The sequence below is a fragment of the Nonomuraea sp. NPDC050680 genome, from assembly GCF_040654555.1.
Classification (GTDB): Bacteria; Actinomycetota; Actinomycetes; order Streptosporangiales; family Streptosporangiaceae; genus Nonomuraea.
This window is the reverse complement of sequence record NZ_JBFAIF010000002.1, coordinates 864,615-979,957: the sequence shown is the minus strand read 5'-3', so window position 1 is coordinate 979,957 and position 115,343 is coordinate 864,615. Positions and strand designations below refer to the sequence as shown.

The following is a 115,343-nucleotide window of genomic DNA, read 5'->3' as shown; positions in this document are numbered from 1 at the left end:
GCCTACACCTTCAGCCAGCGCGCCGCCGCGGGCGGCGTCACCTGGTTGAGCGCGACCTGCTCACGAGCCGATCGCAACCTGCCGCTCGGGATGGCCAGCCAGAGCTTTCACAGCGCGGCGCTGCCGATCGAGCACGCCTCGGAGGCGGCCCGGCTGATCGAGGAGGCCGCCTTCAGCGCGAAATCCATCGAAACCTCGGCGCACAATCCCGACTGGCTGCACACCATCCAGGGACTGTGGTCGATAGTCCTGGAACTCTCCACGAGTGCGCCGGTGCTCATCACCGTCGACGACGTCGAATATTCCGATGCATTGTCGTGGCAACTCCTGCTCAATTTCGTACAGCGACTCAACAATGCGAACGTATTCGTCGTCGTGACCGCGACCGAGAATCCGCAGGGCATGGATCCGCTCATCGAAGTGGACCTCATGCGCCATCCGCACTGCCAGCACATGAGATTGGGCACGCTTTCCCAGGAAGGCGTCACGAAGATGCTCTGCAAATCCATGGACCAGGATACGGCGGAAAAACTCGGTCCTGATTTCCATGCGGCCGGCGGCGGCAACCCCCTACTAGTCGAGGCGTTGGTGGAGGACTATTTACACGAGTCCGGCGAATCTCATTCGCTGGTCATCGGCGATGCCTTCTCCAGGTCGGTGCGCGCCCTTCTCCATCGCACCGACCCGACCTCGCTGCGCACCGCTCGCGGTCTTGCCGTGCTCGGCGACCTCGCCTTTCCGAACCTCCTTGCCGAATTAATCGAACTTCCGCCGGCGACCGTGCAACAGACCCTCAACCATCTCGCCGCCGTCGGAATCACCGATGGACAGCACTTCTGCCATCCTGAGACCCGCTCCGCCGTGCTCGACGACCTCGACGCCGAAGAGCGCAAGGAGATGCACCGGCGCGCCGCCCGGCTGCTCCACGCGGAGGGGGCGGCGAGCACCGCGGTCGCCGAGCACCTCATCCACGCCTCCGACTGCCCGGAGCCATGGGCGACAGTGGAGCTGCGGGAAGCCGCCGACCAGACGCTGCTCAACGACGAGCACGAGTTCGCGATCCAGTGCCTGAAACTGGCGATCGCCTTCTGTCACGACGACGCGCGCCGCGCGTCCCTGCGGGCCTCGCTCGCGCGGGCGGAGTGGCTGATCAACCCCGCGGGCACCACCCAGCATCTCGACCACCTGATGTCGATCGCGCGACAGGGCGGACTCGGGTTCGACGACCTTCGCATGCTGCTGAGGTTCTTCCTATGGCACGGACGACTTGAAGAAGCCGGGGAGGTGCTTCGGCGGCTGAACGCCGTGGCCGCCGAATCGGGCGAGAAAGACACGCGGATGCGGCTGGAAGTCACTCATCAGTGGTTGTCCACCGCCTTTCCCTCGCTTCTCCCCGAGGTCGCGGACGCCCCTTCCGGCACCCCCAAGCCGGGAGCCCCCGGCGTATCTCCCCTTCAGGGGGCCGCCCTATTGTCACGCTTCCTGCGAACGCAGGAGAATGAGCAAAAGATCGATACCGCGGAACGCGTCCTCCAGTCCACCACACTGGACGACTCGAACCTTGAAGCCGTAGAATCCTCACTTTTCACATTGCTCTACTCCGATCAGGCGGATCGGGCGGCACCACTCTGTGATGTCTTGTTCGAAGAAGCCGTCCAACGGCGCTCCCCCACCTGGCGCGCCGTGCTGGCCGGCGTCCGGGCGCACATCGCCATTCGCCACGGAGATCTAGCCATTGCCGTTAAATATGCCTCGATAGCGTTGGACGTACTACCGCGCCGGAGCCTGGGGATTCATATCGCCCTGCCGCTGGCCGCCTTGATTCGGGTCAACACCGAAATGGGGAAGTTCGACGTCGCGGCGCGCCTTCTGCGGCATCCCGTACCCACGGCGATCTATCAGACCCGGTTCGGGCTGCACTATCTCCAGGCACGGGCCCATTTCCACCTGGCGACGGGCCTTTCGCACGCGGCGCTCAGCGACTTCTTGAGCTGCGGGAGGCTGATGCGGGCCTGGAACCTCGACACTCCCGTGCTGGTGCCCTGGCGGCAGGGCGCGGCCGCCGCGCACCTGCAGATGGGCCAGCCGAACCAGGCGAGAGGCTTCCTCCAGGAGCCCTATGATCTGCCCGGCGGCGACTCACTCAGGGCGAGAGGGGCCACGCTGCGACTGCTGGCCGCCATCGGCGACCTCAAGAAGCGACCGGCCCTGCTCAGGGAGGCCGTGGACATGCTCCAGGACGCGGGGGACCGCCTGGAGATGGCGTACGCGCTCGTCGATCTGACCCATGCCTTCAACGAGATCGGCGAACTCCACAAGGCCAGGATGATCGGATACTGGGCCGACAGGGTGGCCGACGAGTGCCAGGCCGAGCCGCTGCGCTGGGCCGTACGGCAGGACGATCCGGCCGAGCAGGAGGCGGAGACCCCGGAGAGCATGGGCCTGCTGAGCGACGCCGAGCAGCGGGTCGCCTCCCTCGCCGCGCTGGGCTACACCAACCGGGAGATCTCCCGGAAGATCTACATCACGATCAGCACCGTCGAGCAGCATCTGACCCGGATCTACCGCAAGCTCAACGTGCGTGGCAGAAGAGACCTGCCCTCGCAGTTCTCCTATGTCGAACTCCGCTGATCCCGCATCGCCTGATCGGGGCTCTTCTCCTCGATGGACACCCGCCGGAGCTGGATGGTGGCCAGGATCGCCGTGGCCACCAGGACGGCGGTGCCCGACAGCGCGGCCACCCGCATGCCCTCGGTGAAGGCCGTACGCGCCGCCTGGAGAAGGGCCCCCTGCGCGGGGCCCGACAGCTGGGCCGCCACCTCGACCGCCCCGCCGAGCGTTTCACGCGTCGTCTGGGCGGCCTCACCGGGCAGGTCGGCGGGCACCTCGAACGTCGAGCGGTAGATCAGGAGCCCCAGACTGCCCAGGACAGCGACGCCGAGCGCGGCGCCGAGCTCGGTGCCGGCCTCCAGCACCGCCGACGCCGAGCCGGCCCGCTCCGGCGGCGCCACCGCGATCACCAGGTCCGAGGCCACCGCCTGTACGGCACCGAGGCCCACGCCCAGCAGGCCCAGTCCGATCACGAGTGTCCGCACGCCCGGCTCGCCTTCGAGTTGCGAGAGCACCGCGAACCCCAGACCGGCGACGAACATGCCGCCGCCGATGACGAATCCGGGACGGATCCAGCGCACCACCACCACGGCCAGCATCGACCCGACGAGGGCCATCCCCGCGGCGGGCAGCGTCAGTATCCCCGCGACGAACGGGCGCAGCCCCAGCACCAGCTGCAGGTACTGGGCGATGAAGTAGAACAGTCCCATGAGGGCGAAGATCGCGAGCGTGCTCGTGATCAGCGAGACGCCGAATGCCCGCTCCGCGAACAGGCGCAGGTCGAGCATCGGGTCGGCCAGCGCGCGCTGCCGCCAGATGAACGAGGCGCCGGCGGCCAGGCCCACGGCCATGGCCAGCGCGGCCGTCGGGGTCAGACCCTGCTCGGCGATGTCCTTGACCCCGTAGACGATCGGGAGCACGGCCACCAGCGACAGCGCGGTACTCAACACGTCGAGCCGGCCCGCCCGCGGATCGCGATACTCCGGCAGCAGGATGGGACCGAGCACCAGCAGCAGGACCATGATCGGCACGTTGATCAGGAACACCGAGCCCCACCAGAATCTCTCCAGCATCCACCCGCCCACGATCGGGCCGAGCACACTCCCTCCGGAGAACCCGGCCGCCCAGATCGCTATGGCCAGCCGGCGCTGCCGCGACTGGTGGAACATGTTGCGGATCAACGCCAGGGTGGACGGCATGAGCGTGGCGGCCGCCGCCCCTTGCAGGGCGCGCAGGACGATGAGCATCTCGGCGCTGGGAGCGTAGGCGGCCGCGGCGGAGGTGATGCCGAAGACGGCGGCGCCGAGGAGCAGCAGGCGCCGGCGGCCGATCCTGTCGCCGAGCGTGCCCATGACGAGCAGCAGCCCCGCCAGCCAGAAAGCGTAGATGTCGACGATCCAGAGCAGTTCGGACCCGCTCGGCTTGAGATCCGCGCTGAGGAAGGGCAGCGCGAAGTAGAGGACCGTGACGGTGATGGAGATCAGCAGGACGGGGAGGACCAGAACGGCCAGTCCCACCCACTCCCGTCGTCCAGCGGTCGTCGAAGCCGTTTCCATCCCACACTCCTCGGATAGCGTGTACGCGTGCATACGACGTACTCAGACCTGCCTTCGACCGGCTTCAAGATCTTTGTCGAGGAATAAATTCCGACAAAGCGACACCAGCGGGTATATATCACGCAATTTTGGTGGCGGTCGGAGGCATTTCATCACACTTGTTGATCAGTTTCATCACGACTTCGTGTGATATAATTTCACTACATATCAATATGCGCGTGACAAAATCTGTGAGGCCAGATGCTCACCTGCGCACAATGCGGCAGACCGTTGTATGCCGCACCTCGGGGGCGACGTCCGCGATACTGTTCGCGGTCGTGCCAGGCTCGGGCGTACAGAGCGCGTGTGGCGGCACGTGCCCTGCCCTGTTCCGAAGGGCCACTCTCTGAAGAGCTCCCCGCGGAGCCGGTCATGGAAGTCGACAAGCCCACCAAGCCCGAGGCGATCCCGCGGGAGCCTCGCGAAGGGCTCACTCTCGAACGCATCGTGGGCACAGGCATCGAGATCGCCGACACCGAAGGTCTGGAGACGCTGTCCATGCGCCGGGTGGCGGCGGATCTGGGCGTCGGCACGATGTCTCTCTACCGATACGTGTCGAGCAAGGACGCCTTGATCGAATTGATGGTCGATCGCGTACACGGCGAAGACAAGAACCTGACGCCCGTTCCGGACGACTGGCGCGCCCGGCTCGAACTGTCCGCGCTGCGCGAGTGGAGACTCTATTCGCGGCACCCATGGGTGCTGCAGGTCATCGCGACCCCGCAGCCGCCGCTCGGGCCGAACATTCTGGCCGACCTCGAGCGGGCCATGGGCGCCTTGGACGGTCTCGGCCTCGATCCGGTGATGATGCACTGGGTGACCATCGCCGTAAGCGCTCAGGTACAAGGTGCCGCCCTGCTTCGCGTCAGCGAATGGGAGGCGGAGCGGCGCACCGGCGTCACGACGCGGCAGTGGCGCGCGGCCAAGATGCCGATGCTGTCGGAGATTCTCGAATCCGGGCAGTTCCCCATGCTGTCGAGCCTGCTGGAAAGACAGGAGGAAGTGGCCCACATCGACGAATGGCTCTGGTTCAGTCTCCGCCGCCTGCTCGACGGGGTGGCCGTCTTCGTCGAGGAGCGGGAGAATTCCGGCTCGGCCGACATCGGACCGGGTCTGCGAAAGGCGCTGTGAGACCCGAGACTCGGAAAGGCGTTGTGCGCCCCGGGTCGTGGTAAGGCGCTGTGAGCGCTGGGCCGGCTCATTCGGCGACTTTGGTCCGCGTGGTCCACCGAAAGAGCGGCGGGCCGCCGGACTCCGGCGACGCGCCGACCCGTTCGAAATGCTCGTACCCGCCATTGCGTGGAATCTTTATCTTTCCATCCGAGACCACGTCGTGCATGACGCGGAGAGTGCGCGGAACATCGGCGGGGCCGCCTTCGAGCGCGACCTCCACGGGTCCACGGCCGGGCAGCGGTGAGGCGGCGGACGAGGGACCGTCGAAGGGGGGGCTGTCAAAGGAGGGACTGTTAAAGGAGGGAACGGTCATGTCAGGTACCTCCGGTGATCGTGGCCGGGGGTGGCCGGCCGTCGGCGATCTCTAGGGGTTCTACGAGAAGGAGCCGGCCGGTTGACGGGCATGGCGGAACTCGGTGGCGAGGGCGCAGACGTACCGGCCGTAGCTGGAGGGCAGGAGCTCCGCGCCGAGGCGGTGGCACTGCTCGGCGTCGATGTAACCCATCCGCAGCGCGATCTCCTCGATGCAGGCGATGCGTACGCCCTGCCGGGCCTCGAGCATGTGAACGTACTGGCTGGCCTGCAGGATGGAGTCGGGCGTGCCCGCGTCGAGCCACGCGAACCCGCGGCCGAGTTCGACGAACTTCGCCTTGCCCCGGTCGAGATACACCCGGTTGACATCGGTGATCTCGAGCTCCCCGCGGGCGGACGGCTGGACGTTCTTGGCGATGTCGATGACGTCGTTGTCGTAGAGATAAAGGCCGACGACGGCGCAGTTGGAACGCGGGTGCGCGGGTTTCTCCTCGATGGAGACGAGCCCGCCGAGCGCGTCCCTCTCGGCGATGGCGTAGCGCTCGGGATCGCTGACCGGATGGCCGAACAACACGCAGCCGTCCACGTCCGCGGTGTTCTCCTGGAGGATGTCGTAGAACGAATTTCCGTGGAAGATGTTGTCGCCGAGCACGAGCGCCACGGAATCGTCGCCGATATGGTCGGCGCCGAGAACGAAGGCGTCGGCCAGGCCGACGGGCTCGTCCTGGCGGGCGTAGCTGATGTCGAGCCCGAGGTGGGAGCCGTCTCGCAGCAGGCGTGCCAGATTCGGCAGATCCTCCGGGGTAGAGATCACCAGGATCTCTCTGATATTCGCCAGCATGAGCACGGACAAGGGATAATAGATCATCGGCTTGTCGTTCACCGGCAGCAGCTGTTTCGAGACCGCGAGCGTAATAGGATACAACCGGGTCCCGTGCCCGCCGGCCAGAATTATGCCTTTCACGAAATACCCTTCGTCAGGGAAAACCGGTAGCCGGAGTCGATATTCGTGCACCGAGCATCACACCGCGGCACATCGGAATGGACTCCAAGACGACCCTCGTTCACCCCCTAGCCATCCCCCCGCGCCCCCCTATGTCGGCCACTAAACGGTTGCGCCCGGTTTACCGGCGATATGATTTCCACGGCGAAAGACAGATCGTGACCGCACCACACGGGGGAAGCGGCGTCCGGTTCTGGACGCGTTCTGGAGGCCGGGCATGACCGAGGAGGAGATCACCCGATGAGGATCCTGGTGACGGGCGGCGCCGGCTTCATCGGCTCCCACTACGTGCGCACCCTGCTCGAGGAGGCCGACGGGGACGCGGAGATCACCGTTCTCGACAAGCTCACCTACGCGGGCAATCTCGCGAATCTGGAGCAGGTCCGTACGAACGAGAGATTCACCTTCGTCCAGGGCGACATATGTGACACCGGGCTCGTCGATCCGCTCGTCGCCCGCCACGACCAGGTGGTCCACTTCGCGGCCGAGTCCCATGTCGACCGGTCCATCACGGGCGCCACCGAGTTCGTGCGCACCAATGTGACCGGCACCCAGACCCTGCTCGACGCGGCGGTACGCAGCGGGCTGGGGACCTTCGTGCACGTCTCCACCGACGAGGTCTACGGCTCGGTCGCGGAGGGCTCCTCGCTCGAGACCGACGCCCTGCGGCCCAGCTCCCCGTACTCCGCCTCGAAGGCGGCCTCCGACCTGCTCGCCCTGGCCTATCACCGCACCCACGGTCTCGACGTACGGGTGACTCGTTGCTCCAACAACTACGGTCACCATCACTTCCCAGAGAAGATCATCCCCCTGTTCATCACCAACCTGCTCGACGGCCGGCGGGTTCCGCTGTACGGCGATGGGGGCAACACCCGCGACTGGCTGCACATCGACGACCATGTGCGGGGCATCGAACTGGTCCGTACCGGAGGCCGTCCCGGCGAGATCTACAACATCGGCGGCGGCACCGAGCTCACCAACAGGGAGCTCACCGGCCTGCTCCTCAAAGCCTGTGACGCCGACTGGGACCAGGTCGCCTACGTCGAGGACCGCAAGGGCCACGATCTCCGCTACTCGGTCGACTGCACCAAGGCCCGCACCGAGCTGGGCTATCGGCCGCGCAAGGATTTCGACACCGGCCTGGCGGAGACCGTCGCCTGGTATCGGGGCAATCGCACCTGGTGGGAGCCACTCCTGCCCGGCCGCACGCCAGGCACCTGACGACGAGCCACGGCCGCTCGCGGCGGCCGGTCCAGCCTTCGAGTACGTCGGTCTCCGGCAGCGGCCGGTCCAGCGTTGGAGTACGTCGGTCTCCGACAGCGGCCGGTCCAGCGCGTCGTTCGCTCCCGGCGGACGCGTCCCGGGCCTCAGCCGCTCGCGGTGACCGCCGGTTCGGCGTTCGGATGCGTCGGGCGGCGTTCCGGTGCGTCGTCCTCAGGAGTGTCGTGATGCGGCCAAGGAGAGGCGGCCACCACGATCCCGTACAGCACGTGGTCGGCGAGTAGCGTCAGGCGTTCGGTGACGGTGGTCTTACCCTTGTGCGGCAGGCCGAGGGCGGGCGCGATGACGGCTTGGAAGCCCGCCCAGACCAGCAGGCCGTAGGCGGGCCCGGCCCACGGGTGCCGGCGCACGGACTCCGGCAGGGCCCCGAAGAGCGCCCCGCCGAACGCCCCGTACGACCAGTGCGCGAGCTCGATGACCGCGGGCCGGCGAGCGGCCGGGACCCGGCGGAAGAACCGGGGCGTGGTGTGCTCCAGCACGGCCTCCGGCGGCACCTTCTCCACCAGGCCGATCGACGTGGAGAACTGCCTGAGGCCGGACATCGCCATGGCGGCGATCGCGCCCCTGGCCCCGGAGCGCAGGATCGGTGTCGGCTGCTTCTGTCGCATGGCGTCGGCCCCCCGTTCGTCACAGGGTGGACTACCGAAGGGCGGGAAGGCTATACCGGCAACAGCGCCCTGGGGTGAATCCGTGCTTTTCGTGGTCAGTGACCGCGGTCGGTGGCGCAGCTCACGGAAGGTGGCGCGGGCAAAGAGATCGGCTGCTGCTGCCGGTACTGTTCCAGGTCGATGAGGTTGCCGTTGATCGCGTTGCGCCTTTGGAGTTCCGCCCAGTACACCGGGTCGAGGAAGATCGCGGGGTTCCACAGCGGCTGCGTCAGGTCTGTCAGTTGCCCCAGGTACAGCACGGCGTCGGCCAGCTTTCCCAAAGGGACGCCACACAGCCGCGGCGCGTCCATGAACTGTCCCGCATCGGTGGATTCCAGCCAACTGCCTGAGCACGGGATCACGGTGCGCCGTGGACAGGTCACCAAGCGGGGATGGCTACCGGCCACGATCACGTAGACGTGCTGGCCGGTCTGTTCCTCGATCAGCGGGACTCCGTGGTCGGCGTTCTGTCCTGGCTCCGGCGAGTGCATCACGTGCCCGCTGCCGTAGCAGATCAGTGCGCGGCGTTTCTTGGCGAGCACTTCCCGCTTCACCACTGACGCCATGTGGGCGTCTCGTTGGGCGAGAAAGACATCCACTTGGTCTTGGGTGGTGATGTGGGACCAGTCGATCGGCGGATCCCCGAGCAGCACCCGGATCCTTCGCTCCGCAGGAAGAGTCCAGTTGACGGCGCGGACCGTCCGGAAGAACTGTTCACGGATGGGCTGGTCGCCGGTGGCCCCAGGCGACTGGGTGGTGTTCCGCCAGACCTGCCGCAACACTTGGTCGTCGACAGCCGCACCGGCGACGAACCGGTCAACGATCGGCTGATAAAGCGCGTTGCCGAACTCAACGACGATGGCGTCGACCACCTGCGGCAACCGCGGGTCCGCAAGCAGCATCTGCTGCGCGTCACCGTGTTCCTGCTGCCCGTGTGACTCACCGATCGCAACGAGCCGGTGGCGCTCGAAGGCCGCGAGCACCGCCTGGGTGAGGTCCCGTGTGGCCGCGCCGACGCTGCCCGTGGAGCGGGTCGTCACCTGCCCGCCGCCGCTGCCCAGCGAGCTGTTCGTCAGCAGTCCGCCGGCTGCCGTACCCGCACCGGTGACGGCGAGGAACCTACGCCGCGTCAACCGTGGATCTCTCACGTCAGGTCCTTTCTGAAGGGAATTTCGCTCGTGTGACAGACGCCGCGCTCAGGGGTCGTGCCTGTCGTGGACACCTTTCCGGGATAGTCGTACGGCACGGCCGGTGTCGGCCGGGTGTCAGCCGCTGACACCCAGCCGACACCGGATCCCTGGCATCGTGAGCAGTGCGGTCGCGCCTACCGAACGCGGTGGACGGAACGGCCACCATCACCGGGTGAGAGGGAGGACGGTCGTGCGAGTTCTGGTCGTCGAAGACTTCGAGGTTCTGGCGACGACGATCGGGACCGGGTTGCGCCGCGAGGGCATGGCGGTGGACGTCGTTCTCGACGGCGACGACGCTCTGGCCCACCTGGCCGGCACCCGGTACGACGTGGTGGTGCTGGACCGCGACGTGCCCGGCACACACGGCGACGACGTGTGCCGTGACATCGCCGCCGGTGGCGGCGCAGGGCCGCGGGTGCTGATGCTCACCGCCGCGGGCACCGTGCGGGACAGGGTCGAGGGCCTGGGGCTGGGCGCCGACGACTACCTGCCCAAACCGTTCGACTTCACCGAACTCGTGGCCCGCGTGCGCGCGCTGGGGCGCCGCTCGGCGCCCGCCGTGCCTCCGATCCTCCAGGCCGAAGATCTGGCCCTGAACCCGAGCCGGCGGGTGGCCTTTCGTGGCGGACGGCGCTTGGAGCTCACCCCGAAGGAGTTCGCCTTGCTGGAATGCCTGCTCGCTTCCGGTGACCGGGTTGTGTCCACGGAGGAGTTACTGGAACGGGTCTGGGACGAGGCCGCTGACCCGTTCACCACGGCCGTCAAAACGACGGTGCGCCGGTTGCGGATCAAACTCGGCGAACCGCCAGTGATCGAAACCGTCCGTGAGGGCGGCTACCGGATCGCAGGCCCGCGATGAATCCCGCGCAGGACCCGACGATGACCGGCCGCGCCCGGCACCACCTGCGCCGGCCGTCCCTGCGCGTGCAGCTCACGACGCTGTACGCCGGCCTGGTTCTGGCCGTCGTCGTCCCGATGCTGCTGATCGCCGGCTTCCTCTTCGGGAGAGACCGGGTCCGCGTCCGGGCCGGGGACGCCGTCCCTCCGCCCGACACGGCCGCCCAGCAGGTCGATGCCGCGCTCGCGATCACCGCGATCATCGTCATGGTCCTCACCGTGCTGACCGCGTGGTGGCTGGCCGGGCGCTTTCTCCGCCCGCTGCGCGCCATGACCGTGACCGCCCAGGAGATCTCAGCCACCAATCTCAGCCGGCGGCTCGGCCTGCGCGGCCCTGACGACGAGCTGACCAAGCTGGGGCGCACCCTCGACGACTTGTTCGAGCGGTTGGATCTCTCGTTCGCGGCGCAGCGCCACTTCGTGGCCAACGCCTCGCATGAGCTGCGCACCCCGCTGGCCGCTCAGCGCGCCGTCCTCCAGGTCGCGCTCGCCGACCCCGAGGCGAGCGAGGCCAGCCTGCGAGCCGCGTGCGAGGAAGCACTCGGTCTCGGAGAACGGCAGGAACGTTTGATCGCCGCCCTGCTTACGCTGGCGCGAGGGCAGAAGGGCATCGAGCACCGGGAAGTGGTCGACCTGGCTGATGTCACCAAGGGAGTGATGCTGTCGTGCCGTGCGGAGGCCACCCGGCGAACCATCACGATCCGGGCATCGCTGGAGTCGGCACCGATCAGCGGTGACCCCGACCTGATCGCCAGCATGATCGGCAATCTGGTCGGCAACGCGCTCCACCACAACGTTCCCGACGGACACGTCACCATCGCCACCGAACTCACGAATGGTCGCGCCCGCCTGTCGGTCGGCAACACCGGCCCAACCATCCGATCGCAGGACCTACGACGGCTTTTCCAACCGTTCCAGCGACTCGGTCCCCAACGAACCCACACCGCCGACGGCCACGGACTAGGGCTGGTCATCGTGCAGGCCGTCGCCGAAGCACACGGCGCGCAGCTGACGGCCCACCCACGCACCGGGGGCGGCTTGGACGTGACCATACTGTTCGACTGATTCCACCCGGCATGGTGACCTCGAGGCCCATGCCACGCGCGGTGGCGGCGATCTCGGCGCCGAGCACGCCCTCCCCCAACTGAACCTGGAAGGCCAGGTCAGCCCTCAACGCCAAGAGCCGCCCGGTGCTCGAACACGGGCGGCGGACGGCGGCAGGACGACCCTGGTCAACCCTTGATGGCGCCCTGGGTGATGCCGTTGACGAAGCTGCGCTGGAAGATGAGGTACACGATCACGATCGGCGCGACGACGATCAGGCAGGCCGCCGCCAGCAGCGGGATGTCCGTGGTGTACTGGCCGACGAAGAGCCCCAGGCCGCCGGGCGCGGTGCGCCGGTCCGGGTCCTGCATCATGACCAGGACCAGCATGAACTGGTTCCACGACCACATGAAGTACAGAACCGACAGCGTGGTGATCTGTGGCCACGAGATGGGCAGCAGCACCCGCGCCAGTACGACGAAGTCTCGGGCGCCGTCGATGCGGGCCGCCTCGACGAGTTCGTCGGGGATGTTGGAGAAGTGCGTCTGCATCCAGTACACGCCGAAGGGCATGAACAGCGCCACCTCGGCCAGGATGATGCCGACGTAGGAGTTGGTGAGGCCGACCTCGCGCAGGTTGAAGTAGAGCGCCACCACGATGACCTCGATCGGCAGCGTGAGCCCCAGCACGAAACCGAACGACAGCGCCCGGTTGCCCCACACCTTCAGGACCGTCAGCCCGTAGCCGGCGAGCGTGGCCAGTGTCACCGCGATCGGCACCACGAAGACCGCGATCAGCAGGCTGGAGCGCATGAGGGCGGTGAAGTTGCCCCGTTCCCAGGCCAGGGCGAAGTTCTCCCACGACCACCGGTCCGGGATGCTCAGCCCGCTGAGCTGCGATCCCGGGGGATGCAGGGCGGCCAGGACGATGCCGATGAACGGCACCAGGATCATGGCCGCCATCAGGACGAGCACTCCGTACCGGGCAACGACACCGCCGCGCATGCTCAACTCTCATCCCTGGTGAAGTATCGGACGGCACCGACGACGGCGATCACGATCACGGTCAGCACGACGGCCAGCGCGCTGGCGCCACCGATGTCGCCCTCGTTGAAGGCCAGCCGGTAGACCAGCAGGCCGGGCACGTTGGTCTGCCCCGCCGGGCCGCCGTTCGTCGTGGTGAAGACGAGGTCGAAGCTGGCCAGCGCGGCGATCGTGGTGATGACGCCGGCGATCGTGATCTCCTTGCGCACCCCGGGCAGGGTGACGTGCAGGAACTGCCGGTAGGCGCCCGCGCCGTCGAGCGTGGCCGCCTCGTACAGGGACGGGTCGATCTTCTGCGCGCCGGCCAGGAAGAGCATCATGCACAGCCCGCTCATCACCCAGGTCCCGATGAGCCCGAGCGCGACCAGCGCCAGGCCGTAGTCGCCCAGCCAGGCGCGGGTGATCGCCCCCAGCCCAACCAGGTCGAGGACCTGGTTGACGACGCCGGACTCGCTGTAGAGCCACCGCCAGGTGATGCCGACGGCCACCAGCGGCAGCACCTGGGGAAGGAAGAACACGGTCCGGAAGAACGTCATCCCCCGGCGCACCTTGCCCATCAGCAGGGCCGTCATGAACAGCCCGACGGCGATGGGGATGAACGAGAAGAAGACGATCAGTATGAGGCTGTGCAGGATGGCCTCGTACAGTGCCGAATCACGAAAAATCTTGATGTAGTTGTCCAGGCCGGCGAAGGTCGCGGGCAGGATGCCGTCCCAGTTCAGCAGCGACAGGCGCACCGTGTTCAGCGCCGGCCAGATGGCGAACCCCAGGTAGGCGGCGAGCGCGGGCAGCACGTACAGCCAGCCGCGCGCCCGTCCGCCGCGCCGGGGCGGGCGGGCCCGCCCGCTGTCGGCCACCATCTCCCCGCCGCGGGCCGAGGCGGCCCGCGGCGGGGAGATGGACGTGGTCACGTCACGAGCCATGGTGTCCGTCCCACGACTCCTGCAGGGAGCTCAGGAAGTCGTCCACGGTCATCTTGCCGCTGATGATCCCCTGGATACCGGGGGTCAGCTTGTCGATCATGCCGGGCGAGGCGTAGTCGGGGAAGGGGACGATCCCGTTGGCCTGCGCCACCGGCGTGAAGGCGGTCGCGATCTCGCCGCGCAGCCCCTGGGCGCCGAGCTCGGTCTTGGTGTCGACCGGCATGAACCCGCCGTCGAACTCGATCTTCGCCGCTTCCGGCGAGCTCAGGTAGTCGAGGAACGCCGCGGCGACGTTCGGGTGCTTCGTCTTGGCCGAGATGGCGTAGGCGACGCTCGCCCCCGAGGCGACCTTGGCCGGCTCGCCCGATGCCGTGGGCATGAGGAAGAAGCCGGCGTCGTCGCCCAGCTCCTTCTCCACGGCGGTGGCGCCCCAGTTGCCGGTCACCAGGAACGCGCTCTTGCCCTTGGAGAAGTTCGCCAGCGCGTCGGGGTCGGCCGTGGCGCTCGCCCCGGCGGGGAAGAAGCCCTTCTTCGACCAGTCGATCAGCGTCTGGGTGGCCTTCTTCGCGGCGTCGGTCTTGATCGTCCCGCCCGGCTTGCCGTAGACCCAGCTCCGATAGGCGTCGACGTCACCGGTGACGTTGAGCACCGCGTTCCACAGGTGGAAGCCGCCGACCTGGAGCGCGCCGAGGCTCAGCGGGGTCTGGCCGGCGTCCTTCACCTTCTGCATCGCGGCCTCGAACTCGGCCAGCGTCTTCGGCGCTTCCTTGACCATCTTCTTGTTGTAGTAGACGCCGACCACCGACAGGCCGCCCGGCACGGCGTACAGGCCGCCGGTCCCGAACTGCTTGGCCGCCTTGTCGGAGCTGAGGACCTCCAGGCTGGAGGGCGGGAACTTGCCGGTCCACCCGTACGCCTTGTTCCACGGGCCCAGGTCCAGGATGAGGCCGGCCGGGACCAGGGAGTTCATCGCACCCGGGTTGTACTGCGCGAGGTCCGGCGCCGCGTCGCCCGACATCGACAGCTTGATCGACTTGACGTAGTCGTTGAACGGCGTCATCTGGGGCTTGATGGTGACGTTCGGGTGCTTCTTCCTGAAGCCGTCGATGAGGGTCTGGGTGGGGGGATCGTTGCTGTAGGCCAGGGTCAGCGTGACCGGGTCGTTGGGGATGGTCGTCGATACGTCGATCTTCTTCGCCGCGTCCCCACCCGAGGCGCCGGTGCCGCCGGTGCCCGCGCAGGCCGTCAGGGTGAGTGTGGCCGCGGTGCCGAGCGCCACGAGCGCCTGCCACCGACCTGGTGCTGTCATGTGCATGACCTTTCGCCTATCTCCGAGTCGCCTATCTCCGAGTCGCCAAACTCCAAGCGGGTTTTCAACGGACCTCCTGGCGGCCGCTTCTCACCAGGTCGAACCTGGTTCGCTCGATCTCCTCCAGCGAGTGACGCAGGGCCCCGTGGACGACGGCGTCGTCCTGGAGGGTCGAGACCTCCAGTGCCGGCTGGTCCAGGGGCTGCTCGGACAGGTGCCGACGGACCGCGGCGAGCAGTGTCTCGCCGCATCTGGCCAGCGGCCCGCCGATGACCACGAGCCGCGGGTCGAGGATCGCCCGGATCGCCGCGACGCCTTTGGCGAAGCGGCGGGCGACCACGTCGAGCGCGTCCAGAGCCGAGGGTGTGCCCTCGACGACGGCCTCCAGCACCGCGTCGAACGCCCGCTCCCCCGCGTCGTCGAGCCGGGCCCGGAAGGCTTCGTCGCCGTCGCGGTCGGCCGCCGCCTTCGCCAGCCGGACGATCTCCTCGCCGCCCACCCAATCCTCGAACGGGCCGAGGCCGTGCGGATGGCGCGGCTCGGGAGGGGTGGCCGCGAACAGGTCGAGAAAGCCGACATCACCGGCGTCGTTGGAGGCACCGCGGTAGAGCTCGCCATTCAGCACGATGCCGGCGCCGACGCGTTCACCCCAGTGGACCATCACCAGCGAGTCCTCGCGGCGTTCGGAATCCCGCCACCGTTCGCCCTGGGTGGCCAGCTTGACGTCGTTGTCCAGGTAGACCGGGCAGCCGAGGGCCTCCTTCATCCGGCGATGGAGGAGGTCGCCGGTCAGGCCGGGCATGCTGGGGATGAGCCGGATGATCCCGGTCGCCGGGTCGACTATGCCGGGCGTGCCCATCGAGGCGAACCACAGGTCGCCGGTCGTGATGCCCGCCGCCTCCAGCGTGCGGGCCACCGCGGGCAGGAGTGTCTCCACCACCTGCTCACCGCTCTGCACATCACCCGAGCCGGTCGAGCCACCCGAGCCGGTCGAGCCGGTCGAACCGCCGCCGAGTTGCACCGCGTCGGCCGCCGCGACCGTACCGGCCAGGTCCGACACCGCGACCCGCAGCTCCTGCGGGCTGATCGAGATGCCGAGCACGTAGCCCGCCTCCGCCCGGAAGCGCACGAGCTGCGCGGGCCGTCCGGCCCTGCTGGAGTCCCGATCGAGGGAGCCGAACTCGACAAGCCCCTCCGCCGCCAGCGCGTTGAGCGAACGGGTGACCGCCTGCCGGGAGAGCCCGACCGCCTTGGCCAGCGCGGACACGCTCATGCTGGTCTCGGCCCGCAGCCGCCGCAGGATGGCACCGGCGTTGACCTCACGCATGAACTGCGTGCCAACGGCGACGACCTGCTCCATGACCGCTCCCTGGTCTCGACTTGCGGGTACGCTAGCATAATAATTATGGACCGTACGGAACTAATTCGTCGAGGGGTGTGACCTGCGATGTCATCCGGTGACGCCGATCAGCCCCCGCCGTGGGCGGAGACCGTCAGGGGTCTCGCCCACCGCGTTCTCGGACCGGTGGCCGAGTCGATCCGTTTCGTCACGCGCGAAGGTGCGGGGCGTGGCTATGAGTACGAGGCGAGAGACGGAGCACTCACCGTCGCCGCGACGGACGGCGTGAGCGCCTCGGTGGCGCTCCATCACTATCTGCGGGAATGTTGCGAGCTGTCCGTGGGCTGGGACACCGTGCTGCCGTTGCGGCTGACGTCCCTCGCGGACAGCCCACCCCGGCAGGGCTCGGCGCGGGTCCAGGACGGCTACTACTTCAACTTCTGCACCTTCAGCTACACCATGCCCTACTGGGACTGGGCGGACTGGGAGCGCGAGATCGACTGGATGGCGCTGCACGGCATCACCATGCCGCTCGCCATCACCGGCCATGAGGCCGCGCTGCACGACGCCTATTCCCTCCTCGGTCTCGACGATCACACCATCCGTGGCTTCCTTGGCGGGCCAGGCTACCTTCCGTTCCAGTTCATGGGGTGTCTGGACGGCTTCGCCGGCCCGCTCCCCGCCTCCTGGATCGAGAGCCATCGCGCGCTCGGGGCGCGCATCCTCGACCGCGAGCGCGCCTTCGGCATGACGCCCGTCCTTCCGGCCTTCACCGGACACGTCCCTCACCAGATCGCCTCGTCGTCGCGGGCCGCGCGCCGCGACTGGCAGGGGTTCGAGACCTGGGTCCTCGACCCGGCCGACCCGCTCTACGAGCGGCTGAGCACCGAGATCGCCCGCGCCCAGATCAAGCTCTTCGGCACCGATCACCTGTACGCCGCCGATCCGTTCATCGAGATGATCCCGGTCGACGCCGACCCGTCCTTCCCCGGGGCCGTGGCGACGGCGACGCTGGCCGGGCTGCGCGCCGCCGATCCGGACGCCGTCTGGCTCATGCAGGCCTGGCCCTTCTCCTACCAACGGGAGTTCTGGACCGAGGACCGCGTCACCGCCTTCCTCGACGCGATCCCGAACGACCGGATGCTCGTCGCGGACCTGTGGGCGGAGTACGACCCGCTGTGGGAGCGCTTCGAGGAGTTCTCCGGAAAGCCCTGGCTCTGGTGCGCGCTGCTCAACTTCGGCGGCCGCACCGATCCGGTCGCCGACCTGCGAGCGGTGCCGGCCGCGATCGACGCCGCCCTGGCGGCGCCGAACCCGCCCACCGGCCTGGGCCTGTCCATGGAGGCCACCCGCAACAACCCCGTCTTCTTCGAGCTCGTGACGGACCAGATCTGGAACCGGGTCACCGATCTCGACGCCTGGCTCGACGCCTTCGTGGCCCAGCGCTACGACAGGAGCGCGGCCCCGCTGCGGACCGCCTGGCGCGGCCTCCTGAACACCGTCTACGACACCCGGGGCCTGCGGATCTATCCCGCGCAGTTCAACGGCATCCTCACCGCCAAGCCCTCCTACGCGGGGATGGCCGAGGCGCGCGCCAACGTCACCGGCACCCTGTGGTACGAGCCGGCGGAGCTGGCCGCGGCCTGGGAACGGATGATCGAGGTGGCCGAGCACGATCACGACCTGGTGACCGGTCCGCTGGGGCACGACCTCGTCGAGGTGGGCATCGCGTTCATGGTCAGGGTCGCCGACCGCTACTACCTCGACGCCGTGGAGCGGTCGGCCGCGCTCGGTACGGCCAGCCTGCCCCATGTCGACCGGTTCCTGCGCGTCTTCGATGATCTGGACCGCATGCTGGCCGCTCGGCCCGAGTACACCTTCCAGCACTGGGAGTCGAAGGCCCTGTCGTGGGCCGGCGACCAGGCCGGCCGCGACGTCCTGCGGGACAACGCCCGCCGCATCATCACGGTCTGGGGCACCACCTCCAGCCCCCTGCTCGACGACTACGCGGGGCGGCACTGGAGCGGGCTCGTCGGCGGCTACTACCGCGACCGCTGGGAGCTGTGGGCGCGTGGCCTCGACGGCGCGCTCGCCACACCCGGCGTCGGCCCCGAGGCGAACCTGGAAGAGCGGCTCCGCGACCGGGCCGAGCTCTTCCTGCGGGAGGGCCCGGCGACGCCGCCGCAGGACCTGGGCGACCTCGCCACGGAGTCACGCCGGCTGTTCACCGCCTACGCGGACCAGGCCGGCTCACTTGCCCGGACGTACGAACAGGCCGACTGGCTTGCCCAGCCCCACGAACAGGCCGGCTCACCTGGCCAGCCGCACGAACACGACCGATGAGGAGAACGATGCCCCAGGTGGTACCGCCGACCGAGCGCCGGAACCCACGCACCGTCGACATCGACACCTTGGAGTCCCGCGAGATCCTCCGGCTGCTGCGGGAGGAGGAAGCCCGGGCGGTCGAGGCCGTCGGCGCGGCCGGCGACCAGCTCGCCCGCGCGGTGGACGAGGCACATCTCCGGCTGAACCGGGGCGGAACGGTGCACTACTTCGGCGCCGGCGCCTCGGGACGGCTGGCGGTGCTGGACGCCACGGAGATCACGCCGACCTTCGGGGCGGCGCGCGGCCTGTTCACCGCCCACTTCGCCGGTGGGCTCGCCGCCGTCACCGACTCCTCCGTCGACCAGGAGGACGCCGAGGCGCTGGGCGCCGCCGACGCCGCCGTCCTCGACGAGGCCGGCGTGGCGATCGGGATCACGGCGTCCGGGTCGACCCCGTACGTGGCCGGTGCGCTGCGCGCGGCCCGCTCCGCCGGCGCCCTCACGGTGCTGGTCACCTGCGACCCGGACGCTCCGCTCCGCGAACTGGCCGAGATCAGCGTCGTCGCCGCCACCGGGCCGGAGGCGCTGACCGGCTCCACCCGGCTCAAGGCCGGCACGGCGACGAAGGTGATACTCAACTCGTTCTCGACGGCTCTCATGATCAAGGCGGGCCGGACGTACGGCAACCTCATGGTCGGGCTGGTCGCCACCAACGCCAAGCTCGGCGAGCGCGCGGTGAGCCTGCTCGTCGAGGCGACTGGTGAGGACGAGGCGAGCTGCCGCGCGGTCCTGGCCGATGCGGGTGGCAACATCCCGGAGGCGCTCGTGCGGCTGCTCACCGGCTGCTCCCCCGAACGAGCGCGGGCCGCGTTGGAGCAGCACCCGGGCGTCCGTGCGGCGGTCGCCGCGCTGGCGGACGCCGGATGAGCCTGGCGAACGTGGACGGCGTCGGTGGCGGGCCGGCGAGCGTGAACGCCGTCGGTGGCGGGCTGGCGGGTGTGGACGTCGGCGGTGGCGGGATCAGGGTACGGATCGAGGCGGGCGGTTCGGTCGTGTCCGGGGACGACGCGTCTCCGGTGCCGCGCGTGCAGGGCAGGGTCGACCTCGATCGGCTCGCCGCGCGGATCATCCGGGTCATCCAGAACGCCGTGGGCGGCCTGGAGATCGACCGGTTCACCGGCATGGCGATCGGCACGACCGGGCTGCCGGGCCTGGTTCCGGACCCGAGCACGCTCTGGCATGCCCTGCGCGATCGGTTCGGCCTGGGCGCGCTCGTGGTCACCGGCGACATGGTGACCACGCACGTCGGCGCACTCGGATTCCAGCCCGGAGTCGTCGTCGCCGCGGGCACCGGCGTCATCACCCTTGGCACCGACCTGGCCGACGTCTGGAACCAGTCCGACGGGTGGGGATACCTGCTCGGCGACCACGGCGGCGGCGCCTGGATCGGGATGCAGGGCCTGCACGCCGCACTGCGCGCGCATGACGGCCGGGCCGGCGGGTCGGCCGCTCTTCTCGACCACCTGACGGCCCGCTTCGGCCCCCCCTCGGAGCTGGTGGCGCTGGTCTACGCGGCGGGATCGGCGGCCCACCACTTCGCCTCGTTCGCGCCGTACGTCGGCGAGGCGGCCCGCGACGGGGACCCGGTGGCCCGGCAGATCTGGGCCGCGGCCGGCCGGCAACTGGGCCAGACCGCGCTGGCCGCCGCGTCCGGGCTCGAACCGGTCTTCTCCTGGGGCGGCCGCCTCTTCGACGCCGCGGACCTGCTGATGGAGCCCTTTCAGAACACGGTCCGGACACTGCTTCCCGACGCTCGCTTCAGGCCACCACGTGGGACCTCCGCCGATGGCGCACTCGCCCTGGCCCGCGCCGCCGCCGACGGGTCGGTACGGCCGTACCACCCCTACGTCTACGTCTTCACCGAGGCGGAGACAGGGAGTGCTCAGCCGATCGGTGGATCGGCTGAGCCATCCGGCCGATCGGGCGGTTCAGCCGTCGACTCATGAGATCGGCCGATGCGCGCGCGGGCGCGGCGTTGCGACGCTGAAGGCATGCCGCATCCCATGAACTCCCCGAGTCCGCACGCGATAGCCGATGAGGACCTGAACCATCCGCGTTGCCTGAGGGCCTTCCGCGGCATGAAGGTCCTCGTCGGCTGCTACTTCGTCATCAGCGTGCTCACCCTCGTGGCCGCCTACGTGCTGCGCGACGACCCCGGGATGGTGACCGACACGGTCTGGGTGCGCGGCGCGATCGTCGCCGTCGCCTCGGCGCTGATGTTCACCTTCGTGGCCGGCACGGCCCGCGGCCGGCGCCGGGCCTACCTCCGCCTGCGAATCGCCTCAGCCGTCATGGTGGTGGCCATCGCGGTCCTCATCTCACTCCCCGGCTTCCTGCCGGTGTGGATGAAGATCGAACAGGGGCTCTGCGGACTCCTTCTGCTCGGCGTCGTCTTGATCGTCAACGGCAGGCGCCTGCGCTCGTTGTTCGGGGCCACGCGCGGCTAGATTGTGTCGCGGGAGCAAGATGTCACCGGGAGGACTTCGACCCAGGCGGCCTCGCACGGCAAAACTGTCAGTGCCCGAGCGCACACTGAGCGTATGTCTGATGAGCCTCTCGAACTCGGCGAGATCTCCATCTCCGACTGGTATGCCCACACTGACAAGATGGCGGAAGTCAGCTTCCTGACCATCGCCCGCCGGCTCCCCTCCCTCGTGCGCCAGGCGCTGCGCATGGCCTGGGGAGCCAGCCCCCGCGACACCCTGGCCACCGTCACGCTCAACCTGCTCGGCGGGGTGTTCACCGCGTTCGGGCTGCTGGCCACGACCGGCGTGCTCGCCGCCCTGTTCAGCCAGGGTCCCACTCCCGACCGCGTGATGGCCGCGCTGCCCAGTCTCGCCCTGGTCGCCACGGCCGCCGCCCTGCGCACCGCCATGCAGGCGGGCGCAGGCTGGGCGGAGTCCCGCCTCACTCCCCAGATCTCCCGGCACACCGAGGAGCGGCTCTACGGCCTGACCAGCCGCGTCGACCTGATCGCCTACGACGACCCCGACTTCCACGACTCCCTCGAACGCGCCAACATGCGAGGCGTGGCGGTGGCCGACTCGGTGGTGTCCTCGGCCATCGATGTGGTGACGGCCGTGGTCGGCATCGCGGCCGTGGCCGGCGTGCTCGGCGTGCTCCACCCGGTGCTGCTGCCGCTGCTCCTGTTGGCGGTGCTGCCCGACGCCTGGGCGGCGGTCCGCAGCGCGCGGATGCGCTACACGACCATGTACTCCCTCATCCCGGCCCGCCGCCGCAAGTGGATCATCGCCGAGCTGCTGGCCGATCGCGAGTCCGCCGCCGAGGTCCGCTCGTTCACCATGCGCGGCTTCCTGCTGCGCATGTACGACGCGGTGGCCAAGGCCGAGCAGGAGGTGCTCCTGCTGCTGGCCAGACGGCAGACGGTGGCCCGGCTCGTGGGCGAGGCCTTCGGCGGCCTGGGCGCCGGCCTGGTCTACGTCGCGCTCGGCCTCCTGCTGGCCCTCGCCGCGATCCCGCTCGCCGTGGCGGGCACCGCCGTCCTGGCGATCAGGTCCGGTCAGCAGTCCCTGAGCAGCCTCATGTACGCCACCAACCGCCTCTACGAACAGGGCCTCTACTTCACCGACTTCCTGGAGTTCTGCGCCGACGCCGAACGCCGGCTGCCCGGCCGCCGCCCGCTCCCGGCGCCCGAGTCCTTCCAGTGCATCGTCGCCGACAAGGTGTCCTTCACCTATCCGGGCGCCGACGAGCCCTCGCTCAGCGAGGTGTCCATCGAGATCAAGCGCGGCGAGATCGTCGCCTTCGTCGGCGAGAACGGCTCGGGCAAGACCACGCTCGCCAAGATCCTGTCCGGTCTCTACGAACCCGACTGCGGCACCGTCTCCTGGGACGAGACCGATCTCAAAGACATCAACCCCGAAGACCTCCGGCTGCGCACCGCGGTCATCGCGCAGGACCACACCCGCTGGCCGCTCACGGCTCGCTACAACATCACCATGGGCACCGACAAGGGCGAGCCGGCCCTGCGCTCGGCCGCCGAGGTGGCCGGGGCCGACGAGGTCATCGGCGGTCTCCCCCACGGCTACCGGACGCTGCTCGACCGGCGCTTCAAGGACGGCCACGAGCTGTCCGGCGGCCAGTGGCAGCGCATCGCGGTGGCCCGGGGCTTCCACCGTGACGCGGCGCTGCTCATCTGCGACGAGCCGACCGCCGCCCTCGACGCCCGCGCCGAGCACGCCCTGTTCGAACGCATCCGCAGCCACTCCGACGGCCGCACCGTCCTGCTCATCACCCACCGGCTGGCCAGCGTCCGCTACGCCGACCGCATCTACGTCCTGGAGCACGGCAGGGTGACAGAGCAGGGCAACCACGACACCCTCATGTCCTTGGACGGCCTGTACGCCGACCTCTACACCCTCCAAGCCAGCGCCTACCGATAACCGCAGAGCAACGGCGGCGACGGCGAACCCCACGCCGTCGTCGCCTGGTGACGGCGACCGGACACGACACAGAATTTGCTGTGGCGCTTGGCAGGCAATCAGCCAATTCTGTTGTGGACCACACCGTCCATGTCGCCGCCCCAGACGTCGTCGTCCTCGTGAAGCCAAGTGGCGGATTCGCGCTCTTTCTCCTCCTGGCCGCTCGCACCGCCCATCCCGCTCATCGGCATGAAGGGGGAGCCCGTCCCGTTCGTGGCGGTGGCCCGAATACCGTTGATCGTCGCTGGGGCTCCCGATCCACTGCCCATGCTGGCGCCGAGATTGCCGGGGTCGGTGGCCGCGGGGTGGTTCGGACTCTTGGGGGTGAAGTGAATCGGGCTGCTGTCCGAGTCGATTGGGCGCTGGAAGTCTGCCAGCTTGGTATGCAGGTTGGTGGGCCGATCCAAGGCGCTCGTGGGATCGTTCGAGCCGCGGGTGGGGTCGCCAGGCGATGCCTCGTTGCCGTTCGCGTCGAGAATGGCCGGCCAACGGGGTGCGTTCGTGCCGCCCGGGGCGGCGTCGGACGATGAGCTGTCCGGCCCTTGGCTGAGGTCCGCCCTGTCCCGGTCCTCGGGATCACCAGGGAAATGTGCGCGCTCGCCATGCGGTGCGGAAGAGTCCGCGCCGGCAGGTAATGCAGGGCCGCCACCTGAGCGGTCAGTGTCAGTGGGGCTTATGTGGGAGGGGGAGCGGTCGGAGGCTCCGGCGGACGGCCTCTCGCCAAATCTGTAGTCGACCGTTTCGGGCTTCTCATGCGGTGCCACCGGATAGGCGATGGCGGGCAGTTCCATCTCCACCGTCTTGGGAAGGGTGCTGTAGATCGCCTCGAGGTCCTTGCTGAACGCCTCCAGCTGCAGCCCTGCCAGCTTTCCCAGGAGATTGTGGAAGTCCAACTTCACGCCATGCTTGCCCGACTGCAGAACTCCGTTGAAAACGATGTGGTCGTGACCATCGCCCCCGAGGCCGAAACTCGAGTTTTCGCGCTTCTCCTCCGAAAGTTTGCCGTCGATGAACTCCTGGTGTTGGCGCACCACCTCGGCCAGGGTCTCGAGCGGACGGCCCATCGCCAGCAGCTTGTCAGAGAGTTCGCCGAGCGCTACGTAAATAGTTCTCAGGGCCTTCTGTGCCGTTACGGAGGCCTTGCCCTCCCAGACCTTGGCGAGAGCCTCGGCTTCCTGCCCGAGCACCCATTGGGCGTTGGCGACGACCGAACACGCGTCCACGTAGGAGGCTCCGGCATCCTGAATCTCCTTGACGCTGATGCCCTTGATGAACTCCTTGACCTCCGTCGCGCTGCGGTCGTCGTTATCGATCGTCCAATCCGCACCGCGGGAGGGCTTGAGCCAGCGTGTCTTCTTGTCGGTCTTCTCGACCATGGGCGGCTAGGCTCCGTCCGTGTTCGCGTCGCTGACGTCCTTGTATTTGCCCGCGCCGGCGTCGAGCAGCGCAATCGCGATATCGAAGTTCTTCTGGACCTCTCGATAGATCGTGGTGAACTCCTGGTGGCAGGTCTCCAGCATCTCGGCGAACGTGCGACCGCCCTCCCACCGGGCAACGCTCTGCAACTGGGTCCTCAGTTCCTCGAGCGCGGCGTACTTGGTCAGATCATCGATGGAGCCCTGGCCGGCGGCCAGGCTGCTCCCCTTGGCGCTGCGCCCTTCGCCGGTGAAGCGCCCCAGCGCCTCTCTCAGCGCTTTGGCGCTTTCCCTGATCACCTTTTCGTTGTAGGTGACGCCATCTCGTTCCGCCTCCAGACCCGGCCAGCTGTCTTCCAGGGCCTTGGGTGGTATCGATTCTGGCGCCATGCTCACGCTCCTAAATCGCGCTTGAGTCGTCGATTGCGAATATCCCATTGGTCCATGACGCAACTGGCGCAAAACTGACGAGCGAGTGGTTCGACCAGCACACCCGTACGTAATGGCTCATGTGCCTGACGCCATACGCTGAACGATCAAGAGTCGTGGGGGAAGCGATCTATCTGCCCTTCTTCTTCGCGCTGCTCAACTCCACTCGTGAACATCCCCTTGAGGAGATCATCAACCGCAGTGTGACCAGCCGGAAGTCCAGCCCTGGTAGGAACCGAAGGCGAAACCGCTCCACTTGACGCACGTTCCCGAGGCGGACAGCTTCACCGGACCGGCGTAGTACTTGTAATAGCCGGTGTCGGTGACGGTCTTTCCGTCGCTTGCCCGTTGGATGGAGGCCTTCATGTAGGCGCTGGTGCCGACGGACGCGCCGGTCAGCCAGGTGACCACGCAATTGGTGGTGCCGTTGTACAGCAGGTAGAGCATGGCGCTGCCGTTGCCGGGGTGGCCGGTCAGGTCGTAGCTGTCGACGATGTGATAGCTGCCGCCGCCGCACGCGGCGATCGGTGACGATGCGGCGTTCGCCGGGGCGCTGACGGCTACGGAGCAGGCGAGCATAGCCGCGGTGGTGAGGGCGAGTGCCGCCTTGTGCTTGAGCTTGCGCACTGGTCTTCCTGTTCGTTCGGATGTGCGGGAATTGTCGCAGCCGGAACTTCCGGAACTCTTCTCTTCTCCTTCCGGCGGCCTGTCTCACGGAGCGAGGAGGACCTTGAGCACGTCCAAGAGCAGAGTGTCGGGCCGCTCGCCGGCGTCGAGGTGAGGGAGGCTCATCGTGCGTCGCGCCACGCGTCTGTGACGCAGGCGGGCGGAGGAGGCCTCGGCGTACGCAGTCCAGGTCGCCGCTCAACTCGGGCTGCATTGCTACGACCCTCAAGAGGATCGGCTTCCAACCTCCTGGCCGACGTCAGGCATGCTGTTTGCGACGCGCCGCCCACCAGCCCGGGAAACGATCACCCCATTCCAGGGAAGCGATCTTCTAGACCTCCGCTGCACCCGGGCGCCGGTGCGGGGGTTCCGTTGGGCCAAGGGAGATGTTATTGCGAGCACGCTCCGCCCTCGGGTTCATGATCTCGATCGGTTGCCGAACGCCGCCGAACGGCTGATGGCCGAGGGTCGGCTCGCCACCAAGCCGAGGCGGATGAGGCTGTCGGCGATGGCGGTCTCCGGGGCGCGCGGCTGCCAGCCGAGGACCTCACGGGCCTTGTCCGCGTGGACGACCGGGATACGGCCCAGCTGGTCGACCATCGCCCGTAACTCGAGATTCGTCCGCGCCGCGGCCCTGACCTGCTCGTCGGGGAGCTCCAGCTTCGGCACCTTGGCCGCGTCTCGCCCAGATGGTCGCTCAGGATCCGGGCGGTCTGCAGGAAGCTGATCATCTCGCCGCTGCCGGTCAGGAACCGCTGGCCGGCCGCCGCGGGATAGGTCATGGCCCGCACGTGCAGGTCCGCGACGTCGCGCACGTCCACCACACCGAAGAAGTCGCGGGGCGCGACCGGCACGTTCCCGTCGAGCATCGTCTTGACGAGCGTACGTCATCACCACCCGCGCCACCCCGGCGTCGCGGGCGGCACGCAGGACGCGCAGCGCTCCGTCCCTGGCCGGGACGATCAGCTCGTCGTCCTCCTTCGGCTGATGGGCAGGCAGCGGCGATGCGACGTGGTGGACATAAGCGCAGCCCACCGTGGCCGCGGCCCAACCGTCGTCCGCGGACAGATCGGCGTGGCAGACGTCGAGCCGGTCCCCTGGATCGGCGCCGGCCGCGGCCACCGCCTCGCGGAGGCTGGTTTCGCGGGCGGGTGAGCGGACCGTGGCGCGCACGCGGTGACCGTGGAGGAGCAGCCGGCTGACCAGATGCGAGCCGACGTGGCCGCTGCCACCGGTGATGAGAATGGGGTCATTGAGCCGGCGACTGTCCGTCCTTGATGACGATCTCGTGGTCGGCATGTCGTCCCTCGTTGGCGGAAGGGGTGGAGCGAGGTGGTGGCGTCAACCGTGCTGTCTTCGGTCCCAGTGTCGCCTAATTCACCCGCATCGTCGGAAGATCCCCGGAGCGGCTGTCAAAGTCTCGCCGCGTACGAACTTCACTCCCCATTCGAGCATCCAACCGTGCATGACGACACACACGATGACCCGTACCGTATTGGGCACGACCCTAGCCGCAGGGCTGGTGCTGGGCGGCCTCGCACCAGCGGCGCACGCCGCGACGGCGCCCGCCGTCTTCGGCCCTTCCGGATATGGGGGCATCACGCTGGGGATGAGCGCCAAGGCGGCCAAGGCCAGCGGCAAGATCGTGCACGTTGACGGAGCCGCCTCCCCCAGCTGCACCAGTTGGAGCCTGAAGGCTCGCCCGGTCGGCCCCGACTCCGTCGGCCTCTACATCTCCAAGAAGCATGGCGTCGCGGTGATCTTCGCGCCCAAGGGCGCCAAGACCCCCGAGGGCATCGGGCTGGGCTCCACGTACCGGCAGCTCAAGAAGGCCTATCCCAAGCTGAAGACGGCCGCCAGCGGCTACCCGTACGTCGACATCGCCGGCAATGCGAAGGCCTACTACTCCTTCCTTCTCAACAAGGGCAAGGTGTACGAGATGGCGCTGGGGCTCCACAAGCAGGACTGCGTCAACTAACCCGTTGCGGGGCCTCGCCTGACCGCTCTCCATGTTTCCAGTCGCTCTGTTCGGAAAGTTGGAGTTTCCGGGAACCGACGAGAAAGGCATGGACATGGGCGCCGACGACAAGATCCGTAACAAGGCGGAAGAGCTCAAGGGCCGGGCGAAGGAGAACATCGGAAAGGCCACCGACGACGAGGACCTGCGGGCCGAAGGGCGTACCGAACAGGCCGAGGGGGGCCTCAGACAGGCCGGCGAGAAAGTCAAGGACGCCGGCAAGAAGGTCAAGGACGCCTTCAAGAAGTAACGGCCACGACGAAACGGGTGGGCCACCGGGTATCCGGTGGCCCACCCGTTTGGGCGGGTTACAGGACGGCCGCCAGCTTCTTGAGGATGGCGGCCTGGGCCGGAGTCAGGGAGCGGCTGATGACAGCGGCGTTCACCTGCGTGACGTAGGCGTGCCGTACACGCTGACCTCGGTGAGGTGGAAGGACAGGTTGGCGGTGTTGTGGGTGCCGATCACCCGGACGTAGCGGGCCTTCGCCTCAGTGGTGATCGTGTCTCCAGCGTCGGTCGCGGCCCGGGGGCCACGACGGCCACCGAGGGTGTACCAGGTGACGCCGTCGAGGCTGCCCTCCAGCCGGTACTCGTAGTAGCGCCCGCCTCCGACATAGTTGCGCACGTTGACGCGTGAGATGTCGTTGACCCCTTCCAGATCGACCTTCCACCAGGTGGTGTCCCAGGTCATCTGGCTGGCGAAGTACGGGGAGTTGGCCCGGTTGCCGTCGTTCGCGTACTCGGGGCCCCGGCCCGACTCCCAGCTCAGCGCTGTGACCGGTTTGCGGAGGCTCTGCAGCGTGTCCTGCGCGCCGTCGCGTGCGGTCGACGGGGTCGACGCGGGATCGGTCAGCACGGCGATCGCCTGCTGGCCGGTGTCCCGGTCGGCCGCGCTGACGAACAGGCCGACGTCGAGCGCGGCGCCGCTGCCCGGGACGCGGGCCGACCCGATCACCGACCAGTTCTTGCCGTCGCTGCCGCACGAGCCGGTGAGCCGGTCGCCGGACCTTCCGATGCGCACGCGTACGGGCGGGGTGAATCCACCCACTTCGGCGTACGAGTCGAGCTGCCCATTGCCGTCGGAATCCCAGCTGAACACGCAGCCGTGACCGGGAGTGACCGCGATGTTCGCGTAGCCGGTGGACCCGGAAGTGGCCAGATCGTCGCTCACCACCAGCCCGGACCGGGTCCACTCCGACGAACCGTCCTGCCGCAGCACCGTGCTGGCGAGCTGCTGCCCGTCGGCCAAGGCGTCCGCGCGGTAGGCGGTGGCCAGCTCGTTGGTCTCCTTCCAAAGGTCCGCGCCGCTCGCCGCGATCGCGATCCCGTCGCCGGTGGGAGCGAACTCGGCCAGCGTGTTGCTCATCGTCTTGTACGACGCGGGCGCGGCTCCGGCGATCAGCAGGCGGGTCGAGGCCATGTCCTGCTGGGCGAGGTCGTCGGATCGCCAGGAGGCGGTGACGTCCAGCGCCGGGGTACCGCCCGGAGCCTCGCCGGCGGGAACGGTCACCGTCCACGTCACGGTGAGCTTGTCGCGCGGGGCGACATGCTCGGCGCGGACCGGGGAGGTCGCCCGCACCTGGTATCCGTGCGGGGCATCGAGCCGGAGCGTCACCCTGTCGGTGGGCCGCAGCGCGTTGTCGTTGGTGAACACGGCGGTCACCTGTACGACCCCACCCGGCTTGACGCCCTTGCGGTCGACTCCGACGGTCACCGCGCCGTCCGGCTGTGCGGCCACCTTGCTCGCTTCGACGTAGGCGTTTCCACGTGGCTCAGACGCCAGCTTGGTGCCGGCCTTGGCCCAGTCCTGGGCGACGGCCATCCAGTCGATCGGCTCGGGGTAATCCTTGCCCGAGCGCAGCGCGGTCTTCAGGCCGTCGAAGAACAGCTGCCAGCGCTTCGCGTAGTACTGCCCGACGAGGCCGTTCATCTCCCTGCGGGCGTAGTCCTGCAGACGGGCGCCGCCGGCCCAGAGCGTGACCAGCGACTTGAGGTTGTAGTCCAGGGTCGCCGCCTCAGCCGGAGTGGCGGCCTGCCGGCGGGCTTCCTTCTGCCATGTCCCGAGCAGGAAGTTCTCGTCGGTGCCGAGCAGCTGGTCCATCTGGCGCAGCTGGTCCATCCACTGGCCGGTGAGGCGCTCGAAGCGGGCGAGATCCTTGGCACGGTAGGCGGCACGGATCTTGGGGAGCCGCAGCCGGCTGTGGTTGGCCAGCACCTGCCGCGCGACGTCGACCAGGTCGTAGCGGTAAGCGCCGGAACCGCGCAGGCGCCGGTCGATCTGGAGCAGCTCGTCGAGCGCCTTGTCGAAGGCGGCGATGTCGTACTGCAGCGGGTAGCCGGTGTTCGCCAGGCCGGGCTCGTCGTCGTACAGGCCGGTGACGTGCCGTGAGTCGGCGCCGGCGGGCCAGCTGTAGACGGTGTCGAGGAGGATCTGCCAGGCCGCCTTGGCGTGCGGATCCTCAGCGCCGTACCGGGCGGTGGCGTAGTCGGCGAACCACTGCCGCATGTCGACCGGGCTGTCCTGCCACGCCAGGTCGGTGAAGAACGCGACCGCGGCCGGGTTGTTGTCGATGGCCTCCGGCATCAGCGCGATGCCGTTCATGGCCGTACCGGGCTTGTCGCGCCAGGCGTGGAACTTCTCGTTCCACAGCGTCAGCCGGGCGCCGAGGTTGAAGTGACCGCCGAAGTTCCAGATGGTGCCGAACGCGTACCCGGTGCCGAGGAAGTCCTTGTCCCGGTCGGTGATGCCGGGTTCCTCGCTGATGCCGTCGACGATGAACATCTTGCTCCGGTCGATGGCCTGAAGCGTCGCCGGCAGCGGGTTGCTCTGCCATCCCAGGATCGTCCACAGTGCATCTGGATGGGCGGTGTTCAAGGCCCGCTGTACGGCTTGCGAGGCCTGTGCGACGTTGACCTTTCCGGCCGTGCCGCCCTCGTGGAGCAGGTCCATCTTGTACATCGTGCTGGAACCGAACAGTTCGCTCTGCACCCGGTAGAACGTGGCCGCGACGCGCGTGAAGATCGAACCTGTCGGGTCGAGCCAGTGGGGGCGTTCGAGCTGGTTCCAGGTGCCCTGCGGGACGGTGTTGGCTTCCGGATTGCGGACCTTGAAGTCGGTCGGCACGGTGCCGAAATAGCCGGGCAGCACAGGGACCATGCCCAGCGAACGCAGGCGGTCAGCCATCTTGCGGCCGAGTTGGACCCGCTGATCGATGAGCTGCTGAGAGATGGGGCTGTCGGTGCAGCACATGTTCTGCAGCAGCCACCAGGATTGGTGGCCCGGCTGCGGGATCCACTGGCGCATCTGCTCGTCGGAGTAGCCGAACTCCATGAAAGTACGCTGGTAGACCGCTTCCTGTCCCTCGTAGACGAGCACTTCGTTGATGCCGTGCAGGGCGAGGACATCGATTCGCCGCTGCCACTCCGCCCAGCTCAGATACGCCCCCGCATAGCCCTGGTTGGTGTCGTTGAGGGCGAAGCGGTGATCCACTGAGGAGTCTCTGGCGATGGGCGCCGCGGGCAACGGGAGACGCTGGGGCAGGTCGACCTGGGAGCCGTTGATCGCGATGTCGGCGTGGGCCACCTGACGCAGGTAGTAGCCGAAGCCGGTCAGCTGAACCGCGGGCGTCGTGCCGGCGACGACGAGGCGGCCGTTGGCACCGTACACCTGGAACCGGTCTCGGCCCGTGCCCTTGTCGATCGTGCGCAGGGTGACCTGCTTGGCGCGCGATGTCCCGATCAACCGGTCCAGGGCCTGCGCCGCTGGGCTGTCGAACCGGGCGGGCGTGTCGGCCGCCGCCTTGGGCGGGGAGAGGAACGGGGCGGTGAGCATCGTGAGCAGGACGGCGGCGAGTGCCGTCAAGTGCGTTCGCCATCGACGCGGTAAGGGGCTGTGGGGTTCGCCGGAACGGGTCATCGGGCGGCCACCTCCGAGGGGGGCGACTAAGGGGCCTACTGGAGAAGAAGTTATGTAAAGACTTTTCGTAACGTCTTTGCGAAATATACTCAGCCGCAGGTGACCAGAGGTCAAGATCTCCCGACAGATATTCATGAACCGGACAGCAGGGGGCGCGGATGATGGAGGAGCGGCCAGCGGGTACCCCGGTGCTGCGGAGGATGAACCGGGCCGCGGTGCTCGACGCGGTCCGACGGCGCGCGCCCGAGCCCGTGCGGCTGGCCGAACTCAGCCAGTTGACCGAACTCACCCGCCCGACGGTCGCCCAAGCCGTGGAGGATCTGCTGGCCGCCGGCTGGCTCCGGCAGCACGCACCCCGGCCGGCCACTGTGGGCAGACCGGCGACGCGCTTCTCATTGAACGGCCGGGCGGCACCCGTACTCGGCCTGGACGTCGGCCCGCACACCGTGACGGCGGGGATCGCCGACCTGGCCGGTGAGCGCCTCGCGGTGATTCGCCGGACGGTCCGTCATCGCAGCGCCCGGCACCTGCTCGAGGCGGTCGATGAGGTGACGGACGAGGCTCTGGCGACGGCCGGCCTGGCCGCCGAGCAGATCACGGCGGTCACCGCGGCGACCCCGGGCATCGTCGAGGAGACCACCGGCCGCGTGCTGTTCGTCCCGAGTGTGCCGGGCTGGTCGGAGATCGACCTCGCCGGCCGCCTGCGCGCTCATTTCAGGTGCGCGGTCACGGTGGAGAACGACGCGAACCTGGCCGCGCTGGCGGCCGCCCACCAACGCACCGGCGCGGGCACCCTGCTCGCGGTTCAGTGGGGCGAACGGCTCGGCGCCGGTGTCGTCATCGACGGGCGGCTGCATCGGGGCGCGGGCCAGGCCGGTGAGATCGGCTTCATCCGTCCTGCCGGTAACCTCCCCAACACAGGTTCCAACACAGACCTTCCCAACACAGACCTTCCCAACACAGACCTTCCCAACACAGACCTTCCCAACACAGACCTTCCCAACACAGACCTTCCCGACGCAGACCTTCCCGACGCGGCTGGGGACGGTCGTGGGCCGCTGGAGCGCGCGATCGGCGCCGAGGCGATCGTCAATCTCGCCCGCCACCGCGCCGCCGGGCATCCGGAGTCGGGGCTCGCCCGTGCGACGGACGCGGCCGCCGTCTTCGCGGCCGCCGCCGGGGGCGACCCGATCGCCGCCGAGGTCGTCGACCGGGTCGCCGCCGTCTTCGCCGAGGCGATCGCGCCCGTCGTCCTCGTGCTGTCCCCGCATGTGATCGTGATCGGTGGCGGCATCGCCCGGGCCGGCGCGGTCTTGCTGGACGCGATCGCCCGGCACCTCGAAGACCTGACCCTCACCCCGCCCAGCGTGGAACTGTCGGAGCTGGCCGAGGGCACTGTGCTCACCGGCGCGATCCAGATGGCCCTGGACGGGGTATGGCGCGACACCCTGGCCGTCTGCTGACCGATACATGCGCGGCCACACCGTCGATCAGCGCGGGGCACTGCCATTCCAAGGACGGCGGATCAGGGGTCGCGGACGCGTCATTCGAAGAACTTGAGGCTGTACCCGACGTCGGTGTTGGCGCCGGGCACGTTCGCCCGCCGGTAGGTGGTCTTGCCCCACCAGACGGCCGTGCCGGTGTACCAGTAGCGGTTGGACCACTCGTACGGCGTGCCCTTGGCGACAGCGTGGTACATGGTCGGGAACCGGTTGCCGGACGGCGGGCTGGTGGCGATGTCCCCGCGCTCCAGCACGAACGTGTGGTGGCCCGGGCCGTCCACCTGCAGCGTCGGGGTCCAGCCAGCCATCATGTACGCCGCGTACGAGCCGAACAGGCAACCATTGCTCTTGTACCAGTCCCACACGTTCGTCGGGTCACCACCGGCGCGCAGCCGCAGATCGGCGAGGCAGTACTTGCTGCTCCAGCTGCCGTTCGCGGAGTACACGATGTGCAACTGCCCGTTCGGGTCGAGGATCGGCTGGGGAGCCTCGTTGATGAACGGGTTGCCGACGACCCGCTCCCACGGTTCCCGCGGCTGGGAGATGATGTAACGGCCGCCGGTGGCCGTGGTCGGGCCGCTCATCCGGGCGACGTAGAGGTTCTGCTCGACGTTGGTGTCGCCCGCCCAGCCGGACCACACGAACCAGCGCTGGCCGTTGAAGGTGAACGGCGCGCCGTCGATGGCCCACTTGTCGCCGGGCAGGGCGACCTTCGTCGCGGCGGAATAGCCGGAGTCGGCGGTGGCGGAGCTGATGTGGTACATCCGATGGGCGGCGCTGCGGCCCGCCGAGAAGTAGATGTGGTATTCGCCGTTGTGGTGCACGATCTCGGGCGCCCACACCTCACCGAGGTTGCCGGTGTCCTTCCACACCTGGCGCGGGGGCGCGCCGGCGATGCCCTCGAGAGTGGTCGCCGTCCGTACGGCCACGCCGCCGTTCACCGACTTGGCTGCGACGTAGAGGTTGCCGACCCGGATGACACTCGGGTCGGCACCGCCCAGGGTGGTGCGGGCGAAGGTCACGGGCTGCTCCGCGGCTGGTGCGGCGTTGGCGGGAGAAGCGGCGGTGCCGCCGATGGCGGTCAGGGCGAGGGCGGCGATCATCGGTCGAAGTGCACGTCTTTTCATGAGGCTCCTTCTACCTGCGGGTCCGCAGGAAATCTTTAAGTAAATTTACTAAAAGATTCGGCGCTCATTCAAGGACTCGCCCGGAGAAGTGATCGACGTCCAGGACTTTGCCGGAGTGGCGGGACTTGAGGCGGTAGTAGCCGGCACGTGCCACGCGCTGGTGTCGATGCCACCGGCAGTCTGGGTCACGCCGTCACGTAGGTCGTCACGCTTCGAGCGGGAAGCGTGACGGTGAAGGAGCCGTTCGATACCCCGGTCGTGCCCTGGGGCGCGACGTTCCTGCTCGCGTCGGTCAGCCAGGACGAGACACGGGAGGCGGTGCCGTTCGCCAGGGTGAACTGCTGGCTCACCGCGGCGGTCCCCTTGTTGATGGCGACGATGGCGACCGTGGAGTTGCCACCCAGGTACGCCGACACGTAGACGTTCGACGCCGGGTTTTTCGTCGCCTCGATCCGCACGTATCCGGGGCGGACGAACCTGGCGAAGTGCGCCATGTTGGCGCCGCGCTTGCTGATCTGGCCGTCCTCCCGCATGGGCCCGTAGCTGCGCCGGATGTACCACCAGATGTAGGCCTGGAACTCGGCGTCCACCATGGCGCGGTGGATGTGCTCCCCCACGTCGAGCGCCTGGGGCCAGAGGTCCGCCGAATCGGTGCTGTTGGGGTAGTAGACCTCGGTCATCCAGAGTTCTTTGCCCGCGCCCTTCTGCTTGAAGAGGGGATAGGGGAAGTTCGCGAACGAGGTGCCGTAGAGGTGCGCCCCGATGATGTCCACGTTGGCGAGCGCCGTGGGGTCGTTGAGGATCGGGTCCGACATGTTCTTCAGGTACTGGAAGGACTCGGGCGCGATGACCCTGGTGCTGATCGAGCCGGCGTTCTCCCGTAAGAACCGCACCATTTCAGTGGGAGTCCACCACGTCCAATCATGCGCGTAGTCGGGCTCGTTCTGCACGGAGATGCCGTACAGGTTCACCCCGTTGTTCCGCATGAATGCGGTGAAGTCGTTCAGGTGCTGGGCATAGGCGCCGTACATGTCGTATCTGAGGCGTCTGGCGTTGTTCTGACTGCCACGGACGAAGGTCTCGACCATGCGGGCGGGGGGATTCCAGGGGGACGCGATGACGGTCGCCCCGAGCTCGATCGCGCGCTTCGCCGTCGCCACGTCACGGCTCCAGTCCGCCTGGTTCTCGGGGACGGGGATCCTCAGCACGGAGAATCCCAGCCGACCCTCGCCGGTGCCGAACGCCGTGTCCCGCTGGGCAGCCGTGAGGTCGCCGATCCAGGCCGTGTGGGTCATACCGCCGAAGCCTCGTATCGTCTGCCGCCGTGCCGACGGATCGATGATCACCGCGGCGGCGGCCGTCACGGCCGAGGCCGCCGAGGCCGCCGAGGCCTCTGTGGCCGACGCCGCGACGGTGAGGACCGGCAGAGCCCCCATCGTCGCCAGTACGCTTCTCCGGCTCAGCGATCCTCGCTCGCTGCTGACAGACTCATTCCGACCGTGCGTCATATCTCCTCCTCTTGGCTATTGGTGCTGAGTCCGTGCATTTTTCCGGCCCCGTTGGCCCGGTCGTTCTGCCGTCCTATGGGAGCGCTCCCAGCGGAGAAGGAACACGCGCTTGGGTTACGTGTCACCAAGTCACTTCGATGAAGCTCACATGGGTCAGGTCATGGCCGACAACCTTCCCGGAGAGCGCCGATTGTTCGCGCTAACATCTCTTGCAGGAAGGTAAGGCCCTGACTGCGGCTCGTCAACCGTTCACACGGAAGAAACTTAACTAAGATCAAATAGTCGCGGGGCAGAGGGCGTTGCGTGACGGTGGAGCCCAGCGCCATTTCGGCATATCGCCGCTGACGATGCGGGCTGACCTCACCGAAGAGCGGGAATGCGGGCCCGCCGACCACCGCGATGCGCTGGTAACGCAGCTGGGGCAAGCATGTGCCGGCGTAGCCACGCCTGGAGACAGCAAGTTAACTCCGAAAGCGTCGCAAGTTACCCGTTGCCAACGGGTTACTTCTGTGAAACTTTCACATGCACAGGCAGCGCGGCTCGAGCTTCCCGAAGGCGAAGCTCCAGGCCGGGAAGATGTTCCGTGCCCACGCCCGAGTCGGCGAGGTCCGCCCCTCGTTGACGCGGGCCGGACTGTCGGATGTACTCCGCGACAACGCACTCACCGAAGGTAGGCGCAGCTGAGCAAGATTCGATGTTAGCGCTAACAAATCTATGGCCGCCATCCTCACCGCTGACATCCAAGGAGCTTCTCATGCCCTTGAGCCGTCGCCGGCTCTTTCAAGCTGCGGGCGCGACCGTCGCGCTCTCGGCTGCCGGCCAGGTAATCGGCACGTCCCCCGCTCTGGCCGCACTCCCCTGGGCCAGATCCGACATCGGCGTCTCGGCCTACGAGTTCGATCTCGGCCAGGTCCGGCTGACCTCCGGCCGCTGGCTGGACAATCAGAACCGCACGCTGAACTACCTGCGCTTCGTCGATGTCGACCGGCTGCTGTACGTCTTCCGGGCCAACCACCGCCTGTCCACCAACGGCGCGGCGGCCAACGGAGGCTGGGACGCGCCCAGCTTCCCGTTCCGCTCCCACACGCAGGGCCATTTCCTGACGGCGTGGGCGCAGGCCTACGCTGTGCTCGGCGACACCACCTGCCGGGACAAGGCCGACCGCATGGTCGCCGAACTGGCCAAATGCCAGGCCAACAACGGCGCCGCCGGGTTCACCAGCGGCTATCTGTCCGGCTTCCCCGAGTCCGACATCACCGCCGTGGAGAACCGCACGCTCACCAACGGCAACGTGCCCTACTACTGCATCCACAAGACCCTGGCGGGGCTGCTGGACGTGTGGCGGCTGATCGGCAACACCCAGGCCCGGACCGTCTTGCTGGCACTGGCCGGATGGGTCGACACCCGCACGTCGCGGCTCACCGCAAGCCAGACGCAGGCCATGCTCGGCACCGAGTTCGGCGGCATGAACGCCGTGCTCACGGACCTGTACCAGATGACCGGCGACTCCCGCTGGCTGACCACGGCCCAGCGGTTCGACCACGCGGCCGTGTTCAACCCGCTGGCCGCGAACCAGGACCAGCTCAACGGGTTGCACGCCAACACCCAGGTGCCCAAGTGGATCGGGGCGGCCCGCGAGTACAAGGCGACGGGCACCACCCGCTACCGCGACATCGCCGCCAACGCCTGGTCCATCACCGTCGGAGCGCACACGTACGCGAACGGCTCCAACAGCCGGGCCGAGCACTTCCGCGCCCCGAACGCGATCGCCGCCCATCTGACCAGGGACACCGGCGAGGCGTGCAACACCTACAACATGCTCAAGCTGACCCGGGAGCTGTGGCTGCTGTCGCCGGCCCGGGCCGCCTACTTCGACTACTACGAGAACGCCCTGCTCAATCATCTGATCGGGCAGCAGAATCCGGCTGACGCACGCGGGCACGTCACCTATTTCACCCCGCTCAACCCGGGCGGGCGCCGGGGCGTCGGCCCGGCCTGGGGCGGCGGCACGTGGAGCACGGACTACAACTCCTTCTGGTGTTGCCAGGGCAGCGGGATCGAGACCAACACCAAGCTGATGGACTCGATCTACTTCCACAACGGCACCACGCTGTTCGTGAACCTGTTCGTGCCTTCCACGCTCAACTGGAGCCAACGCGGCATCACGGTCACCCAGACAACCTCGTATCCGGTCAGCGACACCACGTCCATACAGGTCACCGGCAATGTGAGCGGATCGTGGACGATGCGCGTCCGCATCCCGGCCTGGACCCAGGGCGCGACGATCAGCGTCAACGGGCTCCAGCAGGCCGTCGCCACGGCTCCGGGCACCTACGCCGACCTCACCCGCTCGTGGACGTCGGGCGACACCGTGACCGTGCGACTGCCCATGCGGGTGGTCATGAAGGCCGCCAATGACAACCCCAACGTGCAAGCCGTCACCTACGGCCCGGTCGTGTTGTCGGGCGTCTACGGCAACACCAGCCTGTCGTCGGCCCCGACGCTGGCCCTCTCATCGATCACCCGGACCAGCACCTCGTCCCTGGCCTTCACGGCCACCGCCAACGGGGCATCGGTGCGACTGGAGCCGTTCTACGACGCCCACGGCCACAACTACGTCGTCTACTGGAACACCAGTGGTCAGGGGAGGTAGCGGCGCGGCCAGCGGGCCGGCCCTCGGCATCCAGAACATCTCCACCGCCGACGGCGGCCTGGCCGGCACCTCTCAGGGCGCGCAGCTCGTGCTCGCCGACGACAACGGCTCGAACAACAACCTTGGGAGGTTCCTGTGAGGCGCCTGCTCGCGGTGCTCTCGTCCCTGCTGCTCATGGGCGTGTTCCTCACGGCCCAGGCGTCAGCGGCGACGGTCGATCCCAACGCCTGGTACGTCCTGGTCAACCGCAACAGCGGCAAAGCCCTGGACGTCTACAACCAGTCCACCGCCGACGGCGGCCGCATCACCCAGTGGACCCGCAACAACGGCAACCAGCAGCAATGGCAGTTCATCGACTCCGGCGGCGGCTACTATCGCCTCAAATCCCGCCACTCCGGCAAAGTCCTGGACGTCTACAACTTCTCCACCACCAACGGCGGCGCCATCGTCCAATGGGCCGACGGCAACGGCACCAACCAGCAATGGAAACTCACCGACAGCCCCGACGGCTACGTACGCCTGATCAACCGCAACAGCAACAAAGCCCTCGAAGTCCAAGGCGCCGCCACCACCGACGGCGCCAACATCGTCCAATACGACGACTGGGGCGGCACCAACCAACAATGGCAACTCGTCCCCGTCGACGGCGGCAACCCGAATCCGGGCGGCAACTACACCAACCCGGTCGTCTGGCAGGACTTCGCCGACGGCGACATCATCCGGGTCGGCGACGCCTACTACTACTCGGCCTCGACGATGCACTACTCGCCGGGCGCGCCAATCCTGCGCTCCTACAACCTGGTCGACTGGGAGTACGCCGGCCATTCGGTCCCGAGGCTCGACTTCGACTCGGGCGCCTACGACCTCAACGGCGGCCGGGCGTACGTGAAGGGCATCTGGGCCTCGGCCCTGAACTACCGGCCCAGCAACAGCACCTACTACTGGATCGGCTGCGTCGAGTTCAACCGGACCTACGTCTACACCGCCTCCGCCGTCGACGGCACGTGGACCAAGCGCTCGCGGATCAACAACTGCTACTACGACGCCGGCCTGCTGATCGACACCAACGACACCATGTACGTCGCCTACGGCAACGGCACCATCAGCGTCGCCCAGCTCTCGGCCGACGGGCTCAGCCAGGTGCGTAGCCAGCAGGTGTTCCAGACCCCGAGCAGCATCGGCACTCTGGAGGGCTCCCGCTTCTACAAGCGGAACGGCTACTACTACATCTGGCTGACCCGCCCGGCCAACGGCCAGTACGTGCTGCGCTCCACATCGCCGTGGGGCCCGTACGAGATGCGGCAGGTCCTGCTCAACATGCCCGGCCCCATCTCCGGCGGCGGCGTCCCCCACCAAGGCGGGCTCGTCCAGACCCAGAACGGCGCCTGGTACTACATGTCGTTCGTCGACGCCTACCCCGGCGGCCGGGTCCCGGCGCTCGCGCCGATCACCTGGACCGATGACTGGCCGATCGTGCAGACCGTCAACGGCGGCTGGGGCGTCAACTACCCGAAGCCGGATATTCAGCCCAGCCGGACCGTGGCATCCATGATCGGTCCCGACACCTTCACCTCGGACACCCTCGGCCACCGCTGGGAGTGGAACCACAACCCCGACACCAGCCGCTTCTCCACCGGCAACGGTCTGCGTCTGCAGACCGCGACCGTCACAGGCGATCTCTACAACGCCCGTAACACGCTGACCCACCGCATCCAGGGCCCGTCGTCCACGGCGACGATCGAGCTCGACTACTCACAGATGGCCAACGGCGACCGCTCCGGGCTGGCCATGCTGCGCGACCAGTCGGCCTGGATCGGCGTCAAACGCGACAACGGCGTCAACCGGGTCGTGATGACGAACGGGCTGACCATGAACAGTTCGTGGCAGACCACCGGCACCGGTACCGAGGCGGCGAGTGCCAACATCTCGGGCGGCCGGCTCTGGTTGCGGGTCAACGCGGACATCCGGCCAGGTTCCGGCAGGCAGGCCCACTTCTCCTACAGCACCGACGGCAGCACCTTCGTGAACCTGGGCCCGGCCTTCACCTTGAACAACGCCTGGCAGTTCTTCATGGGTTACCGCTTCGGGATCTTCAACTACGCCACCCAGGCCCTCGGCGGCGCGGTGACCGTGCGCCGCTTCGATCTCACCACCCCCTGACTCCTCAACGGCGGCTCTCCCAACCCGGGGCCGACCGACACCAACGCCTGGTACGTGCAACCGTCCGAGTCCGATAAATCGGAGCACATCGTGAAATTGAGATTCTTGACCGTCCTCGCGACGGTGGCCACCTTACTGGCGGGCCTGTTCGTCGCCAGTCAGTCCGCCAACGCGGCCACCGTCGACCCCAACGCCTGGTACGTCCTGGTCAACCGCAACAGCGGCAAAGCCCTGGACGTCTACAACCAGTCCACCGCCGACGGCGGCCGCATCACCCAGTGGACCCGCAACAACGGCAACCAGCAGCAATGGCAGTTCATCGACTCCGGCGGCGGCTACTACCGCCTCAAATCCCGCCACTCCGGCAAAGTCCTGGACGTCTACAACTTCTCCACCACCAACGGCGGCGCCATCGTCCAATGGGCCGACGGCAACGGCACCAACCAACAATGGAAACTCACCGACAGCCCCGACGGCTACGTACGCCTGATCAACCGCAACAGCAACAAAGCCCTCGAAGTCCAAGGCGCCGCCACCACCGACGGCGCCAACATCGTCCAATACGACGACTGGGGCGGCACCAACCAACAATGGCAACTCGTCCCCGTCGACGGCGGCAACCCGGGTACGTGCGATCTTCCGTCGACGTATCGCTGGACATCGACGGGCCAGCTGGCCAGCCCGAAGTCGGGGTGGGTCTCGCTCAAGGACTTCACCGTCGCCCCTTACAACGGCAGGCATCTCGTCTACGCGACGACGCACGACACGGGGACGAAGTGGGGTTCGATGAACTTCGGCCTCTTCACCAACTGGTCCGACATGGCCTCGGCCGGCCAGAACACGATGTCTTCTTCGACTGTCGCGCCCACGCTTCTCTACTTCGCCCCGAGGAACCTCTGGGTGCTCGCCTACCAGTGGGGTGGGACCGCTTTCTCCTACAGGACCTCCAGCGACCCCACCAATCCGAATGGCTGGTCATCGCAGCAGGTGCTCTTCTCCGGCAGCATCTCCGGCTCCGGAACAGGACCCATCGACCAGACACTCATCGGTGACAGCACGAACATGTACCTGTTCTTCGCCGGGGACAACGGCAAGATCTACCGGGCAAGTATGCCGATCGGGAACTTCCCGGGCAGTTTCGGCAGCACATCGACGGTGGTCATGAGCGACACGACGAACAACCTGTTCGAAGCCGTTCAGGTCTACAAGCTCCAGGGCCAGAACCGATACCTCATGATCGTCGAGGCGATCGGCTCGCAGGGCCGCTACTTCCGCTCGTTCACCGCCACCAGTCTGAACGGCTCGTGGACACCGCAGGCCGCGACCGAGAGCAATCCCTTCGCCGGCAAGGCCAACAGCGGCGCCACCTGGACCAACGACATCAGCCACGGCGAACTGATCCGCACCAGCGCCGATCAGACCATGACCGTCGATCCCTGCAATCTGCAATTGCTCTACCAGGGACGCAGCCCCAGCTCCGGCGGCGACTACGGCCTCCTGCCCTACCGGCCGGGTCTGCTGACACTGCAGCGCTGATGACGTGACACCGGTCCGGCTTGGATGTTCCTGACGTTCACCGCAAAGGCGTATGCCGATCGGGTGAGCGCTATCACCGCACGCGGCCGGCGTGGCGGGCTCGGGCAAGGCCGAGCCCGCCCGGGTCGTGCGGAGCCGCCTGTCGGCCCTCCGTAGCTAGACTGCCGCCATGACCACGGAGTCGTCTCCCCTCACCATCGCCCAGCTCGCCGAGCTGGCCGGAGTTTCCACCGCGACGGTCTCCAAGGTAGTGAACGGCCGATCCGCGGTGTCGTCCGAAACCCGCGCCGCCGTGGAGAACCTCATCCGCCAGTACGGCTACCGGCGGCAGCGACGCCGATCCACCTCGATGGCCGTGGTGGAGCTGGTCTTCCATGCGTTGGAGGGCGACTATCCCGTCGAGATCACCAACGGTGTGGCGGAGGTGGCTCGTGAGCACGAGCTCATGGTGGGAATATCGGACCTCCGCCGCGACCACACCGCTGCAGACGCCTGGGTGGAGGGTGTGCTGCGACGCCGTCCGAGCGGAGTGATCGCCGTGTTCTCCGGTCTGACGGAAGTCCAGCACGAACAGCTCACCCGCCGCGAGATCCCGCTGGTCCTGCTGGATCCGGCCGACGCTCCCGGCAAGAACATCCCGTCGATCGGTGCGGGCAACTGGAACGGCGGGCTTTCGGCCACCCGCCATCTCTTGGAGCTCGGGCATCGCCGCATCGCCATCATCACCGGGCCGGACTCCGCACTGTCCAGCCGGGCCCGGCTCGACGGCTACCGCACCGCCCTGGACATGGCCGGCGTGCCCGTTGACCCGCGGTTGGTCACCCGTGGGGACTTTTTCATCGAGGGCGGTCTGGCAGCAGCGCAACACCTGTTGCGCCTGCCCGACCGGCCGACCGCGATCTTCGCCACGAACGACGGTCAGGCCATCGGCGTCTACCATGCGGCTCATCAGCTCGGCCTGCGCGTTCCGGACGATCTCAGCGTGATCGGCTTCGACGACATGCCTTCGGTACGGTGGGCCATCCCGCCGCTGACCACCATCCGCCAGCCCCTCAGACAGATGGCCTCCGCGGCCACCTCGATGGTGCTGAAGCTCGCCCATGGCGAGCCGCTGTCACAGAGCCGCATCGAACTCGCCACTGAACTCGTCGTCCGCGACAGCACTGGCCCTCCCGCGCGCCTGAGCTGAAGCCTGCCCTCCGAGGACAGCGGGGCGGCCGGGTGAGCGTCAGGCCGGCGATGGGCCGCTGCTCTCCCGCGCGATGAGCTCCGGCTCGCTCCAGGTCGGAAGGGACAGGGCGGCCTCCGGCTGCAGCCTGCGGAGCAGCAGGCCGAAGCACGCGCGGCCGAGACCCTCGAAGTCGAGCCGTACGGTGGTGAGCGAGGGGTGGAGGTAGGCCGACGCCGGGGTGTCGTCGAAGCCGACCACGCTGAGGTCGCCGGGGATATCCCGTCCGGCCTCGCGCGCGGCCCGCATGACGCCCAGGGCGAGGTCGTCGTTGCCGCACAGGATGGCGGTCACCGAGCGGTCCGCCAGCAGGGAGCGCACCGCGAGGTACCCGGAGCGGGGAGTCCAGCCGGCCTGCAGGGGCTCGGGCAGGGGTCGTCCGGTCGCCCGCAGCGCGTCCTGCCAGCCACGGGTCCGTTGCGAAAGCGCACTGGTAGGGGACGGGATGGACACGTAGTGGACGCTCTTGTGCCCCAGGCTCAGCAGGTGGCGCGTCGCGTGCGCCGCCGCGGCCCGGTCGTCCAACCAGACCTGCCATGAGTCGTCGCCCGAGCCGTTGTCGGGCCGTTCAACCGCGGCTGTCACCAGCACGTCCGGCGGCAGCGCACGTAACGCGCGCACGCCGGGGCCGTCGTAGGCGATCACCATGACGGGCTCCTGGGGCCGGTTGAGGCGCAGGGCGATGTCCGTTTCGCGCGCGCCCGGCTCCAGCACGCTGATGCCCACCGAGAAGCCGGCCGCCCTGGCCGCCTCCTCTACGCCGCGCAGCGTGGCGGCGGCGCCGAACAGGGCGGTGTCCGAGGTCAGCACGGTGACCCAGCTCACCGGGCCGCCGGCCAGCGTCCGGGCGAACCGGTTGGGCCGGTAGCCGAGCTCGGCGATGACCCGCATCACCTTGGCCCGGGTTGACTCGCTCACGCGGGTCTTGTCGTTGATGACGCGGGAGACGGTCTGATGGGAGACGCCGGCCACCCGGGCGACGTCCCAGATGCTCGCGGACCGGCCTGGAGGAGTGTCGTTCGGTGGCATGTGACCGGTAACCCCCAAAGATGTCGAGGGCCTTCACGCTGTAGGTGTCGGCCGCCTCCGTCAAGGGGTGACTGAGGGACCGGCTCTCAGAAGGTTGGCGAGCTACGGGTCCCACCTCAGCGAGAGCATGCCGCCGACACCGCGCGTTCGCGGTGGCCCCGCCACCGGCAGCAGCAATGAACGTTTCACCGACGCCGGCCTCGTGTACGGCGACTGATCCCCGACCGGCGAAGGGAGTTATGTCCCAGCACCCAGCACCGTTGCGGCTTGATGAGCGGCAGTCTTTTCGCGCGGCTCCATCAGCGACCGGTACGGCTGGTCCTTGACATGCTCCGGGAAACCTCTAGAGCTTGTGTTACCGATAACGCAAGCCGGTCATCCCCTCCGGTGAACACTCCGCCAGATCACCTTCGCCGACTGGCATGACGCCGCCTTCGCTATCACCCCGTACTCCCGCGCGTACCGACCGGCCGACGCCCGCACCCTCGCGACTGTTCCTCCCATCGACGTACGCCGACATCGGATCGGCAGAGAGAGTGTCACGATGTCAAGACGTAGATCCTTAGTGACCGCCTTAGCGGTCGTGGTACTCGCCGTCCTGGTGGCCGCAGGTGGCCCGGCGCTGAGCGCCAGCCTCAGCACGACCACCACAGACGCAGTCAGCGCCCTGGCGCCCTCGACGGGATGTGGCAAGGCACCAGGGCTGGCGAGTGGTACGCGTTCGATTCAGACCAGCGGCAAGAATCGCAGCTACATTCTGAAGATCCCCGACAACTACGACATGAACCACCCCTACCGGCTGGTCTTCGGGTTCCACTGGCTGGGTGGCACCGCCACCGATGTCGCAACGGGTCAGACCGTGCAACGGGACGTCTGGGCCTACTACGGGCTCCTGCGCCTGGCGAACAACACCACGATCTTCGTCGCGCCCCAGGGCTTCAACAACGGCTGGGGCAATGCCGGCGGTGAAGACCTGACCTTCGTCGACGACATGGTCAGGCAGATCGAGGGAGCTCTCTGCGTCGACACCACGCAGCTGTTCGCCACGGGTTTCAGCTACGGCGGCGCCATGTCGTACGCGATCGCGTGCGCCCGGGCGAACGTCTTCCGTGCGGTCGCGGTCCAGTCCGGCGGCCAGCTCAGCGGCTGCGACGGCGGCACCCAGCCCATCGCCTACATGGGGATCCACGGCATCAGGGACAACGTACTCAACATCTCCGGCGGACGATCTCTTCGTGACCGGTTCGTCAGGAACAACGGCTGCACCGCCCAGAACCCGCCCGAGCCGGCACAAGGCAGCCTGACGCACAGAGTCACGACCTACTCGGGTTGCTCGGCCGGGCATCCGGTCGAATGGGCCGCGTTCGACGAAGGTCACATCGCCGCGCCACAGGACGGGGCCGGCGGCGACAGCGGCTCCAGGACCTGGGTCCCGGCAGAGGTGTGGAAGTTCTTCACCCAGTTCCAGAGCGGCCCGACACCGACACCGACACCGACACCGACTCCCACGCCGACTCCCACGCCGACCCCCGTACCGGGGGCGTGTTCGGCCACGATCGAGACGGTCAACGGCTGGGAGGGCGGCTTCCAGTCGACGGTGACGGTCCGGGCGGGCAGCGCACCGGTCGAGGGCTGGACCGTGAAGTGGACCTGGCCCGGTGGGCAGAGCATCAGCAGCCTGTGGAACGGCACGCAGAGCGTCTCCGGCTCCGCCGTGACGGTCCGCAACGCCTCCTACAACGGCTCCATCGCCGCGGGCGCGTCCACCACCTTCGGCTTCACCGCCAACGGCACCGCGGCCACTCCCACCGCCACCTGCACCAGCCCCTGACCCTGACCCTGACTCTGACCCTGCGAGCGTCCGGGGCGGCCGACGGCGGGTTCGCGAGCGGAAAGCCCTGCCCGCAGAGAGACGTCACATCTCACGGAAGGTAAGCAACCATGCGACAGGCCAGCTCTTTACGCCGGCGAGTGGCGATCTCGGCTGCCGCCGTCGTCGCGCTGTCGACAGCCGGTGCCGGTATGGCCGCGGCGCGCGTCGCATCAGCGGCCACGGCAGGGTGCCAGGTCGCCTACACGGTGACCAACCAGTGGTCCGGAGGCTTCGGCGCGAACGTCAGCGTCACCAACCTCGGTGACCCCGTCAACGGCTGGAAACTGACCTGGTCGTTCCCCGCCGGGCAAGCCATCACCCAGTTGTGGAACGGCTCCTACACCCAGTCCGGCGCACAGGTCACCGTTGCCAACGTGGACTACAACGGCACCATCGCCAGTGGCGGCAGCACCGGCTTCGGGTTCAACGGCAGCTGGAACGGCTCCAACCCGGTGCCGTCGAGCTTCGCCCTGAACGGCGTCACCTGCACCGGCGACGTCTCCACCCCCACTCCCCCGGTCACACCGCCGCCGTCGTCGAATCAGTCGTGTGACATCTACGCCGCAGGCGGCACGCCGTGCGTGGCGGCGCACAGCACGACCCGTGCCCTGTACGCCTCCTACAACGGCCCGCTCTACCAGGTGCGCCGCTCCTCCGACAACACCACCCGGGACATCGGAGTGCTGAGCGCGGGCGGCGGCGCCAACGCCGCGGCACAGGATTCGTTCTGCGCGGGTACGACCTGCCTCATCACCATCATTTACGACCAGTCTGGTCGTAACAACCGCCTCACCCAGGCGCCGCCCGGCGGTTTCCCCGGCCCGGCCCCGGGCGGGTACGACAACCTCGCGAACGCCACCAAGGCACCGACCACGGTCTACGGCGGCAAAGCGTACGGTGTCTACGTGGATCCCGGCGTCGGATACCGCAACAACAACACCAACGGCATCGCCAAGGGAGATCAGCCCGAGGGGATGTACGCCATCTTCGACGGCACGCACTACAACGGCGGCTGCTGCTTCGACTACGGCAACGCCGAGACCAACAGCCGTGACAACGGCAACGGCACCATGGAGGCCATCTACTTCGGGAACATCAAGGTCTGGGGCTACGGCGCCGGCAACGGCCCCTGGATCATGGCCGACCTCGAGAACGGCCTGTTCTCCGGGGTGAACCAGAAGTACAACGCCAACGACCCGAGCATCAGCCACCGGTACCTGACGGCCATCATCAAGGGCGAGCCGAACCACTGGTCGATCCGGGGCGGCAATGGGCAGTCGGGCAGCCTGTCGACCTTCTACAACGGGCCACGGCCCAATGTCGCGGGTTACAACCCAATGAAGAAGGAGGGGGCCATCATCCTCGGCATCGGCGGCGACAACAGCCACGGCTCCGCCGGCACCTTCTACGAGGGCGTGATGACCTCCGGCTATCCGTCGGACGCCACCGAGAACGCCGTCCAGGCCAACATCGTCGCCGCCGGCTACCGGTGAATCGTCCTCGGTAGAAGGGCATTTGCGTGCCGCTCCAGGGATTCGAACCCTGAACCTCCGCCTCCTGAAGGCGGCGCCTCTGCCAGTTGGGCCAGAGCGGCTTGTTAGCTCCGGGCTCGGCTGGCGTGGGCCGAGCCCGGAGCTGGGGCTGTATCCGGCCGGGGGGCGCCATTCCCGTCGGCCAGACCGAGGCCCGCGGCCCCTTGTTCCATGGGCCGTCGTCCGTGAGATGAGAAAAGCCGCCTCGGAAGGCTTCCGGGCGGCGTCGTCTCTTTGCGAGGGATCACCCGGAATCCGGACCCAGGAGCTCAGGAAGCAGTTCGAGGGACTTCGCGTAGGTCACTGCACTGCCTTCCTGTCGTGGTGGACGCTGTCCACGTTAGCCGGATGATCGCGACGGGTGCCACGTATTTTCCGCCGGGGATGTCGAGGCCGCGCGGGCGGCTTCGACATATTGGGTACCGACACGGACGCGACCGCATGGAGGCCACCGGTGAAGTACCTCATCCTCATCTACAGCAACCCGACGAGCAGGGCGGTCTGGGAGACGCTGAACGACGAGCAGCGCATGGACTTCGGGCGCGGCCATATGTCCTTCACCGAGGAGCTGGCCGCGTCCGGCGAGCTGATCGTTTCGGAAGGGCTGGCCGATGTGTCGACGGCCAAGCGGGTCGCGGTACGCGAGGGCAGGACGATGACGAGCGATGGGCCGTTCGCCGAGGTCAAGGAGCATTTGGCCGGGTTCTACCTGATCGAGTGCGACAGCGAGGAGCGGGCGGTGGAGCTGGCCGCGAAGGTGCCCGACGCGGCCTTCAACGAGGTGGAGGTACGGCCGATCTTCGACATGAAGGGGCTTGAGCTGTAGGAGGAACCAGCGGTGTGGGCGGCGGCGGGCTGGGATGATGATGAAGGTGACCAAGGAATCCCCGGCCCCGCGCCACCGGGTGCTGCTCGGCTCGCTGGCCGGTGCCGCCGTGGTGGCCGTGCTGGCGGTCGCCGCGCTGGCGAACCAGGACGAGCCCGCCGGACGAGCCACAGCCACTCCGGCGGCCGGGAGCTCGCGTGATTCCGCCAACGCGAGCGCGCCCGCGAGCACGAGCACGGACCCGAGCACGGACCCGAGCACGAGCGCGCACCCGAGCACGAGCGCGGCCGGTTCACCCACTGCGGCGGCTCCCACCGGCGGACCCGGAGCGACCGCCCAGCCCACTCCGACGAGTTCGGTGCAGGTCTGGGAAGGGCCGACCCCGCCACCCGTCGACCCGAACCTGTCCAAGGGCTCGGCGCAGGCGCCGGTCACGATCGTCGAGTTCGGCGACTTCAAGTGTCCCAACTGCCGCCGCTTCGCCCAGCGGATAGAGCCCGCGCTGAAGAGCCGCTACCTCGACACCGGCATCGTGCGGATGTTCTGGCGCGACTACCCGATCAGGGGACGCGACTCCGTACGGGCCGCCGTGGCCGCTCGCGCCGCGTCCCGGCAGGGCCGGTTCTGGGAGTTCCACGACTCCCTGTACGCGGGTGAGCGGCCCCGCCTCACCGACGCCGACCTGCGCTCCGTGGCCGCCAAGATCGGGCTCGACCTGGGCAGGTTCGACGCCGACCGCCGTGACGAGTCCGTACGCCAGGTCGTCGACGGCGACCTCGACTTCGCACTGGAGCTCGGCCTGCCCGGCACGCCCGCGTTCCTGATCAACGGTGAGGTGCTGTTCGGCGCCCAGCCGGTGGCCGCGTTCGAGAAGGCGATCGAGAAGGCCCGCCGCGGCGGATGAGCGGCATCGGCTATGCCGCCGCGTTCCTGGGCGGCCTGTTCTCGCTGGTCAGCCCGTGTGGGGCGCTGCTGATCCCGGCGTTCTTCGCCTACGCCTTCCCGGGCCGCCGCCGGTTGGCCGGCCGCACCCTGCTGTTCTACGTGGGACTGTGCGCTGTGCTGGTGCCCCTGGGGATGGGGTCGGCGCAGGTCAGCCGCCTGTTCTACGGCCATCAGGAGCTCCTGGTCGCGGTCGCGGGATGGGCGCTGATCGGGCTGGGCGTGCTGCAGGTGGCTGGTCAGGGCTGGACGATCGGACCCCTGGAGCGACTGAAGGGGCATGTTCGAGGTGATTCGGCCGGGGCCGTGCTGGTGCTGGGAGCGGTGTCCGGGCTTGCGGGGTTCTGCGCGGGACCGGTGCTGGGGGCGGTGCTCACGGTCGCGGCGGCCTCCGGTGACGGGCTGCGCGGAGCGGTGCTGCTGGCGGTCTACGCGGCGGGCATGGCGGCCCCGCTGTTCCTGCTCGCGGGCCTCTGGCAGCGCTACGACCTCGGCGGCCGGAGCTGGCTGCGCGGTCGCGGACTGCGGCTGGGACGGCTGCGACCGCACACCACCTCGCTGCTTTCCGGGCTGGTCTTCGGCGGGCTCGGGGTGCTGTTCCTGCTCTCCGACGGCACCCGCGGGCTGGCCCTGCCGATCCCCGACTCCTGGGAAACCCGGCTGGAGGACCTCGCGGCGGCCGCCCAGGACGTAGTGCCGGACCTGCTCGTCGTCGGGATCGCGGCACTCACGGTGGCCGCCGTCACCGCGTGGCGTCTCAGACGCCGCTGACGGTCACGCTCGCCTGCCGGTCGGGCGACGGTCGGCAATGGATCACTTGCCGCGCATCACCGCCGGCTCATGGCGGCGCAGCATGCGGGCGACCAGGAAAGCGCAGACGACCGCGAGGATGGCCAGGACGCTCATGTCCAGGAACCAGGTGCCGAAGTCCTGGCTCCATAGGGGGTCCGGCGGATCCTGGACGTGCGGGATGAGCTGCCCCACGTCGAGCGTGCCCGCCAGCGCGGCCAGCGCCCAGCGAGCCGGTACGAGCCAGGAGATCTGCTCCATCACCGGCTTGCCGTCCAGGTGCACCAGCGCCCCGCAGAAGACCAGCTGGATCAGGGTGACGAGCACGAGCAGCGGCATGGTCATCTCGCTGGTCTTGGCCAGCGCGGAGATGAGCAGGCCCACGGTCATCGCGGTGAACGACAACAGCGCGACGGCGAGCGAGAGCTCGATCATCGGCGCGGTGAACACTCCCTTGTCGTACGTCGCGACGTTCAGCATCGCCACGTAGGTCAACACGACGCCCTGTGCCACAGTGATCAGACCGAGCACGAGCAGCTTGGAGCAGAGGTAGGCCGATCTGGACAGCCCGACCGCCCGTTCTCGTTGATAGATGGCGCGTTCCTTGACCAGTTCGCGCACCGAGTTCGCGGCGCCGGTGAGACAGCCGCCGATGCACAGGATCAGCAGCAGGTTCGCCGCGTTGCCGTTGCTGTTCGGCCGGCCCATCAGGTCACCGGTCGGAACGACGCGGGCCAGCAGGCCCATCACGATCGGCAGGGCGACGGTGATGCCGAGGAACAGCCGGTCCGCCACGATGCCACGGCAGTAGCGGCGCACCAGCGTACTGAGCTGCTCGGGCCAGCTCTGCGGTTTCGGCGGGATCTCTCGCTGTACGGGACGTCCCGTCGAAACCGGCTCGATCATGTCGGCCGCGATGTACGTCTGGTGCGGCGACGACCGCGCGTACTCGCCGGCCCAGTCCCTGGTCGCGTCGTCGAAGGCCAGGAAGACGTCCGCCCAGTCGGTGAAGCCGAGGAACGGCAGCGCCTCCTCGGGCGGACCGAAGTAGGCGATCTTCCCGCCCGGCGCCATCACCAGTAGCCGGTCACAGATATCCAGATTGGCGACGCTGTGGGTGACGACGGCGACAGTACGGCCGTCGTCGGCCAGACCCCGCAGCATCTGCATCACCGACTTGTCCAGCCCCGGGTCCAGACCGGAGGTCGGCTCGTCGAGGAACAGCAAAGACGGCTTGGTCAGCAACTCCAGGGCGACGCTGACACGCTTGCGCTGGCCGCCGGACAGCGAGGAGATGCGGTTGTTCTTACGATTTTCGAGCCCGAGCTGCTGGAGGACCTCGTCGACACGCGCCTTCCGCTCGTGCTGCCTGGTGTCGTCGGGGAAGCGTAATTCCGCGGCGTAGATGAGAGCGCGGCGCACAGTGAGCTGGCTGTGCAGGATGTCGTCCTGCGGCACGAGGCCGATCCGTGAGCGCAGCTCGGCGTAGTCGCGGTAGAGATCGCGTCCGTCGTACGTGACCATGCCCTGGTCGGCGGGGCGCAGCCCGGTGAGCGCGCGCAGCAGGGTGGACTTGCCCGAGCCGCTCGGGCCGATGATCGCCAGCAGGCACTTCTCGCCGACCGGAAACGACACATGGTCCAGGAGCACCTTGCCGCCCCCGACGGTGACGGTGAGTTCGTGCGCCTGGAGGCAGACCTCGCCGGTGTCGGCGTACTCCATGAGCGTGTCACCCACGAGCTGGAACGTCGACGTCCCGATGCCGATGAGATCGTCCGGGGAGACGCGGGCCCGCTGAACGTGCCGGCCGTTGACGTACGTGCCGAAACGGCTCCCCACGTCGACGATCTCGTGGACGCCGCCGGCGATCCGGAGCTCGGCGTGCTGACGCGATACCCGCAGATCGTCAACCACCACATCGTTCTCGGGAGCCCGGCCGATGCGGACGACCTGCGCGCCGTCGAGACTCCTGACGGCGGCCGGCGCACGCCACTGCCCGGAGTGCGGGAAGCGGACCGTAGGTGTCAGCTGGATCTCGGGTGCGCCGCCTCCGTCTACGGATACGGTACGGAAACTGACGAGCCCGCCCTCCGACGGGTGCCCGAGGCCGATCCTGGTTCCCGGACCGACGATGACTCGCTGGACGCGGTGGCCGCTCACGTACGTGCCGTTGCTGCTGCCCGAGTCCTCCAGGATCCACTGACCGCCCTCGAACCGCAGCATGGCATGCGTACGCGAGACATGATCGGCGTCGATGACCACATCCGACCCCGGATCACGGCCTAACCGGTACGAACGCCCCGGATCGAGGGTCACCGATATGTCATGGCCTTCGACGACAAGCTGCGTCACGAGACCGCCTTTCCCACAGGAGCGAGAGGTGACGTGAGTGACTCTCCGTCGAGCCTCAAATGGTTGACCGTAGACAGGATCCCCGAAAAGCGGACCGGGCCGCGAGCCTGCGGCCTTTCAGCGCGAGGTGCTTTCAGCCCGAGGTGAAGGTGCATCCGCCCAGGTCACACCCGCCGGCGGGCGCGGAAGCCCGCCGCCTTGGCGCGGTTGCCGCACTCGTGCATGTCGCACCAGCGTCGCGACGACCCGCGAGAGGTGTCGACGTACAGGCGGGTGCACACCTCTCCCCCGCATTCCTTGATCTGTACGGCCCGCGGCCCGCCGAGCAGCCGGACCGCCTCCCTGGCGACCGTGGAGAGGGCGGCGGCGAGATCCCCCGAACGCTCGACCCGCCCGGCGTCGTTCAACAGCACGGACGCCGGCGACTCGGCGGCGACCCGGTTGACCAGTCGCCGATCGTCCGCCGCCGACCCGGCCCCGCCCACCGCGAGCCGGTCAATGGCCTCCCCGATCGCGAGCCGGTAGATGGCCTCCCGCAACGTCTTCCCCGCCGCGAGATCGGTGTCGCCGACCGCGGGCGGCGCGTCGAGAATGCCTGCCTCGACCGTCCACCGCGCCAGGTCGGGCGGCTCGCGCAGCAGGTCACGCCGGTCCGCCCGGCGGTGTTGCACGGTGCCCGCCAGGTCGAGCCCCAGATTGCCGCTGATGAAGGTGAAGCTGGTCACATCACCATAGTAACCATATTGACAGGTTATGCGAGAGCACGGAACAGTGACATAACCGGATTAAGAGGTTATGGAGGGCGCGCCGTGGCGGTCAGCGTTTTGGAGGCCAGGAGCAAGGTGCCGGCCCTCATGCCGTCCCTGTTCGTGGTGATGTGGAGCAGTGCCTTCATCGCGGGTGTGATCGGTATCGGGGCGGCGCCGCCGTTACTGCTGACGTTCGCCAGGTTCGCGCTGGCGGGGCTGTTGCTGGGCGGGTTCGCGCTGGCCGTACGGGCGCCATGGCCGCGCGGCCGACGGCTGGCGCACGTGGTGGTGTCCGGGATCCTGGTCCAGGCGGTGCAGTTCGGCGCGTTCTACTCCGCGATCGGCCTGCACGTGCCCGCCGCCGTCGTGGCGCTGGTGCAGGGCCTCAACCCGGTGGTGATCGCGCTGCTGGCGGGGCGGCTGCTGGGCGAGCGGGTGAGCCCGCGCCAGTGGGTGGGCTTCGGGCTCGGCGCGGCCGGGGTGGGGCTGGCGGTGGCGGACCGGTTGAGCTTCTCTCTGGCCGGGGTGGCGTTCTGCGTGGTCGGGCTGCTGGGGTTGAGCCTGGGCACGGTCTACCAGAAGCGGTTCGCCGCGGACATGGACGTGCGGACGGGCACCGCGACGCAGTTCCTGGTCGGCGCGCCGCTGATGGGGCTGGCCTCGCTGGTGTTCGAGACGCCGCGGGTGACGGACTGGGGCGCCTTCTCCGGCGCCGTGGGCTGGCTGGTGCTGGTCAACTCGATCGGCGCGTTCCTGCTGCTCAACACCATGCTCAAGAACGCGCCCGCGAGCCGGGTGAGCACGATGTTCTTCCTCACCCCGTCGGTCACCGCGGTGATGGCGTGGCTCCTCGTCGGGCAGTCGCTGCATCCGCTGGCCGTCGCGGGCCTGCTGGTCGGCGGCACCGGCGTGCTGCTGGCCAACCGGCGCTGAGCCTCAGCCCGGCATAGAACAGCCGGGCATAGAACCGGGCACGCTGAGCCTCAGCCCGGCATGGAGCTGGTCCACGGCACCCCCGCGCGGGTCTCCGGGGTCTCGATGCGGAAGCGGGGCAGGGACTCGGGGAAGTTCTCCCTGATGTAGCCCACGAGATGTTCGCGTACGTCGCACTTGAGGTCCCAGGCGGAGGGCGAGTCGGCGGCGCTCATCAGCGCCCGCAGCTCGACCAGCCCGTTCGGCAGCACGTCGGTGACCTGGAGCGTCCAGTCCTTCTGATCCCACAGCGGGCTCTCCTGGATGAACCGGTAGAGCTCTTCGCGCAGCTTGCCGATCGGTATCGACCAGTCGACGCGCAGGAACACCACGGCGAGGACCTGGCTGCCGTGGCGGGTCCAGTTCTCGAACGGGTTCTGGGTGAAGTAGGACACGGGCAGGACCAGGCGCCGCTCGTCCCACAGGCGTACCACGACGTAGGTGAGCGTGAGCTCCTCGATCCTGCCCCACTCGTCGTTGACCACGACCACGTCGTCGAGGCGGAGCGCGTCGCTGAAGGCGAGCTGGAGCCCGGCCAGCATGTTGCCGATGGTCGGCTGGGCGGCGATGCCGACGATGGCGCCAGCGATGCCCGCCGAGGCGAGCAGCCCGGCGCCCAGGGCGCGGACCTGCGGGAAGGAGAAGAGCATGGTGCCGATCGCCAGCACGATGATGGTCACGGCGGCGACGCGGCGGACCAGCCCGATCTGGGTCATGATTCGCCGTGCCCGGCGATTGCGTTCGCCCTTGACGAGGACCAGCCGGTCCAGGACGACGTCCGTGAGGGCATAGCTGGCCTGGACGATCAGCCAGGTGACGCAGGCGATGGTGACCAGGCCGAGCACCCGGTCGATCGTGCCGCCGAGCTCGCGTTGGCGGACGCTCTCGCCGATCATCCTCGGCGAGAACACCAGGTTGGTCGCCACCACGACCCCCACCGAGAACGCCGCCCAGGTGCAGTGCTCCACCAGGTGCCGGGCGAGCGCCCACTTGCGGCCCGCCCTGACCAGCAGCCTCCTGACCACCTCCACCACGAGAATGGCGCCCGCCACCGAGATGGCGAGAATGAGCCAGTCGGTCGGCGACTGCACGTCATGCCCCCTATGTCTTAAAAGGTCTCGTCAAATGTCACATTGCCCTCAACAGCCACTTGGTATGCGGAGACACGCCGTTCGAAGAAGTTGGCCAGCTCCTGGACATCCTGCAGCTCCATGAACCCGAACGGGTTGGCCGTGCCGTATCTCTGGGGCAGCCCGAGCCGGGCCAGCCGCTGGTCGGCGACATATTGAAGGTAGTCGCGCATCTGCTCGACGCTCATGCCGGGCATGCCGTCGCCGCACAGATCGCGGGCGAAGGCCAACTCGGCGGCGACGGCCTCCTCGATCATGCGGGTGACCTGCTCCCCCAGCTTGTCGTCGAACAGCTCGGGCTCCTCGGCCCGCACGGTGTCGACGACGCTGAAGGCGAACTCCATGTGCATGGACTCGTCGCGGAACACCCAGTTGGTGCCGGTGGCCAGCCCGCCGAGCAATCCCCTCGACCGGAACCAGTATACGTAGGCGAACGCTCCGTAGAAGAAGAGCCCTTCGATGCAGGCGGCGAAGCAGATCAGGTTGAGCAGGAACTGCCGCCGCTCGTCCGCGGTCTCCAGCCGCCGCAGGCCGTTGATCGAGTCGATCCACCGGAAGCAGAACTCCGCCTTGTCCCTGATGGACGGTATGTGCTCCACAGCGGCGAACGCCTTGACCCGTTCCTCCAGGTCAGGCAGGTACGTGTCGAGCAGCGTCAGGTAGAACTGCACGTGTACGGCCTCCTCGAACAGCTGCCTGCTGAGGTACAGGCGCGCTTCGGGGGCGTTGACGTGCTGGTAGAGGTTGAGCACGAGGTTGTTGGCCACGATGGAGTCGCCGGTGGCGAAGAAGGCGACCAGCCGGTTGATCAGGTGGCGCTCCTGCGGCGTCATCCTGGCCAGGTCGGCGAGGTCGGAGTGCAGCTCCACCTCCTCGACGGTCCAGGTGTTGCGGATCGCGGCGCGATAACGCTCGTAGAAGTCCGGATAGCGCATGGGGCGAAGGGTCAGATCCATGCCGGGGTCGAGCAGCATTGCAGGGGTCTCCGTTCGAGGGGGCTACTACTGGCAGGCTTCGCAGGTTTCCGGGTTCTCCAAGGAGCAGGCGACGGCGTCGAGCGCGATCGTCGTCTGGGCGATCCGGGTGGCCGGGCGCGAGCGCAGGTAGTAGGTGGTCTTCAGGCCCTGCTTCCAGGCATAGGCGTACATCGAGGACAGCTTCCCGATCGTCGGGCTGGCCATGAACAGGTTGAGCGACTGCGACTGGTCGATGTACGGCTGACGGGCCGCGGCCAGGTCGATGAGCGCCTTCTGCGGCAGCTCCCAGGCCGTGCGGTACAAGGTCTTGAGGTCGTCGGGGAGGCCGGCGATGTCCTGGACCGAGCCGTCCGCCCGCTTGAGGTCGTCGCGCATCCGCTGCGTCCACAGCCCGCGGGCCTGTAGGTCGGCCACCAGGTAGCGGTTGACCTGGAGGAACTCCCCCGACAGCGTCTCGCGCTTGAACACGTTGGACACCTGCGGCTCGATGCACTCATAGCACCCGGCGATGGAGGCGATGGTCGCGGTCGGGGCGATGGCGACCATCAGCGAGTTGCGCAGCCCGGTCGCGGCGATCTTCGCACGCAGCTCGTCCCACCGAGTCGACGCGGCGGCGCCGTAGTGGTCGGGGTGCAGGACGCCGCCCGCCGCCCTGGTCTCCTCGTACGACGGATGCCTGCCGCGCTCGACGGCCAGGTCGGCGGAGGTGTCGTAGGCGGCCAGCGCGATCTCTTCGGCGACGCGCGTCGACAACCTCAGCGCCTCGGGCGAGTCGAACGGCAGCCGGAGCGCGAAGAAGACGTCGGCCAGGCCCATCACGCCGAGCCCGATCGGCCGCCAGCGCTTGTTGGCCGCCTCGGCCTGGGCGGTCGGGTAGAAGCCCAGGTCGATGGTCCGGTCCAGGAATCGCACCGCCGTACGGACGGTCGTGCGCAGCCGGGCCCAGTCGACGCCCTCGGCGGTCAGGTGGGCGGCGAGGTTGATCGAGCCGAGGTTGCACACCGCCGTCTCGCCGTCGCTGGTGACCTCGAGGATCTCGGTGCACAGGTTGGACAGGTGGATGACGTTCTCGGGCCGGGCCGTCTGGTTGGAGGTGCGGTTGGCGGCGTCCTTGAACGTCATCCAGCCGTTGCCGGTCTGGGCGAGGGTGCGCATCATCCGGCCGTAGAGACTCCGGGCGGGCAGCTGCCGGACGTAGCGGCCATCGGCCTCGTAGGCGCGGTAGGCGCGGGTGAACGCCTCGCCGTACAGGTCGGTGAGGTCGGGGACCTCCTTGGGGTCGAACAGCGACCAGACCTCGTCGGCCTCCACCCGCCGCATGAACTCGTCCGGCACCCAGTTGGCCAGGTTGAGGTTGTGCGTACGCCGGGCGTCCTCGCCCGTGTTGTCGCGCAGCTCCAGGAACTCCTCGACGTCGGCGTGCCAGGTCTCCAGGTAGACACAGGCCGCGCCCTTGCGGCGACCGCCCTGGTTGACGGCGGCGACGGAGGAGTCGAGCGTGCGCAGCCAGGGCACGATGCCGTTGGAGTGCCCGTTGGTGCCCCTGATGAGGGATCCGCGCGAGCGCACCCGGGTCCACGAGATGCCGATGCCCCCGGCGTACTTCGACAGCCTGGCCACCTGCCCGTAGCGGTCGTAGATCGACTCCAGTTCGTCGCGCGGCGAGTCGAGCAGGAAGCACGACGACAGCTGCGGCCGGCGCGAACCCGAGTTGAACAGCGTCGGCGAGCTCGGCAGGTACGACAGCGTGGACATCAGGCCGTACAGCTCGGCGGCCTCGGCGACCGTCTCCGACAGCCCGCAGGCCACGCGCAGCAGGAAGTGCTGCGGCCGTTCGAGCACCGTGCGCGACTCCGGGTGGCGCAGCAGGTAGCGGTCATAGACCGTACGCAGCCCGAAGTACTCGAAGCGGTCGTCCGCCTCGCCGCAGACGAGCGCGTCGAGCTCGGCGGCGTGCGCGCCGACGAACGCGGCGAGCGAGTCCTGGATCAGCCCGGCGGCGTGGGTGGCGGCGATGGACTCGGAGAAGGTCCGCACGCCGCGCCCGGCCGCCTCCTCGGCGATCTCCTCGGCCAGGAGCCGGGCGGCGACCCGGGAGTTGGCCGGATCGGTGATCACCCGGGCGGCGGCCTCCTCGATCGCCAGCCGCCGGTCAACGGTTGTGGCGGTGGCCGACTGGTGATCAACCGTGCCCGGTTGCCCGCCGACCGTGCCCGGCTGGTGATCGGCCTCAATGATCTGCGTCACGTGCTCTCTCCTCGCGAGCTCATCCCCGTGAGGGCGCGCGAGAGCACGGCGGCCCTGGACTCCCCGGCCGCGACGCCCCCGGCCCTCCCTCGAGGCCATGGACACTTCGATGGGCGGAGCCGACCGGCTCCCCCAACGTCGCCGGCAGGTCTTCGGGCTCGCGGGCATGCTCGATGCTTCCTACTGGCCGTCGCTTCCCGGAAATCTCCAGTGCTCGTGACGGCGGTCGTTCCCGCTCACCGCTGCGGGGCAGCCCCGGAATCGCACCGGGTTCCCTTTTGCTTCGCCCCGAGAGGCGAACCAGCGACGAGCAGGATCCTACATCTAGTGGCCGTAGTCGCAACTACCCCAGCATGTTGTGTCAGCTGTGTCGAGCATGCCCAGATCGCGGAGCACGGCCCTGGTCCTGCCGATCTCCGAGGCCAGCCACTGTTCGAAGTCATCGCCGCTGAGCGGGATCGAGGTCCATCCCTCCGCCCGGCAGGCCGCCCGCCATGAGTCGGATCCGGTGACCTCGTCGCAGAGTCGGATGGCGACGGCCTTGCCGTCGTCGGACATGCCCTCGGGCCCCACGGCCGCGCACCAGTCGGCGAAGTCGACCCGCACCCCGCACTCCAGCAGGCTCGGCGCCTCGATGCCGTCCACCCGGCGGGCGCTGGAGACGGCGAGCACCCTGACCTGGCCCTTGCCGATGGCGCGGCGCCAGTCCGCGAGCGTGCCGGTCGCCGCGGCGGCCTTGCCGCCGAGGAGCGCGGCCGCGGCCTCGTCGCTGCCCGGAAAGCCGGTGTAGTCGACCTGCCGGGTGTCGGCGCCGAGGCCCTTGGCGATCAGCCCGAACAGCAGGTGGTCGGGCTCGCCCTGCGGTCCGCCCGTCAGCGGCGTGCGGTCGGGGTGAGCGACCAACTGAGCGCCGAAGTGGTCGAAGGTGGCGAACTTGGAATGGGCGGGCACCACCACCACCTCGATCTGGCCGGTGAGCCGAGCCAGCGGCGTGGCGGTGTCGAGCAGCGACAGCCCGTTGTTGAGCTCGGTCGCGGCCAGCGCGGGCAGCCCGGTGACGGTGATCCGGGTGACGGGCGGGATGCCGGAGACCGGGAAACCGGCGTCGCGGGCGGTTTTGACGAGCGCCTTGGCGACGCGGGCCCAGCGTCCGGCGCCGGGGACGATCGCGAACCGTCCCGAGAGGCCGGCCGCGCTGACGGCGCCTCCGCCGAGGCCCCCCTCCGTGCCACATCCTGTCGCGCAGGCCGCCACCGCCAGGCCGAGCGCGAAGAACCCCCGTCGGCGCATGGCGTCCTCCCCTCGCACCCCATAACTACCCCAGGTCACTGACACTTAACGCACTGTTACACATCAGGGTCGTCATTATGTGGGATCACGAAAAGTCGGGAAGAACTATGAAGTTTTCTCGCCCGCACCGACGAGCAGGTACGAGGGCAGCGAGGGCTCACTGACCAGCCTGGGCCGGTCGGGCCGCCAGTCGGGGGCGTGCACCAGGCCCGGCTCGACCAGCTCGAAGTCTCCGAAGAACGCCCGGATCTCCCTCGGGGTCCGGTCGGTGCCGCCCCCGGCCGACGTGCGCCGGTGGAGCGGCGTGGCGCCCTCGTCGAAGCGCCCACGCGAGGTCGCGTGGGTGAGCACCAGGTAGCTGCCGGGCGCCACCGCCTCGCGCAGCCTGGTCACCATCTTGCCCGGGTCGCGGGCGTCCGGGATGAAGTGCAGGATCGAGACCAGCAGTACGCCCACCGGCTCGTGCAGGTCGAGGAAGCGGGACGCCTGCGCCAGCACCTCGTCGGGGTCGAGCAGGTCGGCCTGGACGAAGACGGCCCGGCCCGCCTCCTCCAGCAGCGCCCTGGCGTGCGTGGCGACGACCGGGTCGCGGTCGACGTAGACGACTTTCGCCTCCGGCGCCACCTCGTGCACGTTGCCCTGGGTCGGCAGCCCGCTGCCCAGATCGAGGAACTGACGGATGCCCGCGTCCGCCAGGTGGCGGACCGCGCGCTGGAGGAAGGCCCGGTTGGCACGCGCCAGATGGACGGCTTGCGGGATCAGGGCCGCAAGCCGGTCGATCGCCTCGCGGTCGACGGCGTAGTTGTCCGTGCCGCCGAGCATGTAATCGTACATTCGTGCGAGATTTGGCGTCTGAGCAGGAAACTCGGGCACAGTTTCGATCTTAAGTCCTGCCGGTCCACTTATGACGGGCTATGTGCCTATTGTGGCCGCCGGGTCGTAGCAGTTACTCGACTGTGACGCTCTTAGCCAAATTGCGTGGCTTATCCACATCGCGCTCGAGTGCCACGGCGGCGTGGTAGGCCAGCAGCTGCAGCGGGATCGTGAGCAGGATCGGGTCCAGCTCGATCTCGTTCTTCGGCACCACGATGACGTCGTCGGCCAGCTTGGCGTCGGGTTCGCGGTGGCCCACCATGAGCACCTTGCCGCCGCGGGCGCGGATCTCGCCGAGCGTGGTGAGGTTCTTGTCGAGCAGTTCGTCGTCGGGGACGATCGCCACCGTCGGCATCTCGGGGCCGATGAGCGCGAGCGGGCCGTGCTTGAGCTCGCTGGCCGGATAGGCCTCGGCGTGCACGTACGAGATCTCCTTGAGCTTCTGCGCGCCTTCGCGGGCCACGGGATAACCGCGGACCCGGCCGACGAACATCATGCTCGGATAGTTCGCGTACTTCTTCGCCAGCTCGGCGATCTTGTCGCCCTGCGCCAGGATCTCCTCGATCTGGCCGGGCAGCCTGCGCAGGCCCTCGCAGACGCGGCGGCCGTCGGCGGGCGAGAGGTCGTGCACCCGGCCGAAGTGCAGCGCGAGCAGCGCGAACGCCAGCGACGTCGAGGTGAACGCCTTGGTCGAGGCGACCGAGACCTCGGGCCCGGCGTGCAGGTAGACGCCGCCGTCGACCTCGCGGGCGATGGCGCTGCCGACCGCGTTGACGATGCCGATGACCCGGCCGCCCTTGCGCTTGAGCTCCTGTACGGCCGCGAGCGTGTCATAGGTCTCGCCCGACTGGCTGATCGCGACGTAGAGCGTGTCGGGGTCGACGACCGGGTTGCGGTAGCGGAACTCGCTGGCCGGCTCGGCGTCGGCCGGGATGCGGGCCAGCTCCTCGATGAGCTGCGCGCCGATCTGGCCGGAGTAGTACGCGGAGCCGCAGCCGATGATCTTCACCCGGCGGAACGAGCGGGTCTCACGGGCGTCCATGTTCAGGCCGCCCAGGTGCGCGATGTGGAAGCGCTCGTCGAGGCGGCCGCTCATGGTCCGCGAGACCGTGTCGGGCTGCTCGGAGATCTCCTTGAGCAGGTAGTGCTCGTAGCCGCCGGTGTCGTAGTGCCCGGCGTCCCAGTCGACGGTCAGCGGCTCCTTGGCGGTCTCGCGCGCGTCGCTGGCGAAGGTGTGGAACCCGTCCGCCTTGAGCACGGCCAGCTCGCCGTCCTCCAGGTGCACGACCTGGCGGGTGTAGCGGACCAGCGCGGCCACGTCGGAGGCGGCGAACATCTCCTTCTCGCCGATGCCGAGCACGATCGGGCTGCCGTTGCGGGCCACGACCACCTCGCCGGGCCGCTCACCGTCGACGACCGCGATGCCGTAGGTGCCGACGATGCTCTTGAGCGCCTTGCGTACGGCCTCCTCCAGCGTGTCGGTCTCCTCGACCGTACGGGCGATCAGGTGCGCGAGCACCTCGGTGTCGGTCTCGGAGACGAACTCCGCCCCGTCGGCGGTCAGCTTGGCGCGCAGCTCGTCGGCGTTCTCGATGATGCCGTTGTGCACGACCGCGATCCGCTCGTCGGACGACAGGTGCGGGTGCGCGTTGACGTCACTGGGCACGCCGTGCGTGGCCCACCTCGTGTGACCGATGCCGAGGGCGCCCTTGAACCTGGGGGGTACGACCTTCGCCAGGTCGGCGACCCGGCCTTTGACCTTGCGTACCTTGAGCCCCTTGTTGGACACGACGACGCCGGCCGAGTCATAGCCTCGGTACTCCAGCCGTTGCAGCCCCTCCAGCAGGATGGGCGCCGCATCCTTCGACCCGACATAGGCCACGATTCCGCACATACGACGCTCTCCTCTGCTTTTGGGCTTTTCTACGGTTTTGTCCGCTTTTATCCGTACACGATCCTGCGCAGTTGCCGGAGCGACAGCTCCGGCGGCGCCACCCGGCGCCCGCGCAGTTCCGCGGCGACCCTGGGGAAGATCTCGTCGTTGGTCAGACCGCGAGACTTCAACTCCCCGTGACGCCGCCGTACGAACTCCTCGACCGGCTCGGAGAAGTACGACAGCACGTCGGCCACCACGCGCGCCGCCTCACCGGGACCGAGACCACTGGTCCTGACGAGGTGGGCGACGAGGTCTTCGTAGGGATGCCGTGCCAGGGACACAGACGAGGACACTACGCAGCTGGGATGCGACACGCTAATATTCTGCCCGAAATCGGGCAGGATATGAGTTAAAGCACGGCCGACCGACCCCATCCCTTGCCCAGACGGCGGCAGGCGAAGGCTCCGGCCGCCGTACCGAGGGCGATGAGGACGACCGCGGGACCTACCGTGGCGGACACGTCGCCGCGCACAGCGGCCTGCAGCATGATCGTCGCCCAGTAACCCGGCGAAGCCGGGGCGACGGTCTGCGCCCATGACGGCATCAGCGCGTACGGCACCAGTGCCCCGCCCAGCGCGCTGACCGACAGGGCGCCGATGTTGCAGAGCGTGCTGAGCTCACCATGGCTGCGTACCACCGCGGCGAGCGCCGTACCCACGCCGAGGAGGGCGAAGCACCACGCGGCGACGGCCAGCCCGAGCGGCCAGAGCGGCCCTGTGGGCCGCATGCCCACCGCGAGGACCCCATAGACCAGCAGGACGACCTGCTGGACGGCCAGGATGACGAAGACCGGCAGGGTCTTGCCGATGATCAGCTCGGGCACGCGCGCCCGGGTCGCCCTGATCCGGTCCCAGGTGTGCCAGACACGCTCGGTCAGCACGGCGGTCGCCACGTCGGCCATCGACAGCACCGAGAACATCACCAGCAGCCCGGTCACCACCTGCGCCGGCTGGCCGAGCATCGACTTGAAGACCAGCATGAGCACCATCGGCATCACCAGGTAGCTGACCAGGTGGGCGGGATCGCGCCTGCGTAACAGCACGTTGTGCCCGACCAGCACCGCGATGCGATGGAACGACTCACGCGACATGGGCCGGCTCCTTGTACTCGCAGGTGCGTCGTCACGCGACATCGGACAACTCCCTGTAGAGGTCGTCGAGCGACGGCTGGCGGATGTCGATGCCGCGTACCGGCCGGGTGAGGCCGCGCAGCAGCTCGGCGAGCGTGGCCGTGGGGTCGGCCGTGGTGACGGCGAGCTCCTCGTCGTCGAAGATCACCCGCACCTCGCCCGGCAGGCCCTTGAGCAGCTCCTCGCCGGTGCCTCTGGCGATCACCCTGCCGCTCTTCGCGACCGCGATCGTGGCGGCCAACTCGGTCAGTTCGGGCAGGTAGTGGGTGGCGTACACGACCGTGGCGCCGTTCTCGGCCCGGCGGCGGACGGCCGCGAGAAGGGCGGCTCGCGTCTCGGGGTCGGCGCCGACCGTCGGCTCGTCGAGCAGCAGGACGGCCGGGTCGGCGACCAGCGCGGTGGCGGCCTGGGTGCGGCGCTGCTGGCCGCCGGACAGGACGCTCACCCGCCGGTCCAGCTCGTTCGTCAGCAGCATCTCCTCGGCGATCCGGTCGATGGCCCGCTTGAGCGCCTGGCGGCGCAGCCCGGCCAGTCCACCGAAGAAGCGCAGGGTCTCGCGGACGGTGACGCTCGGGTAGAGCGCGAGCTGCTGCGGCGCGACGCCCACTTGGCCGTCGATCACCACATGTCCCGACTCGGGAGTGATGAGCCCCGAGGCGATCTCGAAGAAGGTCGTCTTGCCGGCGCCGTTGTGCCCGACCAGACCCGCGATCTCCCCCGGCGCCACCTCCAGGCAGAAGCCGTCCAGCGCGGCCACCTCATTGAAGCGCTTGACGAGTCCCGTCGCCTTGAGCATGTCTCCCACCCCTTCCCTGGTCTACGTTGTAGACTCCTCTACACCGTAGACTGAGGCGGTGCGGAAACTCAAGACCGAGCGGCAACCGGAGATCCTCGACGCCGCCCTCGCGATCGCCGACGAACGCGGACTCGACGCGCTGACCATGCGAGCGGTCGCCGAACGCATCGGCCTGACGCCCATGGCCCTTTACGGATATTTCCGCAACAAGGATGAACTGCTGGACGGGCTCGTCGGACGCCTGCTGACCACCCTCCCGATGGGCCCGCCCGCCGAGTCGTGGGACCAGCGGCTGAGCGCGTTCGCGTGGGCCACCAGGAGGCTGGCCCGGGAGCATCCCGGCGTCTTCCCGCTGCTGTTCGCCCGGCCCTCGGTCACGCCCGACGCGGTGCGGGTGGTGGACTGGATCTACCAGGCGCTGATCGACGCGGGGGTGCCCGACGCCGAGGTGCCGCGGATCGAGCGCATGGTCAGCACGTTCGTGCTGGGCTTCGCGACGTCCGAGGCGAACGGGCGGTTCTCGGCGGCCGGCCACGACGTCCGGTCACGCCGGGCCCGGGGGGACTTCCCGGCACATCAGCGACTGATGCCCTACCTCGACTCGCCGACCGACCTGGACGCGGAATTCGCCGCCGACCTCGCGGACCTCGTCCGTATCATCCGCCCCGCCTGACCCATCTCTACCGAGGAATGGTTACGCTCGGTGCTTGTACCGTCGCTCTCTGTTCCGCCGTGTGGGGGTCCTCATGTTGCTGTGGGTCGTCGTCGGTCTCACCGCGTCCACCGTCGCCATGCCCGGCCTCCCCGAACTGCCCGAACTTCCGGGTCTGGGCGGCGTGGGGCATCGGGCTGAGGCGAGCCGCCAGGGCGACTTCGCGGCGGCGGCGCGGGAGTTCGGGGTGCCGGAGAGTGTGCTGCTGGGCGTGTCGTACCTGGAGTCCAGGTGGAACGCGAACAGCGGATCACCCAGCGTGGCCGGCGGATACGGCCCAATGCACCTCGTGGACACACCGGGCGCAACTCGAGGCAGGCACGTCGTGGATCCGCCGGGCGTAACCGAAGGCAGGCACGTCGTGGATCCGCCGGGCGTAACCGGAGGCAGGCACGTCGTCGATCCGCCGGCCGTAACCGGAGGCGCCCGTGACGGGGCGTCCGCGCGGGAGGCGACGCTGCGGCTCGCGGGGCGCCTCGCCGGACTGGCGCCCGCGCGGCTGCGCGCCGATCCCGCCGCCAACATCCGAGGCGGCGCCGCCCTGCTCGCGTCCTACCAGCGCCGGCTCAGCGCGAACCCCGCCGACTGGTACGACGCGGTCGCCCGCTACTCGGGCGCGCCCGACCCGAACGCGGCCCGCGCCTTCGCCGACGAGGTGTTCGCGGTGATCCGCGAGGGAGCCACCCGCCGCACGGACGACGGCCAGCCGGTACGGCTGACAGCCATCCCCACCCTTCGCTCGCCGACCTCACCGAAGACCGCTGGAGGCTCCTCGGCGTCAGCTGAAATCACCGACGCCAACTACCCGCCCCCACTGCCCGTCCCCTTCCCACTCCCGGCCTCACTCCCGGCGCCGGCCGACGTGACACAGCCCCGACCCAACGTGGCACAACCTGTCGCCGACCAGGCACAACCTGCGGCCCCAGAAGACCAGCCGCCGACACCCGGAACCGACACGGGCCATCCGGCACCCCCGGCCCCGCACACGAACACGGCGAACGTCGAATGCCCCGCCTCACTCGCCTGCGAGTGGATGCCCGCCGCCTACAAACGCACCGGCAAGGGCGACTACGGCAACCACGACACCCTGAATGGGCCGAGACGCATCGACTACATCGTGATCCACGACACCGAGGGCACCTACGAAGGCGTCCCGTCGATGGTGAACGACCCGGAGTACGTGAGCTGGCACTACACGATCCGCTCCAGCGACGGACATGTCGCCCAGCACGTACGCACAAAAGATATCGCCTGGCATGCCGGCAACTGGGATATCAACTCCCGCTCCATCGGCATCGAACACGAGGGCTACCTGGCCAGCGGCGGCACCTGGTACACGGAGGCGATGTACCGTTCGTCAGCCAAACTGGTGAAATATCTGGCCGCCAAACACCACATTCCGCTCGACCGCGCCCACATCCTCGGCCACGACAACGTCCCGGGCCCGAACCCCGAAACGCTCCCGTCCATGCACGAGGACCCGGGACCGTACTGGAACTGGGCACACTATTTCAACCTGATGGGCAGCCCACTCAAAAAGGCCAAGAAGGGCACGTCGATCATCATCCGTCCCACCTACGGCACCAATCAACCACATTTCACCGGCTGCACCGCCAGCCCCACCAAATCCGCCGAAGCCGAAGCCACCGACGCCACTGAGCCGGCCGAGCCCGCCGACCCCATCGAGCCTGCCAAGTTCCCCAAGCCCGCCGACCCCACCGAGCTCGCCAAATCCGCCAAGCCCACCAAATCGGCTAAATCCCCCCAACCCTGTCCCCCGCACGGCGCCTCCGCGGTCTTCCTGCGAACAGAACCGCGCGACGACGCGCCCCTCGTGGACGACATCGGCAAACGCGTCGGCAAGCCCAGCACGTACAGCGTCTACGACCACAGCGCCCGCGCCTCGACCGGCCAGCGGTACGCCGTGGCGGGCCGGAAGGGCGACTGGACTGCCATCTGGTATCTGGGCAGCAAGGCCTGGTTCTACAACCCCGCCACCGCCCCCACCGCCATCCCGGCGAGGGGCCCGCTCGTCACCCCCCGCAGAAGACACATCAAGGTGTACGGCCGTGCGTACCCCGAGAAGTCCGCCTACCGCGGCACCGTCGCCTACCAGCCCTCAACACCGCTCGACTACGTCATCCACCCCGGCCAGTACTACTCACTCGGCCTCACGCTGCCCGGCTCCTACCACGCGACGAACTCCTTCGACCCGGCCGACCACGTCACCGTCACGGGCAAGGACCGCTACCACCAGATCCAGTTCGGCCACCGCGTCATGTTCGTCATGGCCAGGGACGTCCGCGTGACCCACCGAACGCCACCCACCCGTCTGACCTACCCACACCCACACCCACGCGACCCACACCCACGCGCCCATGTGACCCACCACCCCCAGCCGCCCATGTGACACACCGAACTCCACCGGCCGCATGACCCGCTGCACCCCATCCGCCGCGTGACCCGCTGAATCTCACCCGCACACCCTCTGGCCGCGCACGCGCACTCCCCGAAGGCGATATGGTTTTCCCGTGGCCGGCACGTCGCCGGAACACGCGGAAGTGGCTCAGTGGTAGAGCATCACCTTGCCAAGGTGAGGGTCGCGGGTTCGAATCCCGTCTTCCGCTCGGAGTTCAATCTCCTGGTGGAGTGGCCGAGAGGCGAGGCAGCGGCCTGCAAAGCCGTCTACACGGGTTCAAATCCCGTCTCCACCTCGGTCGCTGGACAGCGGACCCTCCCAGGTCCGCTAAAGTTAAGTGTGGCACCACGCGGAAGTGGCTCAGTGGTAGAGCATCACCTTGCCAAGGTGAGGGTCGCGGGTTCGAATCCCGTCTTCCGCTCGGAGTTCAAGTAACTCGATAAGGACGATTAGCTCAGCGGGAGAGCGCTTCCCTGACACGGAAGAGGTCACTGGTTCAATCCCAGTATCGTCCACCAGGCATCAACAGGAATTAAAGCCCCAGATCACGGCACATGCCGAGACTCTGGGGCTTCTTGTCGTTCCGTGAACTAATCGGCCTTCCCGACCTCGAGCGCGTCGGCGGCTGTCTCCAGCGCGGCGAGGTGCTCGTCGACCGAGCGGAGCCCCGCCCGCATGGTGTTGATGGCGACATGAGTGGCTCCGGACTCCCGCCACCGCCGGGCCGCCTCGCGCAGTTCCTCCGCGTCGCCCGTCCAGCTGACGCGGCCTTCCATACCCAGCGTGGCGGGGTCGCGGCCCGCCTGCGTGGCGGCCTCCGCGACCATGGCCTTGGCCTCGTCGAGCTTCGGCCCCGGAGACATCTGCGGGAACCACCCGTCGGCCAGGCGTCCGGCGCGGCGGTACGCCGGGGCCGACTGCGCGCCGAACCAGACGGGGATGGGCCGCTGCACGGGCAGCGGCGCCAGCCCCGCGCCGGTCACCCGGTCGAAGGTGCCCTCGAACGTGAGCGACGGCTCGGTCCACAACCGGCGCAGCAACGCGACCTGCTCGTCGATGCGCTTGCCTCGGGTGCTGAAATCCTGGCCGAGGGCTTCGTACTCCACCCGGTTCCAGCCCAGTCCCACGCCCAGCCGGAACCGACCGGCGGTGAGCAGGTCGACCTCCGCCGCCTGCTTGGCCACCAGGGCCGTCTGCCGCTGGGGCAGGATGATGATGCCCGTGACGAGCTCCAGCGAGGTCAGCGCGGCGAGGTAGCCGAACAGGACCATCGGCTCGTGGAAGGTGGTCCGCACGTCGTAGGGGCCGTCCCAGCCCTGGTGGACCGCCGGATCGGCGCCTACGACGTGGTCATAGGCCAGCACATGCCGGAACCCGAGCTCCTCGACCCGCTGTCCGTAGGCCCGTACGGCGCCCACGTCGGCGCCGAGTTCGGTCTGAGGAAAGACGACACCGATCCGCATGCGTGGCTCCCGTCAAGATCCGGTGACTCCTGACCATCATCGTCTACCCGGCGTCGATCAACCAGGTGCGACACTTGCCCAGGAGTCACCGGTGCCGAGCTAGTCCACCTCCGCGACTGCCCGGCCGAACTGGGCCGAGTACAGCCGGGCGTAGGCGCCGTCCGCGGCCAGCAGCGACTCGTGCGTGCCCTGCTCGACGATCCGCCCGTTCTCCATGACCAGGATCAGGCTGGCGTCGCGGATCGTGGACAGCCGGTGGGCGATCACGAAGCTGGTACGCCCCTCGCGCAGCGAGTTCATCGCCCGCTGGATGAGCACCTCGGTCCGGGTGTCGACCGAGCTGGTGGCCTCGTCCAGGATCAGGATCGCCGGCTCGGACAGGAACGCGCGGGCGATCGTGATCAGCTGCGTCTCGCCCGCGCTGACCGTCGCGCCCTCCTCGTCGATCACCGTGTCGTAGCCGTCGGGCAGCGTGTGCGCGATGCGGTCGACGTGGGCGGCCTCAGCGGCGGCCTCGATCTGTTCGCGCGTGGCGCCCTCCGCCCCGTAGCCGATGTTCTCCGCGATCGTGCCGCCGAACAGCCAGGTGTCCTGCAGCACCATGCCCATGTTGGCGCGCAGGTCTTCCCTGGACATCTGCGCGATGTCGACGCCGTCGAGCGTGATACGGCCGCCGGTCACCTCGTAGAAGCGCATGATGAGGTTGACCAGCGTCGTCTTGCCCGCTCCCGTGGGGCCGACGATGGCCACGGTCTGGCCGGGTTCGACGGTCAGCGACAGGTTCTCGATCAGCGGCCGGTCCGGCGCGTAGCGGAAGGAGACGTTCTCGAACGCCACGCGGCCCCTGACCTGCTCGGGCCGCGCGGGCTCGGCGGGCTCGGCGGACTGCTCCGGAGCCTCCAGCAGCTCGAAGACCCGTTCGGCCGAGGCGACGCCCGATTGCACCAGGGTCGCCATGCCGGCCACCTGGGTCAGCGGCTGGCTGAACTGCCTGGAGTATTGGATGAAGGCCTGCACGTTGCCCAGCGAGATCGAGCCCGAGGCCACGTTGAACCCGCCCACCACGGCGACCAGCACGTAGTTGAGGTTGCCGATGAACATCATCGCCGGCTGGATGAGCCCGGAGATGAACTGGGCGCGGAAGCTGGAGGTGAACAGGGCCTGGTTGTGCTCATCGAAGGTCTCGGCGACCTCCTTCTGCCTGCCGAACACCTTGACCAGCGTGTGCCCCCCGAACATCTCCTCGATGTGGCCGTTGAGCTTGCCCGTCGAGGACCACTGCTTGATGAACTGCGGCTGCGACCGCTTTCCGATGACCGTCGTGATGTAGACCGACAGCGGCACCGTGACCAGCGCGATGAGCGCCAGGAGCGGCGAGATCCAGAACATCATCACCAGCACGCCCACGACCGTCAGCACCGACGAGATGAGCTGGCTCATCGTCTGCTGCAGCGTCTGCGCGATGTTGTCGGTGTCGTTGGTGGCGCGGCTGAGGATCTCGCCGCGCGGCTGGTCGTCGAAGTAGCTCAGCGGCAGTCGCGCCAGCTTGGCCTCGATCCGCTCGCGCAGCCGGGAGGCCGCCCGCTGCACGACGATCGTGGTCAGCCGGAACTGCACGATCCCGAGCAGCGCCGCCACCAGGTAGAGCGCCAGCACCCAGCCCAGCACCTGGGCCAGCGCGGTGAAGTCGATGCCCTGGCCGGGCACCACGCTCATCGCCGACACCATGTCGGCGAACGTGCCCTGGCCCTTGGCGCGCAGCCCCGCCACGGCCTGCTCCTTGGTGATCCCGGCGGGCAGCTGGGTGCCGATGATGCCCGAGAAGATCAGGTCCGTGGCGTGGCCGAGGATCTTGGGACCGGTCACGGTCAGCGCGACGCTGACCGTTCCGAGGGCCAGGATGACGGCCAGCAGCGCGCGCTCGGGGTGCAGCAGCCGCAGCAGGCGCCGTAACGAACCGCCGAAGTCGTGCGCTTTCTCGGCCGGTCCGGCCATCATCCGGCCCGGCCCGAAAGCGGGCGTGGGGCGGCGCGCGGGCGTCTGGGTGGTCATGAACCCTCCTTCCTTGATCGCATAACGCTTGATCGCATAACGCTTGATCGCATAACACTTGATCGCATAACACTCGGTCGCATAACACTCGGTCGCATGACCAAGGTGCTGTGCATGGTGATGAGCTCGGTCATGCCGCGGCCTCCTGTTCGGTGAGCTGAGACAGCACGATCTCCCGATAGGTCGGGCAGGTGGCCATGAGCTCGGCGTGGTCGCCGCTGCCGACCACGCGGCCGTCGTCGAGCACGATGATGCGGTCGGCGTCGCGGATCGTGTTCACTCGCTGGGCCACGATGATGATCGTGGCGTCGGTGATCTCCTCGGCCAGCGCGGCCCGCAGCCGGGCGTCGGTGGCGTAGTCGAGGGCGGAGAAGGAGTCGTCGAACAGGTAGATCTCGGGCCGGTGCACCAGTGTCCTGGCGATGGCCAGGCGCTGGCGCTGGCCGCCGGAGACGTTCGTGCCGCCCTGGGCGATCGGCTCGTCCAGGCCCTCGGGCATCGCCTCGACGAACTCGCGGGCCTGCGCCACGTCAAGGGCCTGCCACAGCTCCTCGTCGGTCGCGTCCGGCCTGCCGTAGCGCAGGTTGGAGGCGATCGTGCCGGAGAAGAGGTACGGCGACTGCGGGACCAGGCCGACCGCCCGGGAGAGCATGGCCGGGTCGAGGTCTCGTACGCTGACGCCGTCGACCAGCACCTCGCCGGCGGTCGCGTCGAACAGCCGCGGGATGAGGTTGAGCAGCGTCGTCTTGCCGCTGCCCGTACTGCCGATGATCGCGGTGGTACGGCCCGGCCGCGCGGCGAAGCTCACCTCGCACAGCACCGGCTCGTCGGCGCCCGGATAGCGGAAGTCCACGGACCGCAGCTCCAGCTCACCCAGGTGACTGTCCGGGGCGACGGGGGTGGCCGGCGGGTGGACGGTCGGCTCGGTGTCGAGGACCTCCTCGATGCGCTCGGCGCAGACCTCGGCCCGAGGGATCATCATGAACATGAACATCGCCATCATCACCGACATGAGGATCTGCATCAGGTAGGAGATGACCGCGGTCAGCGCGCCCACCTGCATGCTCCCGTCGGCGATGCGATGGCCGCCGAACCACACGACCGCGACGCTCGACACGTTCACCACCAGCATGACCGTGGGGAACATCAGCGCCATCAGCCGCCCGACCCGCAGCGACACGTCGGTCAGCTGGTCGTTGGCCACCGCGAAGCGCTCACGCTCGTGCCGGTCGCGGACGAAGGCCCTGATGACCCGGATGCCGGTGATCTGCTCGCGCAGCACCTGGTTGATCCGGTCGATGCGCTCCTGCATCATGCGGAAGAGCGGACGCATGCGCATCACGATCACGCCCACGATGACGAGCAGCACGGGCAGTACGACGAGCAGCAGCGACGACAGCGTCGCGTCGTGGCGCAGCGCCAGCACGATGCCGCCGACGCACATGATCGGCGCGGCCACCATCATCGTGAACGTCATCAGCACGAGCAACTGGATCTGCTGCACGTCGTTGGTGGTCCGGGTGATCAGGGACGGCGGGCCGAACCGGTTGACCTCCTGGGTGGAGAAGTCCTGCACCCGGTGGAAGATCGCGGCCCGTAAGTCCCGGCCCAGGGCCATCGAGGTCCGGGCGCCGTAGTAGACGGCCACGACCGAGCAGATGATCTGGATGAGCGTCACACCGAGCATCACCAGCCCGACGCGGGCGATGTATCCGGTGTCACCTTTGACGACGCCGTTGTCGATGATGTCGGCGTTGAGGGAGGGGAGATAGAGCGTGGCCAGTGTCTGCACGAACTGGAAGAGGACGACGAGCGTGATCTCTTTCCCGTACGGCCTGAGCTGTGCCCGCAAGAGACGGAGCAGCATCAAGAAGCGCTTTCTGTCGAAGGAGTGGGGGAAGGCCGCAGCAGCAGCCCGTCGAGCAGGACGGAGACGATCTCCGCGTCGTCCATGTCTCCGAACTCGCCGCCCTGACCGAAACCGCGATGCACACTCACCGCGATCAACATGAGGAGCAGCTGTGCCGTGGCCTCGGGAGAGCGGCGCAACCGGTCGCGATCGGGCTCGAGCAGAGCGGTGACCGCGGCCAGTATCTGACGCCGGCTGTCCAGCATCCGCTCGCGGAACTCGACGTCGTCGACCATCAGCTCCTTGGGCCCGGTGATGAGGTTGGCGTTGGCGTTCATTCCGGCCCGCAGCATCGTGACCGCCTCGCGCAGCCGCGCGCGCAGGTCGATCCGGGTGCCGATGGCGGTCAGCGCGTCCACCGCCGGCTTCGGGTCGAACGCGCTCATCACCGCCGCCCGCACCAGCGAGGCCTTGTCGGGGAAGACTCCGAAGATCGTCCCCTCGGCCACGCCCGCGGCCTCGGCGATCTGGCGAGTGCTCACCGCGGTGCCGTACTCGCGCAGCAGGGGCAGCGTGGCGGCGATGAGTGTGGCCCGACGCTCTTCCGGCGCCATGGCCGGCACCCTTCGCCTCTTCGTCATGCGGACGATCCTAATGAGCGAGTACTCACTCGTTCAAATGGTTTATCCGGAGATGGGTGCGCCGCGGCTGCGGCTTCCAGGAAGGACCCCTGCACGTTTTGTGGAACTTGCTGGGGTAGTGGGTGTTTCAACGAGTTGAGGAAACATGGTGGAGATCGAACGTAAGTACGATGTCAACGGCTCCGCTGAGATCGCGATCGAGGACTTCGTCGGCCCGGACGGCAAGGTCACGGTGGACGAGCCGGAGACATGGCGGCTGGTGGCCGACTACGTCGACACCCCGGCCCTGACGCTCGCCGCCCACGGCATCACCCTGCGCCGCCGCCGAGGCGGCCAGGACGCCGGGTGGCATCTCAAGTTGCCGGTGGCCAAAGGGGCCAAGCGGGAGGTGCACGCGCCGCTGGGCGCCGGTGTGCATCAGGTGCCCGCCCGGCTGACCGACCTCGTCGCGGCCCACCTGCGCGGGCGCGACCTCGTCCCGGTCGCCACCCTTACGACCACCCGCACGACACGCAGGCTGCGCGACCAAGAGGGCCGGGTGCTGGCCGAGGTCAGCGACGACGTGGTGGTGGGCCGCCGCCAGAACGCCGACCGGCCGCCCGTCTCGTGGCGCGAGATCGAGGTCGAGCTGGTCGACGGCCCCATGGACGTACTCGATGCCGTCGAGAGCAGGCTGCGTGACGCCGGAGTCGTGCCGTCGCCGTCCGGCTCCAAGCTGGCCCGCGTGCTGGGCCCCGACCTGCCCCCGGAAAGCGGCCACCAGGACGGGCGGGACGCCGGGGCGGTCCTGATCGCGTACGTGCGGCGTCAGCGCGAGCAACTGCTCGCCAACGACCCGCTGGTAAGGCTGGCCGACCACGACGACGACTCGGTGCACGACATGCGCGTGGCCCTGCGGCGCATCCGCAGCCTCCTGCGCACCCACGGGCGGCTGCTCGACGGCGACCGGATCGGCCCACTCGACGCGGAGCTGAGATGGCTGGCCGCCGAACTGGGCACGGTGCGCGATCTCGAAGTGCTCACCGGCCGATTCGCTCGCCGCCTCGGCGACCAGCCGGCCGTCGGTCCCCCGGGGGCGGAATGGCCTGCCGTGCTGGCCGAGCGCGAGCACAAGGCCAGGCGGGCACTCAAGAAGACGCTGCGGACTCCGCGTTACTTCACCCTCCTGGCCGCCGTCGACGATCTCATCGCCGACCCGCCCTTCCACCACGGGGCGAGCCGCCGGCCCTCGGCCTTGGTGGCCAAGAGCTGGCGCAAGGTCCTGGGCAAATACGCCAAGGCCGAGCATCTGCCGCCGGGCGCGGAGCGCGACCAAGCCCTGCACGCCACCCGCAAGGCGGCCAAGCGCGCCCGCTACACCGCCGAGGCCGCCACCGACGTACTCGGCAAGCCCGCCGCGAAACTCGCCGAGCACGGCGAACGACTGCAGGACGCCTTCGGCCGCCGCCAGGACGCGCTGGTCGCCCAGCAACAGCTCATCCAGCTCGCCACCAGGGCGAACCTGTCGGCGGCCGACGCCTTCACCCTCGGCCTGCTGCTCGCCGAGGAACGCCATGAGGCCGCCGAGGCGTACCGCGCCCTCGCGCCGATCTGGAAGAAGGCCGCCAAACCCAAACTCCTGCGCGCCCTCACGAAATAGTCAGTCACGCGAATCGGGCCGCTCACCGTCCGCTGCCCGGGCCCGGTCGCCGACCCACACGGCGATCTGGGCGCGTGAGTTGAAGCCGAGCTTGTTCAGGATGTGCTCGATATGCCCCTCGGCGGTGCGCGGGGCGATCACCAGCGCGGCGGCGATCTGCTTGTTGGTCATCCCCTGGGCGACCAGCCCGGCGATCTCCGTTTCGCGGCGGGTGAGCCGCGCCGGCTCCCCCTTCGCCGCCTTCTCGTCCTGGGGCGGCTCCTCCTGGAGCGCGTAGCCGAGCGCCTCGTCGTAGGGGAGCCGGGCACCCCGCTTGACCTCGATGTCGAAGGCCGCGTCTCCCAGGGCCGCGCGCGTGCGGCTCTCACATTCGTCGTGGTAGCGGACCAGGTGCCCGTACCCGGACAAGGGCGCGCCGACCGCACTCCAGACCGTCTCCAGGATGCCCAGCAGCCGGGCGGCCCTCGAGTAGTGCTGCTCCGTCTCGGCGATCCAGGCCAGCACCTCGAGATTGACCCCGACGCCCAGCGGATCGTCGAGCGAGCGATTGAAGACCAGGCTCTCCTTCTCGAGTTCGGTCGCGCGGCGGAGGTCTCCCTGCCGCCACACCTCCACGCCGAGCGCCATCATCGTGTACGCCTTGTGCCACTCTTCCCCAAAGGTGTCGCACACGGCCAGGCAGTCGTCGCCCAGGGAGATGGCCTGCGACGAGTCACCCAGGTAGGAGTGCGCGAGGGACAGCCGGATGAGGGCCAGGGCGAGACCCACGGGGTTCTCGGTGCTGCGGTGCCGTGCCGCGGCCTCCTCGTACAGCTTGATGGCCGTCTCGGTTTCGCCGCGGTACATGGCGATCATGCCGGAGTAGAGCGCGACGTACCCGCGGACCAGCTCGTCACCCAGCCGCTCCCCCAGGATCCGGCTCTCCTCCAGCATGGTCGAGGCGGCGGTGATGTCGGCCTGGATGATGGCCAGCCAGCTGTTGGCCCACAGCGCCCTGGCGCGTACCCCGCTCGGCTCGGTGTCCAGGGCCAGCCCACGGTCCAGCCAGCGCCGGCCCTCGCCGAGGTAGTAGCTGGTGATCCAGTGGTAGAGCAGGTCGGTGGCCATGCCCAGGCCGGCCCCGACCTCCGCCGGATCGCCGTAGAAGCTGTCGAGGGCGGTGCGCAGGTTGGCGTGTTCGAGCTGCAGCCGGTCGAACCAGGTCACCTGCGAGGGGCCGAACAACTGCGCGTAGGCCCGCGCCGCCAGTGCCCGGTAGTAGGCGCGGTGCCGCCGTTGCAGCGCCGGCTCCTGGCCCGACGCGGTGAGCCGTTCGCGGCCGTACTGGCGGATGGTGTCGAGGAGGCGGTATCTCACTCCCCGGCCATGCTCCTCCCGCAGGAAGACGGACTTGTCGACCAGGCCCATCACCAGGTCGATGACCTCGTCGCGGCTGATGCCGTCACCGGAGCAGACCGCCTCCGCCGCCTCCAGGTCCAGCGTGTCGGCGAACACCGACGCGCGTTCCCACATCAGCTGTTCCTGCTCCGAACAGAGGCCGAAGCTCCAGTCGATCATCGCGCGCAGCGTCTGATGGCGCGGCAGTGTCGCCCGCGAGCCGGCGGTGAGCAGCCGGAACCGGTCGTCCAGCCGGTCGTGGAGCTGCTGGAGCGACAGCGCCCGCAGCCGTACGGCCGCCAGTTCGATGGCGAGCGGCAGCCCGTCCAACCGGCGGCAGATCCGCAGCACGAGGTCCCGGTTGTCCTCGGTGACGGCGAACGTCGGCAGGACGGCTCGCGCTCGCTCGGTGAACAGCCGCACCCCGTCACACTGCATGAGCGCCTCGGCGGGCATCCGCGGCCTGTCGGAGTCCGGCAGCGGAAGCGTCGGCACAGGCAGCATCTGCTCGCCGCTGATGCCCAGCGTCTGCCTGCTGGTGGCCAGGATCCGCAGCTCAGGGGCGGCCCGCAGGAGCGTGTCGGCCATCACGGCGCACTCGTGGACCAGGTGCTCGCAGTTGTCGAGGATCACCAGCGTCTGCTTGTCGCGCAGGTGGCCGACGAGCACCTGCAGGGGCGGGCAGGCGGTGTGGTCGCGGATTTCCAGGGCCTCAGCCACGACCTGAGCGAGCAGCTCCGGATCCTCCAGCGAGGCGAGCTCGACCAACCACACGCCGTCGCGGAACGCCCGCCGCACCTCAAGCCCAACGCGCAGGGCCAGCCGGGTCTTGCCCACTCCGCCCACGCCGATCAGGGTCACCGTCCGGGACGCGGCCAGCAGCGTTTTGACCTCGGCCACCTCGTGCCGACGTCCCACGAAACTCGTCACCTCGGCCGGCAGCCACCCCACCCGCTGTCGCCGGGAATCCCCTGTTGCCTTCGTTGCCATGACGCCCTCGTGCCGGCTCGGCCAAGCAGGTCACCACACTGCCGAATCCGGTCCCCTAACTACCTAGGTTATGCCCAGCCCGTTTTCCGGTGCACAGCTGGATGAAGTGGACATAGCCTGGTGGTGAGTGATGGCGCGGTTACAGAAGCGCCACAAGGCAGGATGGACGCGGAGGTGACCGGTTCTCCGGAACGTCGACGGGTAGAGGGACCCGGCATCGTCGGGCGCAGGCATGAGATGTCCGCTGTGCGGCGAATGTTGGGTCACACCCGGTTGCTGACTCTGACGGGCACCGGAGGAGTCGGCAAGACCCGGCTGGCCGTGCAGGCGGCCGCGGCCCTGCGCGGGGCGTTCGCGCACGGAGTCGAGCTGGTCGAGCTGGCCACTCTCGAGGATGCCGACCTTCTGGAGTCGGCCGTGGCCACGGCGCTGGGCCTGCGTGAACAGGGCCCCTGCTCCACGACCACACTGGTGGGCCACCTGGCCGACAGGCGGATGCTGCTGGTGCTGGACAACTGCGAGCACCTGCTGGAGGAGTGCGCCCTCCTGGTGGACCGTGTCCTGCGCGGCGCCCCGCGGCTACGGATCCTGGCGACCAGCCGGCAGGCGCTCGGCGTCTACGGCGAGCAGGTACTGTACGTGCCTCCGCTGTCGACACCGGATCCCGGCGAGGCGGTACGCGACATCGCCCGCCACGACGCGGTTCGCCTGTTCGCCGAGCGCGCGGCGCGGGCGCACCCCGGGTTCACCGTCGACGCGGCCAACGCCGCGACGGTGGCCCGGCTGTCCCAGCGCCTGGAGGGGATTCCGCTGGCGATCGAGCTGGCCGCGGTGCGGCTGCGTACGATGCCCCTGGAGCAGTTGCTGCGTGAGCTGGACGAGCGCTTCGAGGCGCCGGCCGAGGGCGCCCGTTCCGCTCTTCCCCGGCACCGGTCACTACGCGCCACCCTGGACTGGAGTTTCGGGCTGTGCTCGGCGGCCGAGCAGCGGCTGTGGAGCCGGCTGTCGATGTTCGCCGGCGGCGTCGCGCTGGAGGCCGCGGAGGCGATCTGCTCGGGAGCGGAGAGCGAGCGAGAGGATATCGAGAAGGAGGATGTCGTCGATCTGATCGCCGGCTTGGTGGACAAGTCCGTGCTCATCACGACAGAGCGCGACGCCGGGGTGTACTACCGCATGCTCGACAGCATCCGCTCGTACGGCCGTGAGGGGTTGGGCGCCGCCGAGGCGCGGGCGCTGGCCCGGCGATACGTCGAGCATTACCGGGGTGAGGTCGAGCGGCACCGGTTGGATCGTCTCTCTCCCCATCAGCTCGAGACGTTCAGGGCCCTGCAGCGTGAGCTGCCCAATGTGCGCGTCGCGCTCGACCTGTGCTTCGGCCGGGCGGGCGAGGCGTCCGCGGGGCTGGAGATCGCCTCGGCGCTGTGGGTCTTCTGGATCATCGCCGGCTCTCTCACCGAAGGCCGGCACTGGCTGGATCGCGGCCTGCGGCTCATGCCGGAGGCGAACTCCGCCCGGGCCCACGCCCTGTGGGTCGACAGCCTGCTCGCCCTCCATCAGGGCGATCTGAAGACTGCCCTGCCGCAGCTCGAGGAATGTCAGACCCTGGCCCGGCGGCTGGGTGACGCGCCGGCTATGGCGTTCGCCACCCAGGTCTCGGGTATCGCCGCCTTCTCGAGAGGGGAGCCCCGGCGAGGTCTCGCACTCCTGGAGGACGCCCGCGCCGGGCACCTGGCCCGCGGAGACATCGACGCCGCCAGCGTCAATTGGTTCTACGCCGCCGCCTATGGCGCGGCCGAGGCCCCGGAGCTCAGTATCACCCTGGGCGACCGGTTCCTCGCGCTGACCGAAACCCATGACGCCCAGCTCTCACGCGGGTACGCGCTGTTCGCCTTGGGCATGGCCGCGTGGAACCAGGGTGACTGGCGCAGGGCCGAGGCCCTGATGAGGGAGGCGGCCGAGCTGAGGAACGCGCTCAACGACCGGTGGGGCCTCACGCAATGCCTGGAGGTGCTGGCCTGGACGGCCTGCGCCCAGGGCCGATACGAGCGGGCGGCCACGATACTCGGCACCGCGCACCCGCTGTGGCGGGCGATGGGCGCCTCACCGACTCTGCTGTTTCCCCACGTACGGGGCCACGAGCAGTGCATGGCCCGCACCCGCGAGGAACTGGGCGGACGGGCGTTCGCGGCGGCCTTCCGCCAAGGGACGCGGCTCGGGCTGAAGCGTTCGATCACGTACGCGATCGAACGGCCCGGCGGCGAGCAGTCCCTCGGAGACGGCGAGTAGTTCCTCGGAGATATGACTGACCCTTGGCGACAAAAGGTGGGACGCCGGGACCGATCTCAGTGGTGACCCGATCGGCTCCGGCGTCCCTGTGTTCAGGGGGTTCCGTAATGATCTTTTATTCAGTAGGGCAACCTCCGTCCTGATGGCGTCCGCAGATCTGGCCGATCATCTCTGGTGCGGATAGGACGTTTGCGGACACGAATCTGGCGCATGGACTCTCTCTCGTAACCTTTCCGGATCGTGGGCGAGTGGGCCCGGTTCTCAGCACTGGCGCGCGCCGACAGGCAGTTCGCACCAGACGACCTTTCCCCGATGGGTGCGGATGCTTCCCCAGCAACACGACAGTGTGTCGACCAGGTGCAGTCCGTGCCCCCTCTCCTCGTCCGGGCGGGGTGTGCACACGTGAGGCAGTTCGGGATTGGCATCCTCGACCTCCAGGCGCAGCAACCCGTCCTCGGCGGAGAGGCTGAGATCGACAGTCCCTTTCACGTATTTCAGCGCGTTGGTGACCAACTCGCTGACCAGCAGTTCGGCGACCTCACCCTGGCCGTCGAAGCCCCATCGGGACAGCAGCGCACGTGTCAGATGGCGTGCCCTGGGCACCGAGCCGAGCTGGTGCGGGAGCCTCCATGAGGCAGCCCGCCGCGCGTCGGCTGGACAGTCGCTCTCGACCCTGGCCGCGAACCTGTGTCGCTCATGTGCACCATCCCCTTGCGACGCAGACCCCATCCCTGCTCCAAGCAGTAGGTGGCGAAAGATTTCGCCTCGCGGTCGGGAACGAAGGGGGGTGGACTTGGGGGGCTGATGCTTGTACATGGCTCGCAGCCTCGATCCTCACTTTCGGCGGATTTGGTACTTTGGCCACCAGCCTTCCTCACACCTCGCGATGACGAGACGTGAGAAATCCCCATACCACTACCTATTTCGCCTACGTAGGTAGTCAACGGGAGATCTACCTCCTCGACCTGGCCGATCATGCACAACTAACCCCGCTCAGCCGGTAGCTTTCTGTAGTCGAACAGTTACGTTAGGTAGTTTTCGCTGCCGGGCATGGTGCAGGGGGTCCACTCCTGATCGGACCCGCGAGGTCCCCACCCCCTCAGAAACCAAGAGCCATTCCCCGCACCACCGAAACCTCCGCGGTCACGCCCGCGGAGGTTTCGGTGTTTACGGGCCCCGCTTCGGACGCGAGACGACGCCCGCCTCCTCCTGATCAAGGGCAGACCCCTCCTCGTTCGGCAGAAACTTGACCATGGTCACGGAAGCGCCTTACGTTCGAGCGGTGAATCACACAGGGAAAGCAGCCGTCGCCACAGGCGCCGGTCGTGGTCGTGCCCGCACCGACTCCTGGCACGAGGGCGCCGTACCGGGCACCTCCGGACGCCCGGCATGAACGTCGAGGAGCTCGTCGCGATCGACGTCCACACGCACGCCGAGGTGTCCAAGGACGGCCACGGCTCGCTGAGTCCGGAGCTGTTCGGCGCGTCGGCGGAGTACTTCAAGGGGCACGCGCGGCCGGCCATCCCCGAGATCGCCGCCTACTACCGCGAGCGGAAGATGGCCGCGGTCGTGTTCACCGTGGACGCCGAGCACGCCACGGGTCACCCGCGCATCTCCAACGAAGAGGTGGCGGAGAGCTGCGCCGAGCACGCCGACGTGCTGATCCCGTTCGGCAGCGTGGACCCGTGGAAGGGACGGGCGGGCGCCCGTGAGGCGCGCAGGCTCGTCGAGGAGTACGGCGTGCGCGGCTTCAAGTTCCACCCCGGCATCCAGGGCTTCGCGCCGAACGACCCGATGGCCTATCCCCTCTATGAGGTCATCGAGGAACTCGGGGTGCCCGCGCTGTTCCACACCGGGCAGACCGGCATCGGCGCGCGGGTGCCGGGCGGGGGCGGCATCCGGCTGAAGTACGGCAACCCGATGCTGGTCGACGACGTCGCCGTGGACTTCCCCGAGCTGCGGATCATCCTGGCCCACCCGTCCTTCCCCTGGCAGGACGAGGCGCTCGCGGTGGCCACGCACAAGCCGTACGTCTACATCGACCTGTCCGGATGGTCGCCGAAGTACTTCCCCCCGCAGCTCGTCCAGTACGCGAACACGCTGCTCAAGGACAAGGTGCTCTTCGGCTCCGACTACCCGGTGATCACCCCCGACCGCTGGCTGGCCGACTTCGCCAAGCTCGACATCAAGCCCGAGGTCCGTCCGATGATCCTCAAGGACAACGCCGTGGGCCTGCTCGGGCTCCGGCCATAACCTCTGACTATGGACGCCCCAAACACCACTAAAAGACGACCATATATACAAAAAGGCGAGATAGTACCTTTTTGGCCTGTTTCCCATCATTGAGACAGAGCCGGTTTCGGACAGGCCGTCTCCCGCCCAGCATAGATCCTAATTTTCCGACCTGCCCATTCGCCGAAAACGCTTCGGACGCTTATATTCCCGCCGGTTTCAGACTAGAAGTCAGGAGGCCCAGAAAATATTGCGGCTGCCGCCCGAAATATGATCGGTTACGATCGTGAGAAATTTTCTCATCGTGGGCGGCGGGGTGGCCGGCGCGAGCGCGGGGTACTTCCTCGCCGAGTCCGGCACCGTCACGCTGCTGGAGATGGAGCGCGTTCCCGGCTACCACGCGACCGGACGGTCCGCCGCTCTCTTCTCGGAGTATTTCGGCAACCCGGCCGTACGAGCGCTCACCACCGCGAGCCGGCCGTTCCTGACCACGCCACCGCCCGGCTTCGCGCACGGTCCGCTGCTCACCCCGCGCGGCGTGCTGACGCTGTGTCCCGTGGGCGCGGCGGAGCGGTTCGCCGAGATGCTGGCCGACGGGCTGTCGGCGCCGACCCCGGTCCGTGAGATCGACCACGATGAGGTACAGCGGCTCTGCCCGATCGTGCGGTCCGGCTGGTACAGCCGCGCCATGCTGAAACCCGCGGCGATGGACATCGACGTGGACGCGCTCCACCAGGGCTTTCTCCGCGGCATCCGGGCGCGCGGCGGCCAGGTGATCACGTCGGCGCGGGTGCGGAGCCTGTCCCGGCGCGGCGGGCTCTGGCGGGCGGCGACCGACGCGGGCGAGTTCGCCGCGCCGATCGTGATCAACGCGGCCGGGGCGTGGGCCGACGAGGTGGCCGCCCTCGCCGGCGTCCGGCCCATCGGCCTGCGGCCGCTACGGCGCACCGCCTTCCTCACCGATCTGCCCGAAGACATCGGCCTGCCCAAAGACGCCGGCCTGCCCAAAGACGTCGAGCTGCCCGAAAACACCGACCTGCCGCAAGGCGTCGGCGCGGCCGGGTGGCCGATGGTCACCGACGTGGCGGACACCTTCTACTTCAAGCCCGAGTCGGGACGCCTGCTCGTCTCGCCGGCCGACGCGACCCCGATGCCGCCCGGTGACGTCCGTCCCGACGACCTTGACGTCGCGATCGGCGTGGAGCGATTACAGCGGGCCACCACATTGGTGATCCGCAGCGTCCGGCACGCGTGGGCCGGCCTGCGCAGCGCGGTGGCGGACGACACGCCCGTGGTCGGCGAGGACCCGGACGCACCGGGCTTCGTCTGGCTGGCCGCGCTCGGCGGTTACGGCGTGCAGAGCGCGCCCGCCGTCGGCCGGATCGCCGCCGCGGCGGCGACGCGCACCTCGCTGGACGTCGCCTACGACCACCTCTCACCGGAACGCACTCATCTGGAACGGCATGGAACGCCGACGAGTAGGGCGGCATTCCTAACGGAGAGGTGGAAATGACCGGACAGCCGACCGGCGACGACCAGGACGGGTCCCAGGGGCCGGAATCAGCCCCTTCCGAACCATCGATCGAATCCCAGAGTTTCGCCGGCCGAGCGGTCGACTTCGGGGCGTTCCGCCCGATCTCGGCGCTGATCGAGGAACAGACCGACCGCCATCCCGAGCGCCCGGCGGTGTCGTTCGAGGGCCGGATGCTCACCTATCGGCGGCTGGACGAGCTGGTGAACGGCCTGGCGGTCACGCTGGCCGGGCATGGTGTGGGCAAGGGCGACGTGGTCGCGGTCCTGCTGGTCAACTCCCTGGAACTGCCGGTCACCTATCTGGCGCTGATGAAGCTGGGCGCGGCCTTCGTACCACTCGACCCCTCGTGGCCGGAGGACCGCATCCGCGGCACGTTCGGGGTGCTGCCGGCCGGGCCGATCCTGTGCGCCACCGCCGATGCGCTGCCGCGCGAGTTACGGCACCGCGCGGTCACCATCGAGGTCGACCGGATCGTCGCCTCGCCCCGACGCCCGGCGGTGCCGGTGGGCCCCGATGACCTGATCTACGGCTATTTCACCTCGGGCACCACGGGCACACCGAAATGCGCGATGAACCGGCACGCGGGGCTGACCAACCGGTTTCGCTTCATGACGCGCTACTTCGCCGCGACGGGCGCGGACGTCGTCCTGCAGAACAGCAGGCACACCTCCGACTCCTCGCTCTGGCAGCTGTTCTGGCCGCTGACCACGGGCGGTCACACCGTGCTGCCCGTACAGGAAGAGTTCCTCAACCTGCGGCACACCATCGACCTGATCGCCGAGCACGGCATCACGACCGCCGACTTCGTCTCGAGCGTCTTCAACGCGCTGGTGGCCATCGTGGACAGCGACGAGCAGGCGCTTAGGAAGCTGTCGTCGCTGCGGCGGCTCGTCGTCGGCAGCGAGGCGGTCAACCCGCGTGCGGTGCACCGGCTGATGGCGCTGCTCCCGGGCCTGCGGGTGACCAATGGCTACGGGCCGACGGAGGCGTCCATCGGGATGGTCTTCCATCCCGTGTCCGCTGCGGATGGGGACACGATTCCGCTGGGCCGTCCGATCGACAACTGCTATGCCGTGGTGGTCGACGACGATCTGCGTCCGGTGCCGCCCGGCACCACCGGTGAGCTGGCCATCGGCGGCGAGTGCCTCGGCGAAGGGTACTTCGGCGACCCCGCGGCCACCGCCAAGGCGTTCATCCCCAACCCGTTCCCGGAGATCATCCCTGGTCCCCGGCTCTACCTCACCGGCGATCTCGGTCATCTGGACCACCAAGGCCGGCTGTTCTTCTCCGGACGCAAGGACTTCCAGGTCAAGATCCACGGTGTCCGGATCGAGCTGGGCGAGATCGAGGTGGCGGCCGAGAGGTGCTCCGGGGTCCGGCAGGCGGAGGTCCTGGTGGCCGAGCAGCGGGGTACGAAGGCGCTGGCGCTGTTCGCCTCCGGCGCCGGTCTCACCGAGGCCGCGCTCGGCGAGCACCTGCGCCGCACCCTGCCCAGGACCAGCATGCCCCGCTACTTCTTCCTGCTGCCGGAGATGCCGCTGAACGACAACGGCAAGGTCGACCGCGGGCGACTCCAGGCGGTACTCGACGGCAGGCTGGCCGAGGACACCGCCCGGCTGGCCGAGAGCGCGCCGACCACGAACCTGGCCGACCAGGTCCTGCGGGCGCTGCGCTCGGCGCTCGGCCGGCCCGGCCTGACGGGCGACGCGCACTTCGCGGAGGCGGGCGGCGACTCCATCCAGGCCCTGTCCGTCGTGCACATGATCACCGCGGAGTGCGGCGTGCGGGTCGACGTCAAGGATCTGTACGACCATCCGACCGCGAACGAGCTGACGCCCCTGATCGAGGCCCGGCGGCGCGACGGCGTGGCCATCGAGGACGAGTCCGTGCTCATGGCCCACGACTCGACGGTGCCGGAGGGCGAGCCCATCCGGCCCGCCGACAGGTCGGGCAGGCTGCGGACCGTGCTGGTCACCGGCGCGACCGGTTTTGTCGGCAGCCGCCTGGTCCATGAGCTGCTGGCCCGTACCGACCTGCGGGTTCGCTGCCTCACGCGGGCCGCCGACGACACCGGCGCGACCGCGCGGGTCGTCGACGCGCTCCTCGAACGGGGTCTGTGGGAGCCGCGATTCGCCGACCGGCTCGAAGGGTACGCGGGCGACCTGGCGTTACCGGGCCTCGGGCTGACCGCCCGGACCTGGGAACACCTGGCACGTACATGTGACCTGGTGCTCCACAACGGCGCGCTGGTGAACTTCCTGTTCGACTATCGCGCCCATCGTCAGGTCAACGTACGCGCCACCATCGAGCTGGTCCGGCTCGCGATGGCCTACCGGCCCGTGCCGGTGCACTATGTCTCGACGCTCGCGGCGCTCCAGGACGAGGCGCTCCGGCACGACGACCGCCTGCCGGAGGACTACGAACCGTCCCTCGCCAGGACGCCCGCCGGCGGGTACGGCCGGTCCAAGTGGATCGCCGAGCGCTACCTCGCCGAGGCCCGGCGCCGGGGCGCGCTGGTCACCGTTCTGCGGCTCGGTGAGGTGATGCCGAGCGCCGACAACGGATACCCGAATCCGGTGGCTTTCACCCATCTGCTGCTGTCGGCCTTCCTGCGGCTGGGCGTGCGGCCCGAGGTCGCCACGCACTCCGACTACACGCCGGTCGACTATGTGGCGGCCCGCGTGGCGGCGGCGGTGTGCGACGACGGCGCCTGGGGCCGTACCCTGCACGTCTTCCGCGCGGAGAGCGTCAGCTTCGACGACGTCCTGCTGCGCGCCGGCGCGGCCATCGCGCCGATCCCGTGCCGGGACTTCGTGACGCTGGTCCGCGAGGCGAGCCGGGTGAGCGCCGATCGCGAGCTGGCCGCGCTCGCGTCCCTCCTGCCCACTCCCGAGGGTACGGGCGAGGACGGGCTGAAGCGGGCCTTCGCCAGCCTGCTGACCGACAACCCCGCGCTGTTCCGCAAGGACGAATGCCGCCGGCTGGAGCAGCGCTGGCAGCTCGACGACGGCAGCCTGGACGGCTCGATCATCGCGTACCACGCCCGGCTGGTGAACGGGAGCGGGGACGGTCGCGCGGTGAAGGGACGCCCGCTGATCAGCACGCGACAGAGAGGCTAGGGATGCGACACCGCAAGATGGGAAACCTCGGCTGGGCGGTCAGCGAGGTCGGATACGGCATGTGGGGCATCGGCGGCGGCCCCGGCAACTTCACCGGCTGGGACTACGACGTCGCCCCGCGCTGCCTCGACGAGGCCGTGGCGCTGGGCTGCGACTTCTTCGACACGGCCTGGGTGTACGGCCGGGGCGTCAGCGAGCAGATGCTCGGCGCGCTGCTGCGCCGCCATCCCGACCGGAAACTGTACGTCGCCACCAAGATCCCCCCGAAGAACCGCGAATGGCCGCCGGGACCGGACGACACCCTCGACGACGCCTACCCCGCGGACCACATCAGGGAGTACACCCATCGCAGCCTGGAGAATCTCGGGGTGCCACGCATCGACCTGATGCAGTTCCACACCTGGGAGGACCGGTGGGCGGCCGACGAACGCTGGCAGGAGGCGATCACCGACCTCAAGCGTGAGGGGGTCATCGACGCGGTCGGCATCAGCGTCAACCGGTGGGAACCGGCCAACTGCTTCGCCGCGCTCGACACCGGGCTCATCGACGTCATCCAGGTGATCTACAACATCTTCGACCAGGCGCCCGAGGACGAGCTGTTCGACCGCGCGCTGCGCGACGGCATCGGGATCATCGCCCGCGTACCGTTCGACGAGGGCACCCTCACCGGCACACTGACCGCGGACAGCACCTGGCCGGAGGAGGACTGGCGCAGCACCTACTTCTGCGCGGAGAACCTCCGGCCGAGCGTCGAACGGGCCGAGCGCCTCAAGGCGGCCCTCCCCGAGGGCACCTCGCTCCCCGAGCTCGCCCTGCGGTTCATCCTCAACCACCCGGCGGTCAGCACGGTGATCCCGGGCATGCGCAAACCCGCCCATGTACGGGCGAACCTCTCGGTCAGCGATGGCCGGCCGCTCGACGACGCGCTGCTCCAGGAGCTCCGCCGGCACCGCTGGGACCGCGTCCCGGCCTGGTGGTCCGGGTGAACCCGCTGATCGTCATGTGGGCGCACTCCCGCTCGGCCTCGACGGCGTTCCTGCGCATGATGATCGAGCGCGGCGACGTGACCGTCCTGCACGAGCCGTTCCTCGCCCTGACCGAGGAGGGCGCGGTGCCGCTCCCGTCACCGTCCCCGGACGGCGGCCGGGCGGTGGCGCGATCGGAGAAGGAGCTCCTCATCGGCCTCAGGGAGCTGGCCCGCGTGCGGCCGGTGTTCGTCAAGGAGGTCCTCGACTACGACTACACCTATCTCTTCGACCACCCCGAGGAGCTCGCCGGGATCGTCCACACCTTCATCGTCCGCGACCCCAGGCCGACCATCAGCTCGCACTACGCGATCAAACCGGCGGTGACCTGCGCGGAGATCGGCTACGAGCGTCTGTACCGGCTGTTCGAGCAGGCCTGGTCGGCGACCGGGCGCAGGCCGCTCGTCATCCGCACGGAGCGGCTGGTCGGGGAGCCGGCGAAGGTGGCCGAGGTCTTCTGCGAGTACGCCGGCCTGCCGTTCCTCGCGCGCGCGCTCACCTGGGACTCCGGCGACCGGCCCGAGTGGCGGCGGACCCGCCGCTGGCATCTCGACGCGATCGGCAGCGCCGGCTTCGAGGACCGCCGCAACACCTACCCGGACACCGTCGACAACCACTCCGCCCTGAGGGCCTTCTACGACCACCACCTGCCCTTCTACCAGCGGCTCATCCAGCACGACTTCTGACCGGGAGGCCCCATGTCAACCGACACCGCCCCAGCCGCCATCGCCGTGAAGCAGTCCCCGGGCCAGGCGTTCGCGCGGGCGTTCGCGGCCGATCCCGGCCGCGCCGAGGTGAGCTTCGACTACACCATCACCGAAGCTCACGAGCCGACCAAGGACAGACCACGGCTGACCGTACGCAACCTGCTCAAGGTCCGCCCCACCGACGACGTCGCCCGATTCTGGACGGAGTCCCGGCCCACCGCGGACGAGCAGAAGGCGGTCCGCGGCTCCGACGTCCGCCGGGAGGCGGCCTTCAGGTTCGGCATGGGCGAAGCGGGGGTGCATCCGATCCGGGCGTGGGTGCAGATTCCCAACGGGCTGGCCGACGACCCGGACGCGCTGGCCACCTTCCTCGACTACCGCTTACTGGTACGGCTCGCCACCGCGGAGAACCTGGCCCTGACCAACGCCCTGCTCGACCACCCGGAGATCGCCCGGCTCCCCTACGACACCGACTACGTCACCGCGGTCCTGACGGCCTGCGACGAGGTCGAGCAGTCGGGCGCCACCCCGCACGCGATGATCATCAATCCGAACGACTACTACCACCGCCTCGTCGGCCGGAACGGCCTGCTGGCCGACCTGGCGGCGGGCAACGGCATGAAGATCAGCCGCAACCGGTGGATCAGTCCGGGGTCCGCCCTCGTCGGCGACATCTCGGTGGCGGCCCGGCTCCTCGACGCCCGTCACTCGGTCATCCGCGTGGCCGAACCGCCGCCGGGCACGTTCGCCCGACCCGGCGTGGCCGTGTGCGCGGAGGTGTACGAGGGCGTGGCGGTCCATCTCCCTGGCCTGTTCTACCTCGTCACCCCTGCCTCGTGAGTCTGGGAGAGCGGAAGAACAGCGGATAAAACCGTAGCGCGATGAATTGCGGTAAATGCCGTACTTTGAATTTCGGGTAGATCACTGGAAGGCGGGCGAGCGTGACGGACATACATGAGGAATATCGGCGCAACGGTTGGTGGCGAAGCGCGACTTTCCTGGATGACCTTCGGCATCATGTGACGGAATTTCCCGACAAGCCTGCAGTTATCAGTCGGCGCGTCGCCGATGGCCATACCGACGTCGTCAGCTACGCCGAGCTGGACCAGCTGACCGACCGGATCGCCCACGGTCTGATCCGGCTGGGAGTACGGCCGGGAGACTACATCGCCGTCCAATTACCCAATCGCCGCGAGATGCTGCCCCTGACGCTGGCCTGCATCAAAGTCGGGGCGCGGATCGCACCGCAGTTCCCCATCTACCGGCATCGCGAGCTCGACTTCATGATCCGGCTGACCGAGGCGCGCGTCTTCATCACCGTGAACCGCCTCGGTGACCTGCCGACCGCGGAGACCGCGATGACGCTCGCAAGCGAGATCCCGACCCTGGAGCACGTCGTCGTCCTCGGCGGCGACGGCCCGGCCGGGTCCCTCGGGTTCGAGGAACACCTCCTCGAACCCGAACCCGGTGACCCCGCGGAGCTGGCCGGGCGCGCGCTGGGTCCGGACGATCCGTTCCTCATCCTGTTCACCTCGGGGACGACCGGAGAGCCCAAAGGCGCGCTGCACAGCCAGAACACCCTGCATGCCGCCATCCGCGGCTACGGGAACGCGTACGGCCTGGACGACAGCCTGGTCATCATGACGGCGCAGACCTCCATGCACTATGTGGGCCTGGTGATGACGTACCTGCAGGCGTTGATGCTGGGCGGCACCGCGGTCACGGCCGACCTCTGGAACCCCGGCGTCTACCTCGACCTCATGGCCGAGCACGGCGTCACGATGTATTACGGCACACCGCCCTTCGCCCGGGAGATCAGCGAGGAGCAGAAGGCCAACCCACGGAAGATCCCCACTCTGCGGATCTTCGTGTCCGGCTCGGCGCCCGTCCCACCGCACCTGGTGGAGCAGGTGAGCGAGATCCTCGGCGTACGCGTGTACGCGCTGTGGGGCATGACCGAGAACGGCGGCGTCACCATGACCCGGCCCGAAGACCCGCCGGAGCGGGCGGGCGAGAGCGACGGCACCGTCGTGGCCGGCATGGAGGCGCGCATCGTCGACGAGGAGAATCAGCCGGTCCCGGCTGGCGAGATCGGCGCGTTGCAGGTACGCGGCGCGGCCCAATGCCTCGGCTACTACCGGCGCGAGGAGATCTACGCCAAGTCGCTCACGCCGGACGGCTGGTTCGACACCGGCGACCTGGCCCGCGACGACGGGTACGGCGGCGTGCGCATCTCCGGCCGGACCAAGGACATCATCATCGCCAACATGTGTCTCAAGCTGCCGGTGAGCGACATCGAGGCGCTGCTGGGCAGGCATCCCGCCGTCCGCGACATCGCGCTCATCGGCATCCCGGACCCGAAGCTGGTCGAGCTGGTGTGCGCCGTCGTGACGCCGTCGGGCGAACCGCCCACACTGGAGGACCTGCGGACGCACCTGGAGGACGCCGGCGTGAACAGCTGGTTCTGGCCCGAACGCCTCGAAGTCGTCGAGGCGATGCCACGGACCGTCACCGGCAAGATCCGAAAGGTCGAGCTCCGCGAGCGGTTCGGCGCGGCGTCCAGCTGAGGTGCGCGGATCCCGGGCGCTCCCCCTGGCGGTGCTGTGCGGGAGCGCCTTTCTCGGTGCGATCGACGTACAGCTGGCAAACATCGCCTTCCCCGACATGCTCCGCAGCTTTCCGAGCAGCGGGCTGCCCGAACTCTCGTGGGTGTTCAACGGCTACGCGATCACGTTCACGGCGGCGCTGCTGCCGGCGGGCGGCCTGGCCGACCGGTTCGGCTATCGGCGGGTCTTCCTCGCCGGGCTGACCGTGTTCGTGGTCGGCGCCGCCCTGTGCGCGGTCGCCCCCTCGGCCGGCATCCTGATCGCCGCCAGGGTGGTGCAGGGCGTGGGCGGTGGTGTGATCACCCCGCTGACGCTCGCGCTGATCCTGCCGTACTACCCGCCGGAACGGCGCGGCACGGCGATCGGGCTGTGGAGCGCGACGCAGTCGGTGGCGACCGCCTCCGGGCCGTCGCTCGGCGGCCTGCTGGTCGGCGTCTGGGACTGGCGTACGGTGTTCTTCCTCCACCTGCCGGTCGGGCTCGTCGTGCTGTTCGGCGCGTGGCGGACCCTGGCACGGACGCCGCCGTCCGCCCCGTCACGGATGCCGGACATCCTCGGCCTGGTCCTGCTGGTGGCGGCCATCGGCCTGCCCTCGCTGGCCATCGTGCAGAGCGACGCGTGGGGCCCGGGCAGCCCGGGTACGATCCTCGCGCTCGTCGCCGGTGTCCTCGTCGGCGTGGCCTTCGTCCGGCGGGCGCGCTCCCACCCCGCTCCCATCGTGGACCTGAGGATCCTGCGGGCACGGGGCACCCAGCGGGCCAACCTCGCGATGTTCCTCCTTGGGCTGGTGATGTTCGCCCTTCCGCTGGCCAACATCCTGTTCCTCACCAAGATCTGGGGATACTCCGAGGCCCAGGCGGGGCTCGCCGTCACGCCCGGCGCGGTCGTGCAGGTCCTCACCGCACCGCTCGCCGGACGGCTGGCGGCGCGGACCGGGCACCGCCGGCTGGCGTTGTGCGGGGTGGTGCTGCTCTCGCTCGCCACCGGCTATCTCGCTGTCGCGGCCGGGGGCGGCCAGGCCTACCTCACGGTGGTCCTGCCCGCGGTCGTCGCCACCGGGATGGGAGTCGCCGTGCTGGTCAACTCGCTCAGCGGTGCCGCCGTCGCCGAGATTCCCCCCGCCCGGCTCGCCACCGGCACCGCCATGTCCGTCACCTCACGCGCCTGTGGGGCGGTCATCGGCGTGTCCGCGCTCGTGCTGGTGCTGTCGGGGGATCGCCTCGGCTCGACCGCCGCCTACCACGGTGTCTGGGCGACCATGCTCGGGCTCTGCGCCCTCATCGCCATCGCCGCCTCGGGGCTGCGCGGCCCCGAGGCACCCGCCACGGCGGACGCCGGCCGGCGCGAACCCGGCTCGAAGACACCGTGACGGGCGCCGTCCCTCAGGCTTCGGCCCTCACGTGCCGGTTCTCAGGCGGGGACGACGTCGAAGCGGCGATTGGTCAGGCTGGGGTTCTTGGCGCGCACGGTCTTCACCCGCTCCGCCTCGATGACGGCGGACGCCACTCCCGGAGCCTCGCCCGCGGAGGCCGCTATCTGGCCCATCGGGTCCACGACGCAGCTGTGCCCGGTGCAGGTCGGGCCGGTCTGCCCGCAGGCGATGACGTAGGCGGTGTTCTCGATCGCGCGGGCGCGGGCCAGCGTGATCCAGTGATCCTCCTTGGCGGGCCCGGCGACCCACGCGGCGGGTACGACGAGCACCTCGGCCCCGGCGTCGACCAGGAAGCGGGCCATCTCGGGGAAGCGGAGGTCGTAGCAGGTCATGACGCCGAAGGTCAGGTCGCCCAGGGTGAAGATCAGCGGCTCGGGCTTGTGCGCCTGGACCCGGTCGGACTCGCGGTAGCCGAAGGCGTCGTAGAGGTGGACCTTGCGGTAGACGCCCACGAGGTCGCCGCCGGAGTTCACGGCGATCACGGTGTTGCTGGGCTTACCGGACCCTCCGGTCTCCCGCTCCGTCACGCCGGACCCACCGGCCGGCGCCTCGGTCATGCCGGCGACGACGGCGATGCCGTGCTTCTTCGCCAGCGCGCCGATCGTGGTCGCGAAGCGGCCGTCAAGGGGCTCGGTCTCCGAGACGATGTCGGCCGTTACGTCCGAGTTGGAGTACATGGCGTTCTCCGGCAGGACGATGAGCTGGGAGCCCTGGGCGGCCGCCTGCTCGATCAGTGCGGTGGCCGCTTCGAGGTTGGCGGACTTGTCGGTGGTGGCGCCGAACTGACCGACGGTGACGAGCATGCTGTGTCTCCTAACGATTGCGGGTGAGTTCGCGGGTCTGGTCGAGTGCGGCCCGGAAACCGGCCATGATGGCGCCGTGCTCCATGGTCAGGACGAGTTGGTCGGCGCCGTTCTCCAGCGCGAACGCCTTCTCCTCCGCCGACCAGGCGGGCAGCACCCAGGGCTTGCCGGCGGCACGGGCCGCGTCCGCCACGATCTTGAGGTCGGCGAAGTCGCCTTCCGACCGGCTGTAGGCGCCGCGCTCCCGGCGCAGGGACAGGTCACTGGGGCCGACGAAGACGCCGTCGACCGCGGGGAGCGCGAGGATGTCGGCGATCTGCTCCAGGGCGCCGGCGTCCTCGATCATGGGATAGACGCGGGTCTCGCGGTCCTGCCGGGCGAGCCACTCGTCGTCGAAGCCGTTGTATCGAGTCGTACGGCCGCCCGCGAAACTCCGGTCGCCCAGCGGCGGGAACTTCCCGAACGCGCAGGTGGCGGCCGCGTGCGCGACCCCCTCGATGTGCGGCACGACGACGGCGGTGGCGCCGAAGTCGAGGGCCTGCTGGATCGGGCCCCGCTCCGGTCCCAGGACCTTGGCCAGCACCTCCAGGTCGAGAGCGCGCAGGAACGGGATGTAGCGTTCCAGGTCGGCCAGATCGAACGAGCCGTGTTCGATGTCGAGGACCACCGCCCCGTAACCCAGGTCCGCCACGATCTCGGCCGCGGCGAAACTCGGACCGGACAGCCAGGCGGCGTATCTCCGGTCTTGCTGGTCCTGCAATGGATACTCCTAACAGAAATTGGTATACGCTGTGTATACACATGCTGTTACACAAGGGACATGGGGGGTGGCATGGACTGGGAACCGGACAGGGTCCCGGCGACGACGGCCGGTGAGCGTGCTTACCGGTGGACGAGGGAGGCGATCCTCGGCGGCCGGTTTCCTGAGGGTTCCTTCCTGGAGGAGAAGCTGGTCTGCGACGAGGCCGGCGTGTCGCGGACTCCCGTCCGGGAGGCGTTCCACCGACTGGCGGCCGAGAAATACATCGACCTGCAGCCCAGGCGCGGCGCCCAGGTGCGGAGCGTGACGGCCGGCGAGCTGTTCGAGACCTACGAGATGCGGCAGGTGCTCGAAATCCACGGTTTCCGGATCCTGTGCGACACGAAGACCGACCTCCCGGCGGGCCTGTCCGCGCACCTGGACCTCATGGAGGAGCCCTCGACGCTGGCGCGGTGCCGGGCCGGCGACCGCGACGCGATCGCCGAGCACGCGAAGATGGATTTCTTCTTCCACTATTCGTTCGTGAAGGCGACGGGCAACACCGTCCTGACCGACCTGTTCACCAGCCTCCAGCCGCGGCACCAGCGGATCGGGGTCAGCGCGATCTCGCTGCGGCCCAACCGGCTGGCGGTCATCGGCCCGGAGCACCGCGCCCTGCTCGCGGCGCTGACCGTGCACGACTTCGAGGCCGCCGAACGTACGCTGCGCAACCACCTGCGCCCCGACGAGTCGGTGGTCTCCCGCCTGAAGTGAGATCACTCGAACAGCTCGATCACTTCGCCATCGCCCGCCACAGCTCGCGGCGCTCGGCCTGCTCGGCGGGATCGGGCACCGGCGCCGCCGCGACGAGACGTCTGGTGTAGTCGGTCCGCGGCTCGTTCAGCACCTCGCGAGCCGGCCCGTGCTCGACCAGCCGCCCGTGTTGCAGGACGGCGACGTCATGCGCGAGCAGTTCGACCACGCCGAGGTCGTGGCTGATGAACAGGCAGGAGAAACCGAGCCGGTCCTGCAACTCCTGGAACAACCGCAGGACGGTGGCCTGCACCGACACATCCAGCGCCGAGGTGGGCTCGTCGGCGATGAGCAACTCGGGCTCCAGCGCCAGCGCGCGGGCGATCCCGACGCGCTGCCGCTGACCGCCCGACAGCTCGTGCGGAAACCTGTCGGCCCAGCTCTTGGGCAGCTCCACCTGCTCCAGCAGGTCCAGTACCCGTTCGAGTACGGCGGCGCGGCCGGCGTACCGATTGATGATCATCGGCGCCGCGATCGAGTCGCCGATCGACCGGCGCGGGTCGAGCGAGGAGCCCGGATCCTGGAAGACCATCGAGTACGTCCGGCGGAAGTCGCGCAGTTGCCCGGCCTTGAGCCCCGTCACCTCGCGTCCGCAGATCTCGATCGCGCCGGCCGAGGCCCGCGCCAGCCCGACGATCGCCCGGCCGATCGTGGACTTGCCCGAGCCGGACTCCCCCACGAGACCGAGGACCTTCCCCTTCTCGATGGCGAAGCTGACGCCGTGCACCGCTTTGAAGCCCTTGCGGCCGAGCCGGCCCGGGTACTCGACCTCGAGATCGGTGACCCGCAGCGTCATGCCATCAGCGGGCTCGGCCCCGGCGCGGGCCGGTTCCGCCTGCCCGCGCCGGGGCACCGCGGCCAGCAGCTTGCGGGTGTACTCGTGGCGGGGGTCGGCGAACAGCCGAGCGACCGGCGCCTCCTCCACGACCTCGCCCTGCTTCATCACCACGACCCGATCGGCCAGGTCGGCGACCACTCCCATGTCGTGGGTGATGACGATGACCGCCGAGCCGAGGTCTTTCTGCAGGCGGCGCAGGAGCTCCAGGATCTCCGCCTGCACGGTGACGTCGAGGGCGGTGGTCGGCTCGTCGGCGATGATGACCTCCGGCGAGCCGGAGATCGCCATGGCGATCATCGCGCGCTGCCGCTGACCGCCGGACAGCTGGTGCGGGTAGCTGTCGATCCGCGACTCCGGCTCCGGGATGCCGACCTTGCGCAGCAGTTCCAGGGTCCGCGACCGGGCCTCGGCGACGGGCAGCCGCTCGTGGCACTGGATCGCCTCGATGATCTGCTCGCCGATGGTGTAGACGGGGTTCAGCGCGGTCATCGGCTCCTGGAAGATCATCGCGATCCGCTTGCCGCGGATGGCGCGCAGCGGCTCCTCGCCGAGGCCGATCAGCTCGGTGTCGCCGAACCGGATGCTGCCGCGGCGCCGCGCGTTCGGTGCCAGCAGCCCGAGCACCGACATCGAGCTGACGGACTTGCCCGAGCCGGACTCCCCGACCAGCGCCACCACCTCGCCCTTGGCGACCGAGAAGCTGACGTCTTTCACGGCGGAGGTCCACTCGCCCGCGATCTGGAAGTCCACCGAGAGCTGCTCGACCGAGAGGATCGTGTCGGTTGTCATGTGTCTCCCCAAATGCTCATGCAGGGCTACTCGGCTTTGGTGTTGCGGTCGTACTCCTGGATGTAGGCGGAGCAGAAGCCGATGACCCGCTCGATCCAGATTTCGCCGATCTTGGCGTCGCCGAGGCTCACGTCGCCGGTGCAGCCGGTCTCGCTCACCTCGGAGAAGTCCCAGAAGACGGTCCCGCGTACGGTCTGACCGGGGATCGCCGTCTCGAGGTAGCTCGTCGGCGTCCAGCCGCTGCCGGACGCCAGGCCACCGGCGACGGCCAGCTCACTGCGCACCTGCTCGGGGAACATCGCGAGCATCGCGGAGTGCTCGGGCTCGGCGCCGTGTCCGTACGCCGTGGCGGGGTCGTCGTACACGTCGCGCATGAGCGCGTAGCCGAGCTGCCACGGGTACAGGTGCCCGATCAGGACGCCGAAGTCGCGGCGCGCGTCGAGGGCGGCGCCCGTGACGGGTCCGACGTTGCCGCCGTTGTTGTCGACGATGATGACGCGCCGGAATCCGGACTGGACCAGCGCCTCGATGATCTCGTACGTGACGTTGCGCAGCGTCGCCTGGCTCAAGGAGAGGTTGCCGTTGTAGCCGCGGAAGGTGCCGGAGTGCCCGTAGTGCAGGGCCGGGGCGACATAGCACCCGTTCTCCGCCGCCAGCTTGTCGGCGACCCACTCGGCCACGATGGAGTCCTCGTGGATGGGCAGGTGCGGGCCGTGCTGCTCCACTGCGCCGATCGGCAGCAAGATGATCGGATCCCGTTCCGCCAGCTCCTTGACCTGGGTCCAGGAGAGCTCACCGAGCCTGTGGGTGGAAGGGAGGGTCATGTGGTGGTTCCTTTCAGTTGGTGCCACGTCTCAGTTGGTGCCACGTCTGGTGCCACGTCTCAGTTGGTGCCTCGGCGGCGCGGGTCGAGCAGGTCACGCAGGCCGTCCCCGAACACGTTGAGGGCGAGGACGACGAGGATGATGAGCACGGACGGATAGATCAGCAGCGTCGGCTGGACCTCCAGGAAGTCGCGTCCGGAGCCGACCATCGTGCCCAGCGAGGGCAGCGGCGGCTGCGCGCCGAGGCCGAGGAAGCTCAGTCCGGCCTCCATCTGGATGGCGAAGCTGACCGACAGGCTGAGCTGGACGATGATGGGCGCGGCCACGTTCGGCAGGATCGTCCCGACCAGGATGCCGGCCGGCTTCGCGCCCATGATCTTCGATGCTTCGACGTACTCCAGGTTCCTGATGGACAGCACCTGGGTGTAGACGATCCTGGTGAATCTCGGGATGTACAGGACGCCGATCACCAGGACGACGTTCACCAGGGCCGGTCCCAGGATGGCCACCACCGCGATGGCCAGCACGATCGGCGGGAAGCTCAGCAGGACGTCGATGCCGCGCATGATGATCGTCGAGACCCAGCGGCCGACGTACCCGGCCACCAGCCCGAGCGCGACGCCGATGACCGCCGCCACCAGGACCGCGGACAGGGCCACCCCGAGGGAGACCCGCAGCCCGATCAGCAGGCGGGACAGCACGTCGCGGCCGAAGTCGTCGATGCCCAGCGCCGCGCCGGAGGTCAGCGGCTTGCCGACGATGTCACGGTAGTCGTAGGGCGCGAGGAACGGGGCGAACAGCGCGACGAGCGCGAGCAGCAGCAGGAAGACGCCCGCGACGGACGTCCGGCGGTTGGCCAGCATCCGCCGCAGGAAGGTCTTCCTGTCGGCGCTCGTGATCGCCGGTGCGCCTGACAGCACAGTGGCCATGATCAGTTGTCCTCCGCCCGGGGGTCGAGTGCCCTGACGACCAGGTCCCCGACCAGGTTGACCAGGATGACGATGGTGGCCGCGGCGAGGACGACGGCCTGGATGACGGGATAGTCGCGCTGCCCCACGGCGTTCATGAGCAGGGAGCTCATCCCCGGCCAGCCGAAGATGGTCTCCACCAGGACCGTGCTCCCGATCAGCGTCGTCAGCTCCACCGTCGTCACGGAGACCACGGACAGCATCGCCGTACGCAGGGCGTGCCGGTTGATGACGCGTTTCTCCACCAGCCCCTTGGCGCGGGCCGTACGGACATAGTCGGCGTTGAGGGTCTCCAGCATGGACGCCCTGGTCATCCGGGTGACCACCGCGCAGGAGGCCGCCGTCAGCGTGACCACCGGGAGGATGAGGATGTGCAGGTGCGTGAGGGGATCTTCGAACGGTGAGGCGAAGCGCGCCGGCGGCAGGATCGGGATGAGGATGGCGAACACCAGCAGCAGCAGGGTGCCGACCACGAAGACGGGCAGGGAGATCCCGAAGATGGACCCGGCGACCAGCATGTGGTCCGCCGGTTTGTCGGCGCGCGTGGCCGCCATCCGGCCCAGGACGATGCCGACCACCAGCGAGACGGCCAGCGCGATCAGGACCAGTTCCAGCGAGTTGCCGATGCGGGAGGGCAGGTCCTGCATCACCGGGCGCCCGCTGATCAGCGAGGTGCCGAGATCGCCCTGGAACAGCCGCGCCCAGAAGCCGATGAACTGCCCGAGGAAGGGTTCGTCGAGGTGCATCGCCAGCCGGGTCTGGGCGATCTGCTGCTCCGTGGCCGCCTCGCCCAGCACCGCCTTGGCGGGGTCGCCCGGGATGAGCCGTACCAGGAAGAAGACGATGGTGCCGACGAGGAGCAACTGCAGGATCGCCTGGGCGAACCGCTTGGCCAGGAATCGCCTCACGCCGTCTTCTCCATCCAGGTCCGGCGCAGGGCCGTGGCCGTCCAGGCGCCCTTCGGCGGGTGCTCGTACCCCTTGACGTAGGTGTAGTGCGCTTCGCCCTGCTCGCGGCGGACGGTGTAGGTCATCGGAACCAGCTCCAGGGCCCGTTTCTCGATGTCGAGGTAGATCTCGTCGCGCAGGCTCTGGGCAGAGGTCTTACGCCCCTGGGCCAGCAGCTCGTCGATCTTGTCGTCGGCGAAGTCGAGGTATTTGGCGAAGGTGCCGGTGCTGCCGATGAAGTCGCCCAGCGACGCGGGATCGCCGAACTTCGGCGCCGTCCCCCAGGAGTGGACGGGGAAGCTCTTGTCGGTCACGCTGGCGCGGAAGGTCAGCCATTCCTGCTGCGTGAGGTTCACGTTCAGGCCGGCCGCGCGCAGGCCCGGCAACATCGCCTGGGCGGGCCGGGCGATGACCGAGTAGGAGCTGGTGGTGACCACCGGCAGGGTCAGGCCCTCCTGCCCGGCCTGTTTCAGCAGGAACCTGGCCTGTTCCGGGTCGTACGGCATGGTGCCGTCGAGCCCGCGCGCGTACGGAGCGAACGTCTCCGACATCAGGGCGCCGTCCATCGGCCTGCCGTGCCCGAGCAGCGCGGTGTCCAGGACCGACTGCCGGTTGATCGACATGGCGATCGCTCTGCGGACCCGCACGTCGTCGAAGGGCCGCCGGCTGGTCACGAACCCGACGAAGCCGAACCCGAAGGTCTTGTCCGAGGCGAACCGCAGCCGCCGGTTCTCGGAGATGACGCCGACGTGGGTGGCCGGGACATAGTCGATCATGTCCACGGTCGCCGTGCGCAGGGCCATCACGCGGGCGTAGTCGTCACTCATCGGCTGGAAGACGATGCCGTTGAGGTACGGCAGGCCGGACTCGAAGTAGTGCTCGAACCGGACGAAGGTGGTGCTCACGCCGGGTATGCGCTCCACGAACCGGAACGGGCCGGTGCCCATGACCTGGGTCTTGGTGTTCGCCCCCGCCTCGATCCACTTCTTGGAGACGACGTTGGAGGTGGGCGCGGCCAGCGCGAAGGGGAAGGCCACGTCGGGCTGCTTCAGGGTGAAGGTCACGGTCGAGGCGTCGGGCGCCTCGACGGAGGTGACCTGCGTGAGCAGCGGACCCGACGCCGCCGCGGTCTCCTTGTCCATCATGCGGCGGAAGGAGAAGACCACGTCCTCGGCCGTCATCGGGGAGCCGTCGTGGAAGCTGACTCCTGAGCGGAGCTTGACCTTGTAGGTCAGCTCGTCCGCCCATCCGAACTCGGCCGCCAGGTCCCCGACGATCTCTCCGGCGCCGTTGTACTGCACCAGCCCGTTGTAGGCGAGTTGCCGCAGATAGTCGGAGGCGCTGCCGGTGCTGAGATGCGGGTCGAGGTTGGCCGGGTCCGTGGAGAGACCGAAGTACAGGATGCCGCCCCGGCTCGGGCCACCGTTACCGGCGCGGACCACCTGCATGGATTCGGGCAAGGTCGTGGGATTGCCGCAGGCCGCCAGGGTGGTGGTACCCAGCGCGGCGGCACTGCCTGCGAGAAAGGTCCGCCTGCTGATTACTGCCATGACATCTCCACCTCGTCGGCGCTTGGAGGATGCATCAGGTATGGCCCATGTATACATGGCGTTTACCTCAAGGGTCAACGGGTTGCGGACAAGCCGAATGTGAGGTAGGAGCAGGGCAAAAACCGAGCTTCAGGCGAAGCCTGAAGCTCGGTGAACGGCGGTGACGCGTATACGAGGCAGTCTTGGCTGAGCGGGCGGCGTTCAGTCGGAGTAGCGCCGCTGCCTCACGCTGGCGGCCAGTGCGGCGGCTCTGGCCGCCTCTGCCGGGGTGAACGGCAGAGCGGGGCGGCTGACCAGGAGCGCCCGTTCGGGATGGACGGAAATCACCAGAGTGGTGCCGGACTCGCCGCTGTTGGCGAGGGTGTCTCCGGGGCGTCGCCACTGGACGTCCGGGGCGCGCAGCAGCTCCGCCATCGCATGGGGCAGCTGCTCCGGGTCGTCGCTGACGGCATGGGCCAGGACGAGGGCCTGGACCCCGGGGTCGACCAGGTCTTTGACGTAGGCGCGGACGATGACGATGTCGAGCCCGCCGGCCTTCTCGACCGCCGACCGCAGGTCCTTCTCGCTCAGCTGCGTGGGCGCCTCGACGACGAACTCGTCCAGGGCGTCGCAGCCGGACGGAGAGATCGCGCTGCTGCCGGTCGCGGCGATGTGCAGGGCCAGCACGTTGCAGTCCAGCCTGGCGAACGCCGTGGCCAACTCCGCCAGGCGGCCCGGCCGATCGACCACCCGCGTGCGGATGCGCCACAGCTTCATCGGCCGGCCTCCCTCGATATCGATCACCTCGGCGGCTTGGCGCTCGGTTCCCCATCGTTTGTGGCCTTCGCGGCCCAGGCGTTTGCGGCCGGGCCGTCGGTGGGCCAGACGTTTGTGGACGAAGGTGCACATGATGAGCCCCGCACCGAGGGTGATCAGCACTGCGGGGCCTGGGGCGGAGTGCCCCATAAGAGTGGCGAACAGGTGGGCCAGACCGACCGCGACGAAGAGCACCGCCAGTTCTACGACCTCACGCTTCCACGAGGCGGCGGCCTGCTCAGGAGTGTGCGCCCGATCTACGTCTTTCGCATCGCTCATGCGGGCAGGATGGCAGTCCGCTGTTTCGCAACCACGCGACGTGCGGTTTCACCGACATTAACCCTCGCCCGGGGCGGCCGGGCTCGCGACACATGCCCTCAACGCGACGAGCCGGGGCCCGCACCTCTTCAGGTGCGAACCCCGGCTCGTCGTGCGTGACTAGCGTCAGGCGGGAACGATGTTCTCGGCCTGCGGGCCCTTCTGGCCCTGCGTGATGTCGAAGCTGACCTTCTGGCCTTCCTGCAGCTCGCGGAAGCCCTGGGCAGCGATGTTGGAGTAGTGGGCGAAGACGTCAGCGCCGCCGCCGTCCTGCTCGATGAAGCCGAAGCCCTTTTCAGCGTTAAACCACTTCACGGTGCCAGTCGCCATGTCGATCTCCTCTAGGATAGGCGAAATAATCAGAACCCGCAGGTCACGGGCCCCACGTCGCCGAAATGACCCATCCGGAAATGACCGGCAAACAAAATGCGCCTGAGGGCTACGTCCCGTCAGGCGCACACAAAGTTCATTTGGGTACCAGAACTGCAACTAAGACGAGCTTACCATGTCCCCCGCGCCGACGTGTCCGACCCCGCGTCGGCGCGGCGCTGCGATCGGCGGGCGGCAGCGGGGCGAGACCTCTGACCCACCGATGCGGGCGGTTCAGGGCTTCCTGGCGATGCCGCCGTACATGAGCCGCTGGCCGACGCTGAGCACCTCGGGGACGGTGTCCTCGGGACGCCACAGGGGCAGCGGGACTACCCCGGGCTCGATCAGCTCGTACCCGTCGAAGAACGAGGTGATCTCCTCGGGAGTCCGGAAGCGGCCGGTGCCGAGCAGCGCGAGGAACTTCTTCTCCGCGTCGCGCGCGTCCTGGGTGGCGGAGCAGAAATGGGTGATGAAGACGTAGCTGCCGGACGGAACCGCCGCCATGTACTCCTCGACGATGCCCTTCGGGTCCTCGCTGTCGTGCAGGTGGTGCAGGATGCCGACCAGCATCACGCCTACCGGCCGGTCCAGGTCGATGAGCCGCTGGACCGTCTCGTCGGCCAGGATCGACTTCGGTTCACGCAGGTCGGACGTGACCACCCCGGTGCGGTCGTTCTCGGCCAGGATCGCCCGGCCGTGGGCCAGCACCATCGGGTCGTTGTCGACGTAGACCACGTGCGCGTCCGGGTTGGCCCGCTGCGCGACGTGATGCGTGTTCTCCACCGTCGGCAGGCCGGAGCCGAGATCGACGAACTGCGTGATGCCGCGCTCGACGAGAAAGCGCACCCCCCGCCCGAGGATCTCCCTGTTGTAGGTGGCCACGTCGTAGATCTCGGGGACGACTTTCACGATCTCGGCGACGAACGCGCGGTCGACCTCGAAGTTGTCCTTACCGTTGAGCACGACGTCGTAGGCCCTGGCGATGCTGGGCCGGGTGGTGTCGATGCCATTTGCCCACAAGTCCGAATTTTCGGTCACGGCGGACTCCTCGTGAGATCGGGAACCAGTCGAAATGATCATAAGACCGTCGAATGATCCTGTGCCGGAAAAGGCAGGAGGCCGCTGTTCCCTGACATGCCATTTGAGGAATGTTGGGGTGATTGATGACTTATGTCGGATCTAGGCTGAGAAGGACCTGCGCCATCTACAGGAGGAATGCCATGACGAGGTTCATGGATGTCCACCACGACATGGTGGGCATCACTGACGAGCAGCTCCGTGAAGCGCACGAGGCCGACCTCGCGATCCAGGGCGAAGAGGGCGTGTCCTTCATGCAGACCTGGGCGGATCCTGAGGAGGGCGTCATCTACTGCCTGTCCGACGCACCGAGCGCGGAGGCCGTACAACGCATTCACCAGCGGTCGGGCCACCCCGCCGACGAGATTCACCCCGTACCGCTGTCGCTCTGATCACCCTCCAGGAGCAGGTCCCGGAGGACCTTGGCGGCGCCGCTCAGGAAGCCGTGGCGTCGCTGGATGCGGCCGACCGGGACCGAGAAGACGGCCTCTGCGATGTCCAGGATGCGGAGAACTCCCGGTCGCCATAGGTGATCGGGGGAACGCGCCGGCTGAGCCGACCCCCGCTCCGTGGAACATCCCTGTCCCTCGATGTCACGCCTCAAGGTGAGGGGCTCGGGGAGGCGGCGGAAGAACATGATCGACAGGACAGGTGGCCGTGAGAGCAGGGTGCTGATCCGGCTGGCAGGCTCGTTCGCGGTCGAGAAGGACGGACTGCGCGGGACGGTCGGCGGCCGGGCCGGGACGCTGCTGAAGCTGCTGGCGGTAGAGCGCGGCCACACCGTGCCCACCGACCGCGTCGTGGAGGTGTTATGGGGCGACTGCCCGCCCAAGCGGCCGGTCGAGAACGTCGCCACGCTGGTGAGCAGGCTGCGCAGGACGCTCGGCCCTGAGGCCGTGGCGGGGGGCAGGCGGGGCTACCGGCTGGGCAGGCCGCCGGCGGTGAGTGTGGATCTCGACGAGGCCGCCGCGCTGACCGCGGAGGCGGAGAACCAGTTGGCGAAGGACGAGGCGGCCGTGGCCGTCGCCGCGGCGACCCGGGCGATCGACCTGCTCGACGGCGGCGCCGTACTGGATGGGGAGAACGACGCTCCTTGGGCGGCGCCGGCGCGAGGGGAGGCGGCCGGACTGCTCAGGCGGGCGCTCCACGCGGCGGCGACGGCGGCGCTGCGGATCGCCGAGCCGGAGCGGGCGCGACGGGCGGCCGAGGCGGCGGTGGCGGCGGACCCGTTCGACGAGGCCGCGCACCGGCTGCTGATGCGGGCGCACACCGAGGCGGGCGAGCCCGCGCGGGCGTTACTGGCCTACGAACGGCTGCGCGACCTCCTGGCGGCCGAGCTGGGCACGGATCCGGCGGCCGAGACGCGGGCCATGCACCTGGCGGTTCTGCGCGAGCAGCCGCCCGCTCCCCTGACCGGCGCCGTGAAAGAGGGTGCCGTGAAAGAGGGGGCCGCTCTCCTGACGGGAGCCGTAAACGCCGGAGCTGTGAAGGTCGGAGCCGTAAACGCCAGAGCCGTGAAGGTCGGAGCCGTGAAGGTCGGAGCCGTGAAGGAGCGCGCGGCAAAGGAGGGGGCCGCCGCGCTCGCGGCGCGGGCGGAGGCGGAGGCCGCGCTGCCGGGGCGGGCGGAGGAGGTGGCCGGGATCTCCCGGGCCTGGGCGGCGGCGGGGGCGGGGCGGACCGGTGTGCTGCTGGTCGTGGGTGAGGCGGGCATCGGCAAGTCCCGGCTGACCGCGGAGGCGGTACGGGTCGCGCGGGCCACCGGCGGGATCGTCTTGCAGGCGCGGTGCCAGGAGAGCGAGCGTTCGCTCTTCCTTCAGCCGTTCACCGACGCGTTGACGCCACCGGTCACCCGTCTCGCCGGGTCCGTACTCCGCGACATGGTGGGTACTGGGGCGGAGGCGCTGGCCAGGCTGATCCCGGAGGCCGCGCCGACGCTGCGGCAGGGGCACCACGCCACAGTCGGGGAGGCCGGCCGGAGATCGGCGTACGAGGCGGTGGTCGCGTTCCTGCGGGCCCTGGCGGCCAGGAAGCCGGTCCTGCTGGTGCTGGAGGACCTGCACCTGGCCGGGACGGCGACCGTCGAGCTCGTCCACTACCTGGCCCGCCGGGTCTCCGGCGCGCGCCTGCTGGTCGTCGCGACGGCGCGTTCAGGGGAGGGCGCGGCGGCGATGGAGGCGCTCGGGCGCTCGGCCGTCCGGGTGGAGCTGGGGCCGCTGCCCGCGCGGGCGGTCGCGCGGCTGGCCGCGCGGAACGGTCAGGGCAGGTGGGCGGATGACGTGTTCCGCCGCACGCGCGGTCATCCGCTGTACGTCGTCGAGCTGCTGCGCGGCCTGGCGGCGGGTGAGCACGGGGTGCCGGCGAGGTTGAGCGCGGCGGTGCTCGAGCGGGTCCATCGGACCGGCTCGCTGGTGGAGCGGCTGCTGCGGGCCGCCTGCGTGTTCAGGGGCGCCTTCGAGCCCGCGCTGGCCGGTGAGCTGCTCGGCCTGCCGCCGCAGGTGGCCGCCGAGCTGTGTGAGCGCGCGCTGCGGATGGGCCTGCTCGTGGTGACGGGCAGCGGGTACGAGTTCGCCAACGAGCTGACGCGGGAGGCCCTGTACTCCGCCACGCCCGTCCCGACCCAGCTGGTCTACCGCCGCCGGGCCGCCGACCTGCTCGGCCACCGCGACAGACCGGTGCTCAACGGCCGGGGCCACCGCTCCGGGCCCCGCTGAGGGGGAGTTCGTCGGCGTACATGCGGGCCTGCAACTCGTACAGCTCCGCGTATCGTCCGGATCGCGCGATCAGCTCCTCGTGCGTACCCTCCTCCGCCAGCGCGCCCTCGTGCAGGAGGTAGATCCGGTCGGAGTTGCGCACGCTGGCCAGCCGGTGCGTGATCAGGATGACGATCCGGCCGGTGGCGAGGCGGCGCAGCGACTCGTACACGGCGAACTCGGCCTTGGCGTCCAGCGGCGCCGTCGGCTCGTCCCAGATCAGTACGGGCGCGTCGCGGAAGACGCCGCGGGCGACGGCCAGCCGCTGCCACTGCCCGCCCGACAGTTCCTGGCCGCCGTGGAAGTACTTCGAGAGCAGCGTCTGCCAGCCGTGGGGCAGGTCCGCCACCACGGTGTCGGCGCCCGCCAGCTCGGCGGCGGCGCGCAGCGCCACATCACCGGGGTCGTCGCAGTCGTGACGGCCGGCTCGGACGTTGGCGCGGGCGGTGTGCGGCCAGCGGATCGGGTCCTGGAGCACCATCATGATCCGGTCGCCCACGCTGTGCGGGTCCATCTCGCGGATGTCCACGCCGTCCCAGCTCACCCGCCCGTCCGTGGGCTCGTAGAGGCCCGCGATGATCTTGGCGAGCGTGGTCTTGCCGGAGCCGTTCTCGCCGACGAGGGCGATGGTCTGACCGGCGCGGACGGTGAGGTCGATGCCGCGCAGCGCCTCGCGGGTCCCGCCCGGGTAGCCGAACCCGACACCGCTCAGCGTGATCACCTCCGGCGCGGCCGGCGCCATACAGGTGCGGGTGGCCGCCGCGCGGCTCCTGGAGGCGGCGTCGTCGACGAACTCCTGGTAGTCCGCCACGTACATGCCCTGCTCCAACAGCTGGTGTGCCGAGTGGACCAGCCGGCTGAGCGCGGCGTTCGCGGTCCGCACGGCTATCACCGCGCCGCCGGCCACCGCCAGCGGGATCCAGCCCGCCTGCAGCAGCAGGCCGAGCACGGTGAACGTGATGGCGGACATGAGCCCGGTGAGCGCCCGGCCGACGGAGCCGACGCGTACCTGGCCGATCTTCACCCGTACTTCCTGGTCGCGCAGCGGGTCGGCCACCTCGGCGTACTCCCGCAGCAGGAAGTCCTCGGCCTGGCAGGCGCGGATCTCCGGCGCGGGCTCGCGCTGCGTGCCCAGCTCGGTGATCATCTGGACCCGGCGGTTCAGGGTGACCGTGCGGGTCATGTGCGCGTACGCCAGCCGGGCCGAGCGCTGCACCGTCCAGGCCGACGGGAGTACGCCCAGCACCAGCACCGGGAGCAGCGCGGCGTGCAGGACGGCCAGGCCGGTGAACGCGGCGGCGAACGCCAGCGCCGCGCCGACGAGGTCGACCAGGTTGTCCACGGCCCGCGCGAGGTGGAACAGGCCCCGGTCGCGCGCCCGCTGCATCCGGTCGTAGAAGCCGGCGTCGTCGTAGGCGGCCAGTTCGACGCGGAGCCCGGCCTCGAACAGCTCCCCCTCCGCCATCCGGCGCACCGCGGGCGTCAGGCGGGCGTACGCGGCCGCGATGGCCGTCTCGACCGCGCCCCGCAGCAGGTACGCCCCGCCGACGAGGAGGATCATGGGCAGCGCGGCCGCCACCACCTCCACGGTGGGGCCGGTGGCGAGCAGCCGTTCCAGCGCCCCCGTGGTGGCCAGCAGGCCGAAGGCCGTGGCGGCTCCCGAAACGACCTGGAGCAGTACGACCGTGACGGCTTGCCGGGGCGCCGCCCGCGCCACGATCGCGAGCACCGCCCGGCTGGTGGCCGGCAGCCGCCGGCACATCCGCCAGACGCCCATGTCGCCCGCGTCGTCGAGTTGCCAGTAAGGCGACACCATCTGGGCGTCGGCGGACGCGCTGGAGACGGCTTCATGGGCGTCGGCGGACGTGCTCAAGACGGCTTCACTGTGCTGGAAACCGTGCTGAAAGCCGTGCTGGAGACCGGGCTGGAGACCGTGCTGGAGACCGGGCCGGGGTCGGGCAGGAGCACCGAGGGCAGTGGGCATTCGGGATGCATGCGGAGCAACTGGTACGCGACTCCGCCGAGCCCCGGCATCAGCCCCGGAACGAACGCGTCCCTGGCGAACCCGCTGACCGGCCCGTGCTCCTCGACGCTGCCGAGCAGATGGGCCTCCAGCCGGGGCCGGTCCAGTCCGCCCGCGCCGAGCCCGGCGGTGACGGCGAGGTCCAGCACCTCCCAGGCCCCGTAGTCGCCGTGGCACAGGGTGTGGTTCCAGCCGATGCCGTCGGCCTGGCTGGCCTGCGCCGCGCGCCGCAGCAGGTCGCGCAGCCGCTCCGGGTCGCCGCGACCCTCCATGAGCTGGTCGGCCGCCACGACCGCGATCCCGACCGACCCGTGGCACCAGGCCGCGCCGATCTGGTCCGGGCCGCGCAGGTCGCGCCAGCTGCCGGTCTCGGGGACGTACAGGGTCTCCTCGTAGGCGAAGGCGGCCTCGGCGACGGTCGCGCAGTCGGTGTCGCCGGTGGCCGCCGCCAGCCGGGACAGCGCCCAGCCGATGCCGGTCGCCCCGTGGGCCAGGCCGCCGATGCCGTCGGGGAAGCCGTCGATCGTCCAGCACGCGGTGTCGCCGCGTACCTGTGCCGCCGACACCAGCTTGCGGCCGATCGTCCTGGCCAGATCCCCCGCGTCGGCGCTGCCCGCGCCCTCGTGGAGCCGCAGCAGGGGCACCACCGCTCCCGCCATGCCGCGTACCAGGTCGAGTGACGGATCGGAGTCCAGCGCCGCGGGCAGCTCGCGGACGAGGTCGGCCGACCGCGAGAACGCCTCGGCCGGCTCGATCACGCCGAGGCGTACCAGCAGCAGCCAGCCCCAGATCCGCGAGGCGAGCCCGAGGTAGCCGCCGGCGGGCGCGGGCCGTCGCGTCTTGATCTCGGCCCGGTCCTTGGCCCACTGCTCCTCCGCCATCCGCACGGTACGCAGCACGTCGGCCAGCAGTTGGCCGACCTCCGGCACCGGGTCGGCCCGTCCCGCCTCCATCTCGCGCAGGTAGCCCGCCAGCAGCACGGCGATGCCGGCCGCCCCGCCGTACATGTCGAGGCCAAGCGGCAGCACCGCCCATCCGGTCGGGTTGAGCACCGGCGCGATCCAGGTGACGGTGCCGTCCTCGGCGCGTACGGCGGCGTCGGACAGCGATCGCATGATGTCGGCCGCCAGCGCCCGCCGCCTGCGGTCCAGGTCATCGGTGTTCAGTACGGCCGGGAGCAGGCGCCGCTGGTCGGGTACGCCGCCCTCGTTCAGGTACGCGCTGACCAGGGCGGACTGGATCACCTGGTGCTCCAGCGCGAGGTCGGCCGACCGCCACCGGTCCAGCGTCCCGGCGATCAGGTCCTGGGCGGGACCCCACTGGGTGCCGCGCGGCCCGGTGAGCCGGCCACGGCGCGGCGTGGTGGCGAAGAAGGGCACGTCGCCGTCCAGCAGCTCCTCAACCTCCGCCTCGATCACCTCGGGGTCGTCCGGCCGGCCGGGCGCGTTGGCCGCCTGCCTGGCGAGCAGGTCAGCCGCGCGCCGCCGGGCGGCGGGCTCGTCGTGCAGCGCGTGCGGGTGCCAGAGCATCCGCTGCAGCTCGGCGTAGCTCTCGGTGGACCTGAGCACGACCCGGATCGGCAGGTCGGCGAACTGCCCGAGCCACCCCGCCAGCTCGCCGCCCTCGTCGAGCTTCCTGAGCCGCCCGGTCAACCGGGTGAACCCATCCACCACCAGGTCCCAGTGCTTGCTCAGCACCGGCTCCGGGCTCGGGTGGTTGAGCGAGGGCGGGACGCGTACGGGCGCGAGGCCGATCCGTGCCTCGTCGGTGCCGACGCCGAGGATGACCGGCAGCTCCGTGACCGGTTGCTGGCCGGGCAGTGAGCCGATGGCGGACATGTCGACGCCGCGCCAGCCGAGCGCCAGCCCCCGGCCCGGCAGCAGCCCGGTGCCCAGCACCGAGCCGCCGATCAGCGCCCCCGCCCGGTCCGCCGCGAGCCCGTAGCCGGAGACGCGCGTGGGCGGCTGGGGCGTGAACAGCGTCTCGCAGTCCACGACGGTCGGGATGGGGCCCGCGGCGATCAGGTTCTCGGCATGCAGGTCGGTACCGCCGATCAGCCGCATCACGGCCAGCCAGTGCCCGAGGTTGCGGTAGAAGCAGCGCGTCTCCTCGTCGTCGGCGCAGTACCGGTGGGCGACATGCTCGGCCCAGCCGTAGCCGTCGCCGCTCACGACGTCGGGGACCCTGATCCGGGTGTCCTCGGGCTCGTCGGCCAGCAGCCGGCTCAGCAGCCGCGCCGCGGCCAGGTCCACGGCGACGGATCGCGGCTTGTAGACGACCTTGCCCGCAGTACAGGTCAGGATCGCCACGCTCTGCCCGCCGCGATGGCTGTCGCCCGCGCCGAACTCAACGCTCACCAGCTCCGCCGGCCCGCCCTTCCCGAGCGCCCCTGGCTCGCCTCGCTCGAACTCCCCCGGCTCGCCCCCTTCGGGCTGCCCCGGCTCGCCCCCCTCGAGCGGCCGGAGCAGGGTCGTGAGCAGCGGCCGGTCCGCGGCGAAGCGGCAGGCCAGGCTCATCGCCGCCGCGCACCTGTGGCCGATCAGCCGTCGCAGGCGTGGGAGCAGGGTCGGGTAGTGGCCGCCCAGCGTCTCCCAGAACTCCGGGTTCGTCGCCTGGGACTCCCAATCCCGCCACCTGGCCTCCGGGTCGGCGCCCGTGAGCCTGCCGGTGATCCTGGCCGCGTTGAGCTCCAGGAGCAGCACCCGATTGGTCCTCATGCGCACGGTGTTCAGCAGCGCCGTGGCGGCGCCCGCGTGTACGGCCCGGCGCTCCGTTTCCGCCAGGCCCGCGACAGACCCGAGCCGGGCCGCCAGTCGCTCCAGTGAAGGTTCGAGCAGGCGGTCCAGCACGGTGTCGCTTACGGTGTATTCCCCCATGTCAGGTCAGCAGCACAAGCGCCCGGCGGAGGCGCTGCACGCGGTGCCGCAGCCGCCCTCGGTGAGCGGAGGGGGAGGCGGGTTGCAGCCCGACGCGGCGAGGATGGATTCGAGGGTGATGTCCGCTTCCGCGTACTCACCGCTGGCGAACAGCGGGCCCGCCGGGTTGTCCCATCCTTCGACGAGCTGTGTTCCGCTCCGCCATCCGGCCACGATCCGGTCGGCCTGCTCCGCGGTCAGTTTGGGCATGAGATCGGTCCCTTCCTTGAGCCGAACAATCCGCTCAAGATGCTGCCAACCGACATTGCACATCCATTGCAGCCAGGACATCGAGCACGGGCACCGGCTCGCCGAGTGCATGCTCGTGGGATCAGTCTTCTTCTGCCAGGACGCGCTGGGCGACGGCGAAGGCGGCGTTGGCGGCGGGGACCCCGCAGTAGATCGCCGTCTGGAGGAGCACCTCGCCGATCTCGTCGGGGGTCAGGCCGTTGCGCAGAGCCGCGCGCACGTGCATGGCCAGCTCGTCGAGGTGACCGCGGGCGACCAGGGCGGTCAGAGTGATACAGCTGCGGGTACGGCGGTCGAGGCCCGGCCGGTTCCAGATCTCGTCCCAGGCGTAGCGGGTGATGAGGCGCTGGAAGTCGCGGGTGAAGCCGGTGGTGGCGGCGACGGCCCGGTCCACGTGAGCGTCACCGAGCACCTCGCGCCTGGTACGCATCCCGGCCGCGTAACCGGAGTCGCCGCCCAGGTGGCCGACGATCGCGGACGTGACAGTGTCGGCCCGCTCCACGCTCGCCAGGTGGGCCGCGCCGGGCACCACGCGCAGCAACGCCCCTGGGATGCCTTGGGCCAGCGTGAGAGCCTGGTCCAAGGGCGTGGCCGGGTCGTCGGCCCCCGCGACGATCAGCGTGGGGGCGGTGATGGCGGCCAGGCGTCCGGTCAGGTCGCAGGACGCGATGGCGGTGCAGCAGGCCGCGTACGACTCGGCGTCCACGTGTTCCAGCATGTCCGTCACCCAGCGGCCGTCGTAGCCGGCGGTGAACCAGCGGCCCGCCAGCACCGGGGCGAGCTGGGCCACGCCGGAGGCACGTACCAGCGCCGCCCGCTCCAGCCACGGCCCCGGCTCCCCGAACCGCGCCGACGTACAGCACAGCACCAGACTCCGCACCCGACCCTGCTGACCGGCCTGCCACTGACCCGGCTCCTGCCGACCGGACTCCTGCTGACCCGCCTCCAGCTGACCCGCCTCCAGCTGACCGGCCTCCAGCTGACCGGCCGCGATCGCGGTGGCGATCGCGCCGCCGAGCGAGATGCCGCCGACCGCGAACGCTCCGTCCTCCCCGTCCTCCACGGCGTCCACCAGGTCCAGCACGGCCCGCGCCAGGTCGTCGATCGTCAGGCCGGAGGCGGCGGGGGCTGAGCCGCCGTGGCCCGGCAGGTCGTACCGGAGCACCCGCCACGACTGGGTGAGCGCGCCCAGCTGCGGCTGCCAGATGTCGAGCGTGGTGCCGAGCGACGGCCCGAGAACCAGCAACGGCGCTCCGGCGGGACCGTCGACGCGGTGATGCAGCTTCATGCTCACGATCACTTCCGGTAGTCGGCCTGGACGCGGCGCTTGCGGTAGTCGGCCAGGAGGCGATCGACGAGTTCCGGAGCGGCGCCCAGGTAGCCCTCGGGGTCGAGCAGCTCCTCCGGTCCCTCCAGCGGGCCCGGACGGCTCAGTGCCTCGTCGAGGGCGTCGCGGCCGAGGTGGAGCGCGAGCCGTTCCGACACGATGCGTCCGCCGGTCAGGCAGGCGTTGTCCCGCATCCTGCCGGGGAACACCTGAAGCCCGGCGACCAGCTCGGCGGCCGTCTCCGCGGCGCCGCCGGTCAGGCGGAGGCATTCGCGCAGCGGCGACCACTCCGCCTGCCAGGCGCCTGCGGCCCGCTCGTGCTCCCCCGCCTGTCCCAGCAACTGGGCGTACGCGGGCACCTGGAGTGCCGCCGACCGGATCAGCACCGACAGGGCCGGGTTGCGCTTCTGCGGCATGGCCGAAGAGTTGCCCCGGGACGACTCGGCCACCTCGCCGACCTCGGTCTGGGCCATGAGGATCACGTCGGTCGCCACCTTGCCGAGCGCACCCGCCGTAGCGGCCAGGGCCGCGCCCAGCTCGGCGACCACGGACCGCTCGGCATGCCACGGCGCGAGCGGAGCGTCCAGCCCGAGCTCCTCGGCATACAGCTCCACCAGCCGAAGCACCCGCACCTGCGCACTTTCGCCACCACCAGGTTCGGCGTCGGCGGTGCGGCCGGGCTCGGCGTGAGCAGTCCGGGCGGCCTCAGCGTCGGCGTCACCACCGGGCTCGATGCCGGCGGCGCGGCTGGGCTCGGCGTGGGCGGGCCGGGCGGTTCGGGCGTCGACGGTGTGAGCGGTTTCGACGAGGGCGGCCAGGGTGCCGGCCGCGCCGCCGAGCTGGGCGGGCAGGCGTAGCGCGACCAGGCGGTCGCGGGCGTGCAGGAGGCCGGTCAGCCAGCCCGCCGCCTTGAGCCCGAACGTCGTCGGGACCGCCTGCTGGCCCAGCGTGCGAGCCGCCATGAGCGTGTCGCGATGCCGCTCCGCCAGCCCGGCGAGCACGTCCATGGCCGCGTCCAGATCCGCCGAGATCAGGGCGACGGCACGCGCGGCGACCAGCATGGCGGCCGTGTCACAGATGTCCTGGCTGGTGGCTCCCCGGTGGACGAACACGGCCGCCCCTCCGCCTCCGACTGCCTCTCGCGCGTCCCCAGCGCCTCCGATAGCGGCGGCTTCGGCGGTGGTGACGGCTTTTCGCAGGTCGGCGACCAGAGGGACGACGGGGTTGGCGGCCTGTCTGGCTCGCTGGGCGAGGTCCGGTAGGTCCGCGGTGAACCCCGAGGCCACCCGGTCGATCAGGGCGGCCGCCGCGCCGGGGATCAGCCCGGCGCGCCCCTGCGCACGGGCCAGCGCCGCCTCGGCGTCCAGCATGGCGCGCAGCCAGGCCGCGTCCGACGTCACCGCCTCCACCCGGGTGCCCGCCCGCACCGGCGCAAGCAGCCCGCTGTCGGCAGCAGCACCGCCAGAGGTCCCACCAGCAGTCCCGCCAAAGGCCTCGCCAGCAGCCTCGCCGGCAGTCCCGTCAGCAGCCGCGCCAGCAGCCTCGCCGCCAGTCCCGTCAGCAGCCGCGCCAGCAGTCCCATCAGAAGTCAAGGAACACCGTCTCCCCGTCTCCCTGAAGCCGCACGTCGAACCGGTACCGGTCCCCTGACCCCGTCGCGATCAGTGTCCCCCGCCGTTCCGGCTCCAAGCCGTCCAGCAGCGGATCCGGCCGATCCTCCAGGTAGACGCGGGTCAGCAACGACCGCAGCAACCCCCGGGCGAACACCTGCAGCGACAGGTAAGCCCCCGCAGGCCGGACCGTACGGAAGCGAAACGAACCATCCGGAGCCGTGGCGCAACGCCCGAAGCCGGACACCTCCCCGTCGCCCCGCAGCAGCGCGCCGCGGTCGCCGGTGCGGCCCAGCCAGAGTTCCAGCAGCGCGTCCGGCACCGGCTCGCCGGCGCCGTCCAGGACCAGGCCGGTCAGCATGATCGCGCCCGCGTGCCCGGGAGGCACCAGCTCCCAGTCGTGCGGGTACGGCAGCGCGTGGCCGAAGAACGGCCCCACGGTCTGGGAGGGCGTGAGGTTCATCAGGACTCCATCGGGGTTCGGCCCAGCACGATGTCGAAGGAGTAGCCCAGCGACCATTCGGGCTCGGTCAGCTCCATGGAGAAGGCCGAGACGAGCCGCTGCCTGGCCGGTTCGTCGGGAATCGACTGGAGGATCGGGTCGAAGGGCATCAGCGGGTCGCCGGGGAAGTACATCTGCGTGACCAGCCGCTCGGTGAAGGCCCGCCCGAACACCGAGAAGTGCAGGTGCGCCGGCCGCCACGCGTTCGGGTGGTTGCGCCAGGGATAGGCGCCGGGCTTGATCGTGACGAACCGGTAGCGGCC

The 115,343-nt window shown here is 69.1% G+C and carries 90 protein-coding genes, 5 tRNA genes, 1 pseudogene and 1 riboswitch (2 of these 97 cut by a window edge); of the genes and pseudogenes, 43 read left to right on the top strand and 53 right to left on the bottom strand.

Annotation, left to right across the window (positions count from 1 at the left end; genetic code table 11):
- Positions 1-2,631: the 3' portion of an AAA family ATPase gene (locus AB0H88_RS10880; protein WP_357643087.1), read on the top strand. The gene continues 123 nt to the left of window position 1, outside the view; the window shows 2,631 of its 2,754 coding nt (coding positions 124-2,754); the start codon falls outside the window, past its left edge; it ends in the stop codon at positions 2,629-2,631.
- Here the strand turns inward: AB0H88_RS10880 and AB0H88_RS10875 are convergent.
- Positions 2,613-4,166 (bottom strand): MFS transporter, encoded by a 1,554-nt coding sequence (locus AB0H88_RS10875; protein ID WP_357643086.1) that lies wholly within the window; start codon positions 4,164-4,166, stop codon positions 2,613-2,615. The genes AB0H88_RS10880 and AB0H88_RS10875 overlap by 19 nt on opposite strands.
- A gap of 411 nt (positions 4,167-4,577) precedes the next feature.
- On the opposite strand from AB0H88_RS10875, the gene AB0H88_RS10870 reads away from it, so the two are divergent.
- A complete protein-coding gene (locus tag AB0H88_RS10870) occupies positions 4,578-5,336 on the top strand; it encodes a TetR/AcrR family transcriptional regulator (protein WP_357643085.1) in 759 nt (252 codons plus the stop codon).
- A 67-nt stretch (positions 5,337-5,403) separates the two neighbouring features.
- Here AB0H88_RS10870 and AB0H88_RS10865 read toward each other — a convergent pair whose 3' ends face one another.
- Both AB0H88_RS10865 and rfbA read right to left on the bottom strand, forming a co-directional pair.
- Positions 5,404-5,691: a DUF5988 family protein gene (locus tag AB0H88_RS10865; RefSeq protein ID WP_357643084.1), complete on the bottom strand. Its 288-nt coding sequence runs from the start codon at positions 5,689-5,691 to the stop codon at positions 5,404-5,406.
- Between the two features lie 60 nt (positions 5,692-5,751).
- The gene (gene rfbA / locus AB0H88_RS10860; RefSeq protein ID WP_357643083.1) at positions 5,752-6,654 is read right to left on the bottom strand and encodes a glucose-1-phosphate thymidylyltransferase RfbA; all 903 of its coding nucleotides are present in this window, start codon (positions 6,652-6,654) and stop codon (positions 5,752-5,754) included.
- 279 nt (positions 6,655-6,933) lie between these two features.
- On the opposite strand from rfbA, the gene rfbB reads away from it, so the two are divergent.
- Entirely contained in the window at positions 6,934-7,914 is a 981-nt protein-coding gene (gene rfbB, locus AB0H88_RS10855) for a dTDP-glucose 4,6-dehydratase (RefSeq protein ID WP_357643082.1), read from the top strand.
- Between the two features lie 146 nt (positions 7,915-8,060).
- Here the strand turns inward: rfbB and AB0H88_RS10850 are convergent, their stop codons facing one another.
- Complete coding sequence (locus AB0H88_RS10850) at positions 8,061-8,582, bottom strand: hypothetical protein (protein ID WP_357643081.1); 522 nt, start codon at positions 8,580-8,582, stop codon at positions 8,061-8,063.
- Between the two features lie 95 nt (positions 8,583-8,677).
- Positions 8,678-9,769, bottom strand: a complete 1,092-nt coding sequence (locus tag AB0H88_RS10845; protein ID WP_357643080.1) for a hypothetical protein — start codon at positions 9,767-9,769, stop codon at positions 8,678-8,680.
- 232 nt (positions 9,770-10,001) lie between these two features.
- Here AB0H88_RS10845 and AB0H88_RS10840 point away from each other — a divergent pair, with 232 nt between their 5' ends.
- Both AB0H88_RS10840 and AB0H88_RS10835 read left to right on the top strand, forming a co-directional pair.
- On the top strand, positions 10,002-10,670 hold the full coding sequence (locus AB0H88_RS10840; protein ID WP_357643079.1) for a response regulator transcription factor: 669 nt from the start codon (positions 10,002-10,004) through the stop codon (positions 10,668-10,670).
- Positions 10,667-11,773, top strand: a complete 1,107-nt coding sequence (locus AB0H88_RS10835) for a HAMP domain-containing sensor histidine kinase (protein WP_357643078.1) — start codon at positions 10,667-10,669, stop codon at positions 11,771-11,773. The genes AB0H88_RS10840 and AB0H88_RS10835 overlap by 4 nt, the downstream gene beginning before the upstream one ends.
- A gap of 167 nt (positions 11,774-11,940) precedes the next feature.
- Here AB0H88_RS10835 and AB0H88_RS10830 read toward each other — a convergent pair whose 3' ends face one another.
- The 4 genes from AB0H88_RS10830 to AB0H88_RS10815 all read right to left on the bottom strand — a co-directional run bounded on the left by AB0H88_RS10830 (position 11,941) and on the right by AB0H88_RS10815 (position 16,387).
- Positions 11,941-12,756 carry a carbohydrate ABC transporter permease gene (locus AB0H88_RS10830; RefSeq protein ID WP_357643077.1) on the bottom strand — a complete coding sequence of 272 codons (816 nt, stop codon included), beginning with the start codon at positions 12,754-12,756 and terminating at the stop codon, positions 11,941-11,943.
- 2 nt (positions 12,757-12,758) lie between these two features.
- Complete coding sequence (locus AB0H88_RS10825) at positions 12,759-13,655, bottom strand: sugar ABC transporter permease (protein ID WP_357643158.1); 897 nt, start codon at positions 13,653-13,655, stop codon at positions 12,759-12,761.
- A gap of 52 nt (positions 13,656-13,707) precedes the next feature.
- Positions 13,708-15,027 (bottom strand): extracellular solute-binding protein, encoded by a 1,320-nt coding sequence (locus AB0H88_RS10820; RefSeq protein ID WP_357643076.1) that lies wholly within the window; start codon positions 15,025-15,027, stop codon positions 13,708-13,710.
- Between the two features lie 64 nt (positions 15,028-15,091).
- A complete protein-coding gene (locus tag AB0H88_RS10815) occupies positions 15,092-16,387 on the bottom strand; it encodes an ROK family transcriptional regulator (RefSeq protein WP_357643075.1) in 1,296 nt (431 codons plus the stop codon).
- A gap of 87 nt (positions 16,388-16,474) precedes the next feature.
- On the opposite strand from AB0H88_RS10815, the gene AB0H88_RS10810 reads away from it, so the two are divergent.
- From AB0H88_RS10810 to AB0H88_RS10790, 5 genes are all read left to right on the top strand, one after another.
- On the top strand, positions 16,475-18,709 hold the full coding sequence (locus AB0H88_RS10810; protein ID WP_357643074.1) for an alpha-N-acetylglucosaminidase TIM-barrel domain-containing protein: 2,235 nt from the start codon (positions 16,475-16,477) through the stop codon (positions 18,707-18,709).
- An 8-nt stretch (positions 18,710-18,717) separates the two neighbouring features.
- Positions 18,718-19,617, top strand: a complete 900-nt coding sequence (locus AB0H88_RS10805) for an N-acetylmuramic acid 6-phosphate etherase (protein ID WP_357643073.1) — start codon at positions 18,718-18,720, stop codon at positions 19,615-19,617.
- Positions 19,614-20,696: a BadF/BadG/BcrA/BcrD ATPase family protein gene (locus AB0H88_RS10800; RefSeq protein WP_357643072.1), complete on the top strand. Its 1,083-nt coding sequence runs from the start codon at positions 19,614-19,616 to the stop codon at positions 20,694-20,696. Before AB0H88_RS10805 ends, AB0H88_RS10800 begins: the two co-directional genes overlap by 4 nt.
- Positions 20,697-20,741: 45 nt before the next feature.
- Positions 20,742-21,197: a hypothetical protein gene (locus AB0H88_RS10795; RefSeq protein ID WP_357643071.1), complete on the top strand. Its 456-nt coding sequence runs from the start codon at positions 20,742-20,744 to the stop codon at positions 21,195-21,197.
- Positions 21,198-21,290: 93 nt separating this feature from the next.
- Positions 21,291-23,153 carry an ABC transporter ATP-binding protein gene (locus AB0H88_RS10790; protein WP_357643070.1) on the top strand — a complete coding sequence of 621 codons (1,863 nt, stop codon included), beginning with the start codon at positions 21,291-21,293 and terminating at the stop codon, positions 23,151-23,153.
- 98 nt (positions 23,154-23,251) lie between these two features.
- On the opposite strand, the gene AB0H88_RS10785 is transcribed toward AB0H88_RS10790, so the two are convergent.
- From AB0H88_RS10785 to AB0H88_RS10765, 5 genes and pseudogenes are all read right to left on the bottom strand, one after another.
- On the bottom strand, positions 23,252-24,568 hold the full coding sequence (locus AB0H88_RS10785; RefSeq protein ID WP_357643069.1) for a hypothetical protein: 1,317 nt from the start codon (positions 24,566-24,568) through the stop codon (positions 23,252-23,254).
- A gap of 6 nt (positions 24,569-24,574) precedes the next feature.
- Positions 24,575-24,997: a hypothetical protein gene (locus AB0H88_RS10780; protein WP_357643068.1), complete on the bottom strand. Its 423-nt coding sequence runs from the start codon at positions 24,995-24,997 to the stop codon at positions 24,575-24,577.
- Positions 24,998-25,228: 231 nt separating this feature from the next.
- Entirely contained in the window at positions 25,229-25,663 is a 435-nt protein-coding gene (locus AB0H88_RS10775) for a hypothetical protein (protein WP_357643067.1), read from the bottom strand.
- Positions 25,664-26,119: 456 nt separating this feature from the next.
- Positions 26,120-26,371: a hypothetical protein gene (locus tag AB0H88_RS10770; protein WP_357643161.1), complete on the bottom strand. Its 252-nt coding sequence runs from the start codon at positions 26,369-26,371 to the stop codon at positions 26,120-26,122.
- 270 nt (positions 26,372-26,641) lie between these two features.
- Positions 26,642-27,001 (bottom strand): annotated as a pseudogene (locus AB0H88_RS10765) (NAD-dependent epimerase/dehydratase family protein); the annotation flags it as partial.
- 166 nt (positions 27,002-27,167) lie between these two features.
- On the opposite strand from AB0H88_RS10765, the gene AB0H88_RS10760 reads away from it, so the two are divergent.
- Both AB0H88_RS10760 and AB0H88_RS10755 read left to right on the top strand, forming a co-directional pair.
- On the top strand, positions 27,168-27,680 hold the full coding sequence (locus tag AB0H88_RS10760; RefSeq protein WP_357643066.1) for a hypothetical protein: 513 nt from the start codon (positions 27,168-27,170) through the stop codon (positions 27,678-27,680).
- A 94-nt stretch (positions 27,681-27,774) separates the two neighbouring features.
- On the top strand, positions 27,775-27,969 hold the full coding sequence (locus AB0H88_RS10755; RefSeq protein ID WP_225301102.1) for a CsbD family protein: 195 nt from the start codon (positions 27,775-27,777) through the stop codon (positions 27,967-27,969).
- Positions 27,970-28,101: 132 nt separating this feature from the next.
- On the opposite strand, the gene AB0H88_RS10750 is transcribed toward AB0H88_RS10755, so the two are convergent.
- Entirely contained in the window at positions 28,102-31,581 is a 3,480-nt protein-coding gene (locus tag AB0H88_RS10750; protein ID WP_357643065.1) for an alpha-N-acetylglucosaminidase TIM-barrel domain-containing protein, read from the bottom strand.
- Between the two features lie 212 nt (positions 31,582-31,793).
- On the opposite strand from AB0H88_RS10750, the gene AB0H88_RS10745 reads away from it, so the two are divergent.
- Positions 31,794-33,098, top strand: coding sequence for an ROK family protein (locus AB0H88_RS10745; protein ID WP_357643064.1), 1,305 nt, complete (start codon positions 31,794-31,796; stop codon positions 33,096-33,098).
- A gap of 80 nt (positions 33,099-33,178) precedes the next feature.
- On the opposite strand, the gene AB0H88_RS10740 is transcribed toward AB0H88_RS10745, so the two are convergent.
- Both AB0H88_RS10740 and AB0H88_RS10735 read right to left on the bottom strand, forming a co-directional pair.
- On the bottom strand, positions 33,179-34,264 hold the full coding sequence (locus AB0H88_RS10740; RefSeq protein ID WP_357643063.1) for a glycoside hydrolase family 43 protein: 1,086 nt from the start codon (positions 34,262-34,264) through the stop codon (positions 33,179-33,181).
- A 185-nt stretch (positions 34,265-34,449) separates the two neighbouring features.
- A complete protein-coding gene (locus AB0H88_RS10735) occupies positions 34,450-35,700 on the bottom strand; it encodes a glycoside hydrolase family 30 beta sandwich domain-containing protein (RefSeq protein ID WP_357643062.1) in 1,251 nt (416 codons plus the stop codon).
- Positions 35,701-36,526: 826 nt separating this feature from the next.
- Here AB0H88_RS10735 and AB0H88_RS10730 point away from each other — a divergent pair.
- The 5 genes from AB0H88_RS10730 to AB0H88_RS10710 all read left to right on the top strand — a co-directional run bounded on the left by AB0H88_RS10730 (position 36,527) and on the right by AB0H88_RS10710 (position 43,310).
- Positions 36,527-38,425 (top strand): glycoside hydrolase family 127 protein, encoded by a 1,899-nt coding sequence (locus AB0H88_RS10730; RefSeq protein ID WP_357643061.1) that lies wholly within the window; start codon positions 36,527-36,529, stop codon positions 38,423-38,425.
- Complete coding sequence (locus tag AB0H88_RS10725) at positions 38,409-38,564, top strand: hypothetical protein (protein ID WP_357643060.1); 156 nt, start codon at positions 38,409-38,411, stop codon at positions 38,562-38,564. The genes AB0H88_RS10730 and AB0H88_RS10725 overlap by 17 nt, the downstream gene beginning before the upstream one ends.
- Entirely contained in the window at positions 38,561-40,585 is a 2,025-nt protein-coding gene (locus tag AB0H88_RS10720) for an RICIN domain-containing protein (RefSeq protein WP_357643059.1), read from the top strand. Before AB0H88_RS10725 ends, AB0H88_RS10720 begins: the two co-directional genes overlap by 4 nt.
- Before the next feature lie 90 nt (positions 40,586-40,675).
- Positions 40,676-42,121, top strand: a complete 1,446-nt coding sequence (locus tag AB0H88_RS10715) for a non-reducing end alpha-L-arabinofuranosidase family hydrolase (protein WP_357643058.1) — start codon at positions 40,676-40,678, stop codon at positions 42,119-42,121.
- A gap of 169 nt (positions 42,122-42,290) precedes the next feature.
- Positions 42,291-43,310 carry a LacI family DNA-binding transcriptional regulator gene (locus AB0H88_RS10710; RefSeq protein ID WP_357643057.1) on the top strand — a complete coding sequence of 340 codons (1,020 nt, stop codon included), beginning with the start codon at positions 42,291-42,293 and terminating at the stop codon, positions 43,308-43,310.
- A 39-nt stretch (positions 43,311-43,349) separates the two neighbouring features.
- On the opposite strand, the gene AB0H88_RS10705 is transcribed toward AB0H88_RS10710, so the two are convergent.
- Positions 43,350-44,378, bottom strand: coding sequence for a LacI family DNA-binding transcriptional regulator (locus AB0H88_RS10705; RefSeq protein ID WP_357643056.1), 1,029 nt, complete (start codon positions 44,376-44,378; stop codon positions 43,350-43,352).
- A 565-nt stretch (positions 44,379-44,943) separates the two neighbouring features.
- On the opposite strand from AB0H88_RS10705, the gene AB0H88_RS10700 reads away from it, so the two are divergent.
- Both AB0H88_RS10700 and AB0H88_RS10695 read left to right on the top strand, forming a co-directional pair.
- Positions 44,944-46,209 (top strand): cellulose binding domain-containing protein, encoded by a 1,266-nt coding sequence (locus tag AB0H88_RS10700; protein WP_357643055.1) that lies wholly within the window; start codon positions 44,944-44,946, stop codon positions 46,207-46,209.
- A 140-nt stretch (positions 46,210-46,349) separates the two neighbouring features.
- On the top strand, positions 46,350-47,744 hold the full coding sequence (locus AB0H88_RS10695; protein WP_357643054.1) for an arabinofuranosidase catalytic domain-containing protein: 1,395 nt from the start codon (positions 46,350-46,352) through the stop codon (positions 47,742-47,744).
- Positions 47,745-47,771: 27 nt separating this feature from the next.
- On the opposite strand, the gene AB0H88_RS10690 is transcribed toward AB0H88_RS10695, so the two are convergent.
- Positions 47,772-47,845 (bottom strand) — tRNA-Leu (locus AB0H88_RS10690).
- 392 nt (positions 47,846-48,237) lie between these two features.
- Here AB0H88_RS10690 and AB0H88_RS10685 point away from each other — a divergent pair.
- From AB0H88_RS10685 to AB0H88_RS10675, 3 genes are read left to right on the top strand one after another with little or no spacing between them, the layout of a single operon-like run.
- The gene (locus AB0H88_RS10685) at positions 48,238-48,609 is read left to right on the top strand and encodes a YciI family protein (RefSeq protein ID WP_357643053.1); all 372 of its coding nucleotides are present in this window, start codon (positions 48,238-48,240) and stop codon (positions 48,607-48,609) included.
- 46 nt (positions 48,610-48,655) lie between these two features.
- Complete coding sequence (locus AB0H88_RS10680) at positions 48,656-49,513, top strand: thioredoxin domain-containing protein (protein ID WP_357643052.1); 858 nt, start codon at positions 48,656-48,658, stop codon at positions 49,511-49,513.
- Positions 49,510-50,322, top strand: coding sequence for a cytochrome c biogenesis CcdA family protein (locus tag AB0H88_RS10675; RefSeq protein WP_357643051.1), 813 nt, complete (start codon positions 49,510-49,512; stop codon positions 50,320-50,322). Before AB0H88_RS10680 ends, AB0H88_RS10675 begins: the two co-directional genes overlap by 4 nt.
- Before the next feature lie 42 nt (positions 50,323-50,364).
- Here the strand turns inward: AB0H88_RS10675 and AB0H88_RS10670 are convergent, their stop codons facing one another.
- Together AB0H88_RS10670 and AB0H88_RS10665 are read right to left on the bottom strand one after the other, a co-directional pair.
- Positions 50,365-52,692, bottom strand: a complete 2,328-nt coding sequence (locus AB0H88_RS10670) for an FHA domain-containing protein (protein ID WP_357643050.1) — start codon at positions 52,690-52,692, stop codon at positions 50,365-50,367.
- A 164-nt stretch (positions 52,693-52,856) separates the two neighbouring features.
- Positions 52,857-53,417 carry an ABATE domain-containing protein gene (locus tag AB0H88_RS10665; RefSeq protein ID WP_357643049.1) on the bottom strand — a complete coding sequence of 187 codons (561 nt, stop codon included), beginning with the start codon at positions 53,415-53,417 and terminating at the stop codon, positions 52,857-52,859.
- Positions 53,418-53,501: 84 nt separating this feature from the next.
- Here AB0H88_RS10665 and AB0H88_RS10660 point away from each other — a divergent pair, with 84 nt between their 5' ends.
- Positions 53,502-54,374: an EamA family transporter gene (locus AB0H88_RS10660; RefSeq protein WP_357643048.1), complete on the top strand. Its 873-nt coding sequence runs from the start codon at positions 53,502-53,504 to the stop codon at positions 54,372-54,374.
- Positions 54,375-54,424: 50 nt separating this feature from the next.
- Here AB0H88_RS10660 and AB0H88_RS10655 read toward each other — a convergent pair whose 3' ends face one another.
- The 9 genes from AB0H88_RS10655 to AB0H88_RS10615 form a co-directional block, all read right to left on the bottom strand.
- Positions 54,425-55,504, bottom strand: a complete 1,080-nt coding sequence (locus tag AB0H88_RS10655) for a mechanosensitive ion channel domain-containing protein (protein WP_357643047.1) — start codon at positions 55,502-55,504, stop codon at positions 54,425-54,427.
- 17 nt (positions 55,505-55,521) lie between these two features.
- Complete coding sequence (locus AB0H88_RS10650; RefSeq protein ID WP_225289813.1) at positions 55,522-56,517, bottom strand: ribonucleotide-diphosphate reductase subunit beta; 996 nt, start codon at positions 56,515-56,517, stop codon at positions 55,522-55,524.
- Between the two features lie 27 nt (positions 56,518-56,544).
- Positions 56,545-58,767 carry a ribonucleoside-diphosphate reductase subunit alpha gene (locus AB0H88_RS10645; RefSeq protein ID WP_357643046.1) on the bottom strand — a complete coding sequence of 741 codons (2,223 nt, stop codon included), beginning with the start codon at positions 58,765-58,767 and terminating at the stop codon, positions 56,545-56,547.
- Positions 58,768-58,892: 125 nt separating this feature from the next.
- Positions 58,893-59,087: riboswitch (cobalamin riboswitch) on the bottom strand.
- A 4-nt stretch (positions 59,088-59,091) separates the two neighbouring features.
- Complete coding sequence (locus AB0H88_RS10640; RefSeq protein WP_357643045.1) at positions 59,092-60,057, bottom strand: tripartite tricarboxylate transporter substrate-binding protein; 966 nt, start codon at positions 60,055-60,057, stop codon at positions 59,092-59,094.
- 105 nt (positions 60,058-60,162) lie between these two features.
- Positions 60,163-60,930, bottom strand: coding sequence for an SAM-dependent methyltransferase (locus AB0H88_RS10635; RefSeq protein ID WP_357643044.1), 768 nt, complete (start codon positions 60,928-60,930; stop codon positions 60,163-60,165).
- A 73-nt stretch (positions 60,931-61,003) separates the two neighbouring features.
- Positions 61,004-62,824 carry a glutamine--fructose-6-phosphate transaminase (isomerizing) gene (gene glmS, locus AB0H88_RS10630; RefSeq protein WP_357643043.1) on the bottom strand — a complete coding sequence of 607 codons (1,821 nt, stop codon included), beginning with the start codon at positions 62,822-62,824 and terminating at the stop codon, positions 61,004-61,006.
- Between the two features lie 47 nt (positions 62,825-62,871).
- The gene (locus AB0H88_RS10625; RefSeq protein ID WP_225289808.1) at positions 62,872-63,147 is read right to left on the bottom strand and encodes a hypothetical protein; all 276 of its coding nucleotides are present in this window, start codon (positions 63,145-63,147) and stop codon (positions 62,872-62,874) included.
- 68 nt (positions 63,148-63,215) lie between these two features.
- Entirely contained in the window at positions 63,216-63,956 is a 741-nt protein-coding gene (locus AB0H88_RS10620) for an ABC transporter permease (protein ID WP_357643042.1), read from the bottom strand.
- Between the two features lie 31 nt (positions 63,957-63,987).
- Positions 63,988-64,791, bottom strand: coding sequence for an ABC transporter ATP-binding protein (locus tag AB0H88_RS10615; RefSeq protein ID WP_357643041.1), 804 nt, complete (start codon positions 64,789-64,791; stop codon positions 63,988-63,990).
- Between the two features lie 58 nt (positions 64,792-64,849).
- Here AB0H88_RS10615 and AB0H88_RS10610 point away from each other — a divergent pair, with 58 nt between their 5' ends.
- From AB0H88_RS10610 to AB0H88_RS10585, 6 genes are all read left to right on the top strand, one after another.
- Positions 64,850-65,464 (top strand): TetR/AcrR family transcriptional regulator, encoded by a 615-nt coding sequence (locus tag AB0H88_RS10610; protein ID WP_357643040.1) that lies wholly within the window; start codon positions 64,850-64,852, stop codon positions 65,462-65,464.
- 34 nt (positions 65,465-65,498) lie between these two features.
- Positions 65,499-67,913 (top strand): N-acetylmuramoyl-L-alanine amidase, encoded by a 2,415-nt coding sequence (locus AB0H88_RS10605; RefSeq protein ID WP_357643039.1) that lies wholly within the window; start codon positions 65,499-65,501, stop codon positions 67,911-67,913.
- Positions 67,914-68,058: 145 nt separating this feature from the next.
- Positions 68,059-68,130: transfer RNA gene (locus AB0H88_RS10600), tRNA-Gly, on the top strand.
- A 16-nt stretch (positions 68,131-68,146) separates the two neighbouring features.
- Positions 68,147-68,217, top strand: a tRNA-Cys gene (locus AB0H88_RS10595).
- Positions 68,218-68,271: 54 nt separating this feature from the next.
- A tRNA-Gly gene (locus tag AB0H88_RS10590) sits at positions 68,272-68,343 on the top strand.
- A 22-nt stretch (positions 68,344-68,365) separates the two neighbouring features.
- Positions 68,366-68,440, top strand: a tRNA-Val gene (locus AB0H88_RS10585).
- A gap of 72 nt (positions 68,441-68,512) precedes the next feature.
- On the opposite strand, the gene AB0H88_RS10580 is transcribed toward AB0H88_RS10585, so the two are convergent.
- The 4 genes from AB0H88_RS10580 to AB0H88_RS10565 form a co-directional block, all read right to left on the bottom strand.
- Positions 68,513-69,385, bottom strand: a complete 873-nt coding sequence (locus tag AB0H88_RS10580) for an LLM class F420-dependent oxidoreductase (protein WP_357643038.1) — start codon at positions 69,383-69,385, stop codon at positions 68,513-68,515.
- Positions 69,386-69,484: 99 nt separating this feature from the next.
- Positions 69,485-71,437: an ABC transporter ATP-binding protein gene (locus AB0H88_RS10575; protein ID WP_357643037.1), complete on the bottom strand. Its 1,953-nt coding sequence runs from the start codon at positions 71,435-71,437 to the stop codon at positions 69,485-69,487.
- A 130-nt stretch (positions 71,438-71,567) separates the two neighbouring features.
- Complete coding sequence (locus AB0H88_RS10570; RefSeq protein ID WP_357643036.1) at positions 71,568-73,304, bottom strand: ABC transporter ATP-binding protein; 1,737 nt, start codon at positions 73,302-73,304, stop codon at positions 71,568-71,570.
- A complete protein-coding gene (locus AB0H88_RS10565; RefSeq protein WP_357643035.1) occupies positions 73,304-73,927 on the bottom strand; it encodes a helix-turn-helix domain-containing protein in 624 nt (207 codons plus the stop codon). The genes AB0H88_RS10570 and AB0H88_RS10565 overlap by 1 nt, the downstream gene beginning before the upstream one ends.
- Positions 73,928-74,072: 145 nt before the next feature.
- On the opposite strand from AB0H88_RS10565, the gene AB0H88_RS10560 reads away from it, so the two are divergent.
- Entirely contained in the window at positions 74,073-75,566 is a 1,494-nt protein-coding gene (locus AB0H88_RS10560) for a CYTH and CHAD domain-containing protein (RefSeq protein WP_357643034.1), read from the top strand.
- Here AB0H88_RS10560 and AB0H88_RS10555 read toward each other — a convergent pair whose 3' ends face one another.
- Positions 75,567-77,861, bottom strand: a complete 2,295-nt coding sequence (locus tag AB0H88_RS10555) for a LuxR C-terminal-related transcriptional regulator (protein WP_357643033.1) — start codon at positions 77,859-77,861, stop codon at positions 75,567-75,569.
- A 318-nt stretch (positions 77,862-78,179) separates the two neighbouring features.
- Between AB0H88_RS10555 and AB0H88_RS10550 the strand changes: the two genes are divergently transcribed.
- Positions 78,180-80,219 (top strand): LuxR family transcriptional regulator, encoded by a 2,040-nt coding sequence (locus AB0H88_RS10550; protein WP_357643032.1) that lies wholly within the window; start codon positions 78,180-78,182, stop codon positions 80,217-80,219.
- A gap of 261 nt (positions 80,220-80,480) precedes the next feature.
- Here the strand turns inward: AB0H88_RS10550 and AB0H88_RS10545 are convergent, their stop codons facing one another.
- On the bottom strand, positions 80,481-80,948 hold the full coding sequence (locus AB0H88_RS10545; protein ID WP_357643031.1) for an ATP-binding protein: 468 nt from the start codon (positions 80,946-80,948) through the stop codon (positions 80,481-80,483).
- A 660-nt stretch (positions 80,949-81,608) separates the two neighbouring features.
- On the opposite strand from AB0H88_RS10545, the gene AB0H88_RS10540 reads away from it, so the two are divergent.
- From AB0H88_RS10540 to AB0H88_RS10505, 8 genes are all read left to right on the top strand, one after another.
- Positions 81,609-82,472, top strand: coding sequence for an amidohydrolase family protein (locus tag AB0H88_RS10540; protein WP_357643030.1), 864 nt, complete (start codon positions 81,609-81,611; stop codon positions 82,470-82,472).
- A gap of 265 nt (positions 82,473-82,737) precedes the next feature.
- Positions 82,738-83,964 carry an FAD-dependent oxidoreductase gene (locus tag AB0H88_RS10535; protein ID WP_357643029.1) on the top strand — a complete coding sequence of 409 codons (1,227 nt, stop codon included), beginning with the start codon at positions 82,738-82,740 and terminating at the stop codon, positions 83,962-83,964.
- Positions 83,961-87,104, top strand: a complete 3,144-nt coding sequence (locus tag AB0H88_RS10530; RefSeq protein ID WP_357643028.1) for an amino acid adenylation domain-containing protein — start codon at positions 83,961-83,963, stop codon at positions 87,102-87,104. Before AB0H88_RS10535 ends, AB0H88_RS10530 begins: the two co-directional genes overlap by 4 nt.
- 2 nt (positions 87,105-87,106) lie before the next feature.
- Positions 87,107-88,090 carry an aldo/keto reductase gene (locus AB0H88_RS10525; protein ID WP_357643027.1) on the top strand — a complete coding sequence of 328 codons (984 nt, stop codon included), beginning with the start codon at positions 87,107-87,109 and terminating at the stop codon, positions 88,088-88,090.
- Positions 88,087-88,815: a hypothetical protein gene (locus AB0H88_RS10520; RefSeq protein ID WP_357643026.1), complete on the top strand. Its 729-nt coding sequence runs from the start codon at positions 88,087-88,089 to the stop codon at positions 88,813-88,815. The genes AB0H88_RS10525 and AB0H88_RS10520 overlap by 4 nt, the downstream gene beginning before the upstream one ends.
- Before the next feature lie 12 nt (positions 88,816-88,827).
- Complete coding sequence (locus AB0H88_RS10515) at positions 88,828-89,676, top strand: family 3 encapsulin nanocompartment shell protein (RefSeq protein WP_357643025.1); 849 nt, start codon at positions 88,828-88,830, stop codon at positions 89,674-89,676.
- A 179-nt stretch (positions 89,677-89,855) separates the two neighbouring features.
- Positions 89,856-91,403 (top strand): AMP-binding protein, encoded by a 1,548-nt coding sequence (locus AB0H88_RS10510; RefSeq protein ID WP_357643024.1) that lies wholly within the window; start codon positions 89,856-89,858, stop codon positions 91,401-91,403.
- A gap of 1 nt (position 91,404) precedes the next feature.
- The gene (locus tag AB0H88_RS10505; protein WP_357643023.1) at positions 91,405-92,811 is read left to right on the top strand and encodes a DHA2 family efflux MFS transporter permease subunit; all 1,407 of its coding nucleotides are present in this window, start codon (positions 91,405-91,407) and stop codon (positions 92,809-92,811) included.
- A 41-nt stretch (positions 92,812-92,852) separates the two neighbouring features.
- Here AB0H88_RS10505 and AB0H88_RS10500 read toward each other — a convergent pair whose 3' ends face one another.
- Together AB0H88_RS10500 and AB0H88_RS10495 are read right to left on the bottom strand one after the other, a co-directional pair.
- Positions 92,853-93,677 carry a carbon-nitrogen hydrolase family protein gene (locus AB0H88_RS10500; RefSeq protein ID WP_357643022.1) on the bottom strand — a complete coding sequence of 275 codons (825 nt, stop codon included), beginning with the start codon at positions 93,675-93,677 and terminating at the stop codon, positions 92,853-92,855.
- 10 nt (positions 93,678-93,687) lie between these two features.
- A complete protein-coding gene (locus AB0H88_RS10495; RefSeq protein ID WP_357643021.1) occupies positions 93,688-94,437 on the bottom strand; it encodes an aldolase/citrate lyase family protein in 750 nt (249 codons plus the stop codon).
- Between the two features lie 72 nt (positions 94,438-94,509).
- On the opposite strand from AB0H88_RS10495, the gene AB0H88_RS10490 reads away from it, so the two are divergent.
- On the top strand, positions 94,510-95,190 hold the full coding sequence (locus tag AB0H88_RS10490; protein WP_357643020.1) for a GntR family transcriptional regulator: 681 nt from the start codon (positions 94,510-94,512) through the stop codon (positions 95,188-95,190).
- A 19-nt stretch (positions 95,191-95,209) separates the two neighbouring features.
- Here AB0H88_RS10490 and AB0H88_RS10485 read toward each other — a convergent pair whose 3' ends face one another.
- The 8 genes from AB0H88_RS10485 to AB0H88_RS10450 all read right to left on the bottom strand — a co-directional run bounded on the left by AB0H88_RS10485 (position 95,210) and on the right by AB0H88_RS10450 (position 103,665).
- Entirely contained in the window at positions 95,210-96,856 is a 1,647-nt protein-coding gene (locus tag AB0H88_RS10485) for an ABC transporter ATP-binding protein (protein ID WP_357643019.1), read from the bottom strand.
- 26 nt (positions 96,857-96,882) lie between these two features.
- Positions 96,883-97,680, bottom strand: a complete 798-nt coding sequence (locus AB0H88_RS10480) for a creatininase family protein (RefSeq protein WP_357643018.1) — start codon at positions 97,678-97,680, stop codon at positions 96,883-96,885.
- A 59-nt stretch (positions 97,681-97,739) separates the two neighbouring features.
- Positions 97,740-98,609 carry an ABC transporter permease gene (locus AB0H88_RS10475; RefSeq protein ID WP_357643017.1) on the bottom strand — a complete coding sequence of 290 codons (870 nt, stop codon included), beginning with the start codon at positions 98,607-98,609 and terminating at the stop codon, positions 97,740-97,742.
- Positions 98,610-98,611: 2 nt separating this feature from the next.
- On the bottom strand, positions 98,612-99,556 hold the full coding sequence (locus AB0H88_RS10470) for an ABC transporter permease (RefSeq protein ID WP_357643016.1): 945 nt from the start codon (positions 99,554-99,556) through the stop codon (positions 98,612-98,614).
- Positions 99,553-101,145 carry an ABC transporter substrate-binding protein gene (locus AB0H88_RS10465; RefSeq protein WP_357643015.1) on the bottom strand — a complete coding sequence of 531 codons (1,593 nt, stop codon included), beginning with the start codon at positions 101,143-101,145 and terminating at the stop codon, positions 99,553-99,555. The genes AB0H88_RS10470 and AB0H88_RS10465 overlap by 4 nt, the downstream gene beginning before the upstream one ends.
- A 201-nt stretch (positions 101,146-101,346) precedes the next feature.
- Positions 101,347-102,219 (bottom strand): ACT domain-containing protein, encoded by an 873-nt coding sequence (locus tag AB0H88_RS10460; protein ID WP_357643014.1) that lies wholly within the window; start codon positions 102,217-102,219, stop codon positions 101,347-101,349.
- A 165-nt stretch (positions 102,220-102,384) separates the two neighbouring features.
- Positions 102,385-102,588 (bottom strand): cold-shock protein, encoded by a 204-nt coding sequence (locus tag AB0H88_RS10455; RefSeq protein ID WP_030475722.1) that lies wholly within the window; start codon positions 102,586-102,588, stop codon positions 102,385-102,387.
- 273 nt (positions 102,589-102,861) lie between these two features.
- Entirely contained in the window at positions 102,862-103,665 is an 804-nt protein-coding gene (locus tag AB0H88_RS10450; protein ID WP_357643013.1) for an SAM-dependent methyltransferase, read from the bottom strand.
- A gap of 182 nt (positions 103,666-103,847) precedes the next feature.
- Here AB0H88_RS10450 and AB0H88_RS10445 point away from each other — a divergent pair, with 182 nt between their 5' ends.
- Both AB0H88_RS10445 and AB0H88_RS10440 read left to right on the top strand, forming a co-directional pair.
- Complete coding sequence (locus AB0H88_RS10445) at positions 103,848-104,096, top strand: SCO4226 family nickel-binding protein (protein ID WP_357643012.1); 249 nt, start codon at positions 103,848-103,850, stop codon at positions 104,094-104,096.
- Between the two features lie 243 nt (positions 104,097-104,339).
- Complete coding sequence (locus AB0H88_RS10440) at positions 104,340-106,415, top strand: AAA family ATPase (protein ID WP_357643011.1); 2,076 nt, start codon at positions 104,340-104,342, stop codon at positions 106,413-106,415.
- On the opposite strand, the gene AB0H88_RS10435 is transcribed toward AB0H88_RS10440, so the two are convergent.
- The 7 genes from AB0H88_RS10435 to pcaH all read right to left on the bottom strand — a co-directional run.
- Complete coding sequence (locus tag AB0H88_RS10435; protein WP_357643010.1) at positions 106,381-108,327, bottom strand: ABC transporter ATP-binding protein; 1,947 nt, start codon at positions 108,325-108,327, stop codon at positions 106,381-106,383. The genes AB0H88_RS10440 and AB0H88_RS10435 overlap by 35 nt on opposite strands.
- Entirely contained in the window at positions 108,324-111,353 is a 3,030-nt protein-coding gene (locus tag AB0H88_RS10430) for a type 2 lanthipeptide synthetase LanM family protein (protein ID WP_357643009.1), read from the bottom strand. The genes AB0H88_RS10435 and AB0H88_RS10430 overlap by 4 nt, the downstream gene beginning before the upstream one ends.
- A 6-nt stretch (positions 111,354-111,359) precedes the next feature.
- On the bottom strand, positions 111,360-111,602 hold the full coding sequence (locus tag AB0H88_RS10425; protein ID WP_357643008.1) for a DUF6229 family protein: 243 nt from the start codon (positions 111,600-111,602) through the stop codon (positions 111,360-111,362).
- Positions 111,603-111,723: 121 nt separating this feature from the next.
- The gene (gene pcaC, locus AB0H88_RS10420) at positions 111,724-112,929 is read right to left on the bottom strand and encodes a 4-carboxymuconolactone decarboxylase (protein ID WP_357643007.1); all 1,206 of its coding nucleotides are present in this window, start codon (positions 112,927-112,929) and stop codon (positions 111,724-111,726) included.
- A gap of 8 nt (positions 112,930-112,937) precedes the next feature.
- The gene (locus AB0H88_RS10415; RefSeq protein WP_357643006.1) at positions 112,938-114,395 is read right to left on the bottom strand and encodes a lyase family protein; all 1,458 of its coding nucleotides are present in this window, start codon (positions 114,393-114,395) and stop codon (positions 112,938-112,940) included.
- A 154-nt stretch (positions 114,396-114,549) separates the two neighbouring features.
- Complete coding sequence (locus AB0H88_RS10410; protein WP_357643005.1) at positions 114,550-115,041, bottom strand: protocatechuate 3,4-dioxygenase subunit alpha; 492 nt, start codon at positions 115,039-115,041, stop codon at positions 114,550-114,552.
- Positions 115,041-115,343, bottom strand: partial view of a protocatechuate 3,4-dioxygenase subunit beta gene (gene pcaH, locus AB0H88_RS10405; RefSeq protein ID WP_357643004.1) — the 3' end only. It continues 363 nt past the right edge of the window; 303 of the gene's 666 nt are visible here — the last part of the coding sequence; its start codon lies beyond the right edge, outside the window — the gene reads right to left on this strand; the stop codon is at positions 115,041-115,043. Before pcaH ends, AB0H88_RS10410 begins: the two co-directional genes overlap by 1 nt.

Excerpts from the sequence above, each read along its gene's own strand:
- AB0H88_RS10875 (WP_357643086.1), bottom strand. The coding sequence starts at position 4,166 with ATGGAAACGGCTTCGACGACCGCTGGACGACGGGAGTGGGTGGGACTG.
- AB0H88_RS10870 (WP_357643085.1), top strand. The coding sequence starts at position 4,578 with ATGGAAGTCGACAAGCCCACCAAGCCCGAGGCGATCCCGCGGGAGCCT.
- AB0H88_RS10865 (WP_357643084.1), bottom strand. The coding sequence starts at position 5,691 with ATGACCGTTCCCTCCTTTAACAGTCCCTCCTTTGACAGCCCCCCCTTC.
- rfbB (WP_357643082.1), top strand. The coding sequence starts at position 6,934 with ATGAGGATCCTGGTGACGGGCGGCGCCGGCTTCATCGGCTCCCACTAC.
- AB0H88_RS10850 (WP_357643081.1), bottom strand. The coding sequence starts at position 8,582 with ATGCGACAGAAGCAGCCGACACCGATCCTGCGCTCCGGGGCCAGGGGC.
- AB0H88_RS10835 (WP_357643078.1), top strand. The coding sequence starts at position 10,667 with ATGAATCCCGCGCAGGACCCGACGATGACCGGCCGCGCCCGGCACCAC.
- AB0H88_RS10830 (WP_357643077.1), bottom strand. The coding sequence starts at position 12,756 with ATGCGCGGCGGTGTCGTTGCCCGGTACGGAGTGCTCGTCCTGATGGCG.
- AB0H88_RS10825 (WP_357643158.1), bottom strand. The coding sequence starts at position 13,655 with ATGGTGGCCGACAGCGGGCGGGCCCGCCCGCCCCGGCGCGGCGGACGG.
- AB0H88_RS10820 (WP_357643076.1), bottom strand. The coding sequence starts at position 15,027 with ATGACAGCACCAGGTCGGTGGCAGGCGCTCGTGGCGCTCGGCACCGCG.
- AB0H88_RS10815 (WP_357643075.1), bottom strand. The coding sequence starts at position 16,387 with ATGGAGCAGGTCGTCGCCGTTGGCACGCAGTTCATGCGTGAGGTCAAC.
- AB0H88_RS10810 (WP_357643074.1), top strand. The coding sequence starts at position 16,475 with ATGTCATCCGGTGACGCCGATCAGCCCCCGCCGTGGGCGGAGACCGTC.
- AB0H88_RS10805 (WP_357643073.1), top strand. The coding sequence starts at position 18,718 with ATGCCCCAGGTGGTACCGCCGACCGAGCGCCGGAACCCACGCACCGTC.
- AB0H88_RS10800 (WP_357643072.1), top strand. The coding sequence starts at position 19,614 with ATGAGCCTGGCGAACGTGGACGGCGTCGGTGGCGGGCCGGCGAGCGTG.
- AB0H88_RS10795 (WP_357643071.1), top strand. The coding sequence starts at position 20,742 with ATGCCGCATCCCATGAACTCCCCGAGTCCGCACGCGATAGCCGATGAG.
- AB0H88_RS10790 (WP_357643070.1), top strand. The coding sequence starts at position 21,291 with ATGTCTGATGAGCCTCTCGAACTCGGCGAGATCTCCATCTCCGACTGG.
- AB0H88_RS10785 (WP_357643069.1), bottom strand. The coding sequence starts at position 24,568 with ATGGTCGAGAAGACCGACAAGAAGACACGCTGGCTCAAGCCCTCCCGC.
- AB0H88_RS10780 (WP_357643068.1), bottom strand. The coding sequence starts at position 24,997 with ATGGCGCCAGAATCGATACCACCCAAGGCCCTGGAAGACAGCTGGCCG.
- AB0H88_RS10760 (WP_357643066.1), top strand. The coding sequence starts at position 27,168 with ATGACGACACACACGATGACCCGTACCGTATTGGGCACGACCCTAGCC.
- AB0H88_RS10755 (WP_225301102.1), top strand. The coding sequence starts at position 27,775 with ATGGGCGCCGACGACAAGATCCGTAACAAGGCGGAAGAGCTCAAGGGC.
- AB0H88_RS10745 (WP_357643064.1), top strand. The coding sequence starts at position 31,794 with ATGATGGAGGAGCGGCCAGCGGGTACCCCGGTGCTGCGGAGGATGAAC.
- AB0H88_RS10740 (WP_357643063.1), bottom strand. The coding sequence starts at position 34,264 with ATGAAAAGACGTGCACTTCGACCGATGATCGCCGCCCTCGCCCTGACC.
- AB0H88_RS10735 (WP_357643062.1), bottom strand. The coding sequence starts at position 35,700 with ATGGGGGCTCTGCCGGTCCTCACCGTCGCGGCGTCGGCCACAGAGGCC.
- AB0H88_RS10730 (WP_357643061.1), top strand. The coding sequence starts at position 36,527 with ATGCCCTTGAGCCGTCGCCGGCTCTTTCAAGCTGCGGGCGCGACCGTC.
- AB0H88_RS10710 (WP_357643057.1), top strand. The coding sequence starts at position 42,291 with ATGACCACGGAGTCGTCTCCCCTCACCATCGCCCAGCTCGCCGAGCTG.
- AB0H88_RS10705 (WP_357643056.1), bottom strand. The coding sequence starts at position 44,378 with ATGCCACCGAACGACACTCCTCCAGGCCGGTCCGCGAGCATCTGGGAC.
- AB0H88_RS10675 (WP_357643051.1), top strand. The coding sequence starts at position 49,510 with ATGAGCGGCATCGGCTATGCCGCCGCGTTCCTGGGCGGCCTGTTCTCG.
- AB0H88_RS10650 (WP_225289813.1), bottom strand. The coding sequence starts at position 56,517 with ATGCTGCTCGACCCCGGCATGGATCTGACCCTTCGCCCCATGCGCTAT.
- AB0H88_RS10640 (WP_357643045.1), bottom strand. The coding sequence starts at position 60,057 with ATGCGCCGACGGGGGTTCTTCGCGCTCGGCCTGGCGGTGGCGGCCTGC.
- glmS (WP_357643043.1), bottom strand. The coding sequence starts at position 62,824 with ATGTGCGGAATCGTGGCCTATGTCGGGTCGAAGGATGCGGCGCCCATC.
- AB0H88_RS10620 (WP_357643042.1), bottom strand. The coding sequence starts at position 63,956 with ATGTCGCGTGAGTCGTTCCATCGCATCGCGGTGCTGGTCGGGCACAAC.
- AB0H88_RS10615 (WP_357643041.1), bottom strand. The coding sequence starts at position 64,791 with ATGCTCAAGGCGACGGGACTCGTCAAGCGCTTCAATGAGGTGGCCGCG.
- AB0H88_RS10580 (WP_357643038.1), bottom strand. The coding sequence starts at position 69,385 with ATGCGGATCGGTGTCGTCTTTCCTCAGACCGAACTCGGCGCCGACGTG.
- AB0H88_RS10575 (WP_357643037.1), bottom strand. The coding sequence starts at position 71,437 with ATGACCACCCAGACGCCCGCGCGCCGCCCCACGCCCGCTTTCGGGCCG.
- AB0H88_RS10570 (WP_357643036.1), bottom strand. The coding sequence starts at position 73,304 with ATGCTGCTCCGTCTCTTGCGGGCACAGCTCAGGCCGTACGGGAAAGAG.
- AB0H88_RS10565 (WP_357643035.1), bottom strand. The coding sequence starts at position 73,927 with ATGACGAAGAGGCGAAGGGTGCCGGCCATGGCGCCGGAAGAGCGTCGG.
- AB0H88_RS10560 (WP_357643034.1), top strand. The coding sequence starts at position 74,073 with ATGGTGGAGATCGAACGTAAGTACGATGTCAACGGCTCCGCTGAGATC.
- AB0H88_RS10545 (WP_357643031.1), bottom strand. The coding sequence starts at position 80,948 with ATGGGGTCTGCGTCGCAAGGGGATGGTGCACATGAGCGACACAGGTTC.
- AB0H88_RS10540 (WP_357643030.1), top strand. The coding sequence starts at position 81,609 with ATGAACGTCGAGGAGCTCGTCGCGATCGACGTCCACACGCACGCCGAG.
- AB0H88_RS10530 (WP_357643028.1), top strand. The coding sequence starts at position 83,961 with ATGACCGGACAGCCGACCGGCGACGACCAGGACGGGTCCCAGGGGCCG.
- AB0H88_RS10525 (WP_357643027.1), top strand. The coding sequence starts at position 87,107 with ATGCGACACCGCAAGATGGGAAACCTCGGCTGGGCGGTCAGCGAGGTC.
- AB0H88_RS10515 (WP_357643025.1), top strand. The coding sequence starts at position 88,828 with ATGTCAACCGACACCGCCCCAGCCGCCATCGCCGTGAAGCAGTCCCCG.
- AB0H88_RS10500 (WP_357643022.1), bottom strand. The coding sequence starts at position 93,677 with ATGCTCGTCACCGTCGGTCAGTTCGGCGCCACCACCGACAAGTCCGCC.
- AB0H88_RS10490 (WP_357643020.1), top strand. The coding sequence starts at position 94,510 with ATGGACTGGGAACCGGACAGGGTCCCGGCGACGACGGCCGGTGAGCGT.
- AB0H88_RS10485 (WP_357643019.1), bottom strand. The coding sequence starts at position 96,856 with ATGACAACCGACACGATCCTCTCGGTCGAGCAGCTCTCGGTGGACTTC.
- AB0H88_RS10480 (WP_357643018.1), bottom strand. The coding sequence starts at position 97,680 with ATGACCCTCCCTTCCACCCACAGGCTCGGTGAGCTCTCCTGGACCCAG.
- AB0H88_RS10475 (WP_357643017.1), bottom strand. The coding sequence starts at position 98,609 with ATGGCCACTGTGCTGTCAGGCGCACCGGCGATCACGAGCGCCGACAGG.
- AB0H88_RS10465 (WP_357643015.1), bottom strand. The coding sequence starts at position 101,145 with ATGGCAGTAATCAGCAGGCGGACCTTTCTCGCAGGCAGTGCCGCCGCG.
- AB0H88_RS10460 (WP_357643014.1), bottom strand. The coding sequence starts at position 102,219 with ATGAGCGATGCGAAAGACGTAGATCGGGCGCACACTCCTGAGCAGGCC.
- AB0H88_RS10455 (WP_030475722.1), bottom strand. The coding sequence starts at position 102,588 with ATGGCGACTGGCACCGTGAAGTGGTTTAACGCTGAAAAGGGCTTCGGC.
- AB0H88_RS10445 (WP_357643012.1), top strand. The coding sequence starts at position 103,848 with ATGACGAGGTTCATGGATGTCCACCACGACATGGTGGGCATCACTGAC.
- AB0H88_RS10440 (WP_357643011.1), top strand. The coding sequence starts at position 104,340 with ATGATCGACAGGACAGGTGGCCGTGAGAGCAGGGTGCTGATCCGGCTG.
- AB0H88_RS10430 (WP_357643009.1), bottom strand. The coding sequence starts at position 111,353 with ATGGGGGAATACACCGTAAGCGACACCGTGCTGGACCGCCTGCTCGAA.
- AB0H88_RS10425 (WP_357643008.1), bottom strand. The coding sequence starts at position 111,602 with ATGCCCAAACTGACCGCGGAGCAGGCCGACCGGATCGTGGCCGGATGG.
- pcaC (WP_357643007.1), bottom strand. The coding sequence starts at position 112,929 with ATGAAGCTGCATCACCGCGTCGACGGTCCCGCCGGAGCGCCGTTGCTG.
- AB0H88_RS10410 (WP_357643005.1), bottom strand. The coding sequence starts at position 115,041 with ATGAACCTCACGCCCTCCCAGACCGTGGGGCCGTTCTTCGGCCACGCG.